This is a genomic window from Flavobacterium difficile (assembly GCF_011392115.1).
GTDB classification, from domain to species: domain Bacteria; phylum Bacteroidota; class Bacteroidia; order Flavobacteriales; family Flavobacteriaceae; genus Flavobacterium; species Flavobacterium difficile.
The window spans coordinates 115,344-230,686 of sequence record NZ_JAAJBT010000005.1; the positions used below are offsets into that span (position 1 = coordinate 115,344).

A 115,343-nucleotide genomic window follows, 5' to 3' on the forward strand; every position below is an offset into this window, starting at 1 on the left:
CCCACTTACTAATAGAGATGTAGCAAGAGATTTTTATAAGAACTTTGGAATTGAAACCAGAAGTGTTTTTAATTATTCTCTATTTAAACAAGAGCAAAACTTAGCTTTTGGTTTTAGAGCTTACAAAGCCGAAACGAACAGAAAACAAAACGGAAAAGGCACAACTGGATATGACTTCGATTTAAGTGTAGAAAATAATAAATTTAATAGAGATTTAGATTTTACAACTACAAACTTTGCTCTATTTGCAGAAAATTTATTTAAACTTTCAGACCAACTAAGCATTACTCCTGGAATCCGTTTAGAATCTATTAAAAATGAAATGGAAGGTCGATTCAATGTAGTGAGCGGAAACGATGTAATGGTTACTCCTGCTACTAATGAAAGAACGGTTTTATTAGCAGGTTTAGGGGCACAATATAATTTCGTATCCACTAATATTTATACTAATATTACTCAGGCGTACCGACCTGTTTTATTTGGCGATTTAACACCACCTGCCACAACTGATGTAATTGACAGTAATTTAAAAGACAACACTGGATATACTTTTGATTTAGGGTATCGAGGCGATTTATATAACTTTATTACTTTCGATGTAAGCTACTTTTACATGCAATACAATAATAGAATTGGAACTATTAGACGATTTATTAACGACGATCCCGCACAAGGAACTTTTCAATTCCGAACCAATTTAGGTGAAAGTGTTAACAAAGGATTTGAAGGTTATGTAGCAGTTGACATTTTTAAAGCAGCTAAACTTAAAAACGCAGGAAGTTTAGAAGTCTTCGGTACACTTTCATTTATTAATGCGAAATACACAAAAAATAAAGTGTATGCCGCTTCTGGTAGCACAATTACAGAAAGTGATTATGCGGGAAATCGTGTAGAGTACGCTCCAAAATACATTCACCAATTCGGAATTACTTATGGTTATAAAAACGTTTCGAGTACTTTCCAAAATAAAATTATGAGTGATGTATATACCAATGCGAAAAACGACATTACACCTTCGGCAAACGCTAATGATGGATTGATTCAAAAATATACGGTATATGATTGGTCGTTTAAACTGAACTTCTTAGAAAAATACAATATTAGAGGCGGAATAAACAATGTTTTCAATACAGCTTACGCAACAAGAAGAGCTGGTGGTTTTCCTGGACCAGGATTAATTCCAAATGAAGGAAGAACCGTTTACATAAGTTTAGGCGCTAAATTTTAAAAAATAAAAAGGGAAGTTTAATACTTCCCTTTTTTTATCCTAAAGCTACATCTAAACTCATCATTACAATAAAGCCTCCAATAAAACCTAACGTAGCAATATCTGTATTTTTATCTTGTTGCGTTTCTGGAATTACTTCTTCTACTACAACAAAAATCATCGCACCGGCTGCAAAAGCTAAAGCATAAGGTAAAATTGGTGTGAAAAATGTAACTGCAACAGCACCTAAAACTCCAGCTATTGGTTCTACAATTGCTGATGATTGTCCGTACATAAAACTTTTTCTTCGACTCATTCCCATTCTACGAAGTGGCATAGAAACGGCAATACCTTCAGGAAAATTCTGAATTCCAATACCGATTGCTAAAGTAACAGCACCAGCAATAGAAGCTTCTGGAATACCGGCCGCTACTCCACCAAATAAAACACCTACCGCTAAACCCTCAGGAATGTTGTGTAAGGTTATGGCCAAAACTAGTAAAGTAGTACGTTGCCAAGGCGACTTAATACCTTCCGTTTCTTTAAAATTAATATGTAAATGTGGTAAGGTTTTGTCTAAAGCAAATAAAAATAAAGCACCCATTAAAAAACCAACAGCTGCTGGAATAACTTTCGTGAAACCTTCACCTTTGCTCATTTCTATAGCTGGAGCTAATAAACTCCAATAACTAGCCGCCACCATAACACCACCAGTAAAACCTAACATGCCATCTAAAACTGCTCGATTCATAGTTTTAAAAAAGAAAACTAAGGAAGCACCAGCCGCAGTAACAATCCACGTAAACATGGTAGCATAAAAAGCAGCTAAAACTGGATCTATTCCTTCTAAATAATTTATTAAATCTTCATACATAGTACTATTTTTAATTGTTCAAATTTTAAAATTTATAAAATCTAATAGGTTATTATTTGACAAATAGGTTATTTGCAATTTTATCTGAAATGACTAAAACCGCATGATTAATTTCAATTTTAATGGTACCATCAAAAGCTTCTTTTTCCAAAACAGTAATATTTGTACCCAACGAAATTTGTTGTTTGTTTAAATATTGTAAAAAATCTACCGAAGTGTCTTTAACACCAACACAAGTAATGGTCGAACCAATTTCAATTTCAGAAAGTAATTGTTTAGCAATGGTTGGCATTTCTCCTTTAGCATTCGGAATAGGATCGCCATGAGGATCAAAACTCGGAAAATTTAAAAACTTATCTAATTGATTAATTAGTTTTTCTGAACGAATATGCTCTAATTCTTCTGCTACTTCATGCACCTCATCCCAAGCAAAACCTAATTTTTCAACTAAGAAAACTTCCCACAAACGATGATTTCTAACAATCATTTTCGCACTTAATTTGCCCTTTTCCGTTAAAAAAACACCTTGATATTTTTGATAGTTTACCAATTCTTTATCCGATAATTTTTTTAGCATATCCGTTACAGATGAAGCTTTTGTATCTAGCATTCCAGCAATAGCATTCGTATTCACTCCTTTTGGCGAAAGATTGGACAGATGATAAATTACCTTTAAATAGTTTTCTTCGGAAGTAGTCATAAAATATATTTCAACAAAAATAACAAATAATATTTCTAAAACACAAATAATATTTTTAGCTTTGTCTAAAAAATAAATTATTAAAATTGAAAAAAATATTTATAATACTCTTTTTTCCTTTAATTCTAACAGGACAAATAAAAGATACTATTGCCAAAAATTCGGATAAAGACATTGATGAAGTAGTTGTAACAGGCACTTTAAAACCCATTTCACGTCTTGAAACTCCTATTCCTGTTGAAATTTATTCGGCAACTTTCTTAAAGAAAAATCCAACTTCTAATATTTTTGAAGCGTTACAAAATGTAAATGGAGTACGTCCTCAATTAAATTGCAACATTTGTAATACGGGCGACATTCACATTAATGGTTTAGAAGGCCCCTATACAATGGTTACGATAGATGGAATGCCAATTGTAAGTGCACTTTCTACTGTTTATGGTTTATCTGGAATTCCGAATTCGTTAATTGATAGAATAGAAATTGTAAAAGGGCCAGCTTCTTCTTTATATGGCAGTGAAGCGGTTGGAGGATTGATTAATATTATCACCAAAAACGCCACTCAAGCTCCCATTTTTTCTGCAGATTTTTTTTCAACTTCATGGTTAGAAAATAATTTAGACTTGGGCTTCAAACAAAACATAAAGCACAAAGCAAATACATTAGTTGGTTTGAATTATTACAACTATAATTCACCTATTGACAACAATCATGATAATTTTACAGATGTAACCTTACAAGAACGAATTTCGATATTTAACAAATGGAATTTCATTAGAAAAAACAATAAAGTATTCACTTTAGCAGGCAGATTTTTCTATGAAGACCGTTGGGGCGGCGAGATGAATTGGAACAAATCGTATCGAGGAACAAATCAGGTTTATGGAGAAAGTATTTACACTTCTCGTCAGGAAGTAATAGGAAAATACGAATTGCCATTTACAGAAAAAATAGACCTATCCTTCTCAGTAACCAATCACAATCAAGATTCTTACTACGGAACCACTAAATATTTAGCCCAGCAACAAATTGGTTTCGGACAATTCACTTGGGATAAAAAAATGAGTAATCACGACTTTTTAATAGGAAGTGCGTATCGCTATCAGTTTTATAATGACAATACAACCGCAACCGTAAAACCAGAAAGAACTCATATTTTTAGTGTTTTTGGTCAAGATGAAATTAAGTTAGCAAAAATGCACAGTGTTTTATTAGGAAGTCGATTGGATTACAATAACAATCACGGCTACATTTATACGCCAAGAATAGCTTACAAGTGGAAATTTTCAGATTCGGATATTTTTAGAATAAATACTGGAACTGGCTTTAGAGTGGTGAATTTATTTACAGAAGAACATGCAGCACTTACGGGTTCTAGAGACGTAATTGTAACCGAAGATTTAAAACCTGAAAAATCGTATAATGTAAATGTGAATTATATGAAAAAGATACGATTTGAAAATGCATCTTCATTAGGTATTGATATTTCTGGTTGGTATACGTATTTTTCAAATCAAATTATTCCCGATTACGACAGCAATCCGAATCAAATTATTTACAAAAATTTGAATGGCTTTTCGGAATCAAAAGGAATGAGTATGAATGTGGATTATATGTCGAATTTTGGATTAAAAGCTAATATTGGAGCTAGTGTATTAGAAAGTAAAAACACAAGAAACGGCATCTCTACAACTCCAATTTTAACAGAAAAATTTAGCGCCAATTGGGCCATAACTTATGAACTTTTAGACTTAGGCTTATCCTTTGATTACACAGGAAATGTATATGGCCCCATGCGATTGCCTTTATTGAGTGACTTAGACCCAAGAAGAGCTATTTCGCCGATTTGGAGTATTCAAAACATACAAGCAACATACAAACGAGACAATAAATTTGAATTGTATGGAGGAATTAAAAACTTATTAAATTGGTCACCAAATAAAAAAAACGCCTTTTTAATTGCCAGACCAAATGATCCGTTTGATGAAAACGTACAATTTGACGGAAATGGAAATGCAATTGCCACGCCAGAAAATCCGTATGCATTAACCTTCGATCCTTCTTATACCTATGCACCCAATCAGGGAATTAGGTTTTTTTTAGGAGTTAGGTATTATTTAAAATAAAAAAGCCCATTTTAAAAACAGGCTTTCTACAGTATAACTCTAAATATTAATTTAAACTAATCTTACCATCTAAATCTTTAAAGGTTAAAAAGCCTTTGTTTTCTGAATCAAAATCGAGTAAACTTAACAGTTCAAACAATTCGTACCTGTCAATTAAAATGATAAAATTTTTCTGTAACGTAGGAATTGGAATCTTCTTCCTGTAAATAGAATTTTCATATTCGTTTTCCCAATAATTAATGTCTACTTTTCGTAAAAAATCTTTAAATGTTTCTAATTCGATTTTATCCAAACTAAAATGAAGATTATTAAAACTCAATTGGAACTTTTTGCAATGATTCATGTAAATTAAAATCCCATTTTTAGTTTCTTTAACTTTTGTAAAATTGCAACACATACTACACTTATTTAAATTAAACAGCAAAAACAGACTCTAGATTTGAAGTAAATTAATTCATAAGTTTTTTAATAAAAGAAAACTAAAAACTAAAATCTGATACAAATATATGTTATTTTTATTTATTCTAAATTAATATAAAAGAAAAATTTAAAATATATTAGTGTTTTTTTTACAATTACCTTTAAAAATTCTAGAACAAAAGTTAAAATTGACATTAAAACGATTAAGCATCTATTCTAAGCATTGATTTTCTGTTTTATTTGCTACTTTTACCAAGAAATACAAGCATAAGACAAAAATTTCATCGCTTATCAATAGTAATTTAATGAAAAACTTGTGCTTTTTTGTAACTGAATTTTTACTTGATATTGAAACAGTTGCATAGTATTAAATAATAAACGCATCACGAAAATGTATTAATTAATATTTTTCTTCATAAGCATTTATTTAAAAAATAGTAATTCATTTTCATAATATTTTAAACGAATCAAAATGTTTCATCGTTACGACTTAGCTTGGGAAAAATACCAGAAAAGCTTAAAACTTCTACCATTACCTATTGTATCTTGGGATTTTTACCAACAGCTACCTAATGAAATCAAAACGATAGAAAGCATACAAGAAAGTTGGACTGAAAAAATAAACTTCGCTAAAGACATAGCTAATAAATCTGTAATTATCACAGATAGCAGTTTAAAAATCATATATGTAACTCCAGAAATTGCAAAATTAACAGGTTACTCATCAAGAGAAATAGTTGGAAATACACCTAAAATGTTTCAAGGTAATTTAACAGATGTAGCTACCAGAAATAAAATTAGAGAAGCCGTTAAAAACCAACATCCTTTTAAAGAAATTGTAATTAATTATAAAAAAGACGGCACAAGCTATAAATGCGAAATTGAAGCGTATCCAAAATTTGATGCTAACAACAACTTAGTACATTACATAGCATTTGAAAAAATAGCTTCATAAGTTAATTATACCTTTTTTAAAATCACTCAAAAGCAGTACTTTTGAAGCTATGAATCACTATCATTATATTTTTACAGGAAACGGATTATCAGCTTTATTAACCCTTTTTGAAATGATTCAATCTGGGCAATTTTCTGATAAAAAAATATTGTTGATCGATGCTGACACTAAAAACAAAAACGACAGAACTTGGTGTTTTTGGGATTCCGAAAATTGGTTTGATGAAATTAGTACTAAAAAATGGAACTTAGCTTGGTTTAAAAACAACCACTTTACCAACCAATTAAATTTGAAGCCCTACGAGTACAAAATGCTTCGAAGTGCCGATTTTTATAAGTTGATTTTTGATGAAATTGCCAAACATCAAAACATAGAAATTATTCAAGATACTGTTACTGATTTTTCAGAGTTAGGAAACCATTGTGTCGTAAAAACGAAAAGTAAATCGTTTACATGTACTCAAATTTTCAATAGTATATATAATCCCGAACTAGTAAAATCGCAAACAAAATTCCCTTTAGTACAACAACATTTTGTAGGCTGGTTTATTAAAAGCAAACAAGCAGTTTTTACAGAAAACTGTCCGACTTTCATGGATTTTTCTGTCGAACAAAAAGGCAACACTCGCTTTATGTATGTGTTACCAACTTCTCCAAAAGAAGCTTTATTGGAATATACTTTATTTTCTAAAGATGTATTGCCGAAAAATGAATACGAAACCGAAATTGAAAATTACATTCAACAATTAGGAATCACCGAATTTGAAATCGTAGAAAAAGAACAAGGAAATATTCCTATGACTTGTTTTCCGTTTTGGAAAAATAACAGCAAAAACATCATAAACATTGGTTCTGCCGGTGGTTGGAGTAAAGCCAGCACAGGGTATACCTTTAAAAATTCAGTAAAAAAAGCTAAAAAACTTGTCGCTTTTTTAAAAACGGGAAACGACTTTACCAATTTTCATAAAATCAATAAATTTTGGCTGTACGATTTATTATTGATTGATATTTTATATCTAACCAATCAACACGGAAGTGCTATATTCTCAAGTATGTTTAAAACTGGAAAAGCGGCCTTAATTTTTAAATTCTTAGATGAAGAAACCTCTTTTTGGGAAGATTTACAAGTCATTTGGATGTGTCCGAAAGGATTGTTTATAAAGGCTTTGTTGAAGCGAATCTTATAGCTAGTATTTTTAAAACGAATTCTCAAATTAAAAAAAGTTTTTCTTTACGATTCTATTTTTTTTAAAATCCAAGCAATAATTCGGCAATTCTCAGCTAAATTATTATTCTTCCAAAAAATTCTTATTTACCAATTTTATATTTGTGTAAAAATTGTTCTTATCGGTAAAAGTCGCTCCTTTTTCATCGAATCGTTTGAATGTAAAATCTCGAAGTTTTTCTTCAATACTTAACGATTTTAAAACCATCTTGTTTTTTACAATTTCAAAATTCATGGCTACTTTTTCTCTTTGGTAAATCCAATTAGAAGTGAATTTATGATTTTTACCAATACTTTCTTCACTGGTATAAAAAAACGGATAAGGTTCTTGTGTTTCGTAATTCAATTGTAATAAATTGAAATTCTTATCCACAATAAAACTACCTTTATAAAATCCTTTAGATTCGAAAGTGACTAATAATTCATCATTCTCTAACCAATCTCTTGTATAAGTATACCCTCTAGGATGTGAGAAAAAATCGAGTTCAGCAGTAGTTAAATTTTTTCGAATAGGATAACCCGAAAGCCAGCCAATTGGCGATTCTTCTGCCGAATAATTCTGGAAAATCTCTTTGAAGTTAGAAAACCAATTTTCTTTATTTTCAATTACATTCTTTTTAGAAAACGTATTATTAAAATTAGTAATTTTTAAAATTTGTTCTTCCGTTCTATTGATAATCGTATCCGAATTTTTCAAATTTATTTGACGCAAATCGAACACAAAACTTGTAGTATCTGTTTTCTTAAGTAATTGCTTATTTAATTTTTTTAGAATTGTAGCAATTTTTGGTTTACTTTTTATACTAACCGTTTCAATTTCTGCATCTTTTAAATCTTGAGCAAAAGAAAATGAAGTAACACTTAAAAAAAGAAGAATAATATATTTCATAAAATCATTTAATGTTGCAAATATAAAATAGAAATTCAGGATTTCATTAAATTTATCTAACGATAACAAATCTTTATGATAAGTTTATATGTGTAAAGCTAAAAACTTTGTAAATTTGTACTTTATAACGTTATAAAATACAAAAATATGTATCCAGAAGAAATGGTAAAACCCATGCGTGCAGAATTATCTGATGCTGGTTTTCAAGATTTATATTCAGCTGAAACAGTTGAACAAGCAATTAGCAAAGAAGGAACCACTTTAGTAGTTGTAAATTCAGTTTGTGGTTGTGCCGCAAGAAATGCACGTCCAGGTGCCAAAATGAGTTTAGACAATGCAAAAAAACCTAGTAATTTAGTTACTGTATTTGCTGGTGTAGACAAAGAAGCTGTAGACAAAGCGAGAGAACACATGTTCCCTTTTCCTCCATCTTCGCCTTGTATGGCTTTATTTAAAAATGGAGAATTGGTTCACATGTTAGAGCGCCATCATATTGAAGGTCGCCCAGCAGAATTAATTGCAGAAAACTTAAAAGACGCTTACAACGAATTTTGCTAATAAACTATTTGCAACTTATAAAAACCGCTGAATCAGCGGTTTTTTTATTTAATTAAAAACTCAATTGACTTAAAAAGATTGTATTACTTTTTTCAAAAACACATTCTTGTCTAAAAACTCAAAATTAATTACCTTTTTTATTTTACTGGTGTCGTGAATTTCTTCATTAAATAGCGAATTAATGGTAGCTTTCGTTAACATTCGATTTCTAAATAACAAAGTCGCAAAAATAAATTCCAAAATACGTGCGATTTGAACTTGCCATTTTTTGACCAAATATTTCGGTTTTTTAACCCTTTTGTCATTCTGACCCGAAACTTCGGGATTGTTCAGAATGTCAGCAATACTATCAAATAATTCTTTATAGGTAACATCTTGACTAACTAAGATAAATCTTTCACCAGAAATAGTACTTTTCATTAAAGCAGTCATGGCTTTAACCACATCTTCAACCGAAACAATTCCAATTTTCCCCAAAGTGTAAAACAATTGTCCGGCTTTGATGTTTTGGATAAATAAGCTACTGCCTTCATTTGGAAAACCAGCACCGAAAATCACACCTGGATTCACAATCACCACGTCTAGGCCTTCTTGAAAGCCTCGCCAAACTTCCATTTCAGCACCAAATTTCGAAATCGAATAATCGCTTCTTACGGCTTCACTATTTCTCTCAGTTTCTTCGTTGACAATTAAATTATGCTCTGTTCCGTTTCCTAAAGCGGCAATCGAACTCACATAACACAATTTTTTAATATTTTTTGAAAGAGAAATATTAACCACATTAGCAGTTCCAACAATATTATTTTGATAGAGTTGGTCTTCGTCATTCGGATTAAAAGAAACCAACGCTGCACAATGATATACATATGAAACATCTGAAAAAGCCATTTCAAGCGCTGGAATATCTAAAATATCCGCTTGAACCCAATCGATTTTTTCAAATTCAGCAAGTTGATTTTCTTTTTGGAAAAAATTTTTAATGTGTTGTAGTTTTTTTTCTGATCTATATATGGCACGAATTGCCTCCTTTTCTTGAGAAAGATGCAACAATAAATGAAAACCCACTAAACCTGTTCCGCCTGTAACTAAAATCATTTCGTAAAATTAGAAAATTACGATTAATAATAGAATTTAAATTCATAAAACTTCTTAAAATAAAGTACAAAATCACATTTCTAAAACTCAATAATTCGCACTATATTTGCACTTTAAATGAATTTTAGCAAAAGATGAAGAAGCACATTAGAATAATAGATTTATTAGAAAACACGAAAACGTTACAAGAAGTCAACGCAAAAGGTTGGGTAAGAACATTTAGAAACAATCAATTTATTGCACTAAATGACGGTTCAACTCTTAACAATATTCAGTGTGTGGTGGATTTTGAAAACACACCTGAAGAAACTTTAAAACGAATTACTACTGGAGCGGCCATTTCTGTTATTGGAACTTTAGTGGAAAGTCAAGGTGCAGGTCAGAAAGTAGAAATTCAAGTTACTAAACTAGAAATTTTGGGTGATTCTGATGCGGAGAAATTCCCAATTCAACCTAAAAACAAACCAAGTTTAGATTTTCTAAGAGAACATGCTCATTTACGTACCAGAACCAATTTGTTTGGAGCGATTATGCGTGTGCGTTCTACGTTGTCTTTCGCGGTGCATAAATATTTTCAAGAAAAAGGATTTGTATATGTAAATACGCCAATTATCACAGGTTCAGATGCAGAAGGTGCTGGAGAAATGTTTCAAGTATCAGCTTTACCATTTGACAATACGCCAAGAACTGAAGACGGAAAGGTAAACTACAAAGAAGACTTTTTCGGAAAACAAACGAATCTTACCGTTTCTGGACAGTTAGAAGCAGAAACGTATGCGATGTCTTTAGGTCAGGTATATACATTCGGACCAACGTTCCGTGCAGAGAATTCAAATACGTCTCGTCATTTGGCTGAATTTTGGATGATTGAACCTGAAGTAGCATTCAATGATTTAGCAGCGAATATGGATTTAGCAGAAGATTTTATTCAGAATGTAATTAAATACACTTTGGAAAAATGTTCAGAAGATTTAAAATTCTTAGAAAACCGTTTAATCGAAGAAGAAAAAAGCAAACCTCAAGCAGAACGTAGTGAAATGACGTTGTTAGAGAAATTGAATTTCGTTTTAGAAAACAATTTCAAACGTGTTTCTTATACAGAAGCGATTGATATTTTAAAGAATTCAAAACCAAATAAAAATAAGAAATTCCAATATTTAATTGACGAATGGGGTGCCGACTTACAATCGGAGCACGAGCGTTTCTTAGTGGAAAAACATTTCAAATGTCCGGTAATTTTATTCGATTATCCTGCGAAAATTAAAGCGTTTTACATGCGTTTAAATGACGGAACAGAACCAGGAAAAGAAACCGTAAGAGCCATGGATATCTTATTCCCAGGAATTGGAGAAATTGTTGGAGGTTCACAAAGAGAGGAACGTTTAGACGTTTTAATCGAAAAAATGAAAGTTTTAGGAATTGAAGAAGAAGAATTATGGTGGTATTTAGATACACGTAGATTCGGAACAGCAGTTCATTCAGGTTTCGGATTAGGTTTCGAAAGATTGGTGTTATTCGTAACCGGTATGACCAATATCCGTGACGTTATTCCTTTCCCAAGAACGCCAGATAACGCAGAATTTTAAAAAAAACAGTTTAGAAGTTTAAAAAGTTTAGAAGTTTAGAAGGTTTATACACGATGCCTTTTAAACTTATAAACGATTAAACACTTAAACCATAAACACGATATGCTTAAACACAGTTTAAATTTCAAATTATCGCAGAAATTATCTCCACAACAAATTCAGTTGATGAAGTTAATTCAATTGCCTACGCAAGCTTTTGAGCAACGTTTGCAAGAAGAAATGGTTGAAAATCCCGCTTTAGAAGGAAGTTTAAATGACAATAACGAATCGTTAGATGATTATAATGACGCGTCTAATGACGACAATTACGATGATTATGACAACGATCAAATTGATACAGGTGATATCAATATTGATGAGTATTTAAGCAACGACGAAACGCCAGATTACAAATACCAAAGCAATAATTATAGCGATGACGACGAAGACAGAAGCATGCCGATGCAAGCACAAGTAAGTTTTCATCAAGATTTAATCAATCAGTTAAATACGTTTATCCTTACTGAAGATGATCGAGAAATTGCTGAATTTTTAGTAGGAAGTATCGAAGATTCTGGATACATCAGAAGAACCATTCAGGATATTGTAGACGATATGGCCTTCACACAAGGAGTTTATACCGATGAAAAAACGGTTGAAAGAATCTTACACGTAGTACAGCAATTAGAACCCTCTGGTGTAGGCGCTAGAGATTTACAAGAATGTTTGTTAATTCAGTTGAAACATAAAACGCCTACTGAATCGGTAAATTTAGCAATTACAATAATTGAAAAACAATTTGATGCTTTTACCAAGAAGCATTACGATAAATTATTACAAAAATTCGATTGTACGAAAGAACAATTGAAAAAAGCCATTGATGAAATTGAAAAACTAAATCCGAAACCAGGAGGAAGTTATGATAGTAACAGCAGAATGGTAGAACATGTTGTCCCCGATTTCACGATTCGTATTGTTGATGGCGAATTAGAACTACTTTTAAACGGCAGAAATGCTCCAGAATTGCACGTATCTAAAGACTATCAAGAAATGTTGCAAACGTATAAAGTGTCTAGCGATAAATCGAATTCTCAAAAAGATGCGGTGCAGTTTATCAAACAGAAATTAGATTCTGCCAAATGGTTTATCGATGCGATTAAACAACGCCAAGAGACATTATTTGTAACCATGAATGCGATCATGTATTTTCAACAAGAATATTTCTTAGATGGCGAAGAATCGAAGTTAAAACCGATGATTCTGAAAGATATTGCCGATATGATTGGTTTAGATATTTCAACCATTTCTCGTGTGGCCAATAGTAAATATGTAGACACGCCTTACGGAACAAAATTAATCAAAGAATTTTTCTCTGAAGCGATGAAAAACGACCAAGGAGAAGATGTTTCTACGATTGAAATTAAAAACATTCTAGAACGCGTTATTGCGGAAGAAGACAAAAGCAAACCTCTACCAGATGAGGACTTAGCTGCTATGTTAAAAGAAAAAGGTTTTCCAATTGCCAGAAGAACCATTGCAAAATACAGAGAACAATTAGACATACCTGTAGCGCGATTGAGAAAAAAAATGTAGTTTTAAAAATTTTCTAAACGTATTAAAATTGAAAACAAAATATCTATTAGTTCCGTTTTCATACATTTTTCATCCCATTTTTATTTCTATTTATGGTGCTTTTTTGTATTTTTTATTTACAAAAAATTTAAAGTTAACCACAGAAGTTTATTTATCGATCTTTCAAATTTTTATCTTAACTATATTACTACCCATTTGCTTTTACACGTTACTAAAAACTTTAAAAGTAGTAAAATCGTTTACTGAAGCCACAATTGAAGAAAGAAAATACCCTATTTTTATACAAATTTTACTTTTATATTGCTTGCTAAATTTCACCATTTTAGACATACATTTTCCCGAACTTTACAAGTTTTTTCAAGCGGGATTACTAAGTTCTTTTTTAGCTTTTATATTGGTGCTTATACGATTTAAAGCAAGTTTACACATGATCGGTTGCACATCCTTATTTACTTTTATAATGATGTTAACCAGTTATTTAGAAATCGAAGCTACTTACACGCTAGCCTATTTAATAATGTGTATGGGTTTTGTTGCTTCATCTCGTTTATATATGAAAGCCCACACACCCTTTGAGTTAATTATTGGAATACTAATTGGTGGGGTTCCACAAGTGTTATTATGGTTTTACAGTATATAAAACTGAAACCCAATATTAAAATTACTAATTTTTGAACCGTCTTTAAAAATTGGATTTAAGCCATAATATATATAGGGGTTCCAAGTGTTAAATCCGACAGAAATATAAGCACCATATTGCCAACGATTGATTTCGTCTGAAATGGATTCTTTTGTACTTCCGGTAGAAGATTCAATTTTCAACTTAGAATTAAAAACATAAGTTGCTTTAAAACCAGTGTGTATTCTCCAAAAAATATGACTTGTTGGCGTGGCATTTCTCCAGCGCACTTCAAGCGGAAATTCAATACCGTGTGTAGTAATTACTGTACGAATATTCTCTGCAGGAACAATAATATCGCTACCCGCAAGTTCATCTGAATTAATAAATTGCTTAATGTTATTATAGGAATAGCCTAATCCGGGTGCTATCGCCCAATGCCTGTTTTTTGAAATCGGAAAATCTCTTAAAAAACCAAAGGTGATACCTGGCGAAAATGAAAATTGCTTAAAACCAGCTGGACGGTTTTGAACTAAATTATAACTTAAAGACGCATAAAATTGGTCTTCTCTGAACAGTGAATCTATTTCAATTGTCTTAACTTCCTGTGGAAGTGTTTCTTGTGAAAAACAAAAAAAAGGCATCCATAAAAAAAACAAAACTTTTTTCATCACTATATTATTTGCAGAAAGGAAGGGATTCGAACCCTCGTCCCGAAAATCGGGAACACGCTTTCCAAGCGTGCGCCTTAAGCCACTCGGCCACCTTTCTAATTTTAATCGTTCATTTCTCCGCGTAAAGGCGTTTCAAAAATAGTTTTAAAAACTGAATTAGCCACGTTTTGTCCTAACAAATACATTAATTTTGTTATGGCTGCTTCGGTAGTAATATTTTTTCCTGAAATTAAACCTATTTCTTTTAACTGAGTACTAGTTTCATAGGTGCCCATCAACACACTTCCACCACTACATTGTGTCACATTAACAATATGCAAACCTCGTTGAATGGCATTATCAATTTCGCTAATAAACCAATTTTCCATTGGTGCATTACCAGAACCATAAGTTTCCAAAATTACACCTTTTAAATTAGGCGTGTGCAAAAGAGCATGCAAAATGGTTTTATTAATACCCGGAAATAATTTTAATATTAAAACATTGTCATCAAAACTGGTATTAACTTTTAGTTTTTTAGTGGTTTTTTGTTTCAATAAAATAGAGGTATTCACATTTAAATGCACACCAGATTCTACTAATTCTGGAAAATTTGGTGAAGTAAAGGCATTAAAATGTTCGGCACTTATTTTAGTCGTTCGGTTGCCTCTATATAATTTATACTCGAAATATAAAGAAACTTCTTGTATTACGGGTTTTCCTTTATCTTGCAAGGAAGCAATTTGAATGGCAGTAATTAAGTTTTCTTTCGCATCGGTACGCAAATCGCCTATTGGTAATTGAGAACCTGTGAAAACGATAGGCTTACTTAAATTTTCAAACATAAAACTTAAAGCAGAAGCACTATAAGACATCGTATCGGAACCATGAAGCACCACGAAACCGTCAAAATTAAGGTAATTTTCTTCAATGATTGCTGCCATTTTTTGCCAATCCTTAATTTGCATATTTGAAGAATCGATGGGTTTTTCAAAAGAAACCGTTTCGATCGTACAATCTAACAATTTAAGTTCAGGAATACCTTTTATTAATTTCTTAAAATTGAAAGCTTTTAACGCACCTGTATCGGCATCTTTAATCATACCGATTGTTCCACCTGTATAAATTAGTAGAATGTTTGGCTTAGTTAGCGCTTTCAATTTTTTGATATTTTAATTTGTTAATTACCGGATTGGCATACATAGCTAAGAAACTTTCTTTCATTTTAGCATCTTCGGCATTAATTCTTAATTCTAATCTGCGCTCAAAAAGTTGTTTTTCTTTTTCGGTATATTTATCAGAATTTGAATCGGTATTGAATAATAAATCGTATGCAATATAATTTGTTGGCCAAAGCTTGTAAGATTGTAAAATAGAATCATCTATTACTTGAGCTAATGCAAACATTTGCTTGTTAGAATTAGTTGTTTCGGCAGAAATTGCATCTAATTCCGAATCTAAAACATCACCAACATGAATGTGAATGCGCTTTTTCTGACCAATAATTCCACTTAAAAGCGTTATAAAATCTTCGTTTTTATCTTTGGTATAAATTTCATCGTTAGCTTCAGCCATTAATTGAGGCATTTTTAAAGCATCGGTTGGATCATATTCATAGGAAATTGAAACCGGTACGATTTTAACTTTCTTAAAGAAATCCATCGTGTTTTTTTCGTCGGAAGCCATAGCCATCATTTTTAAAACACCAGAATGAGTGGCATCATTTCCGTCTTTTGTTCTTCCTTCACGTTGTGCAATCCAAACCGAACGATTTTCTTTCGAAACCAAACGGTACATGTACTCTGAAAGTAATTTCGAACTTTCTAACAATTCTCGTGGCGACAAATTTCTTTGCACTAAAAAGTTTCTATTTAGTTTAGATAGCATCAATAAAAAATCTTTCTTAACTAAATTATCACCAATGGCAGAAGCGGTCATTACCAAGCCGTGTTCATGCAAACAAACATTTAGCAAGGAAGTGTCTAAAATAATATCTCTATGATTCGAAATGAAAAAATAAGACGTATTCGGTTCTAATTTTTCAAAACCGGAAGTAGTTAAGCCATCAGAACTTTTCTCCAAAATCTTTTTTATGGCGTGATACGCAAAATTAATTTGAAAATCTCTAATAGAATGGGTACGAAGTAATTGTTCTTTCCAAACGCTTTCTTCCACGTTCGGATAAGCAAAATCCATCAATGCTTTCATCATAGGATGATTGATTGAAGCACGAATAGCATCGTTTACTTCAGCATCATAATAAGGACGTATTTTATCAAATTTCGACATACTGTATTTTATATCTACAAAAAAACGAAAAAAATAGGAATTAAACGTTATCAAATATTAAAATCCGAAGACATCTTTACTATTTTGTGTAGTTATTGCGGCTATTTCTTCTAAAGGCAAGTTATAAATTTCAGATAATTTATCAGCAATTAGTTTTACATAGCTACTTTCGTTTCGTTTGCCACGAAACGGAACGGGTGCTAAATAGGGCGAATCGGTTTCTAAAACAATATTTTTTATCTCAATTTCGTTTAAAAACTGATCAATTTTACCGTTCTTGAATGTGGCTACACCACCAATTCCTAATTTCATGCCGCAAGAGATAGCTTGGTTGGCTTGGTTGAAATCGCCTGTGAAACAATGAAAAATTCCCCAAAGTTCAGGTGATTTTTCTTGTTCTAAAATTTCTAAAACTTCATCAAAGGCATCTCGACAATGAATATTGATTGGTAATTTATATTGTTTAGCTAGTTGAATTTGTCTGATAAAAACCTCTTGTTGTTGTTTCAAAAACGTTTTATCCCAAAATAAATCGATTCCAATTTCACCTATGGCTGCAAATTTTCTTTTTGCCAATTCGGTTTCTACATGTGCTAATTCAGCAGTATAATTTTCTTTTACATAACAAGGATGCAAACCCATCATTAGAAATACGTTTGCTGGATATTGAGCTTCTAAATCGTACATGTTTTGCGTGTAACTGCTATCGATTGACGGCACAAAAAGTCTAGTAACACCTGCTTCGAAAGCACGATGTATCATTATATCTCTGTCTTCTGTAAATTCTTCGGAATATAAATGGGTATGTGTATCTGTAAAAATCATGATTTTTTTAAATGTTTTTTGGTTTTCGAAATTAGTAAACCATTAAATTACAACCTCTGATGTCAGAATTATCAAACCGACCTAAAACTTCAAAGGTTTTGTTTTCGAATTTTTTTCCTAAATCTTGTGTAGCTATAAAAGAACAAGTATTTATGTTTGCCAAATCTATTACATTGATTCCACCAGTTTTTCCATTTTCAACATAACTTAAAGCATCTTCGGTATCTCGAATTAAAACATCCATCCAAATTGGACATTCGAAAATTCCATTTCCTAGAGAATAAGCTTGCGATAAAAGTTCAGTCATACCGTATTCGGAATGAATGGTAGGTACGCCAAAACCTTCACAAAGAATTTGATGTAGTTCTTCTCTTATCATTTCTTTTCTTCTACCTTTCATTCCACCAGTTTCCATGATGATAGTGTTTTTCAACTGAAATTTTTTGAATTCAATTAAATCTAATAAAGCATAAGTAACACCTATTAAAATGATATTCTGACCTTCATTTTCTAGTTCAATAATTTTATTAGAAAGTTGTTCCAAATCATTCAAATAAAAACCACTGTCTTTATGATTACTTCTTTTGATCAAATCTTCTACCATATAAATCAATGAAGAGCCTTCACGCTCTAAATAAGAGGGTAATAAGGCTAAAACACAATAGTCTTCAATATTTCCATAAAACTGAGCAAAAGCCTTATTATAACTGTCTTCGTAAAGTGACGCATCAGTTACAAAATGTTTACTTGTAATCATTCCTGTTGTACCACTACTTGTAAAAACTACTTGTGGTTGATTTGAAGTACTCACAATGGTATCAGATTTAAAAAACTGAATTGGTAGAAAAGGAATGTCAGCAATTTGCTTTACGTTACTTGGATTTTTTCCTAAATGAATGCAGAAAGATTGGTATACGCTATTATTCTCGTATTGAAAACGAAAAACTTTTAAAGTAATTTTTTCAAATTCTTTTTTAGATGCAATGGAGAAAATATCTTCTTTTGAAATCATTCTGCAAAAGTAGAAAAAGATTATTAGTTGCACGTTGCTTTTCCGTTTTTTGAACATAAAAAAAGCACCAACTAAAGTTGGTGCTTTTTAAGATATCGTTTAAATTAATTACTCAATAATTAATTTTTTAGTTGAAGTTTTTCCTTCTTCAGTAATTTTTACAATGTAAATTCCAGAAGTTAAGTTAGAAACGTTTACAGTATTGTTAACTACTTTAGCGCTTACAACTTCTTTACCTAACATGTTTACAATTGATACATTGATATCGCTATTTAAAGCTGTTTCAATAAATAAATTATTTTTAGTTGGGTTTGGATACATTTTTAAACCTTCAATTTGAGAAAAAGATGAAGATGATAAAGTAAAAGTTGGTGTAGTATTAATTGTTAACTCGTCAATGATCATTGTCGGAGTGTTAGCAGCACCATCTTGACGGAACATAAATCCTCCTAATGTAGTAAAAGCCGCTGTTGGAGTTACACTTACAGTTGAACTTGAAGAACCAGCAACAGTTGGGTTTTCGTATAATGATAAAAGATTAGTACCAAAATCATATCCTAAAACTAGATATTGTGTATCATTAGCATTATATAAATTTGCAGACCAGTTTGTTGGAGCTGTACCCGAACCTAAACCATATTGGTATTGTGTTCCATTTTTTCTAATCCAAATTCTTGCTGTTGTTGTAGCTCCTGTTGCATCAGTGAAAAATGCAAAATAAGTATTTGTTAAGTCTACAGTTACATTAGATAAATCCGAAGCGGTTGCTAAAAAAGAAGCATAAATTGTACCAGAGTTAGTTGATGTAAATGGAGTTCTAACTTCAGCACCTGCACCAGAGAAAGAGATTGAATTTCCTGTTGAAGTAATTCCAGTGTAATTTAAGTTTCCTGTTGCAACTAAAACGTTGTCTCCTGTGTTAACATTTGTCCATCTTTGCTCTGCTCCTAATGAGTTTCCAACTGTATAATTAAATGGCTCACTATATGGAAGAGCGTTAATTGGCTTACAATCAGATGCAGTAATTACTTTATTGAATGAACAAGCTCCAGTTACAGTTAAAGTAACATTAGTACCTTCATTTACTCCAGAAATAATAATATTTCCAGTAGCTGTTGTTGAAGGATTATCACCTGAAATAGTTCCACTAGTAGCAGATAAAGTATAAGAACCACTGTTTCCACCTGTAAAAGGGATTGTTACGGTATATGTGTCAATAGCTGTAGTGATAGCATCACAAACAGCAACTTCTGTACCTAAAGTTAAAGGACAAGCAGAAGTATTAAACCAAGTTGGGTAAACTCTTAAACCATCTATAGTGATGTTTTGAGATGCATTATATTGTCTTAAATAAACCCCAGCAACACTTGCATTTCCTGAACCTGATGAAGTAGCAGTAGGTGCACCAGCAGCAGCTTCAGTTGCAGGTATTCCAGAAGGAATTATCCACAAACTTACAGGACCGGTAGCAGAAACACTATATTTAATAACTGCTAAATACGTTGTATTTGGGTCGAAATCTGTTGTTGAATAAGTTGCAGCAGCATTACCGATTCCAAAGTTTATTTTTCCTGATGTAGCAGAAGGTCTAGCATAAAATCTTGAATAGAATGTTGAAGTTCCTGTACCTAAACTTAAAAAATACCCATCTACAGCAGTTGATACGTTAATTAAAAAAGAAACGTATAAATCTCCTGAAGTTACAGGTGCAGCAAATGCTTTATTGATATCTTCTCCATTGTTATCTAATCTTACAGCATTACCAATTGCAGCAGCAGTAAAACCAGTTACCCCAGAATAACCTGTGTACGTTAAACCGTTTGAAGTACCAACATCAATTGCTTGTGTTCCAGCTCCACTATGAGCAGTCCAGCCATTAGCAGTTAAAAGTGCGTTATCAGCATAGTTGAAATCTTCTGACAATACTTGTCCAAAACTTGCAACTGAAATTAAACCAATAAAGATTGAGTAAATTTTTTTCATTTTTGAATAAATTAAATTGAGTACAAAGATATAAACAAATTTAATTTCCTAACTAACTTTAATTAGGAAATTAATGTTTTCTTAATGTTAATCTTTTAACAACTAGTTAATAATCAATTTTTTAGTCGCTGTTTTTCCCTCTTCTGTAATTTTCACGATATAAATTCCTGAAGTTAAGTTTGAAACATTAACAAGATTATTAGCAACTTTAGTGTTAATTACTTCTTTTCCTAACAAATCTACAATTGAAACGTAAATAGTACTATTTATAGCTGTTTCAATGTATAAACTATTTTTGGTTGGATTAGGATATAATTTTAGCCCATCAATCTGAGAAAAAGTCGCAGAGGATAAGTTATATTCTGCAGCTAAAGCACCTATTTTTAGTTCATCCACTTTTATAGTTGGTGTCGAAGTACTGCCGTCTTGTCTTAAAACAAATCCACCTAAATCTGCAATCGCAGGTGTTGTGGCTGTTAAAGTTGGTGGTGTAGCACTTGAAAAAGTGGCTAAATTTGGATTGATCCAGACATTAACAACTGTATTTGTTGCAAAATCGTATCCCATAATAACGTAAACTACATCTCCAATATTTCTTAATGTAGTGTCGTAATTTGTTGTAGTAGCTGCACTATCAAAACCAATTTGATATTGCGATGCTACTCTTTTAGTAAAAAGTCTTAGCTTAAAATTTTTAGCAGCATCTGTTAAAACGGCAAAATAAGAATCTACTCCATCTGTTACGTTGCTTAAATCTGTAACTGAAAACATAAAACCTGCATAAATAGTACCAGAAGTTGTTGGTGTAAAAGGAGAAAAAGTTTCAATTCCAGCACCTGAAAAACTAACCGAATTACCTGTTCCGGCCAAAGTACCATAGGTAAGGTTCCCAGATTCAACTGTAATTAAATCTCCTGAATTTAAATTTGACCAAGTTTGTTGCGCACCAAGTGAACTTCCAACCGTATAATTAAATGGTTCTTGAAAAGTTAAAGCATTTAAGGGTTTACACTCTGGTGAATTTCCATTAGTCGTAAAGTTACATGTTCCACCTGTAATGCTCACTGAATATGGCGTATTCTCCGTAATTCCTGAAATTATAATATTTCCTGTTGCAACAGCAGTTGGGTTATCACCACCGACAGTCCCTGAAGTTGGAGTAATAACATAAGTAGCATTTCCAGCTCCTGAAAAAGGAATAGAAACACTATATGTATCTAACGCTAAGGTAGAAGCAGAACAAGTTGTTGTGGCTGCTCCCAAAACCAAAGTACAAGAAGAAGATACACTCGAAAGTTTTACATCATCAATACGCATAGATGCCGTTGCCGGTTGTGTAAATCGCAATGATAATGTTGTTGATGAAGGAATTTGACCGCCTAAAACAGTAACTAAATTCCATGTAGTTGTTGTGTTTTGTGTAAAAGTTATTGGCGTCCAAGTAGTACCATTTGTTGAAGTTTCCACCACTAATTGTGTTGCTACACTGCTAGTTAAATAGCCAAATGACAATTGGATATCAGCCTGGTTAAAAGCAGAAGAATTAATGTTTGAAATAATTAAATTTCTACCAGCAGTTGATGTTAAAAAAACATTTCCAGAGCCTGAAGCTCCAGCATATCCTGAAGACGCTCCTGTTGTTCTTACATCACCAGACCCTGAATAGGTTACCGGCGAACCAACTTGCCAACCTGAATAACCAGTTATTAGAGTAGTACCAGATGGAGTTCCGAAGTTTTCAGAATAAAAAGTTTGTGCAAATGATAATGCTCCAAAAAACATTAAAAAGAATGAGTAAATTTTTTTCATATAAGATTTGAGATAAGTAGACACAAAAATTCCTAGACAATAAACATTATATGCAATTTATCTAGGAATCCTATTTTAGTTGATGATAAGCTTTCTTGTCGCAGATGCTTCTCCTTCTTTTATTTTAATAATATAAACACCAGGATTTAAATTAGCGATGTTTAGTTCTTTGGTAAACAAAGTAACGTCGATTACTTTTTTACCTAATACGTCGAATACTTCAACCTTTTTTTCAAGATTTAACTTAGAAGTAATGTAAACTTTACCAGTATTATTCGGATTGGGATATAAACTTAACCCTTCAATAGTTGGCTCTTGAGACTTAGAAGCATTACTGTTCTTAACATCTTGCCCCATAGAGGTAAAACTAAATGCTAAAAAACAAAGTAAAATATAAATGTAATTTTTCTTCATAAGAAATGTTTAAGTTGTAAATTTAAAAAATAAAAATCAATAATTGTGCCATTACACAAAAAAACTCATCTATTTTTAACAAAGTAGATGAGTTTTTAAAATTTTAATGGGAATTACTATTTAATCTAAGTAATAAATGTATCCAAAATTTAACCAAACATTCCAATCATTTACTTTGTTTTCTGGAAATCTTGCTTGATCTGGATTTACTCCGTCTACCCAATTAGAAAAATAATATTGCCATCTTAATTCTACAAATAAATCTGATAACTCTGTTAACTTGTAACGAGAACCAACACTAGACACAATGCTCCATGTACTTCCACCTTCATTATTTACTCCACCGTCATAATATTTTGGAAACCATGGCATGGTTAACGATGATACCACTCCATTCCCTGTTGTAGTGTAAACATTTGGTTTATAAAAATTATAATGTGCTCCAAGTCCAACAAATGGAGCCCAAGCGCCATCAGTAGCTGTAAATTGTCGGATACTCCATGGAAAATATTCTAATTGCATTCCGATGTCTGTAACTTTAGCTTCACCATCCATGGCTCTAAGTTGTCTTCCACCATCAGTCTGTTTTTCAGCCCATTCCCCAAAATGATCTAATTTTGTTTTAGTATACGAAAGTTCTGTTCTTAATTTAAAGTGATCATTAAAATAGGTTTCTGGCGTGTAACAATTACATTCTGCTCTGTAAGAGAAATTCATATAATGAACAATCCCCACTCCAAAACCTGTATTTCCAGCATTTGTAGATAAATCGCGTCTTTCACCAAAGTCTGATTGAAAGGCAACTGGCCCTACAAAAGCACCAACTTCATGTGAAAAACCAAACTGTGCACTCGATAAATTTGAAATTCCAAGTGCTAATATTAGGCTGTAAATTATTTTTTTACTCATTGCTGGGAAATTTTATCTGACAAATATAAAAAAACAAACTTCATATTAAAATATTTTTTTTGTTTTATTCGAAAATTGATGTTTTTTTTAAGATTTCTTAGTATCGTTCGCGCTGTTTTTCATTTTCTTAAAAAAAGGTTATTTTTTTTACGAAAACGATGTATTTTTTTTTTATAACTGTATATTTGCAATCAGAAAAAAAAATTTAAAAATATAATTATGAGTCAAAGTGTTACAGCATTTTTAGGCGAAGTAGCTAAAAGAAATGCAAATGAACCAGAGTTTATGCAAGCCGTAAGAGAAGTTGCAGAAACAGTTATTCCGTTTATCGAGGAAAATCCTAAATACCAAGGCAAAATGTTATTGGAAAGAATGGTGGAGCCAGAAAGAGTAATTATGTTCAGAGTGGTTTGGATTGACGACAAAGGAACAACTCAAGTAAACAGAGGCTACAGAATTCAGATGAACTCTGCAATCGGACCATACAAAGGAGGAATTCGTTTTCATCCATCTGTAAACTTAAGTATATTAAAATTCTTAGCTTTTGAACAAACATTTAAAAATTCATTAACTACTTTACCAATGGGTGGAGGAAAAGGTGGAGCTGATTTTGATCCAAAAGGTAAATCTGATATAGAAATTATGAGATTTTGTCAGGCATTCATGACAGAATTATCTAAACACATTGGTGCAGATACTGACGTTCCTGCTGGAGATATTGGAGTAGGTGGACGTGAAGTGGGTTACATGTTTGGACAATATAAAAGATTAAGAAACGAATTTACTGGAGTTTTAACTGGTAAAGGAATTTCTTTCGGTGGTTCATTAATCCGTCCTGAAGCTACAGGTTATGGAGATGTGTATTTCGCTGATAGTATGTTAAAAACTAAAGGAAAAAGTTTCGAAGGACAAACTGTAGTGGTTTCAGGTTCTGGAAACGTAGCACAATATGCAACTGAAAAAGCAACTCAATTAGGTGGTAAAGTTGTAACTATGTCTGATTCTTCTGGATATATTTATGATGAAGCAGGTATTGATGCTGAGAAATTAGCGTATGTTATGGAAATTAAAAACGTAAACTACGGAAGAATTTCTGATTACGTTAAGAAATATCCATCTGCAAAATTCGTAGAAGGAAAACGTCCATGGGAAGTAAAATGTGATATCGCATTACCTTGTGCTACTCAAAACGAATTGAACGAAGAAGAAGCTAAAATGCTTGTTGCTAACGGATGTATCTGTGTGGCTGAAGGAGCGAATATGCCTTCAACTCCAGAAGCAGTTACTGTTTTCACAAATGCAAAAATCTTATTTGCACCAGGAAAAGCCTCTAATGCTGGTGGTGTAGCGACTTCAGGTTTAGAAATGTCTCAAAACTCTTTACGTTTAAGTTGGACTTCTGAAGAAGTAGATCAAAGATTAAAAACTATCATGAAAGATATTCATGAAGCTTGTGTAGCTTATGGTTCTGACGGAAATGGCTATGTAGATTACGTAAAAGGAGCAAATATTGCTGGTTTCGTAAAAGTTGCAGATGCTATGTTAGGTCAAGGTGTAGTGTAATAAGTCTTCAGTCTCAGTTTTCTGTTTTCAGTTTGGGAATTAGTAAGCAGACTATTTTAAATATAAAAGCAGTTTTCAATAATGAAAACTGCTTTTTTTTATTTTATATACTGAACACTGAGACTGAACACTGAAACTGTAAACTGAGACCGTAAACTGAGACTGTAAACTAAACAACCCCACTCCACTCCTTATAAAACTGCTCTAAAAACGTTTTCATAAATTCATGGCGTTGTTGTGCAATTTTTTTTCCCGTTTCGGTATTCATTTTATCTTTTAAAAGTAATAATTTTTCGTAAAAATGATTAATGGTTGGTGCGGTCGAATTTTTATATTCTTCTTTCGACATGTTTAAATTAGGTAAAATATCAGGATTATAAATTTCTCTGTTTTTAAATCCGCCATAGTTGAAAGTGCGAGCGATTCCAACTGCTCCAATAGCATCTAGCCTATCGGCATCTTGAACGATTTCTAATTCTTTAGAGGTGAATTTCTTTTCGAAATTGCCACCTTTAAAAGAAATATTTTCAATAATTTTTACCACATGCTGAATAGTCTCTTCCGAAACATGTTCAGAAACTAAAAAATCTCTAGCCACTTTCGGACCAACTGTTTCATCACCTTCGTGAAATTTACTATCGGCAATATCGTGTAACAAAGCTGCAAGTTGAACCACTTCTAAGTTGCAAATTTCCCCTTTTGCTATTAATAATGCGTTGTTGTAAACGCGTTCCATATGAAACCAATTGTGCCCGCTTTCTGCATGTTCTAATTGTTTTTTTACGAAGTTAATGGTGTTTTCTAATACTGACGACATATAAATGTTGAAATAAAAATTCCAAATTCAAAAGTTAAGTTTTAGAATTTGGAATTTATGTTATTAAATTTTTTTGATTATCTAATTAAAGCAGGTTCTACCCATTTAAAAATATGACCGTCTTCTGGAATGATTAAACGTTCAGAGATTTTTCTCATTCTTTCAGGTAATTTCATTAAGTAATCTCTTGCTTTTTCTGCTTCAGCTGTTAAGCCATTGATGTTTCCAATGTCCCACTTCTCATTTAATTTTTGCAAAATATCTACGTAATCAGATGCTGTATATACTCCAATTCGTTGAGCAGAATCTGAAAACGCTTCAAAAGCACTACCAATTTTATCACCAGATTCACGTAAGAAAAGTGCTGGCATTGTGATTTTTTGCTTCATCATATACTGAAAAGAAAGCATCATTTCACTTGGGTCGATTTTAAAAATTTGGTTTACAAATTCGCTATAAGCTAAGTGGTGACGCATTTCATCACCTGCAATTAAATTACACATTTTAAATAGCTTTTTCTCGCCATATTTTTTTGCAATTTGTGCTACTCTATTATGGGAAACAAAAGTGGCTAACTCCTGAAAACTGGTATAAACAAAGTTTTTATAAGGATCTCTACCTGTTCCAATATCGAAACCATCATTAATTAAATGTTGAGTAGTTTGTTCTATTTCCCTCATATTTACCCTTCCAGAAAGATATAAATATTTGTTTAAGGCATCACCATGACGGTTTTCTTCACCTGTCCAATGGCGCACCCATTTGCTCCAGCCATTTCTTTCAACATTATCAATACCTTCTACGTCCATTAACCACGATTCGTAGGTTGGCAAGGCTTCTTCAGTTATAGTATCACCAACTAATGTTACCCAAAAGTCGTAAGGTAAATCTTTAGAGATTTCTCTTAATTCTTTTACTTCTTCTAAAAAATTCTCATTTTTAGAGTCTGGTAATAAATCCGTTGGTTGCCATATTTTTTCTACTGGAATTAAAAATTCTTCCATAAAAGAATCGATTTTTCTTTCCAATAACTGCATGACTTCAAGTCTTATATTGTGTAATGACATAGGTTTTATTTTATATATGATTTAATTGTATGTTCTGTTTTTTCGAAAATTTCTTCGAAAGAATAATCGGAAACTTTTAAGGGTTCATGAATTTGAAAGGTAATTTGAGTGCCTAATCCAACTGGAAAAGATCCAAACTTATTCATCTTCCATGAATTATTTATACTGATAGGGACAAAATACGAATCTGGGGCAAATTTGTACAACATTTTTAATCCGTTGATAGCAAACTCTTTAGGTTTTCCTGTCTTACTTCTCGTCCCTTCAGGAAAAATAACAACAGAAAAGTTATTAGAATTGATATATTCTCCTACTTTTTTTATTGCTGCTAATGCTTGTTTTCCATCATTTCTATCGATTAGCGCAGAACCTCCAATTCTCAAATTTAAAGACACACTAGGAATCCCTTTTCCAAGTTCTTTTTTACTAATAAATTTTGGATGCACTTTTCTTAAAAACCAAATGATTGGAATAATATCGTGCATGCTTTGGTGGTTACACACCAAAACTAAAGGTTGATTTGTAGGCAATTTTTCTCTGCCTTCAATTTTATAAGAAGTTCCTAAGATATGTGAAGTTCGCAACAAAAACATATTTAGATACGCAACGGACAACCTGTGAGCATTATATCCTAACAAATGATAACAAACCAATTGAATAGGATGAAAAATAAGTAACCAGAATAAAAAAACTATAGCATAAAGTATCGATAAGGGATACGAAATAATTTTTTCCATATTTATTGTTGATTTTTTTGCCTGAGCAAAGATAGTGGTTAAAAACAAAAAAACCACCAAATTGGCGGTTTTTATAGTATGCAAGCATATTACTTACAAGTTCTTATACATAAGTTTTCGCGAAAGTTAAGTTACATTTTAACTTTAACTTATACCTTCATGATTTCTGCTTCTTTTACAACGAAAATTTCATCAATCTTTTTGATGTAAGCATCTGTTAATTTTTGTACAGATTCTTCTGCTACTTTACAAATGTCTTCCGAAGTTCCGTTTTTTTCTTCTTTTTTAATATCACTATTTGCGTCTTTTCTAGCATTTCTAACTCCAACTTTAGCATCTTCAGCTTCAGCTTTCGCTTGTTTTACTAATTCTCTACGACGGTCTTCGGTTAATGCCGGAATACTGATGATAATATTGTCGCCATTATTCATTGGATTTAACCCTAAATTAGCAATCATAATGGCTTTTTCGATAGGTTGTAACATGGATTTTTCCCATGGTGTAACCGTTAATGTTCTAGCATCTGCTGCTACTACATTAGCAACTTGAGACAAAGCCGTTTGCGCACCGTAATAATCTACAAAAACACTCCCTAACATTTGCGGAGAAGCTTTACCTGCTCTAATGTTTAAAAATTCTTTTTCTAAATGTGCTACAGAACCATTCATAGATTCTTTTGCACTATCAATAATAAAATTAATTTCTTCTGTCATTTTATTTATTTTAAAAAATATCTTTTTACTTATTACTTGGCTCTTTTTACTTGGCTCTTTTTACTTGGCTCTTTTTACTTGACTCTTTTTACTTGACTCTTTTTACTTGACTCTTTTTACTTGGCTCTTTTTACTTGGCTCTTTTTACTTGGCTCTTAAATAGTAACCGTTGTTCCAACTGTTTCTCCGTTACAAATTTTAAGTAAATTTCCTTTTTTGTTCATATCAAAAACAATAATTGGTAATTTATTTTCTTGACTTAAGGTAAAAGCAGTGGTATCCATAACATTTAATCCTTTCGCTAGCACATCATCAAAAGTTATCGTGTCGTATTTCACAGCGTTTGGATCTTTTTCAGGATCGGCTGTATACACTCCATCTACACGAGTTCCTTTTAAAATCACATCGCAATCTACTTCAATTCCTCTTAAAACGGCAGCTGTATCTGTAGTGAAATAAGGATTTCCTGTTCCTGCTCCAAAAATTACAATTCTACCTTTTTCTAAATGACGAGTAGCTCTTCTTTTAATGTAAGGTTCTGCAATCGCCTCAATTTTTAGAGCGGTTTGTAAACGAGTAGGCATTCCAGCATCTTCTAAAGCACCTTGTAACGCCATTCCGTTGATAACTGTAGCTAACATACCCATATAGTCACCTTGCACTCTATCCATTCCGTTGCTTGCACCGGCTACACCTCTAAAAATATTTCCTCCACCAATTACAATTGCAATTTCTACACCTTGATCGTGAATTTGTTTAATTTCTGCTGCATAATCAGATAAAGTTTTAGGATCAATTCCGTATTGTCTTTCACCCATTAAAGCTTCTCCGCTTAATTTAAGAAGTATTCTTTTGTAACTCATTGTGTTGGATTGTTTGATTTTATTTCAGAATTAATTTCAAAGCATTCTGAAATTCTGATGCAAATATAGTTAAATAGCTCTTTTCTAAAAAATATGTTTTTAACATTTATACGACTAAATTTTCAAAGGTCTTTTTAGCTTCGTTATAACCAATTTTGTATATCAAATCCATTTTTGCTTTTTTGGTTTCAAAAGTATTGAAATCAGCTAATTCTTTGGGTTCAATAATCACATCACAATAATTGAATTTTTGAAAGCTTGAATTAGCCGTTAACAACTCTAAAGCCCTGTAAGTTACAGATTTTATGGAATTTAAATTTTTAGCTTCCATATTTTGAAGCGGACTTACATATACACCTACAATAGACTCGCATTTACCAACCAATAGATCTGCTGGAAAATGATTTAAAATACCACCATCGCTAAATAATTCTCCATTAATTACATATGGAGAAATCATACCAGGAACCGCTGTTGAGGCTAAAATAGCATCTACCACTTTCGTATTTGAACTAAATATTTTCAGTTTTCCTTTCACCATATCGGTAGCAGTGATGTACATCGGAATGTCTAATTCTCCCAATTCGATATCGCCAAATATTTCATGAAAATAATGTTTAAACGAATCGGAATCTACAATTCCAGCTTTCTTGAACGTAAAATGCTTCCAATGAAAAAAATAAATCGATTTAAAAAAATCTAAAATTTCTTCTGGTTGTTTGCCAAATGCATACATGGCTCCAACAATTGCTCCAGCGCTAGAACCAGCAATACATGTTGGTTTTATGTTTTGTTCTTGCAAATATTGTAATACACCAGCATGTGCAATACCTTTGGAACCGCCACCCGATAAAACTAAACCTTGTTTTTTGGTATTACTTTTCATAAATAAGTTTTTTTTTCAAACAAAAGTAACGATTATTAACAGGTTTTATTTTGTTGAAGGCAATTAAAAATGTAATTTTTAGTTTTCATACAAAGACACAGCTTCTGTGAGAAAAAGTCTAAAAGTATAGGGTATTTGCTACTTTTTTTCGCCTCGAATTATCAAATTTACTTCTTTATTTGAGAAAATTCGAATTCATCTTTAAATGTACAAATTGCACCATTCTATTTTAATAAAAATTTGTGAATTCATGGCTCATAAAACTTGAATTGTAACTTGTATTACACAACTACCCATTTATTATTTTTAACTTTGTGGTATAAATTCATCAACTATGTTATCAATTATCCAAGCTGCCTTACAAAATAGTTTTTCTTATGCCGAATATAGAACTTTAGTTTCTAAATTAATTCAAGAAGGCCAATCGACAGGAAACGAACAAAGTGCCGATTTATTACATTATTCGGAATTGAATGAAACCAGAATGAATCGTTTAGAAAAAACACTGAAAATGGATTCGGAAGTTTTGAAAACGCTAGAAAATTTGAAATCGAAACAAACTTGGATAGTGATTTCAGAAGGTTGGTGTGGTGATGCCGCTCAGATTTTACCTATTATAAAATTAATGACTGAAACTTCTGAAAATATAAAATTGAAAATTGTTTTACGCGATGAAAATGAAGTATTAATGAACCAATTTTTAACGAATGGCTCTAAATCGATTCCGAAACTAATAATTTTAGATGAAAACTTAAACCTCATCAATCATTGGGGTCCACGACCAGAAGCGGCAAAAAATCTAATTATTGACTATAAAGCCAAACACGGAATTGTAGATGAAACAGCAAAAATTGCGTTACAAAAATGGTATTTAGACGATAAAGGAATTTCTACCATGAAGGAGATTACCAAATTACTGTAAAGCTGCTACAAAAGCATCTGGTTCTACTCCATTTTCTACAGAATACTCCCCAATTTTTGTTCTGCGAAGTGCGGTTAAATGTCCGCCCGAATTTAAAGCTAAACCAAAATCGTAAGCTATAGAACGAATGTAAGTTCCTTTGCTACAAACAATTCTGAAATCTATTTCTGGTAAGGCAATTCGGGTAATTTCAAATTCGGAAACGGTTACTTTTCTGGTTTTAATTTCTACTTCAATTCCTGCGCGAGCGGATTCGTACAATCGTTTTCCATCTTTTTTAATGGCTGAAAAAACAGGTGGTTTTTGATCGATTTCACCTATAAATTGTGGTAAGGTTTCGTAAATTAAAGCTTCCGTAATATGTTCCGTTGGAAAAGTTTCATTGATTTCTGTTTCTAAATCGTACGAAGGAGTCGTTGCGCCAACGGTTATTGTTCCAGTATATTCTTTAGCTTGACCTTGTAATTCTTCAATTCTTTTGGTGAATTTACCTGTACAAATGATTAACAATCCAGAAGCTAATGGATCTAAAGTTCCAGCGTGACCAATTTTAAATTTTTTTGGTAATTTTAATTCTTTGATTAAACCAAACTTCAACCGATTCACCGCTTGAAAAGACGACCATTTAAGTGGTTTATCAATCAATAAAATTTGTCCTTCTAAATAGTCTTCTGGTGTCATTATTTGTATAAATTAAAGTAAGCTAATAATAAAATTCCTGCAATAATTCTATACCAACCCCAAGGTTTAAATCCGTATTTTTTGATGATTTCTATGAAAAATTTAATCGCTAAAACAGCAACCACAAAGGCAACCACATTTCCTACGATAAACATTTTTGTATTTTCTTCTGATTGTAAAATTAATTCGAAACCTTTTAATCCACTTGTATCATACGTTTTTAAAAACACCGAATAACAAGTAACAGCTAACATGGTTGGCACAGCTAAAAAGAAAGAAAATTCTGCAGCAGCTTGACGACTTAAACCTTGTTGCATGCCTCCGATGATACTTGCTGCACTTCTACTTGTTCCTGGCATCATTGCTAAACATTGCCAAAAACCGATGGTCACAGCTTTTTTGATTGTAATGTCTTCTTCTTGGAGAATGGTTGGATTTTTGAAAAATCGATCGATAAATAACAAAACAATTCCACCAACAATTAATACCATTGCAATAGGCGTGGGATGTTCTAAAACAGCTTCAATTTTATCGTCAAATAGTTTTCCTAGAATTAAGGCTGGAACAACTGCACAAGCTAATTTTATAAAAAATTGCCATTTCGAAAAATCAAAAAACTTTTTCCAATACAATACTACAACCGCTAAAATGGCTCCAAATTGTATCGAAACTTGAAATAATTTTACAAATTCTTCTTTTTCAATTCCAAAAAAAGAACTGGTAAAAATCATGTGACCCGTTGAAGAAACAGGCAAATACTCGGTTAAACCTTCAATAATAGCAATAATTATGGCTTGTAATAAATCCATTTTTTAGTGATTTGTGATTAGTAAAAAAATAGTAAGATTGAATACTGATTACTTTTTACTCTTTACTAAAATGGAATAAACGGCAATTCCAAATCCTATTAAAACCACAGTTGGTGCCAATCTGATTCTTCTGAAATTAAAAACTTCTTCATTAAAAACATTTGGGTTTTCGTTTGAACCACCACTCATTAAAATGAAACCTAAAGCAATGACTGCTAATCCTAAAATTAGGATTTTATAATTTTTGGCACCGAATAAAAATTCTGGTTTGTTTTCGTTTTCTTTCATAATTTTTTACGTAAATCTTATTCCTTTTTACTTGGCTCTTATTACTTGGCTCTTTTTACTTGGCTCTTTTTACTTGGCTCTTCTTACTTGGCTCTTCTTACTTGGCTCTTTTTACTTGGCTCTTCTTACTTGGCTCTTCTTACTTGGCTCTTTTAATACAAATCGTCTGTTCTTAAATTTAAGAAACGTGTGGTAGCAAAATAGGTACTTAACCAAGTTATAATGATTCCAACTAACAACACACCTGCTGCGACAATTCCCAAAGAAACATAGTCTTTAGCAATTCCTAAAGTTGGAAATAATCCATCAATGTAAAAGGCTAAAATAATTAAACCAATAATTGCTAAAGCGGCGCCAATGCAACCTAATAAAATACTAGTTTTAATAAATGGTTTTCTAATAAATGACTTAGTAGCGCCAACCATTTGCATGGTTTTGATAGTAAATCGATGCGAGTAAATAGATAAACGAATAGAGCCATTGATTAATAACATCGCTACAAAAGTTAAAACAGCACTGATAATTAAAATCCAAAAACTAATTTTTGTTACGTTTTCGTTCACTAGTTCTACCAATTCTTTATCGTAAATAATATCAGAAATGTTTCCATTTCTTTTGAAATTATTTTCAATTTTTGAGATTTCTGCCTTTGTTACATATTCACTTTTTAAATGAATATCAAACGAATTTTGCAACGGATTAAATCCTAAAAACTCCATAAAATCTTTTCCAACTATATCCGGATTGTTTTTTGCGGCTTCTTCTTTGGTAACAAAATCATAAGATTTAATAAACTTTGCGTTTTTCAATTCGGTATCAAACGCATTCAAAATGGTATCGTTGGCTTCGTCTTTAAAATACACACTCATCGGAATATTTTCTTTAAAATCATTCGAAATTTTTTCAGAATTAATTACAAATAATCCTAAAGCGCCTAATAAAAAAAGCACTAAAAAAATACTAAAAACTACCGAAAAATAAGAAGAAATTAATCTCCTGCGTTGATATTGCTCAAACGATTGTGCCATAAATTTTATAATTATGCTGTAAAAATAGTAAAGAAATTTTGTTTACACATAATATAACTCTAAAGTTTTAAAATTAGTATTTTTAATCTCTACTTTTGTAATCTAATTTTTTTGGTATGTCATTCAAATTTAACTTGTTTACGGTTGTTATACTATTCAATATTTTTCTAGTTTCGGCACAAGATATTGCCATTCCTTATCGTGATGGAGAAAAATGGGGAATGTGTAATCCGGAAGGAAAAATACTAATCGAACCAAAATATGATAAACTAGAATTTAAGGAGTATTACGATTCTGATTTTCAAACCGTTTTTCCAAAATTAAAAAACAAAACGGGTTTAATTATAAATGGTAAAATTGTTTTTGAAGCGAACTATTCTGAAATTTATTTTGACGATGAAAATTATGTGTTAACTTCAGAAGAAAACAATGCTAAAACCACAGAAATTATAAATAAAGAAGGCCATGCTATTCTTAAGAAACCAATTATAAAAATTATTGCATCCGAACACATTACTTCAAATTTAAAACTCTATCAAGTATTAAATAAAGACTTTACTGAGAGTGTATTTCTACTTAATAAAAAAACTCAAGCAATTGAACAATGGCTGTACGAAGATTTTCACTCTCTTTATATCTTAAAAAAAGTTGGTGGTAGATATAATTTAGTTTTCAATTCAAAAAAATCAGAAAATGATGCCTTACAAACCGATGTGTGGAATTTTGAAAAAACACCTTTCACAAAAACCCAAAAGTTAATGTATGAAACAGAAGAGAAATATTTAGAACAATTTTATCAAAAAGCGAAATACAAAACCAATAATAATGAAAGAAAAGGCTATGGAACTGGAACTGGAGAAGCAGTAACGGATTCAGAATATGGGGAAATGTATACTGCAGTTGAACGTGGAGATAGTGAAGTTGTTGCTGAAATGGGCGAGTCTAATTCTGTAAGTAATACAAAACCAAAACTTTATTTCACCTATATCCTTAAAAAAGAGAATGAAAACTTAGTTTTAGAAACCAAACAAGAAAATATAAAAGAAGCAAAAAAAACAAGTACGCCTGTAAAATTAAAACAGCCTGTAAAAAATCTAGAAGTACTTAATTATTACAGCTATAAAGATACTAAAGATTCTATTTTGAGTTACAGAAATATTGCGTATTTCAAAACTAAAAATAAAACAGGCGTAATTTTTCCAACAAACATTTCAAAAGTCATTGAATTTGACACCATTGTAAAAGTTTTCAATCAAGTAAGATCGAAAGATGCTCAAGAGGAAATCACCTTTATCGCTGGAAATAAAAACAACCAAAACAATCAATTTAAATACAGCTTATACTCCAACAAAAAAGGCTTGTATTTCCCTTTACAATTTGACGAAATTTCTAATTTTAAATTGCAAATTAACAATGGAAATGTAGTTTATAAAACCAAAATTGGCGACAAGTTCGGGTTAATAGAATCTAACGGAAATGTTTTACTAAAAACAGAATACGAAGATTTTAAACATCCTGGCTATAATCAAAATAGCAAACATGTTACTAAACGTTTTTTACTTCAAAAGAATAACAAATTCGGATTAATTTATCATAACGATGTTACTTATAAAGATGAAATTATTGAAGCCATTTTCGATTACCAAATTGATGACGTTTTGGTTAATTTCCCTTACAAAGACAGATATACAACTAACAATTCTAAATTAACTTTGGTAACCTTGAAAAATGAAGATAATGAAATTATTGGCTATGCAAATGCTAATGGAACTTTGTATTTTAAAAACTAATCTCATGAGAAAATTTATTTGCATCCAATTGCTTTTTACCTCTCTTTTTTCTTTCTCGCAAAGTTGGGAAAGTAGCGGGTATATAAATTCAGATGTAACACTTCCTAGAATTAAACAAGCCGACACGTTTTTTTATACGGAATACGAATTTTTATTAAATGAAACCCACAAAACGCTATCGGAAATAAATGCTGAAATAAAAGCCAACACCTTCGAACCTATAAAATACATGGTTTCAAAAACAACCCAAAACAGCACTAAAATTGAAAAATACATCAAAGGAAATCTTTTTAGTGAAAAAACTTACAAAAACAATGTTTTAAATGGTGCAACAAAAATCTATTATCCTGATGGAACGCTTTTTCAAGAAGTTGATTTTTTAAATGGAAAAGTAAATGGTACCTATACAATTTATAGCAATGATCGAGAGCATAAAGTGATTTTAGAAACCAACTACAAAAATGGAATAAGAAACGGCATAAGAAAATATTATATTCCAAGAGATGAAGAAGTTTTAGAAGGAAATTATGTTGATGGCAAATTAGTTGGCGACTTAAAATTTACTACGGAATATGGCTATTATTTATTGCCTAATGATCTTAAAAAAGGAAAAGTACAAGGGTTCTCAAATAATAAATTGGTCAGTGAATTTTATATCATTAATGAGAAAGAAATTCATGGAGAAGCACTATTATATTTTTATGATTCTGATAAAATCGCCATGAAAATCCCTTATTTTTTAGGAGAAAAAAACGGAACAGCTAGAATGTATGATCGCGAAGGAAAAGAAATAAAAAAAATTGAATTTAAAAATGGTAAAAAAGTTGGCGATTATGTCAATTTCACAAAAGACAATCAAATAAGTAGCGAAGAACATTATGATGAGGAAGGAAACAAAACTGGCCTTTGGAAAGAATATAAAAACGGTGTAATTTACAGCGAACAAAATTACAAATCAGATAAACTAAACGGCACTTATAAATTGTATAAAAATGGGGTTTTACAAAACGTTGAAGAATATAAAAATGGTATTCGAAATGGAAAATCTGAAACTTATAATGTTGAAAACGAACAATTAGTCAGCGAATCGGTTTATGAAAATGATGTGGTCGTAAAAACCATTCAATACTACAACAATCAAGTAAAATTTAGTGTATTTGATAAAGAGAAGAAAACTAAATTATTTTCCACAAAATATTACGACAAATCTGGAAAATTATTGCATCAGAACAATTACAACGAAACCCGACAACCGATCGGAATTCAAAAGAATTTTTCGCTCAGAAATGATGAACCCGTTTCAAATAGTGAAACACATTACGATGCTAATGGCAAACAAACTAAACATATTTATAATTTCGGAGGCAATTCTTCAACAGAAACCAATTACAGAAATGGTGTTCCTCATGGTGAAAAAATAATAATCAATAAAGACAACATTAAAACCATCGAATACTATTACGAATCAAAAGGCAACTCGAAAAAAGTAACGAAAGAAGAATTTGAAAAACTCATGAAAGCTGAAAAAAATTAGATTCAACGCAAACTTTCAACTTTAACATATAAAATGTAAATTTGCAACCGAATTTAAGTAAATAGTCACAGAAGCAGTAACAGTCGCAGTATACAGTATACAGAAATTGCATAATGTTGAAAAACTGAAACTGAAAACTGAGACTGAAAACTGAGACTTAGACTGAAAACTGAAACCTAGAACATGAAATACCATCACGAAAAAATCGAAGCCAAATGGCAACAGTATTGGGCAGAAAATCAAACTTTTGCTGCAAGTAATAACTCGGACAAACCAAAATACTTTGTTTTAGACATGTTCCCTTATCCTTCGGGAGCAGGTTTACACGTTGGACATCCACTAGGTTATATTGCTTCTGATATTGTGGCACGATATAAAAGACATCAAGGCTTTAATGTATTGCATCCACAAGGGTACGATTCGTTTGGTTTACCTGCGGAACAATATGCGATTCAAACCGGACAACATCCAGCAGATACGACTCGCATGAATATTGAAGGTGGTGTGGATAAATCAGGAAATACGATTCAAGGATACAGAAATCAGTTAGACCGAATTGGTTTTTCTTTCGATTGGAGCCGTGAAGTTCGCACGTCTAATCCAGAGTATTACAAACATACACAGTGGATTTTCATTCAATTATTCAATTCTTGGTATAATAAAAATTCAGATAAAGCAGAAGATATTTCGACTTTAGTTGCCATTTTCGCTTCAGAAGGAAATGCCAATGTAAATGCGGTTTGTGATGATAATATCGCACCTTTTACAGCAGCAGAATGGAATGCTTTTTCATCAGAACAACAACAAAAAATACTTTTACAATACAGATTAACTTATTTAGCCGAAACCGAAGTCAACTGGTGTGCGGCTTTAGGAACCGTTTTAGCTAACGACGAAATTGTAAACGGCGTTTCAGAACGTGGTGGACATCCAGTAGTTCGTAAAAAAATGACCCAATGGAGCATGCGAATTTCGGCTTACGCAGAACGTTTATTACAAGGTTTAAATCAAATCGATTGGAGTGAATCGATCAAAGAATCTCAAAGAAATTGGATTGGAAAATCAGTTGGAGCCATGGTTTCTTTCAATGTGAACAATCACGAAGCGAAAATTGACGTGTTCACAACTCGACCTGATACGATTTTCGGCGTAACCTTTATGACTTTAGCGCCAGAACACGAATTGGTTGCTCAAATCACTACTCCAGATCAAAAAGCTGCGGTGGAAGCCTATGTAGAAGCCACAGCCAAACGTTCAGAACGTGAAAGAATGGCTGATGTTAAAACCATTTCAGGCGTTTTCACAGGTGCGTATGCCGAACATCCTTTTACCAAAGAACCGATTCCAGTTTGGATTGGCGATTACGTATTAGCCGGTTACGGAACAGGTGCAGTAATGGCCGTTCCTTGTGGTGATGAGCGTGATTATGCTTTCGCGAATTTCTTCAAAGGCACGAACGGAATGCCAGCGATTAAAAACATTTTCAACCAAGATATTTCAGAAGCCGCTTACGGCGAAAAAGGTGGTTTCGAATTAGTAGATTCTGATTTCTTAAACGGATTAGATTACAAATCTGGAACCAAAAAAGCCATTGCCGCTTTAGAAGAAATCGGCGCAGGAAAGGCTAAGGTAAATTACCGTTTACGTGATGCTGTTTTCTCTCGCCAACGTTATTGGGGTGAACCTTTTCCAGTGTATTATGTGAACGGTTTACCACAAATGATTGACAAAAAACACTTGCCAATCGTATTACCAGAAGTAGAAAAGTATTTACCAACCGAAGACGGACAACCACCTTTAGGTAATGCAACCGTTTGGGCTTGGGATTCTGAAACAAATCAAGTGGTAAGTAATGAAAAAATAAATGACACTAGTGTCTTTCCGTTAGAATTAAATACTATGCCAGGTTGGGCGGGTTCTTCTTGGTATTGGATGCGTTATATGGATGCGCACAATACAGAAGATTTCGCAAACGAAGAAGCCTTAAAGTATTGGGAAAGTGTCGATTTATACATTGGTGGAAGCGAACATGCCACCGGACATTTATTATACTCGCGTTTTTGGAATAAATTCTTAAAAGACAGAGGTTACGCACCAACCGAAGAACCCTTCAAAAAACTGATCAATCAGGGAATGATTTTGGGAATGAGTGCAATAGTTTATAGAGTTTCTGGAACAAATAAATATGTTTCTAAGAACTTAAAATCTGAATATGAAACTGAAGAAATTAGAATAGATGTAAATCTTGTAAATGCTTCAGATGAAATTGATTTAGAAAGATTAAGAAATTGGATTCCTGAATTTAAAGAGGCAGAATTTATTACTGAAAATGGTAAATATTTTGTAGGTCGCGAAATTGAAAAAATGTCTAAACGATGGTATAACGTAGTTAATCCAGATGATATTTGTGAAGAATATGGAGCCGATACTTTACGTTTGTACGAAATGTTTTTAGGTCCGTTAGAGCAATCTAAACCTTGGAACACGGCTGGTATTACAGGTGTTTCTGGTTTCTTGAAAAAATTATGGCGTTTGTATTTTGATGATAATGGTTCAGTTATAGTTAACGACGAACCAACGGCTGACATGTACAAAGCGTTACACAAAACCATCAAAAAAGTTACGGAAGACATTGAGAATTTCTCTTTCAACACGTCGGTTTCTCAATTCATGATTTGCGTGAACGAATTGCAACAATTAAAATGCAATCACCGTGCGATTTTAGAACCATTAGCTATTTTAGTTTCGCCATACGCGCCACACATTGCTGAGGAATTATGGTCGACTTTAGGTCACGAAGGTTCGATTGCAACAGTAGCTTTTCCAAAATTTGAAGAGAAATATTTAGTCGAATCAGAGAAAGAATACCCAGTTTCTTTCAATGGAAAAATGCGTTTCACGATAAAGTTGCCGTTAGATTTAACCGCAGCACAAATCGAAGAAATTGTAATGGCCGACGAAAGAACACAAAATCAATTACAAGGCAGAACGCCGAATAAAGTGATTATCGTACCAGGAAAAATTATTAATTTGGTGGGATAATAATTAAACAATAAGTCAATTGGTCAATGTGCCAATTCCTAAAATCTAATCTTTTAGAGAGGTAATTATAATTCGGGTTTCAAAAAAATTTGAAAATATAATAACCGCAGCTTCGCAGATTAAGTTCTGAAAAGCTGCGGTTTTTTCTTATGTTAATTTAATTTTCTATAAATTTTTGTTTCTAATTTCATAAATCAAAAACTACTACAGCCAAAAGAAAAAGTTAGAAAATGATTGGTAATTCATTTTTGTTTAGTATTTTTACATAAACATTAAACAAAAATATTATGAAAAAAATAATTCTATCCGTTCTTTTGTTAGTAGCCACGCTAACAAGTGCTCAAGAAACGAACAACGAAAAGAATCCAGACAAGTTAAAAGCTTTTTTCACCTACGGTTTAAACTTTCAGGTTCATGATGAGTATGCCATCAACTCAAAATTAAATCAGGCAGGTTTACCTGAATTAAAAACTACAACGCCTGAGCTCTTTTTAGGGATGACGTTTTTCGGAAAAAAATATTCTGGAGATTTAGATTTTGGCTTCTTAAATTCGAAAAATGAAAACGATGCAAATGAAAATAAATACATCGGATTTACAACTCGATTAAGAGTTCACTATAACGTAGTTAATAAAGAAAAAATTGCATTTACCACAGGTTTAAATATCTCAAACACTACAGGAGAATTAAATATTTATTCGAAAAACAATCCTATTGATTTAAATAATTTAGTTCCTGATTTTAATTCTGGTCACGTTTCGCTTAGAAATAACTTGTATTATGCAGGTCCATCAGCTTCTGTGTATTTCTTCAAAAATAAAGCTACGCAACTCCGACTCAATGTAGGATACGAATTTGCTTTTTCTAAAGGAAACTGGAAATCAGATTATGGAAATGTGTTGAATTCGGTAAATGAAAGAGGCAACAACCGCTTTTTATTTGGCTTAACAATTATGTAAAGTAACTGTTACAGCTATTTTCAAAGTAAAACCGCAGATTCGCAGATTATACGCTGTAAATCTGCGGTTTTTTCATGTAACAACAATTGATTCCTTTCTACTAATAAGGAAAAAAATATGAGATTCATATCCTTTTTAACGTTTGTATATTGCTTGAATGTAAATGCGCAAGTAAATGACTATACTTTGGTAAAAGACCATTTTAAATTATTTGTTGGAGTAGGCGCTTCATTCAATAATGGTTTTGAAATTAATTCTTACCTAGCTAAAAACAATATTCAAACCATAAATCCTGTTCAAATTAATGCCAATGCAGGTTTAATTTACTATGGTGATGATGTGGATGTTGACTTGGGATATGAATTATTTGCTTCTGGAGATAGTAACGAAAAAACAAAAAACAGATATATTTCGAATGGAATAAAATTGAGATCGCATTATGTTTTTCAAATTGTGAAAGATTTTGAAATTGGTACGGGTTTTAATATAAGTTATGCCAAACGAAAATTAGCCATTTACTATACCGATTATACCTTAGATTTTAATAATTTACCAGCAGACGTTAATGGAAATCAAATTTCATTATTCAATGAAAAAGCATTAATTGGGCCCTCTTTATGTTTGAAATTTAAAGAAGTTGGAAAAAGACACCAACAAACTAAAGTCACTTTTTCTTATGAGCTTCCTATTAATAATAAACCTTGGGAAAGTAGTTTTCTAAAGTTGGAGAATAAAATTTTTGAAAAAAACAGAAATCAATTTCTAATAAATGTATCATTTACTTTATAAGTAATTATTTTAATGTCAACTTGTCATTTTTAAAATTTGGCTCATAATTTGATGAATATTTTGTAACTTTAAATTTTTAAAATTAAAAACTATGTTTGATTTACCTTACATGATACTAATTGGAGCCATTGCTCTATTCAGTTGGATAGTGAGTTCACGCTTAAAAAGTAAGTTTGAACATTATTCTAAACTAACACTAAGAAACGGAATGTCTGGTGCTGAAATTGCAGAAAAAATGCTTGCAGATCATGGTATTCTTGATGTAAAAGTAATTTCTACACCTGGAAGATTAACAGACCATTATAACCCAGCAGACAAAACCGTTAATTTATCAGAAGCGGTATACAACCAAAGAAACGCAGCCGCAGCAGCAGTTGCAGCTCACGAAGTTGGACATGCTGTACAACATGCTCAAGCCTACGAATGGTTGACGATGCGTTCTAAAATGGTACCAATGGTTAACATCTCTTCAAGTTTGTCGCAATGGTTAATTATGGGTGGAATTATTTTAGGTTTTGCTTCAAAATCTGGAATTGGATTTTATGTAGCTGTCGCTGGTTTAGTTTTAATGGCAGTAGCTACAACATTCAGTTTTATAACTTTGCCAGTAGAATACGATGCCAGTAACCGAGCTTTAGCGTGGTTGAAAAACAAAAACATGTTAGGCCAAGAAGAATACGCTGGTGCTGAAGATTCTTTAAAATGGGCCGCTAGAACATACTTAGTTGCCGCTTTAGGTGCATTAGCCTCATTATTGTATTGGGCGTACCGAATTTTAGGCTCAAGAGAATAACTTCTAAAATAAAACAAAAAAGTCCGTCAATTCATTTTGACGGACTTTTTTTTATCTTAAAATATGAAATTACAAATTCCAAATCGTAAATCGTAAATCGTAAATTACAATTGTATTTGTCTTTCGATTTGTTGTTCCAAAGAAATATATGTTTCCGTTCGAGAAACACCGTTTATAGTTTGAATTTTTTTGTTTAGTAACTGCATCAAATGTTCGTTATCTCTACAAATAATTTTTGTTAGAATACTCCAATTTCCTGTGGTATAATGCGATTCTAATACTTCAGGAATTTTTTTTAATTCTTTCACAACCTCTGCATTATTAGAGGCTTTTTCTAAATAAATTCCAATAAAAGCCATCGTTTTATAGCCCAACACTTTGTTATCGACCACATATTTCGAACCAGAAATTACGCCAGCCTGTTCTAATTTTTTTAATCTTTGATGAATGGCTGCTCCTGAAATTCCGAGTTTATTTGCAATTTGAAGAATTGGTTTTCTGGCATCTTCCATTAAGTTACGAAGGATTTCTTTGTCAATTCCGTCTATTTCAATTTGTAAGTGATTTATCTTCATAGCTTATAATTTTAAATAAAAAATCCGAAATAAGTTACTATTTCGGATTAAAGTTAAGCAATATTTTTAAATTCTTTACATCGAATAATTATATCCAAAATAAGGCACTTCAAATTCTTTAAATACAACTCCGTATTCTTCAAGTTCTTTTAAAATAGGATCATATACTTCTTTGGTAATAGGCAATTGAACACCTGGAGTTGAGATTTCACCATTTAGTATTTTTACAGCCGCAATAGCAACAGGCAAGCCAACGGTTTTAGCCATAGCAGTATACGTTTGATCGTCGCCTAAACACACCATAGTAGAATCAATTTGTTTCTCTTCACCATTCATTTCGTAACCAAATTTATGATACATGACAATCATGTCTTTATCTTCGGGTTGTAAGGTCCATTTATCAGCTAATATTTTTTCTAACATTTGAGCTGGTGTGGCGTTTTTTAGTCCAGAAACTGTAGTTTTACTAAATAAATCTAGCTCTAATAATTTATCCCAAATTACATCATCTTGATCGATTCGTAATTGATGTCTGAATTTAATTTCAACAGAATCAGTAGGATGATACGGCAAAAATAAGTTCACAAATTCACGGTTACTCATGGTTTCAGAATCGTCAACAATAAAGGTATCGTCGGTCATTCCTAATTGTACAAAAACATCCCATGCTTTAGAAAAACCCACTCTTCTGATCGTACCACGGTAACAAGTTTGGGCATGCTCTAAGCCATAAATTTCCCTATATTTTAAAGAATCTCTGTTCGCATAAGCTTCAAATCTTCCAAACCCTTCTACTTCTAAAAATTCGGTTCTTCTGAATAATTTATGATAAGGAATGTATTTATAAGTACCTTCTTGTACAAATTTTGCAGCACCACCTTGTCCGGCTAACACTACATTTCTTGGATTCCAAGTAAATTTATAATTCCATAAATTGGTATCACTTTCTGGAGCTACTAACCCACCACAAAACGATTCAAACAAGATAATATTACCACCTTCGCTTTTTATATTATCCATAATTTTCATGGCACTCATGTGATCAATTCCTGGATCTAAGCCAATTTCGTTCATTAAAACAATATTGTTTTCTTTCGCCACAGCATCTAAAGCTTGCATTTCTGCACTTATATATGAAGCAGTAACCATATGTTTTTTATAGAAAATACAATCTTTGGCTACTTCAATGTGCATGTGAGCCGGTAACATAGAAATGACTATATCTGAGTTTTTAATTTCATGTTTACGTTGCTCGGCATTAAAAACATCAAAAGAAATGGCTCTAGAATTTTTATGATTTTGGGTTTTCTTTTTGGCTAAATCTTCTGACAAATCGGCAATTGTTACAAATAAACGTTCTGTTTCCGACTTGTCCAATAAATATTTTATAAGTGAAGAAGCGGATCTACCAGCTCCAATAATTAAAATCTTTCTCATTATTTCGTTAAAATATCACACGAAGGTAATAAAATGTTGTATTCCTTAAAAATAAAACCCGCTATTTATAAAAAAAGTTGGTTTGAAGTTTAGTACATTTGTAATAAAGTTAGAAAAAAAATGGAAAAGAAAATTGTATTAGCAGCATGTTTACTTGGGTTTTTAGCGATAATTTTTGGCGCATTTGGTGCGCACGCATTAAAAAAAACACTTACACCAGAACAATTAACTTCTTTTGAAACAGGAGTCAAATACCAAATGTATCATGCCTTGTTTTTACTGTTTATAGGAATGTCTCAAATGATACATGCTAAAGAAAAAGCCGTATTGTTTTTTTTGGTTTTAATAGGCGTATTCTTTTTTTCTGGATCCATTTATATATTAACTACAAGCGCCATAACTGGAATAAAATCTAAAGTATTCGGACCGATAACACCAATTGGCGGTTTGTTTCTCATCTTATCCTGGGGATACTTATTTTATGCAATTTTGACGAAAAAGTAACAGAAATCGTAATTTTGTCAAATTATTGTTTAATTTTGCACTTTAAATAAAAGCAACATAACTTATTATTTTATGGATACATACGCTCAATCTACGAAAACGATTTCGTTAGAAAAATATGGAATCAAAAATGTTAAAGAAATCGTTTACAATCCGTCATACGATTTACTATATAACGAAGAGTTAAGCAACAACCTACAAGGCTTTGAAAGAGGTCAATTAACTGAACTTGGTGCAGTTAATGTTATGACTGGTGAATTTACTGGTCGTTCTCCTAAAGATAAATATATTGTTAAAGATACTACAACAGAAAACACAATTTGGTGGAATTCTGAAAAAGCAGTTAACGACAACAAACCTATCTCAACAGATACTTGGAATGCTTTAAAAGAAACTACAGTCACACAATTATCTGAAAAAAGATTATTTGTAGTTGATGCTTTTTGTGGTGCTAACGAAAATACACGTTTAAAAGTGCGCTTCATCATGGAAGTTGCTTGGCAAGCTCATTTTGTAACGAACATGTTTATCCGTCCAACAGCTGAAGAACTAGCAAATTTTGGCGAACCAGATTTCGTTGTAATGAACGGTTCAAAAACTTCTTTTAAAGATTACGCTGCTCATAATTTAAATTCTGAAGTATATATAGCCTTCAATTTAACAGAAAAAATTCAGTTAATTGGTGGTACTTGGTATGGTGGAGAAATGAAAAAAGGGTTATTCGCCTTAATGAATTACTATTTACCTTTACAAGGAATATCATCTATGCACTGTTCGGCTAATAAAGGGAAAGATGGTGATGTAGCTGTTTTCTTCGGATTATCAGGAACAGGAAAAACCACTTTATCAACTGATCCGAAACGTGAATTAATCGGTGACGATGAGCACGGTTGGGATAATGATGGCGTTTTCAATTTCGAAGGCGGATGTTATGCTAAAACTATCGATTTAAGCGCAGCCAACGAACCAGATATTTTCAATGCGATTCGTAAAGATGCTTTATTAGAAAACGTTACGGTTGATGCTAATGGAAAAATCGATTTTAAAGACGGTTCAGTAACACAAAATACTCGTGTTTCTTACCCAATTTATCATATTGACAATATTGTTAAACCGGTTTCCAAAGCAGGTCACGCGAACAAAGTTATCTTCTTAACAGCTGACGCTTTCGGAGTAATGCCTCCAGTATCTAAATTAACTCCAGAGCAAACTAAATATTATTTCTTATCGGGTTTTACAGCTAAATTAGCGGGAACAGAAAGAGGTGTTACACAACCCGAACCAACGTTCTCAGCTTGTTTTGGAAAAGCATTTTTAACTTTACACCCAACAAAATATGGTGAAGAGTTAGTGAAGAAAATAGAAGAACATAAGGCCACTGCTTATATGGTTAACACAGGTTGGAATGGAACTGGAAAGCGTATTTCTATTAAAGATACACGTGCTATTATCGATGCGATTTTAGATGGTTCTATTGAAAATGCTGAAACTACTGTAGTACCAACATTCAATTTTGTAGTTCCTACTACTTTAAATAATGTTGACTCCAATATTTTAGATCCAAGAAATACCTATGCAGATCCTTCTGAGTGGACTGCTAAAGCAGAAGATTTAGCAGGAAGATTCATCAAGAACTTTGTTCAATATACAGACAATGAAGAAGGTGCTGCTTTAGTAAATGCAGGTCCGAAATTATAAGAATAAAACCACCAAAATACTACTTCAAAAACGCCTTGACTATTTCAAGGTGTTTTTTTTGTAATCAATTGATACATGTACAAAAAAAAGCGCTCATTTCTGAACGCTTGATCATTTTAAACTGAGCTAAAAGCAATTATTTGCCTTTATTAACCTCAGCTACATATTTTTCTAAGGCACCTGTCATTGATGGTGTCCCAGGCGCTGGCGCCATGATATCGACTCTTAAACCGTGCTCCAAGGCTTCTTTTTGAGTGGTTGAACCAAATACAGCTATTCGCGTATTATTTTGTTCAAAATTCGGGAAATTCTTAAATAACGACTTAATCCCAGTTGGACTAAAAAACGCCAATACATCATAGTAAACGTCTTTTAAATCGGTTAAATCACTCATAACCGTTTTGTAGAAAATTCCTTGTTTCCAATCTACTTTTAAACCATCAAGTGTTTGTGGCACATCATGATTCAATTGATCTGTATTTGGCAATAAAAACTTCTCGTCTTTATATTTTTTAATAAGCGGTGCTAAATCGGCGAAATCTTTCTGACCTACATAAATTTTACGTTTTCTGTACACCACATATTTTTGCAAATAAAATGCAACAGCTTCAGATTGACAAAAATATTTTAAATCCTCAGGAATTTTATATCTCATTTCTTCTGCTACTCTGAAAAAATGGTCTACTGAGTTTTTACTAGTAAATATAATTGCAGTAAAATTATTTAAATCGATTTTCTGAACCCTAACTTCTTTTGCCGAAACGCCTTCTACATGAATAAAAGGCCTAAAATCAATTTTTACCTTAAATTTATTTTGCAGATCATAATAGGGAGAATTCTCCACTTTCGGTTCTGGTTGAGAAACCAAAATCGTTTTTACTTTCAAATTTGACATATCTAACAAATTCCTAATTTTTCGTTACCCAATAATACATGAAATAATACGGTGCTATTTCAAGCGTGCAAAGATACAAAATAAAATAAAACAATTTACCTATGATTATCTTTTGATAAGTTTTTACTAAAAAATAATAGGTAAACACATTGTAAAGTAAGAAAATACACAGAATAACATAAAAAACTTCTTTAATTGGAGTCGAATTATAATACAAAACAATGTTAACTGGTAGTAAAATGAATCCTAAAAAAGCTCGGTAATTGGTTTTTATCAAATTAAATTGATCGACCATACTTTCAGAATCAATGGCAGTTCCTACAATTTTTTCAATTAAAAATTTCGAAAGTATAAACACAAAAAGAAAGGTAACAATTTGAATGTAGGTAATGTAATTATCTGTTTTTGTGTAATTAAAAAAGCTTAAAAGCAGTAAAATGAAAAATGAAAACGATATTAACTGTATGATAAACATGGAAATTGTAAACCAGTTTAATAAGTTATTGGTGTCTTTGTAAACTTTGTTGTATTTGTCTGAATAACCTAATTTTATAAACTCGTTAAATCGAACAGAAAAAATAGATTTATTAAGCGCAATGATTGCAATGGCTAACACAAATAAAACTGTGGCCCAATCTTTATTTACTAAAATTCGTTCTGATAATTGCATCATATTCATAACGCAAAAGTAACAAAAAAAACAACTATGAATTAATTATAATATTATTAAGACATTAAATCTAAAAAAATCTTAATTTTGCAACGAAAATAAAATCACATGTCAGCAGGAATAGTAATTATACCTACCTATAACGAAATTGAAAACATTGAACGAATTGTTCATGCTGTTTTTCAATTGGCCTCAAACTTTCACGTATTAATTGTCGATGATAATTCACCTGACGGAACTTCTCAGAAAGTAGTCGAATTACAACAACAATATGCGGGAAAATTATTTTTAGAAGTACGCACAAAAAAATCTGGGTTAGGTACTGCTTATGTGCATGGTTTTCAATGGGCTTTGTCTCATAAGTATGAATATATTTATGAAATGGATGCTGATTTTTCTCACAATCCTAACGATTTAGAAAAACTATATTTAGCGTGTCAAAACGGCGCAGATGTAGCAATTGGTTCGAGATATTCAAAAGGTGTAAATGTAGTAAACTGGCCGTTAAACAGAGTTTTAATGTCTTATTTTGCTTCAGTATATGTGAAATTTATCACGGGAATGCAAATTCATGATGCCACAGCTGGATTTATTTGTTACAAGAAAAATGTTTTAGAAACCATAAATATTGATAAAATAAAATTTGTGGGTTATGCCTTTCAAATTGAAATGAAATACCGAGCTTTTGTACACAAATTTAAAATTGAAGAAGTACCAATTATTTTTACCGACAGAACTTTAGGTGAATCTAAAATGAGTGGCGCCATTATCAGAGAAGCAGTTGTTGGTGTAATTATGTTACGAATTAGAAAAATATTTAACAAACTATAAATGAGCACATTTTTAATTAAAAATGCAAGAATTGTAAATGAAGGAAAAATCTTTGAAGGAGATGTATTAATTGAAAATGAAAGAATAAGTCAGATTGCGGAAAGCATAAGCCCTAAAACTTCAAACTGTGTTATTATTGATGCAGAAGGTAGTTTTTTATTGCCTGGAGTGATTGACGATCAAGTACATTTTAGAGAACCTGGCTTAACCCACAAAGGTACTATTTCTTCAGAAAGTAAAGCCGCAGTTGCGGGTGGAATTACTTCATTTATTGAACAACCTAACACCGTTCCAAATGCCATTACGCAAGAGTTATTAGAAGACAAATATGTAATTGCATCCCAAACATCGCATGCGAATTATTCGTTTATGATGGGCGGAACAAATGATAATTTAGAAGAAATTTTAAAAACCAATCCTAAAAATGTAGCTGGAATTAAATTGTTTTTAGGCTCTTCAACTGGAAACATGTTAGTTGATAATCCGGAATCGCTAGAAAAAATATTTTCTTCAACCAAAATGTTAATTGCGGTTCATTGTGAAGACGAAGCGACAATTAAAGCGAATTTAGAAAAATATACTGAAGAATTTGGCGAAGACATTCCGGTTAACAAACACCATTTAATTCGAAGTGAAGAAGCTTGTTATTTATCTTCATCAAAAGCAATTGAATTGGCGAAAAAAACAGGAGCCCGTTTGCACATTTTCCATGTTTCTACTGCTAAAGAAACTGAATTATTTACGAATAAAATACCTTTAGAAGAGAAAAAAATTACAGCAGAAGTTTGCATTCATCATTTATGGTTTACGGAAAAAGATTACGATACAAGAGGGAATTTAATCAAATGGAATCCAGCTGTTAAAACACAAAACGACCAAGATGGCTTATGGAAAGCTTTGCTTGACGACAGAATCGACGTAATTGCAACAGATCACGCTCCACATACTTTAGAAGAAAAACAAAAGAAATATACTAGTTGTCCAAGTGGTGGTCCGTTAGTACAACATGCCCTAGTAGCCATGATGGAAGCCTATGTTAAAGGCAAAATTTCTGTAGAAAAGATTGTAGAAAAAATGTGTCATAATCCAGCTAAACTATTCAAAATAGAGAATCGTGGTTTCATAAAAGAAGGTTATTATGCAGATTTAGTTCTAGTAAATCCGCACATGCCTTGGAATGTGAAAAAAGAAAACATTATTGCTAAATGTGGCTGGTCGCCATTTGAAGGCATCAACTTTAAATCGAGAATTACACATACTTTCGTGAATGGAAAACTAGCATACGCTAACGGAAAAGTAAAAGATGTAATTGCAGGACAACGATTAACGTTTAACAGAGAATAAAATGAAAAAAATCATTTATCTAAGTTTAGTGTTGGGAACTTTTGCTTGTAGCGATAATCCAGTAAAAAAACCAAAAATAGTATTGGATGAAGAAACTATGGAGAATATTTTATTTGATGTAGCTATATTACAAGCAGCAAAAGCTAATTCTCCAGAAGTTTTAACCAACAACAATATCGATTCAAAAGATTTCATCTATAAAAAATATAAAATCGACAGCGCTACTTATCATCAAAACAACAGATATTATGCTGGAAACGTACGAAAACACAAGCATATGCATAAAAGAATTTTAGAAAGAATAGAAACACTTTCTAAAAAATCTCAACCCAATAATAAGAAATAAAAAAAGCCCCAAAATTTATAATTTGGGGCTTTTTTTTACGATTAAACTAACTGAGTTGTAATGGCTTTATCTATTGCGTTCCATAACTCAATTCTCATTTGTAAAGAATCATGTGCTACTTGCTTTACTTCTGCCCATTTTTTTGGCGAATCTCCACATAATTCTTCTATCATTTTCATAGCCATTGGTCCGTGTTCATCAGCGTCTAATTCGATATGTCTTTCAAAATAATAAATTAGTTTTGATAAATTCACATCTGGGAAATTCACTTGAAAATTTCTTAGAATTTCTGTAAACATATTCGGAATTAAATCTTCTCTTCCAAAAGTAAATGCCGAAGCTATTTTATGCGGTTCTCCTTCTTCTACAATCGTGAAAGTGTAAGTTAAGAAAGCTTTTACTTCTTCTGGTAATTTTGAAGCTTTAATAGAAACGAAAATATTCTTAGTTTTTTCAACATTCGCTAAAAATTCAAAGATATGATCGGTACTCGCACCACATTCTTGCATCGCATCGATATACATTTCGAAATGACTTTGTCTTTTCCCATCGAAAGAAATATCGGTTTCTTCTGCTACAACAATTTCATTAATTAAATATCTAATTTCAGGATTACCAATAGGTTTCCATGGGATTGATACTGATGTTAAATGAATTTGTAAACCTTTTAACAAAGACATAAAATCCCAAACAGCAAAAACATGATATTCTAGAAAGGTGTGCAATTCTTCAACAGAAGTCACATTCTTGTATAGTGAATGGTTTAATAATTCTTGTTTATGATGTTCAATACTTTTTTTAACTTCTTGTGTGTTCATCGTACTAAAATTTATATATTTTTATTTACGTAATTTTGGACAATATAGTTTAACAAAAATAAAAATGCTTCCCTCAAAAGAGAAGCATTTTATATCAATTTTATCTATTGTTTAATTATTTAAATGCTGGGAATCCAGTAACGTCCATTCCTGTAATTAATAAGTGAATGTCGTGAGTTCCTTCGTAAGTTACTACAGATTCTAAATTCATCATATGACGCATGATTGAATATTCACCTGTAATTCCCATTCCGCCTAACATTTGACGTGCATCACGAGCAATTGTTAAAGCCATATCTACGTTATTTCTTTTGGCCATAGAAATTTGAGCTGTTGTAGCTCTACCTTCGTTTCTTAGCACGCCTAATCTCCAAGTTAACAATTGTGCTTTTGTGATTTCAGTAATCATTTCAGCCAATTTTTTTTGTTGTAATTGTGTCGCACCGATTGGTTTATCGAATTGAATTCTTTCTTTAGAATATCTTAAAGCCGTATCGTAACAATCCATAGCTGCACCAATAGCGCCCCAAGCAATTCCGTAACGTGCTGAATCTAAACATCCAAGTGGCGCCCCTAATCCAGATTTGTTTGGCAATAAATTTTCTTTAGGTACTTTTACATTATCAAAAATAAGTTCACCAGTTGCGGATGCACGTAACGACCATTTATTATGAGTTTCTGGAGTGGTAAAACCTTCCATACCTCTTTCAACGATTAAACCGTGAATTCTTCCTTCTTCATTTTTGGCCCAAACTACTGCGATATCTGCAAACGGCGCATTTGAAATCCACATTTTTGCACCATTTAAAAGATAATGATCGCCCATATCTTTAAAATTAGATGTCATTCCTCCTGGGTTCGATCCGTGGTCTGGCTCTGTTAAACCGAAACAACCAATCCATTCACCTGTTGCTAATTTTGGCAAATATTTCATGCGTTGTGCTTCGTTTCCGTATTTCCAAATTGGATACATTACTAAAGAAGATTGCACTGAAGATGTAGAACGCACACCAGAATCACCTCTTTCAATTTCTTGCATAATTAATCCATAAGAAATTTGATCTAAACCTGCACCACCATATTCAACTGGGATATATGGACCAAAACCACCAATTTCACCTAAACCTTTTACAATTTGCTTAGGAAATTCGGCACGTTGTGCGAAATCTTCAATAATTGGAGAAACTTCTTTTTTTACCCAAGCTCTTGCAGCATCACGTACTAATTTATGCTCATCTGATAATAAATCGTCTAACAGATAGTAGTCTGGCGATTGAAATAAATCTGGTTTCATATCTTGTAATTTATGGTTGTTGTTTTAAGAAATAAATTTAAAATGCAAAAGTAATTATTTTTTAACAAAAGTAAATTGAATTGTTAGTTTTATTAGAAAACAAACGTTAAAAAACAACTCATTAACTTTAATTTAATTCAAAACCTTACTCGCAAAACAATACCATGCTTCTAAAATTATAGGAATTTTTAAATTTTTAAATTCTAACTGATAATTTTAACCATAAAACAGCACTTAATTCAATCAAATTATTTAAAAAAATTACCAAAAGAACAAACATATTTTATTTATTTTTGATTTAAAAAACTAAAAAATTTGAAGAAATTTCCTAATTACATACAAGCCGATAGTAAAGATTGTGGTCCTACTTGTTTAAAAATTATTAGCAAATATTATGGTAAAACTATTAATATTCAACAATTAAGAGAGTTTAGCGAAACCACCCGTGAAGGAAGTAATTTACTATTTCTTTCAGATGCTGCCGAAAAAATTGGCTTTCGTTCTTTGGGTGTAAAACTTAATTTAGAGCGTTTAAACGAGGCACCCTTACCATGCATCCTACATTGGAATAAAGAACATTATGTAGTGCTTTATGATATCCGAAAAGGAAACTATTTAATTTCAGATCCTGGTTATGGATTAATAGCATACCACCAAACCGATTTTATCAAATTCTGGATCGGTAACAATGCAGACCATTTCACCCAAGAAGGTGTAGCTTTATTGTTAGAACCCACTCCCACTTTTTACGATTTAGAAAATGACACCACTGAAAAAAATGGTAAGAAAAGATCTTTAGGTTTTAGCTTATTATCACAATATGTTCTAAAATACAGATCGTTTTTAATTCAATTAGTTGTCAATCTGCTTGCTGGAAGTATTTTGCAATTAATTTTCCCTTTTTTAACACAAAGTATCGTGGATGTTGGTATTCAAAACCAAGACATGGGATTTGTGTATATAATTTTATTCGCACAATTATTCCTATTTGCAGGAAGAATGGGATTAGAATTAATTCGAGGCTGGATTATGCTTCACCTTTCTACAAGAATCAATATTTCTTTAATTTCCGATTTCTTTATCAAATTAATGAATTTACCGATATCTTTTTTTGATGTCCGAATGACGGGTGACATCATGCAACGCATCAACGATCACCATCGGATTGAAAGAATCCTTACAACTTCTTCTTTGAACGTGATCTTTTCTATTTTTAACATGATTGTTATGGGTGGTGTTTTAGCCTACTACAATTTGACAATCTTTTTTGTCTTCTTCACAGGAAGTATTTTATATTTCGGATGGATTACCCTGTTTTTAAAGAGAAGAGAAGAATTAGATTACAAACGCTTCTCAGAAATTTCACAAGAACAGAGCAAAGTCATTGAATTAATTAACGGTATGCAAGAAATTAAATTGCACAATGCCGAAAAACAAAAACGCTGGGGTTGGGAATACGTGCAAGCCAGATTATTCCGTGTTTCTACAAAAGGACTAATATTAGAACAAACCCAATCATCAGGTTCTCAAATTATTAATGAATTAAAAAATATTTTTATTCTTATTTTATCAGCCAAACTGGTTATTGATGGTACAATTACTTTAGGAATGATGCTTGCCATAAGTTCTATTGTGGGAAGTTTAAATGGCCCAATTTCACAATTAATTGGTTTTGTAAGAGAATTGCAAGATGCAAAAATTTCCTTAGCTCGACTATCTGAAATTCATGAAAAAGAAGATGAAATTCAGCAAGAAGCCTTTCAAACCAATGATATTCCTAATAACGAAGACATCACAATTAATGAGGTTTCATTTAGATATTTAGGATCCGATGTTTCTGTTTTAGACAATTTAAGTCTTACGATTCCTGCCAATAAAATCACAGCAATTGTAGGAACCAGTGGAAGTGGAAAAACCACTTTAATGAAGTTACTTTTAAAATTTTACGAACCTCAAACGGGTGAAATTTCAGTTGGAAATGCGCAATTGAAAAACATTAGTCAAAAAGCATGGCGTAACAATATTGGCGCTGTGATGCAAGAAGGTTTTATTTTTAACAATACAATTGCCAACAATATTGCTATTGGTGTAGATAGTATTAACAAAGAACGTCTAGTATATGCAGCAGACGTTGCGAATATTAGAGAATATGTCTCGGGTTTACCGTTAGGATATAATACCAAAATTGGTTCTGAAGGTGTGGGAATGAGTACAGGTCAAAAACAACGCTTATTAATTGCTAGAGCGGTATACAAAAACCCAGAAATGTTATTTTTCGATGAAGCCACTTCTGCTTTAGATGCAAATAACGAAAAAGAAATTATGGAAAAGCTAGATATCTTTTTCAAAGACAAAACCGTTGTGGTTATCGCACACCGATTAAGTACGGTTATGAATGCCGATCAAATTGTCGTACTAGAAAAAGGAAAAATAATTGAAATTGGAAACCACGAATCGTTAGTAGCAAAAAAAGGGAATTACTATAACCTAGTGAGAAATCAGTTGCAGCTAGGTAATTAAAAAAATAAATATGTCAGAAAATAAAAACACCGACTTCGAACTACGCAGCGAAGAAGTACAAGATATACTTACCAAAGTTCCCAATTGGATGATTCGTTGGGGCACTTTTCTAATTTTCGGAATTATCTTATTATTGTTATTTACTTCATGGTTTATTAGATATCCAGATGTGGTGACTAGCGAAATCGTTATCACAACCAACACGCCGCCAGAAAAGTTAGTTGCCAAAGTGAATGGAAAAATCCAAGCCATTTTAATTGAAGACCAAGCCAATATAAAAGCCAATACACCTTTAGCGGTGATTGAAAACTCAGCTAACTACAAAGATATTTTTTTGTTGAAATCTACATTAGAAAACATCAATTTAGATAAAAGCGAATTCCCTTTCGAAAAGTTTGCAACTGCTCAATTGGGAGAAGTGGAAGCCAGTTTTGCTTTTTTTCAAAAACAATATATCGCAGACAATTTAAACAAAAAACTACATCCTTTTGATGTTGATACGAATGCGCAAGGTTATGAAAAAACACAATTAGCCGAAAGATTACAGTTATTAATAGCTCAGAAATCAATTACTGAAAAGGAATTACAACTTCAAAAAAATGATGTCAACCGACAAGAAACTTTATTTAAAAAAGGGGTAATTTCAGCTCAAGAAATCGAAAAACAACGATTAATTTATTTGCAAGCGGAGAAAAATTATAAGAATTTATTGAGTTCAATTTCACAAACTAAATCCTCGATAAACGATTTAAAAAGAAACTATCAAACTACACAAATTAACGAAAACAAAGAAAACACCAATTTAGAAACGAACTTATTACAAGCTTTTTACCAACTTAAAAAAGCGATTACAGATTGGGAATTAAACTATGTTTTCCGCGCTTCTGAAGATGGAATGGTTTCGTTTTTACAAATTTGGTCAGTGAACCAAAACATTACAGCAGGAGAAAATATGTTTGCAATTATTCCAACCCATCAAAATGGTTTTGTTGGAAAAGTAAAAGCTGCTGCTTTAAATTCTGGAAAGATTAAAGAAAATCAGCGTGTTAATATTCGTTTAGCCAATTATCCTGATAGAGAATTCGGAATTGTAAAAGGACAAGTCAAAAGAATATCTTTAACTCCGGATAAAGATGGAAATTTACTTATAGATATTGCCTTACCCAATGGATTGGAAACTTCATATAACAAGAAAATTCAATTTCAACAAGAAATGCGCGGTACGGCAGCTATTATCACAGAAGATTTACGACTTATTGAACGTATTTTTTACCAGTTTAGAAGTATGTATCAGGTGGAGTAAAAAACCTACATCTTCAAATAAAACTCTTTCGTCAATTCTATATATTCTGGAGTATATTGATGACGAGCGGTTTCAATGACTAATTCATCAACAATTGGCGTTTGTTCGATGCGAGTAAATGCTAATAAACTTCTTTTAATTTCGGAAGTTGGCGTGCCTTTTACACGGGTAATTTTCAAAGGAAATAATAATGATTGTTTTGCTAAAGCGATAAAGTTTTCTTCAGCAGAATAAGGAATAATTACAGAAAAGATTCCATTTTCAGACAATAATAAATAAGCGGCTTCTACTAAATCTTCAAAAGGAAGGGCGTCAGCAAATCGAGCTAAATCACGTGCTTCATCTGGAGTTTTATAATCTTCTGAATAAAAGGGTGGATTGGAAACAATAACATCATATTGTTCTACCATTTCAAACTCGTTTGTGTCTTCGTCAATTTCTTGCAATTCTTCCACAAATTCATCTAAACCAGCATGATAACAAAACAAACGATCTCCCCAAGGTGAATTTTCAAAATTATCTACACATTCTTCGTACGCGTTTTCTTCAATTTCAATCGCGTCAATTTGTTCCGCGTAACTTCTTTGTGCTAACATAAGTGAAAGCAAGCCCGTTCCAGCGCCAATATCTAATATGTTGTAAGGATTGTTGATTAAAGGTGTCCAAGCACCTAACAAAACACCATCTGTTCCCACTTTCATGGCAGATTTTTCTTGAACTATAGAAAATTGTTTAAACTGAAACATAATTATGTTTATTGCTGCTCACTGAGACGGAGACTGTAAACTATTCCAAATACAAATCCACTAAACCAACGGGTGTATTTAAAACCAATTCTTTGTCTTTTCTATTGACCTCAATAATAAAAGAATCAATCATTGGCACTAAAACTTGTTTTTGACCTTTGAAAATTTCAAAAATAGGTTGTGCCGCATTATCTAAAATGGTATGAACCGTTCCAATATCGCCTAAACGCTGATCGATGACTTTGAATCCAATTATTTCGTGAAAATAAAACTTGTTCCCTTCAAGTTTCGGCAACATGGTAAGAGGTAAGTATACTTCTAAATTTTTCATGTTGTCGGCATCTAATTCCGTATCAACATCTTCAAATTTAACTCTTAGAAAAGTATCTTTATGGAGGGAAGATTTTTCAATAAAAAATGGAACCAGATTTTTATTGTATTCAATAAAAACTGATTCCAAATTTTGATAAAGTTCAGGTTCATCTGTATCTAAATAGATCAGAACTTCCCCTTTGAAACTAAATTTTTTAGCGATTTTGCCTAAATAAAAACATTCGTCTTTACGCATAATCGCAATATATTAAGCTTCTGTTTCTTCGTTAGCTTCTTCGGCAGCAGGTGCTTCAGTAGTTTCTTCAGCAGCAGCTTCTTCAACAACTTCTTCTGCTTTTGCAGCCTCAGCTTGTGCAGCCATACGTTTTTCGTTAGCTTCTTTTTCAGCTTTTAAAGCTTTAGCTTTAGCATCTGCATCCGCTTTGCTTAAACCTTCTTTTTTAGCATCAACTTTTCCAGCTTTTGCCTCTAACCAAGCTGCTAATTTAGCATCTGCTTGTTCTTGAGTTAACGCACCTTTTCTGATACCTCCATCTAAATGGTGTTTCAATAAAGCACCTTTATAAGACAAAATTGCTTTAGCCGTGTCAGTTGGTTGTGCACCATTGTGTAACCATTGAACAGCACTATCAAGATTTAAATCGATAGTTGCAGGGTTAGTGTTTGGATTGTAAGTTCCAATTTTTTCTAGGAATTTACCATCTCTTTTTGAGCGAGCATCTGCCGCTACGATCCAGAAAAAAGGTTTCCCTTTTTTACCATGTCTTTGTAATCTAATTCTTACTGGCATAATCTTATGATTAAATTTGAGGTTCTCGACCTCGGTTAATTAAGGGTGCAAAGATAATAATAATTCTCAATTTTCAATGTTCCATGTTCAATTATTTTTGAATCAGTATTTTAATAGTGTTTTTACTTATTTTCCAAGAACACAGTTAGGAGAAATTTTAGACATCCATGAAATTTCTCTAATCATGTTGTTAGATTTTGATTTCGTATACTGATTTTCTCAACAAAGATTTAAAAAATCATACTAATTTTTATAATTTCTTTAACCTGTGTTGTTCATATTCCAATTTTCATCTTTTGTCTTTTCACTTATGCCTTTTCCCATTAAAATTCATTTCGTATCTTTGAAAACTATAATCAAAAACAACTATGGACAATATAAAACAATACGTTCAGGAAAACAAAGAACGTTTCATTCAAGAATTAATCGAATTATTAAAAATGCCTTCTGTTAGTGCAGATAGTGCTTATGCTCAGGATGTGATTAATACTGCTGAAGCCATTAAATCTAGCTTAGAAAAAGCAGGTTGCGATGTAGTAGAAATGTGCGAAACACCGGGATATCCAATCGTTTATGGACATAAAATTATTGATGCAAATTTACCAACTGTTTTGGTATATGGGCATTATGATGTACAACCTGCAGACCCTATTGAATTATGGGATTCTCCACCTTTCGAACCTGTAATTAAAACTACTGAAATTCATCCAGAAGGTGCAATTTTTGCTCGTGGAGCTTGTGACGACAAAGGTCAGATGTACATGCACGTAAAAGCCTTCGAATACATGATTGCGAACAACAATTTACCTTGTAACGTAAAATTTATGATTGAAGGTGAAGAAGAAGTAGGCTCAAAAAGTTTGGGTTGGTTTGTAGAACGCAATCAGGCAAAATTAGCTTGTGATGTGATTTTAATTTCAGACACAGGGATGATTTCTAACACACAACCTTCAATAACTACTGGTTTACGCGGTTTAAGTTATGTAGAAGTGGAAGTTACTGGTCCGAATAGAGATTTACATTCCGGTTTATATGGTGGTGCTGTTGCGAACCCAATTAATGTGCTAACAAAAATGATTGCTTCTTTACATGATGAAAACAATCACATTACGATTCCAGGTTTTTACGATGGTGTGGAAGAATTATCATTAGAAGAAAGAGCAGAAATGGCAAAAAGACCATATTCTGAAGACGAGTATAAGAAAGCTTTAAATATTGCCGATACGTATGGCGAAACAGGATACACTACTAACGAAAGAAACTCTATTCGTCCTACTTTAGACGTAAACGGAATTTGGGGTGGTTATACGGGTGAAGGCGCAAAAACGGTAATTGCTAGTAAAGCGTATGCTAAAATTTCTATGCGTTTGGTTCCAAACCAAGATTGGGAAAACATTACAGAATTGTTTCAAAAACATTTTGAAAGTATTGCACCAAGTGCGGTTACTGTAAAAGTTTCACCTCATCATGGCGGCCAAGGTTATGTAACTCCAATTGACAGCATTGGCTATCAGGCAGCATCAAAAGCATATTCGGATGCGTTTGGAAAAACACCAATTCCAGTGCGTTCTGGAGGAAGTATTCCTATCGTAGCCCTATTTGAGAAAGAATTAAAGAGTAAAACAATTATGATGGGATTTGGTCTAGATAGTGATGCCATTCATTCGCCAAACGAACATTATGGCATTTTTAATTACATGAAAGGTATAGAAACGATTCCTTTATTTTATAAATACTTTACAGAATTACACCAAAATCAGTAAGCTGTATTAAATTTTTGGGTCTTTCTAACTTGTTTTGGAATCTAATAATCAGACTTCAAGATTCCGAAACAAGTTCAGGATGACTAATTCTAACTTTATTGATACGCACTCAATTGCTGTGGCGTTTCAATATACTCTTTAACAATTTGCAAAACACCATCATCATTGGTTTCAATCAGCCATTTGATAAGTGAGATTCTACCGTTTTCAATTTCTATTCCGGTAATATTTCTGGGATGAACACAACTTCCATCGTTAAAAAAATTCAATAAATTTTCACTAGGTTTTGGAAAATGTGGCCGATGTGTATGTCCAATAATGGTAATTATATTTCCGTTATCAGCAATCCATTTTTTTATTCTACGTTCTACTTTTTCAGATTCTATATAGTTTTTTGCCGGACTAGTTGGATCTTTAATTCCCCAAACTTGAAGTGGTTTCCAAAGCACTCTCACAAAAAAACGATTGAACTTCCAACCCACATAATTCATAAAATCTGCCTGATGGCCATGCGTTAAAAATAATTCTTGACCCGTTTCTGAGTTTTCTAAAACAATGGCTTCGTTAAAAGTTAAACTTGGCATTAACGGTAAATTTTTTCCAGCAGTAGTATCAAAATATTCTGAAAAGTTTCTCTTTACAATAGTAGGATTTCTGTATACCATATCATGATTGCCATAAATCATGTGCAATCTTTTTTTATCGTAGAATTTTTTTAAGAGTAAGAAAACATTTTTATTCGCTTCAATAATATCTTTAAAAAATAAATTTTCCCATAGTTCATCGCCATCACCTAATTCGACATACTGAAAATCATTTTTATAGTACTGATTTAAAGCATGCATATAAATGTTACGATTGTTTGCGAAATCATCGGCAAAACTTCCGTCTCCACGATGGCAATCACTAAATAAAATAAATTTATCTGAGTTGGTAAATTTAATTCGAAGTGCTTTTTGATACGCTCTTGTTAATCGGGTTTGAGAAGACATGATGAGTTATTTCTAACAAATATATAAAATAATATTTTCGTTTTCATGTCTAAAAAAACAAAAGCCACATTACTGCGGCTTTGTTTATTTTGTATTGATTAACAGCTATTTACCTGTAAAAACGGCTTTTCTTTTTTCTAAAAAGGCAGTTGTTCCTTCTTTGAAATCTTCCGTTCCAAAACAAATTCCGAAATTTTTAATTTCTGTAGCAAAACCATTTACGCCATCTTCAAAATTGGCGTTGATAGCTTCAATAGCTTTGGCAATAGCTACACTTGAATTATTACTAATTTTTGCACCAATAGATTTCGCTAAATCTAATAATTCCTCTTGAGGAACAACGTGATTTACTAAACCATACGATTTAGCTGTTTCGGCATCAATCATATTAGCTGTCATAATTAATTCCATAGCTCTACCCTTTCCGATTAATTGTGCCAAACGTTGCGTGCCGCCATAACCTGGAATCACACCTAAAGTCACTTCTGGCAAGCCCATTTTTGCATTTGTAGAAGCAATTCTGAAATGACAACTCATCGCCAATTCTAATCCGCCACCTAACGCAAAACCGTTTACAGCTGCAATAACTGGAGTGGATAAGTTTTGCACAAAATCAAACAATAATTCTTGTCCTTTTGCCGCCAATTGTTCTCCTTCTGAAACAGAAAAATGAGCAAATTCCGAAATGTCAGCACCTGCTACAAATGCCTTTTCACCACTTCCCGTTAAAACGATAACTTTGGTTGCCGTATCGTTGTTTAAATCGGTAAAAGCTTGGTGAAGTTCTTCTATCGTAGCTTTGTTTAAAGCGTTTAATTTTGTAGGTCTGTTAATCGTTACAATCGCTAAATTGTCTTGTTTTTCAATTAAAATATTTTCCATTTTTTAGTTTTTTATCGGTAATGTGACAATAAATGTTGTGCCTTTTCCTTCTTCGGTATCAAAAGTAATAGTTCCTTTATAATTTTCAATAATATTTTTAATAATTGCTAAACCCAATCCCATTCCAGAATTTTTTGTAGTAAATTTTGGTTCGAAAATAAAAGCAGCATTTTCAGCAGAAATTCCGATTCCATTATCAGAAATTTTTAACACAAACTGATCATCTACTTTTGAAAGTGCCACAAGAACAGATTTTGTTTCTTGACTTTCTGGAATAGCTTGAATGGCATTTTTAACTAAATTGGTTACAATTCGAGTCAGTTGCGCTCTATCAAATAAGGTTAAAATTTCTTGTTCTGTAGTAGTAAATTGAATGTATTCTTCATTAAAAATTTCTAAAGCCGTTTTACTAACCTGAACAATATTTAACATTTCATTTTGTTGGCCGGGCATGTTCGCAAAATTCGAAAAAGCACTAGCTACTGTTGTCATGGTGTCAATTTGCTGAATCAAAGTTTCCGAATAATCTTTCAATTTCTGATTCATATTTGGATCATTTACATCAAATTTTCTTTGAAAACTCTGAATGGTCAATCGCATAGGTGTTAACGGATTTTTAATTTCGTGTGCTACCTGTTTCGCCATTTCGCGCCAAGCATGCTCGCGTTCACTTTGTGCTAATTTTTGAGCACTTTCTTCTAGCGTATCGACCATGTTATTATAAGACAAAATCAGTGCGTTAATTTCCTGATTTCCTGGCTGCAGATTTAATTTTTGATTGCGTTTGTTAAGCTGAGTAATTTCTAGTTTTTCAGAAATTTGAGAAATTGACTTCGTAATATTTCTTGACAATAAATAAGACAATAAAATTGAAATTACGAACATGATCATAAAAACTTGAGCATATCGCGTTAAGAAATTTTCTGCTTCTTCGTTATAAAAATCGCTATTTTCTTCATAAGGAATGTTTAAAATCGCTAAATTTTTAAACTTATTATCCTTGATGTAACTGAAAGATGATTTTAAATAGGTGTCGTTTTCTTTTGTTTTCGTGATAACCACTCTTTTCTCTGATGAATTTCTTAAATCATTGAGCGTATTTATCCCAATATTCGGAATTTTTTTATCAATTTTAAATGCCGATTTTGAAGACAGTAGTAATTTTCCATTCAAATCAAAGAAATTGATTTCTAAACTATGAATGTCCGACAATTCATGGATTCTATCTTTAAAAATATATCGAATATTTTTAGTTAAAAGCGGATAGCTAGTGGTTTTCAGTATGTATTCAATATGTTCTTTTATCGCACTTTCTTTTCTTGATAAGCGTTCTTCATGATATTCTTTAGCTTCATAACGAAAATGAATTAAAGAAACCACGGTAATCAAGATGGTTGAGAATGTCGTTAAAAACAACATCGATAAGAAGATTCTTCGTCTTAAAGAAAGTGTATGTATTTTAAAGAATTTATTCACTTTTCTTTGTTCTAATTCTCTTATAGAATTTAAATCCAAGCATAATTAGTACAGAAAACAATACTATACCCACTACTCCATAAATCCAATTGATTGCATTTTTTAAAATCACTAAAAAAACAACCGCAAACAGAATGATAGTTGCGCCTTCATTCCACAAACGCATAAAATTTGAGCTGTATTTTATTTGATCGTTTTGCAATTCTTTGTAAATGCTTTGACATTTAAAGTGATAGAAAAATAAAGCAACAACAAACCCTAATTTTACCTGCATCCAAGGCATTTCTAAAAAGGCTGGGTTTAAATGCAATAAGGAAAGTGCGAAAATAGTCGCTAAAATCGCACTTGGCCAAGTAATGATATACCACAAACGATACGTCATTATTTTGTATTGCTTTTGTAAAATTTCTTTTTCAGGTGATGGCATGTCACTCGCTTCTATTTGATACACAAACAAGCGAACAATGTAAAACAAACCTGCAAACCAAGTAATTACAAAAATTAAATGTAAGGATTTCAGATAATTATAATATTCCATTTTCTACTTCAAGTTGACTTTTTTGTCATGATTCTTTTTACTTTTTACTTGGCTGTTCTTTAAACTCTTGAATCCATTTTGCCACCACACCACACCATTCGTCTTCGTCATTCATACATGGAATGGCCATAAATTCTTCACCACCATGATGTAAAAACTCTTCGTTTGCTTCCATAGCAATTTCTTCTAAAGTTTCTAAACAGTCCGCTACGAAAGCTGGCGTTACTACGGCTAATTTCTTAATTCCTTTTTCTGGCATTTTATTAATTTCCACATCAGTATATGGCGTTAACCATTTGTCTCCAGCTAAACGAGATTGAAAAGTTTGACTGTATTTTCCTTCTGGAATACCCAATAGTTTAACTACTTGTTTCGTAGTTTCATAACATTGGTGACTGTAACAAAACTCATGAGCCGGTGAAGGCGTATGGCAACAAATTCCATTCATTTTACAGTGCGATTTCGTTACATCTGTTTTTCTGATATGACGTTTCGGAATTCCATGATAAGAAAATAACAAATGATCGTATTCAAAACCTTCTAAATGTTTTTTTATAGAATTAGCTAACGACTGAATGTACTCTGGTTTGTTATAAAATGCAGGAACTGTTGTAAACTTCATGTGCGGAAAATGCTTAGCACGAAGTTCTTCAGCTAACACTAAAATAGTAGTAGTAGAGGCCATAGCATGTTGCGGATACAATGGGAAAAGCATCACTTCTGTAACACCTTTGTCGTGTAATTCTTGTAATCCTTTTAAAATTGTCATAGTTCCATAACGCATGGATAACGCTACTGGAATATCCACTAAATTACTAACTTTTTCGTGCATTTTTTTTGAAATAACAATTAAGGGCGAACCTTCACTTGTCCAAATTCTAGCATAAGCCTCTGCAGATTTTTTTGGTCTGGTTTGTAAAATGATCCCACGAACTAATAAGGCACGTAATATGTACGGAACGTCAATTACGTATTTGTCCATTAAAAATTCATCTAAATATGGTTTAACGTCCTTTGGGGTTGGACTTTCTGGTGAGCCTAAGTTGACTAATAATACGCCTTTCATTTTGTAGGTTTTATTTGTTTACGGTTAAATTTAATATATATTTCTTTGGTGTCGTACCAAATTTCTTTTTAAATGCAGATATAAAATGACTGGAAGTACTGTATCCAATTTTTAAACCCACTTCATTCACATTATAGGATCCCGAATCTAATAATTTTCTGGCAAATTCCATTTTATAATCGAATAAAAAATTAAAAACAGTATCGCCATAAATTTCCTTAAACCCTGCCTTTAATTTTTTTAAGGATATTCCCACTTCATCTGCTAACTCTTGCAAACCTGGTGGCTCTGCCATGTTTTTAATAATAATTTCTTTGGCTTTTTTTATTTTTAACACATTACTTTCATCAGATAAAAACGGACAATGTTCTGCATCTGGATCTTCGTTTGTATTAAAAAACAAACTTAATAGTTCATAACTTTTACCTTTCAAATATAAGTTTTTTATGGAAGAATTTTGATTATAATGAAAAATTTGATTTAAAACTATTGCTAATGATGGACTAATTCCTTCTTCGGCATAATATTTTTTCTCTAAATTATCTTTACTTAAAAAAGGAATCAGCTCCGATTCAGTAGAAAATAACGTGTGAAATTTTTTAATTGATATCAAAACCGAAATGATCCAACTTTTGGGTTCAATTTCTAAATATAATGGCAATTCTTTCTGTGGATTATAAAGTAACAAAGCTTTTTCTTCTACTAAATCCAAGGAATAAGAAGCGTCATTAAAAACAAACTTAGCCGTCCCTTTCAGATTAAAATGGAATTGAATATAACTTGAAGCTACTTGTTTTTTAAAAATTTCTGTTTTTTCAGTGTTGTTTTGAAACCGAAGTACAAAAAAATCCGTATCTATATTTATTTGTTCAAAAGAACTCATAGCGTTGTTTTTTATTATGTGAATTCATCAGTTTTTGGTTAGTTATTTATAATAATTCTAAACAAACTTTTTCAATAACATTGAATATAATACAAAGTTAAGGGTTTACAACAAAAAAATAAGGAAAAATAAAAAAAAAACTAATAACGATATAAAAAGTACTTTTAGCGATACTTTTATAACGTTTGAAATAATAATTTTGTACATCTTTTAGAGATAAAGTAATTTATGGAAAACTATACACCTGTAAAGCAAACTACCTTTTATGCAATTGGGCTAAGCTACAAAAAAGCGGATGCAGAGATTCGAGGTAAATTTAGTTTAGACGAAAAAGCAAAAAAAAGTGTTTTAGAACAAGCCAAAGCAAATGGTATAGAAAGCTTGTTGGTTACTTCAACTTGTAACCGTACAGAAGTGTATGGATTTGCCGAACATCCTTTTCAATTGATTCAATTGCTTTGCCAAAACAGTATGGGAACGGTTGAAGAATTTCAAAAATATGCTTACATATACAAACATAAAGAAGCTTTAAATCATATGTTTAGAGTGGGAACAGGTTTGGATAGTCAGATTTTAGGCGATTTTGAAATTATTGCACAAATTAAACATGCATACAATGAAAGTAGACAGCTAAACCTAGTCAATGCGTATTTAGATCGCCTAGTTAATGCTGTCATTCAAGCGAGTAAAAAAGTTAAAAACGAAACAGAAATTTCCAGTGGCGCTACTTCTGTTTCTTTTGCCGCAGTACAATATATATTTAAGAATGTAGCCGATATTTCCAATAAAAACATCTTACTTTTTGGTACAGGAAAAATTGGTAGAAATACTTGTGAGAATTTAGTAAAACATTCAAAGCACGATCAAATCACCTTAATTAATAGAACAAAAGATAAAGCTGAAAAATTAGCTAAAAAGTTAGATTTAATTGTAAAAGATTATTCAGATTTACAAATCGAGTTGCAAAAAGCAGATGTCGCTGTTGTAGCTACTGGCGCTTTAAATCCAACAGTAGATTTAGATATCTTGAATTTAAAAAAACCACTTTTAATTTTAGATCTATCTATACCAAAAAATGTAAATGAAAATGTTAAAGAGAACCCGTTGGTGACTTTAATTCACATGGATCAATTGGCACAAATTACAGATGAAACTATTGAAAAAAGAAAATTACATATTCCAGCTGCAGAAGCGATAATAAATGAAGTGTTAGGTGAGTTTCAAACTTGGTCAAAAGGACGAAAGTATGCACCAACTATTCATGCCTTAAAAGCTAAGCTTAATGCGATAAAAGAATCGGAAATCAATCATTTAAAAAAGAAAAATGCCGATTTTAACGATGAATATACTGAAATCATTACCGCAAAACTCATTCAAAAAATCACGAGTCACTTCGCCAATCATTTAAAAGATGACAATACAGTGGTGGAAGAAAGTGTAGAATGGATCAATAAAGTATTTCAAATAGAAACTTCAAACTCGTAATTAAGTAGTAGCCCATCCAAAAATGAAAAAAACAATTCGAATAGGAACTCGCGATAGCGAATTAGCACTTTGGCAAGCACATACTGTTGAAAAACAACTAAATGAATTAGGGTATACTACCGAAATTATTGCGGTAAAATCTGAAGGTGATATCGTTTTAGACAAACCTTTATACGAATTAGGCATCACAGGAATTTTTACAAAGACTTTAGATGTAGCCATGATTCAAGGCAAAATTGACATTGCCGTGCATTCGATGAAAGATGTACCTACTCAATTACCTAACGGTATTGTTCAAGGTGCCGTATTAGAAAGAGCTTCAACCTTAGATATTTTGGTTCATAAAGGAAATTTAGATTTCCTAACTCAAGAAAACAGTACCATTGCAAGTAGTAGTTTACGAAGAAAAGCTAGTTGGTTACACAAATACCCAACGCATCATGTTGAAGATATTCGAGGAAACGTAAACACCAGAATTCAAAAAGTTACTGATTCGGAAACTTGGAGCGGCGCTATTTTTGCAGAAGCCGGTTTAGAACGTATCAACTTAAAACCTGAAAATTTTATCGCTTTAGATTGGATGATTCCAGCACCAGCGCAAGGAGCAATGTTAGTCGTTTGTAACGCTGATGATTTCTTTTCTTTAGATGCTGTTTCACAATTAAATCATGTAGAAACAGAAATTTGTACTTATATTGAACGTCAATTTTTAAGAACGTTAGAAGGTGGCTGTACTGCACCAATTGGAGCAATAGCAACATATAATGAAAAAGAAGATGTGATTGATTTCACAGGTGTTTTATTATCCATTGATGGAAAACAAAAATTAGAAGTTTCTAAAAAAGTGGATGTTTCCGAATGGAAAAAATTAGGATTCAACTGCGCTCAAGAAATTTTAGCCAATGGTGGAACAGTAGTAATGACAGAAATTAAAGAAAAACTAAAGAAATAATGCCTGTAAAAGCTACAATACTATCCACAAAAACCCTTTCGCCAATTCAGAAACAAGTATTGTTAGACAATTCTATTCAAGTTGTGGAAGCCGATTTTATAAAAACAGAAAACGCTTCTTTCGAAATAAAAAACCTGAACAAAAACTTGATTTTTACAAGTCAAAATGCAGTTTTAAGTATTTTACAGCATCCGAAAATTGAAGAATTAAAACAAAAAACGGTTTTTTGTGTAGGTTTAAAAACCAAAGAATTGCTAAATGAAAACGGATTTACTGTGGAAGCCTACACAGGTTATGCAGAAGATTTAGCCGAAATTATTACTTTAGTATATTCTGATGAAAGCTTTACTTTCTTTAGCGGAAATCTTCGTAGAGATACCTTGCCAGAAATGTTAACGGAAAACGAAATCACTTTCAATGAAATTAAAGTGTACGATACGACCTTAACACCACATAAATTTGAAAACAAAGTAGATGGAATTCTTTTTTTCAGTCCATCCGCTGTGACGAGTTATTTGAAAAAGAATACGCTTGCCAACGAAAAATTGTTTTGTATTGGAAATACAACAGCAGATACATTAAGAACGATGTTGTCTGAAACTAAAATAAAAAATATCAAAACCGCGTACCAACCAAGTGTTGATAACGTAATTGAACAAGTTATAGAATATTTTAATTAATAGATGCTTCGGAGGGTTTCAAATCCTATGAAGGTTAAAAAATAAAAGTCAAAATGATAAAAAACGATTTATTCCTACGTGCCTTAAATAACGAATCAGTAGAACGTCCACCAGTTTGGATGATGCGTCAAGCTGGAAGATATTTACCAGAATTTAGAGCGTTACGCGACAAATATGATTTCTTCACAAGATGTGAAACTCCAGAATTAGCAGCAGAAATTACGGTTCAACCCATTAGAATTGTGAAACCTGATGCCGCCATTTTGTTTTCTGATATTTTAGTAGTGCCACGTGCTATGGGAATTCACGTAGAGTTAAAAGATAATTTAGGACCCATCATTCCAAATCCAATCAGAACTTCGCAAGATGTAGAAAAAGTGTTCGTTCCAGATGTGAATGAAACATTAGGTTACGTTTTTGATGCGATTAAATTGACCAAACAAATGTTGAACGATGAAGTGCCATTAATTGGTTTCGCCGGTTCACCTTGGACGATTTTCTGTTACGCTGTAGAAGGAAAAGGGTCAAAAAGTTTTGATACCGCAAAAGGGTTTTGTTTTTCGAATCCAGTAGCCGCTCACGCTTTATTACAAAAGATTACAGATACGACGATTTTATATTTAAAAGAAAAAGTAAAAGCAGGTTGTAATGCCATTCAAATTTTCGATTCTTGGGGTGGCATGCTTTCACCAGTGGATTATAATGAATTTTCTTGGCAATACATCAACCAAATCGTAGAAGCTTTAGCAGAAGAAACAAAAGTAATTGTTTTCGGAAAAGGCTGTTGGTTTGCGTTAAACGAAATGGGAAAATCAAAAGCTTCAGCTTTAGGAGTGGATTGGACGTGTTCACCTAGAAACGCCCGTTATTTATCAGGTGGAAAAATCACATTACAAGGAAATTTCGATCCGTCAAGATTATTATCGCCAATTCCAACCATCAAAAAAATGGTACACGAAATGATTGACGAATTCGGAAAAGATAATTACATCGTAAACTTAGGTCACGGAATTTTACCAAATATTCCTGTAGATCACGCAAAAGCGTTTGTGGAAGCGGTGAAAGAATACGGTAAGTAATACCTAAAGATGAGAATTCCTTTGATTTATAAAAGAGCTGGAAATTATTTAGTTGCATTTCTACTTTCTGCTTGTTGTTTTTTTGGATCTTATCTAGCGTTTTTAAAAGGTAGTACAGAATTACAACAAATTGATAGTTATTCCGGAAAAGTTGTTAATAAGGGAATTATAAGTCAAAAAAGTACGGTAGCAAGATTTGGATCTTATAAATCAAATGTCTTCTTTATTAAATTAAGTGGTTTAAATCAAATTTTAGCGACTTATAATTTAGAAAATAATTACGATTTTTTTGAAAAAAATATTAAAATTGGTGATAGTATAAAAGTTTATTATCAAAACTCATTTGATACTATCAAACCGAATTTAGATTTATTTCAAATTGAAAAAAATGGAACTATACTTTTGAAAAAAGAAGATTTTCAAAAGAAAAAAGGAATTGCAGCATACATAGCTTTTTTTGGAGGTTTTCTTTTAATTGGAGCAGCTATTTATCAGGACAAAAAGTATTGGAAATAAATGAAAAATAAATTCTACACATACATACAAAATCTTCAAGATCAAATCGTCGCAGGATTAGAAGCTGTTGATGGTTTGGCTAAATTTCGTGAAGACATTTGGGAACGACCAGAAGGCGGCGGCGGAAGAACACGCGTAATTGAAAACGGTAACGTATTTGAAAAAGGCGGCGTAAATATTTCAGCTGTTCATGGTAAATTACCAGATTCGATGCAGAAATTGTTCAATGTAGGTGAAGCCGATTTCTTTGCTTGCGGATTGAGCTTAGTTATTCATCCCAAAAACCCAATGGTACCAACAGTTCACGCTAATTGGCGTTATTTTGAAATGTATGATGATAACGGAAACGTAATTAACAGTTGGTTTGGTGGTGGACAAGATTTAACACCTTATTATTTGTTTGAAGAAGACGCAAAACACTTTCATCAAACTTGTAAAACCGCTTGTGATAAACATAATTCTGAGTTTTATCCCAAATATAAAAAACAATGTGACGCCTATTTTTGGAACGCGCACAGAAATGAAGCTCGAGGTTTAGGCGGTTTGTTTTTTGATTATTGCAAAGAAACGGAAGATATGAAAATGGAAGATTGGTTCAATTTTGTCACAGAAGTTGGAAACTCTTTCTTAGAAGCCTATGTTCCAATTGTAGAAAAAAGAAAAGATTTACCTTTCACTCCAGAACAACGCACATGGCAAGAAATTCGTCGTGGTCGTTATGTAGAATTCAATTTGGTTCATGATAAAGGCACACTTTTCGGACTAAAAACCAACGGAAGAATTGAAAGTATTTTAATGAGTTTACCACCACATGTACAATGGGTGTATGATCATCATCCGGAAGTGGGAAGCGAAGAAGAAAAATTAATACAAGTTTTAGAAAATCCAATAGATTGGATAGCCCCCTAACCCCCGAAGGGGAAAACTGGATGGTAAATGTTTCTAAATAAAATAAATTATAATAAAATATAAAACCCTATTGACCCCTAATAGGTATTCCCCTTTGGGGGCTAGGGGGCTTATTATGTTTCCATTACAAAGAGGGCGTCGTTTAAGAGTAAACGAATCCATAAGAAGTTTAGTTCGCGAAACCACATTAAGTCCGAGTGATTTTATGTTTCCGATGTTTATTGCAGAAGGCGAAAACGTAAAAGTAGAAATTCCATCTATGGTTGGCATTTACCGTCGTTCTATTGATTTAACGGTGGAAGAAGTAAAAGAATTGTTCGCTTTAGGCATTCGAGCAGTAAATATTTATGTAAAAGTAGATGAATCCTTAAAAGACAATACCGGAAAAGAAGCTTGGAATCCGGATGGTTTGATGCAACGCGCTATTAAAGCCATAAAATCGGCTTGTCCAGAAATGATTGTGATGCCAGATGTAGCTTTAGATCCGTATTCGATTTATGGTCATGATGGAATTATTGAAAACGGTGATGTTGCTAACGATGCAACAAATGCGGCTTTAGTAAAAATGGCGGTTTCTCATGCGCAAGCTGGTGCCGATTTTGTAGCGCCAAGCGACATGATGGACGGTAGAGTTTTACGTTTGCGTGAAGGTTTAGATGCAGCAGGCTTTCATAATGTAGGAATTATGAGTTATTCAGCCAAATATGCATCGGCGTTTTATGGTCCGTTCCGTGATGCTTTAGATAGTGCTCCAAAAGAAGCTGAAATTGAAGTTCCAAAAGACAAAAAAACCTATCAAATGGATTATGCTAATCGTATCGAAGCCGTTAAAGAAGCCTTATGGGATGTAGAAGAAGGTGCGGATATGGTTATGGTTAAACCTGGAATTGCCTATTTAGATATTGTTCGAGAAGTAAAAGATGCTGTAAATGTTCCCGTAACGGTTTTCCATGTTTCAGGCGAATATGCTATGATAAAAGCCGCTTCAGAAAGAGGTTGGTTAGATCATGATAAAATTATGATGGAACAATTAATGTGTATCAAAAGAGCTGGTGCTAGCTTAATTTCGACTTATTTTGCTAAAGAAGCTGCAATTCTTTTAAATCAAAAATAAGTTAAAATGAAAAAATTGCTATTTGTCTTTACTTTAGTTTTCGTTTTTTCATGCAAAAAAGAACCAGAAGTTGTTACCAATGTGTTAGTGGAAGAATCTACTTATAGTACAAAAGATTTAGGAAAGGAACTATTTGAAGGAAAAGGCATGTGTAACACTTGTCATAAAGAAGACACTAAAATTATTGGGCCAAGTATCAAAGAAATTTCAAAAATTTACAGAGATAAAAAAGCTAGTATTTCTGTTTTCTTACAAGGAGAAGCGGAACCAATAGTGGACCCAACACAGTATGAAATAATGAAAGCTAACCTTCAAATAACCAAAACGATGACAGAAGAAGAGCTTAAAGCTTTAGAAGAATACATGTTAAGTTTTAAATAAAAAAGCTCAAAACAATGTTTTGAGCTTTTTTTGTGCGGGTGAAAGGACTCGAACCTTCACACCTTGCGGCACCAGATCCTAAGTCTGGCGTGTCTACCAATTTCACCACACCCGCGGTAAATGTTTTGCAAATATAGGAACTAACTTCACTTATCCAAAAAAATTTACCCAATTTTTATTTTTTATTATTTTTTTTGAGTCCTCTATATCTCATATAAAACCAATGATTTTAATACATAACAAAAAAAATATCCTAATTAAGAAAGGTTTTTTGTTAAAATTAGTTAATTAATTAAATATTTTTTTATTTTAGCAAAAAATAACATAACCCCAAATTATGAAATCAAGACTACAAAGACTTGGTTTATTTTTTATTTTTACTACGGCATTTTCAATAGCCACAATTAGTTTTTTTTCTAATTCAAGGAAAATAAAAGAAATAAACCCTACCCGAAACTCATCAACAAGAGAAAAAAAAGTTGAAAGCAATCTTCTAACCATTCAAAAAGAACCATTCGACACTTCTAATTCAAATGAAGAAGAGCGCCACAATCTGCTCACAAAAGTCAAAACATTTTCAAATCAAAACAAACAAAAAATTGTTGATCTGAATCAAAACAGCGATGTAGAATCACTACGTTTGAAACATCAGAAACATTTGAATGACAACCTATTTAAAAAAGAGTTTCTTTTATCTAAAACAGATAGAAAAGCTGTAGGATTACCACCTAACAAATATTTTGAGCAAGATTTTGCTTTAACTCTTAATCCTGAATTAGGAAGGCCTACAGGAGAAAATTTATCAGAAATTAGAAATCAATTAGATAAAGAAAGATCCGCTTTGATTGCGAACCGAACTCCTGGTGACGGACTAGACAATTTATGGGTTGAAAGAGGACCAAATAATGTTGGTGGACGAACAAAAGCTTTAATATTTGATCCAACCGATGCAACAAACAAAACTGTTATTGCAGCTGGTGTAAGTGGTGGCTTATGGAAAAATACTGATATTACAGTTTCTACTACATGGACTCGAATGAATTTACCTGAAAACTTAAATGTTGTAAACATAACTGTTGACCCTTTAAACTCGAGTACTTGGTATGTAGGTACAGGTGAATCATATACTGGTGATGTAAGTGGAAATGGTATTTGGAAAACCACTAATGCTGGTAATTCATGGTTTCAAGTATTTGGAGGCGGAACCGTTAGTACAGTAACACGAGCTACTTTCAATTTAGAAATAACAAATGCAACTAATACTACATTAATAAGAGATTACCAAGCTAATTTGGCTGGCTTTGGAAGCCCCTTTTCAACTCCTGTATCAGGACAAATTGTATTAGCAAATGACGGTACCGCCCCAAATGATGATGCGTGTACACCATTAGTAGGCAACTATGCAGGAAAAATCGTTTTAATTAGAAGAGGAACATGCGGATTTGAATCTAAAGTTTCTCAAGCTCAAGCTGCTGGCGCTGTAGGAGCAATTGTTATGAATAATGCTAGCGGACCATTATTAACAATGGCCAACGGTGGTTTAGGCGTAACAATACCGTCTGTTTTCATTTCAAAAGAAGACGGCGATTTATTAGTGGCTAATTTAAGTAATTTAACAGGAAATATTAAACCGCCTCAACCAGGAGAATTTAATGGAAATGAAGCTATAAATGTTCAAATGATAAATGATATTGCTATCAAAAATAATGGTGGTGTTTCTGAGATCTACGCGGCAGTTGGCGATGGATCTAATGGAGGAACTTTTATCAATGCTTCAAACTATGGTTTATACAAGTCTGTTGACGGAGGAACTACATGGACAAGATTAAATCTTCCTACAACAGCAAGTGGCAACAGAACTTGTCCAATGGATGTTGAAATTGCAGTTGGAGGAAAAATATGGGTTTCTTCAACAAACAGCTCTACATTTAACGATGGTGGAGGTAGAATTTTTGTATCAACAGATAATGGAGCTAACTTTGCATTAAAACATACCATAGTTGGAAATGGTGGAGGTATACGAGTAGAAATAGAAGCATCTAATACTACCGCAGATAAAATTTATGTATTGTCTCAACTAGCGCAAGCTAATCCAGCCACTCCTGATAAAGAGGTTCAAATATTACTTACAACTAATGGATTTACAACTACCCCAACAATTTTGCCATTACCACCAACGACACCTACAACAGAAACAAGATTAACTACTTATGGCTTCACTGGAGCTCAATCGTTTTATAATTTGTTTATTGAGTCGGACCCTACTAATGATGCGAATGTATATGTTGGAGGAATTAATATTCATAAATCAACTAATAGTGGCTCCAACTGGACGCAAATTACAGCTTGGAGTGCAGGTAACAGAGTTCATTCAGATCAACACGCAATGGTTTTCCGACCTGGCGCTCCTAATACAGCTATTTTTGGTAATGATGGAGGCGTTTATTATTGTGCTAGTTTATCAGCTGCTACAACTACTAATGCTACAATAGTGGAGAGAAATGCTGGCTACAACGTTACACAATTTGTTGGGGTGGCAGTACTTCCGTCTGGAATTACCGGTAACTCAGGTGATTTCTTTGTGGCGGGTGCACAAGATAATGGAACATGTTCGTTTCCTGCAACCCCAAGTGCAACAACAGGTGCTGGAGCAGGAACTACATCAAGTAATGAAATACAAGGTGGTGATGGTGGAATACCTTTATACTCTCAAGACACTGATGAATACATGATTACTAATTATGTATACAATGATCAAGTTAGATACAGACCAACCAACAATATCGGCGTTAGAAACTTAGACGATGGAACATTAAACAGAGGTTTGTTTTATCCTGCTTTCGGTCTAGATTCTGCTAATGATATTTTGTATTCGGATTTTACTGATACAGCTACACGTGTGTTTTATGTAAGAAGATATACAAATATTAAAAGTGGAACAACAGCAAGAGTAGATTTAACTAATGCATTATTAACTTCATTTCCTACAGCAATTGCACCAGGTAAAACAACACCTTCAACATTATATGTGGGAACTGCTAACGGTAAATTACTAAAAATATTAAACGCAAATACTCTTACAGCAGCAAACTCTACTTCTACTGTTCCAGCAACTTCTGGTTGGTCTGATATAACAGGAAGTGGTTTTGTAGGGTCAATTTCAGATGTGATTTTTGGTGCTACAGACAATCAAATTTTAGTTACTTTGAGTAATTATGGCGTGAGAAGCATTTGGTATTCGCCAAACGCTGGAGTAAATTGGTACAGCCTTGAAGGTGATTTACCAGATATGCCTGTTCGTGCTATCGTACAAAATCCATTAGCAACGAATGAATTGATGATTGGTACAGAATTAGGAGTTTGGTATACTAATGGATTTAATCCATCATTAACAGCAGATCAAAATTTAAAATGGTTCCATTCATTTAATGGAATGAGTAATGTTAAAGTTACCGATTTAGATCTTCAACCTAATTTATCAAACCCTGCATTGTTTAGTGTGTATGCCTCTACTTACGGAAGAGGCGTGTTCTCAAGTCAACTTTGGTCTTGTGGTGCAACTACAACTACATGGAATGGAACTACTTGGAGTGCTGGAATACCGAATACAAGAACAGCAGCAGTTTTTGCAGGTAACTTTACCTCAACTTCAAGTTTAGATGCTTGTTCTGTAATTGTGAATACCGGTGTGAATGTAACTTTTGTAGAAGGTCATACATTAAGAGTGGGCGACAATATCACAGTTAATGGCACAGGAACTTTAACATTTAATAATGATGCCGCTTTAATTCAACATGCAAAACATGCCGTTAACACAGGTAATATTACCGTTAAAAGAAATTCTACTCCAATGATTCTTAACGATTATACTGCTTGGTCATCACCAGTAGCAAATCAGAATTTATTATCATTTTCACCTAATACGGCTACTTCACGTTTTTACCAATATTTATTTACCGGTACAACAACTCCAACAGCGTATCAATCTGTTAATCCATCTACAAATTCATTTATTGCTGGAAAAGGATATATGATTCGTGTAGGTACAAACTGGTCGCCAACAACACCAACTATTTATAACGGACAGTTTACGGGAATTCCAAATAATGGAAGTTTTGTTTCGCCAGTTGGTAAAGGATTCAACCTATTAGGAAATCCTTATGCATCTCCGATAGACGCACCTAGCTTTATAAGAAGTAATGGAAAAATCAACACGTTATATTATTGGTCTCATAAAGTAGCAGCTAGCGGAGGAACTTTTCCATCTAACAATTATGCCTCTTTTACTTTATTAGGTGGCGTGGCCTCTGCTAACGGAAGCGCAATACCAAATGATAAAATTCAAGTAGGACAAGGCTTCTTTGTTAATGCCATTGGTGCTTTTGATGTTAAATTTGAAAATGAATTACGTGTAGCTGCAGCAACTTCCACACAGTTTTTTAAATCATCAGAAACGAATACTTCCAAAACGGAAAACCACAGAATTTGGCTTAATCTAGACGGCAAAGACGTCAATTACAACCAAATATTATTAGGTTATTCTTCCATTGCTACAAATGGTATTGATGAGCAAATTGATGGTTTAATGTTAGACACTTCTAAAACATTCTTATATAATGTTCTAGGTGATAAAGAATATGTAATTCAAGGAAAAGGATTGCCATTTAATCAAGATGATAGAGTGAAGCTTGGTTTAAAAGTTGTCACAGCGGGTATTTTTTCAATAAATATTGAACAACTTGATGGATTATTCGAATCTCAAAATGTATATCTGAAAGACAACTATTTAAATAGTACTCATGATTTGAAACAAACTGCCTATTCTTTTGTTTCAGAAACAGGAACCTTTACTGACAGGTTTGAACTTATATACAAAAAAGAAATAAATTCTGAAATTGCAGAAGAGAGCAAAGTGGATTTAATCGTTAAAAATAATGAACTTACCATTTTATCGAATTCCTTTAAAATTAGTGCTATTGACGTTTTTGATGTAATGGGAAAATCCGTTTTTTCAAAATCAAACATTAACGAAAAAACTTTAATTACCAATCAGATCCCTGGAAAAAATCAAGCTTATATATTAAAAATTCAACTTGAAAATGGCGAAGTTATTTTCAAGAAAATGATTATGTAATATTTTTTGTAATAATTTAAAGCCTGCAATTAAGCGGGCTTTATATTTTTATAAAAATTTTGTAATTATTAAATATATTTATTAAATTGCCCAATAAAATTGAATATTATGAAAAAAACTTGCCCCTTTTTTAATAATAAGATTTTTTTACCTTTATTTTCTTTAATATCTTTTATCAGTTTTTCACAGACAGAAAAACAAGTCAAAGAGATTGTTAAGAATTATGATATGGTAAAAGCAAATCAATTATTTAACACAGTTAAACAACGAGAAGACCTACAAAAAAAAGAAGTATTAAATTTTGCAAAAGCAAACAATTTACCACTTTTTAAAAAAAACGAATCAGGAAGCTTTGACCAACTAATGTACATTACAAAAGAAGGTATTCCTATTTATTATTCCATAGACAATGCTGCTGCTGCAACTTCAACTAGAGTTAATTTTTTAAGATCTGGAGGTGGACTCGGTCTGAATCTTACAGGAACTGGAATGGTTCCAAGAGTTTGGGATGGTGGCCCTATTCATGTGCATCAAGAGTTCACAGGAAGAGTTACATTAGTTGATGCTACAACCAGAAATACAAATAGTTTTCATGCTATTCACGTTACTGGAACTGTTGTAGGAAGTGGTGTCAATGCATCTGCTCGTGGTATGGCACCTGGTGCAACATCACGAACATTTGATTGGGATTCCGATGAGTCTGAAGCTATTTCAGAAGCTATGAATGGTATGCTATTGTCTAATCACTCATATGGTATTCCTGTAGCAAGTGTTACAGCCACACCTTGGTTCATAGGTGCTTACTCAGCTGATGCTTATAACTGGGATGTAATTGCACATACTTTTCCATATTATTTACCGATAATGTCTGCAGGTAATGACGGAAATAACACTAATCCAAATCCAACTACAGCAAACTACGATAAATTAAATGGAAATAAAAACGCCAAAAACATATTAACTATAGCCAATTCTAACGATGCAACAGTAAACGCAACTACCGGAGCGATAACTGGTGGCGGTACAATTAATACGAGCTCTAGTCAAGGTCCTTCTGATGACAGACGTATTAAACCTGACGTCGCAGGAAATGGAACAGGCTTGTTTTCGGCGGGAAGTGGAACTGGAACCGGTGGAACTACCACACAATATTCGAATTTAACCGGAACATCCATGGCAGCTCCAAATGTAACTGGAACGCTTACATTACTACAACAACATGCTAATAATGTTAATGGAAAATTTTTACTTGCAGCAACGCTAAAAGGACTAACCTGTCATACAGCAACTGATGTTGATGCGGTCGGACCTGATGCTAAATCTGGTTGGGGATACGTTAATGCAAAATTTGCAGCGGAAACCATCAGTAATAACGGACTAACTTCTTGGATATCTGAAGAAGAATTAAATCAAGGACAAACAATTGTAAGACAATTTGTGGCTGCAGGCGGTACACCACTATTAGGTTCGATTACCTGGACAGATTTTCCTGACGAATCTAAAATTAACACTGGCGTATTAAATGAAGCTGATCCAGATTTAACAAATGACTTGGACATTCGTATTACTCAAGGTACCAATACATTTTTCCCTTGGAGATTAACAAATAATGCGGCCGCTTTAGCCACAAGAACTGGAGACAACCCGGTTGATAATGTAGAAAGAATTAATGTAGATAGTCCAACACCAGGTGCGGTATACACTGTAACAATTTCACACAAGGGAACACTTCAGGGTGGCTCTCAAAAATTTGGATTTGTTATGACAGGCGTTTCTTCAAGTTTTACCTTTAAAACTTTAACAGATTCACAAACAAAATGTTCAAACACAGGTAATGCCGTTTATCCATTTTCATTAACTAAAACGGGCGGTGCTAACGTAAATATGAGCGCTTCAAACGTTCCTGCTGGAGCAGTACTTACTTTTAGTACTAACAATTTTGCAGCAAGCACAACATTTAATGTTACAATAAGTAATTTAACAGCAGTTGCAGCGGGTAACTACACAATTGATATTATTGGAAATAATGGTACTGAAACGGAAATTAGAAAAATCTTTCTAACTGTTTATCATCCTGTTTTTAACACTCCTACGCTCTTAACTCCTACCAATGGAATTACTGGTTTAACAACTACAACAACTTTAACTTGGCAAAACGATATTAATGCTACGAGCTGGGATGTTGAAGTAGCTACAACACCAACCTTTAGCACTTTAGCCTTTTCTGGAAATGTTACTACTCCTAGATTTGAAATAATCGGATTAACATCTCAAACAATATATTATTGGAGAGTACGTCCAAAAAATAGTTGTGCTACAGCAGCTTATGAAGTTATGAGAAGTTTTCAAACTGCTACCATAGATTGTTCACCTGCTTCTTTTATAGCTTCTGATTTTTCTAATGCTACAATTGCTACAACCCCTTCGGTTGCCACGGTTCCTGTAACAGTAAGTGGAAATTATACAGTTGGAAAAATTACAGCTACAGTTAATATTTCACATAGTTATGTTCAAGATATGACTATCACATTAACTGGACCTGCCGCTATAGGTAGCCCAGTAGTTATTTTACAACAAGAGGCGTGTGGAGCACAACCAGATATTAACTGCACTTATGATGATGCTGGAAGTACAACAACATGTAACAACACTTCACCAGCGATTTCCGGAACGATTAAAACTTTTGAGTCCTTAACTGCTTTTGATGGATTAGCTGCAAATGGAGTTTGGACATTAACTGTAAGTGATCCTTATAATGGAGATGGTGGAAGTATCAATGCATTTAGCTTAAAAATTTGTAATAAATCTGATATTAGTCCGATTCCTACATTAAGTACTTCTGTAATAAATGTTGTGGCCTCTTCAACTGCTAGTATAACAAATACAGAATTAAATGCTACTTCAACTGCACAAACTGATTTACAACAAACTTATACGGTATTAGAAGTACCTGCTTTAGGCAATTTGAAAAAGAATGCTACAAATTTAATAGTAGGTGCTACATTTACTCAAAAAGATATAAATGATGGTATAATTACTTACACTAATAGCGAAACTATTGCTAATACAACCTCATTTAAAGTTGATGTAAAAAACACGAATAATGGTTGGGTTCCAAGCAGAACAGTAACCATTAATATCATACCTTGTGGTAATGTTACTTCTGTATGGAATGGAACAAGTTGGTCTAATGGCGTGCCAAACAAAACAACAGCAGTAACCTTTACAGGTAATTATGCTTCAATTTCTAATTTAGAAGCATGTTCTATTACTATAAATACAGGTGCAAACGTAATTGTAAATAGCGGGCATACTTTCACTAGTAATGGTCCTGTAAGCGTAAATGGAACAGGAACGTTTACTATAAATAATAATGCCGCATTGAAACAAATTGATCCAGCAGCCATAAACTCAGGTAATATAATTGTCAAGAGAAATTCTGCATCAATGGTACGATTAGACTATACTGCATGGTCATCTCCTGTTAGTGGTCAGCAACTACAAGCGTTTTCACCAAATACATTATCTAACAGATTTTATCAATATTTGTTTACGGGAACCACGACGCCTACAGCTTACCAATCTGTTTCTGCTACTAGTAATTTTATTCCTGGTAAAGGCTATATGATTCGTGCAGCAAATGATTGGGCTTTAACTCCTACTTCATTTAATGGACAATTCTTAGGGAATGCCAACAATGGAAATATTCCTCAAAGTATTGGTACTGGATTTAATTTAATAGGAAATCCTTATGCTTCTCCAATTGATGCAAGGACTTTTTTAAGTAGCAATCCTAGCATCGGTACATTATACTTTTGGACACATACTGTAGCTGCAGTAAACGGTTCATACCCTCAAAACAACTATGCAAGTTTTACCAATTTAGGAGGTGTTGCATCTGCAGCAGGTGGAGCTGTTCCTAATGGAATTATACAAACTGGACAAGGATTTTTTGTAAATGCAAGTTCTTCGGGAACAGCTCTTTTCACAAATAATCAAAGGGTGAACGCAAATACTAGCAGCCAATTTTTTAGAGCTGTAGACCCTAATATTCTTTCAAATACTCTAGAACAACATCGAATTTGGTTAAATTTAAATGATGATTCGAATGCCTATAATCAGATTTTAATTGGATATACCGCAGAAGCTTCTTCAGATTTAGATGCTGGAATAGATGGTGAAATGTTAGACAAATCTAAAACCATATTGTATAATTTAATTCAAAACAAAGAATATGTCATACAAGGAAAAGGTTTGCCTTTTGAAACAAATGACGAAGTAGCTTTGGGACTAAAAACTACAACTTCTGGTAACTTTTCTATTTCATTAGAAAATGTAGATGGATTGTTTACAAATCAAGATATATTTATAAAAGATAATCTTGTCAATACAATCCATAATATTAAAAACGGTCCTTATTATTTTTCTTCTACAGAAGGTGTTTTTAATGATCGTTTCAAAGTTGTATATCAACCAATTTTACTATCCAATCCAAGCCAAACACCAAAAAACAATCTGATGGTCTATACCAAAAACTCTAGTATTTACTTAAATGCTTCAGTTGATATGACTGCTGTTCAACTGGTAGATGTTTTGGGAAGAATTTTATACGACAATACAAATATTGATACTAAACAATTAGATATCAATAACATTAATGCATCTAATCAAGCATTAATTTTAAAAGTTACATTTATTGATGGCACAATAACTGTAAAAAAAATAAGTAAATAAATAAGTTTGGAATGCATTATAGTGAACTTAAAAATTCGCTATAATGTATTCTTTTATATCAATCCCTAACCAAATCCTATTAGACGTTTCACAATGAAAAAAAAATTACTCAAAATTAGCAGTTTATTAGTGCTTTTAGTTTTATTTAGCTATGTAGCTAGTACAACTAATATCTTCCAAACTAAACCACCTTTAAATTCTATTGAATCTTCTGTTGCAAATGGAAAGCAACAAACAAATCCCGAAACAACGATAACAAATGTAGCTATTAAACCTAAAAATACTTCATTTGATCATTCGCATAAAACAATAGAAAAAACAGGGCTAGCAAGTAAGACAAACAAAAGTCAAAAACAAGTAGCTAAAATTAACTTAGATTCTGTAAGAAAATTAAGGGAAAAATATGAAAATTTCCTTGTGAATCACCCAAATCGTAAATCTATGGCTTTGGCTAAAACAGACAGAAAAGCTATCGGTTTACCTCCAAATAAATACAACGAGCAAAATTGGCTATACACTGCTGATCCGAATTTGGGAAGACCAACTCCAGAAGTAACATTAGCAATTCAAAAAGATCTTAATGAAAAATTAGAATCTGGTCGAGTTCCTGGTGATGGAATGGATAACCAATGGATAGAACGAGGACCTAACAATGTTGGTGGTAGAACTAGAGCTTTAATGTTTGCGCCAGGTAGTACAACAAAAGTATTTGCTGGAGCAACAAGCGGAGGTTTGTGGGTTAATAACGACATCACTAGTGCTGCTAGTGTTTGGTCGCAAGTAACAGGTGTACCAAGCAACATGTCTGTTACATGTATAACGGTTGACCCTCAAAATTCTAATATCATGTATATTGGTACAGGGGAAGTATACACTTGGGGAGCTGTTAATGGAAATGGCGTGTACAAATCAATCGATGGAGGTGTAACTTGGAGAAGTATTTTTAGTACTTCAGATGCGGTTAATATTAACGATAGAATTACTTTTATTCAGGCTATTGTGGCTTGGAGAAACCCTACTACTAATTTAACAGAGGTTTATTTTGGGGCTGATGCTATGAACGTAAATTATGCTGGAGGATTAAATCCTGGTGGAACTTCAGAAACTTTTGGAAGAAATACTATTGGTTTATGGAAAAGCACCGATGGAGTATCTTTTACAAGACAAACAAATGCGTCTTTAGAATTTACCGCTGGTCGATATGTAGCTCCTGACAGTTTTACAATTGATTTTGCAGGAAATTTATTTATGGGAACTAAATATAGTTATGTGAATGCTGGAGGTGGCGGAAGAATCTATAGATGCACGAACGGAACCAATTGGACCTTAGTAAGAACATTAGCTTCTGCAAATGGCCGAGTTCAACTAGTAGCCTCAAAAACAACTGCTGGTAGAATGGTAGCACTTTGTGAAAATCTAGCAACCGGATTACCAGTAATAAGAAGATCAACTGATGGTTTTGCCACGATTGATACTAGTGTGCCTTTACCTGTAAGTTCAGGAACGCAACCTCCTGCAGCAAATGATTTCTGCAGAGGTCAAGCTTTTTATGATTTAATGATAGGAATGAATCCTACAAATGATGAAGAAGTATATGTTGGTGGAATTGAAATTTTTAGAAATACTCAAATGTTTAAAGCTACACCTGTTGCGGCAGACTGGGTACAATATACAGACTGGACACTTAATCCAACAGACACCGGAAGTACTACTACACAATTAGACGGTGTACATTCTGACCATCATGTTATTGCTTTTGCACCAGGTTTATCATCTCGAGTGGTTATTGGAAACGATGGTGGAATTTATTATTCAAACGATTCAGGAAATTCGATTGGAGTTAGAAATAATGGTTACAATGTAACTCAGTTTTACAAAGGTGCAATCAACCAAACTGGAACTCAAAAACTTTTGGCTGGAGCACAAGATAACGGCTCACAATTAATTAGTCCAGCACCAGCAGGACCAGGTTCTTCATTTGATTTATTTGGCGGAGATGGATGTTGGGAATTTATTGATAAACAAAATCAATTTATGGTAATTTCCTATGTTTATAACACGTATGCCTTTGTTAATTACGCTGCAGATGTCGCTACTCAGTATATAGCAAACGATTTTGGTGGTTCCGATGGTGATTTTGTAAACCAATGTGGATTGGATAGTAATTCTAACATTCTTTTTGCTAATGGAACAGCCGGAACAACCTATAGAATATACAGATATGCCATTAATCCTGCCACCGAAACTACAACAACCTCAACTTTAACAAACGCACTGATTAATAACATTCCAACTTATTTTGAAGCTTCACCCTATACGGCTAATAATTTATTAGTAGGATTAGCAAATGGAAGATTAATTAAAGTAATTCGTTCTAATGGCCCAACAACCGGACCTGTTGGTAGTCAACCTGCCTATTCATCTATTGGTGATGCCAGTTGGGTTGGTACAATTTCAGATATACGTTTTGGTGCATCAGATAATGAAATTTTTGTAACTTTCCATAATCACGGAGTAACAAGTGTTTGGTATACCACTAATGGAAATGCAACTACACCTACATGGGTTAGCAAAGAAGGAGATTTACCAAATTTATCAGTAAAATGTATTTTACAAAACCCTAATGCTACTAACGAAGTAATTGTAGGAACAGATTTAGGAGTTTGGTATACTGTTAATTTTAATGCAGCCTCTCCAAATTGGAGACGTTCTAATAATGGGATGAAAGATGTACCTGTTTTATCTTTTGATTATAGAAGTGCAGACAGAGTAATTTTAGCAGCAACCTATGGAAGAGGTATGTGGTCTGGAGAGTTTTGGCAATGTGGTGCTACTACAAAAACGTGGAACGGTTCAGCTTGGTTACCTGCTGGAACACCAACCAAAAGAGACGCTGTAATTTTCGCAGGCAATTACACTTCTACAGCTAGTTTAGATGCATGTTCTGTAACCGTAAATACCGGAGCAGCCGTAACATTTGTATCTGGTCATACTTTACGAGTTGGAGAAAACATAACAGTAAACGGAACAGGTTCTTTAACTATAAATAGTGGTGCAGCTTTAGTACAGTATACAAAACACGCTGTTAATACAGGGAATATTATCGTAAGAAGAGCTTCAACAAACATGATAAGAAATGATTATACAGCTTGGTCTTCTCCAGTTGCCAATCAGAATTTATTAGCCTTCTCACCAAATACAGTAACATCACGTTTTTATCAGTATTTATTTACTGGAACAACTACTCCAACGGCTTATCAATCGGTTGTACCTTCAACAAACTCATTTGCTACCGCTAAAGGGTATATGATACGTGTAGACAATAGTTGGACTTCAACACCAGCAGTTTTCAATGGTCAATTTACTGGAGTCCCAAATAACGGTTCAATTACATATCCAGTAGGTCAAGGCTTTAACTTATTAGGTAATCCGTACGCTTCCCCAATTAGTGCCTATCGCTTTTTGATTCAAAACCCAAAAGTAAATGCAATTTATTACTGGACTCATACAGCAGCTGCAGTTGGTGGTGTTTACCCACAAAACAACTATGCTTCTTATACTACTCTTGGCGGAACAGCCTCTGCTGCAGGTGGTGCTATTCCTAACGACAAAATCAATGTAGGTCAAGGTTTTTTCATTCAGGCAGCGACTGCATACACCGTTTCATTTGAAAATGAATTAAGAGAAGATGCCATAACAACTAATCAGTTTTTCAAATCTTCTGATGCTATTACTGAGAATTTAGAAACAGAAAAACATAGAATTTGGTTAAATTTAAGTGATGGAACAAAAAGTTTTAATCAGATATTAATAGGTTACACTGAAGGTGCTACTGATGGTTTTGATGCTAAAATTGACGGAAAAATACCAGATACTTCAAAAACTATGATTTACAATTTAATTGATAATAACGAATATGTAATTCAAGGAAAAGGCTTACCTTTTACTGATGAAGATGTAGTAAAATTAGGTTTAAAAGTAACAGAAGCTAGTAATTTCGAAATTACTATTCAACAAGTAGATGGTTTGTTTAACAATCAAGACGTATTTGTGAAAGACAATTATACAGGTGCAATTCACAACTTAAAAGAAAGTTCCTATTACTTTATTTCTGGGGTTGGAGTATTTAACAACCGATTCGAATTAATATATAGAAAACCTAATAAAGAGGTGGAAGTAATCGCTTCAAATACGATTGATGTATTTGTAAAAAATAACGAATTAACGGTTCAAACATATCAATCTGAAATTACAAATATTGAAATATATGATATTTTAGGTAAGGTAATTTTCTCTAAAAATGCTATTGATAGTAAACAATTTAACACCAACATAATGGCTGCTAAAAACCAAACATTACTGGTGAAAATACAATTAAAAAATGGAGAAATACTAAATAAAAAAATACTATTATAATAAGTAATTTTAAAAATAAAATAAGCCTGTAACTTGACGTTACAGGCTTATTTTTTATAATAAAGTTAAGTTTCAGTTATTGTTCAGGAGCGATTTCTAATTCCAAACCTTCTAAATCTTCAGATATATGAATTTGACAACCTAAACGACTGTTATCTTTTACGTGATAGGCATCCGCTAACATGGCTTCTTCATCATCGTTTCTTTCGGTTTGTAAAACATCGTTTAATAGATAACATTGACAAGAAGCACACATGGCCATTCCGCCACAAACTCCAATAGTTCCTTCTTCAGCTAATTCATACGAACGGATTAATTCCATCACATTCATATTCATATCTGTTGGCGCCTGAACTTCGTGTTTTACTCCGTTTCTGTCGGTAATAAAAATGGTTACGTCTTGTGGCATTTTTAGTTTCAAGTTAGAGGTTTCAAGTTAGAGGTTCGCTTAATGAAACCTCAAACTTGAAACAAAATTATATTTAATCTATAGCTTTTACAACTGCTTTTTCAGCTTCTTTTCTGGTTCCATCAAAACCATCTACTCCTGAAACCGTGGTATATTTCAACACATAACGTTTTCCAGGATTGATTCTGTTATATACACTTTGGCACATTAAAGTAGCTTCGTGAAAACCACATAAAATTAATTTTAATTTTCCTGGATAGGTATTCACATCGCCAATCGCGTATATTCCATCAATATTCGTTTGATAATCTAAAGCGTTGTTGACTTTGATTGCGTTTTTTTCAATTTCTAATCCCCAATTAGCAATAGCGCCTAATTTTGGAGTTAGTCCGAAAAGTGGAATGAAATAATCTGTTGGGATATTCATGCGCGCACCATTCATTTCAATATCTAACGATTCGATTCTTTCGTTTCCTTTGAAACCAACAACTTCTGCAGGAGTTATTAATTTTATTTTTCCTGCAGACTTTAATTCTTGTACTTTTTCTACAGAATCTAAAGCGCCACGAAATTCGTTTCTTCTGTGGATTAGAGTTACTGATGCGGCTACATTTGAAAGGAAAATACTCCAATCTAAAGCAGAATCACCACCACCAGCAATTACGATATTTTTATTGCGATATTTTTCTGGATCTTTAACAAAATAATCGACACCTCTGTCTTCGTTTTCGTAAAACTCTATATCTTTTAAAATAGGTTTTCTTGGTTCGAAAGTTCCTAAACCTCCGGCAATTGCAATAGCTTTTGCTTTGTGTTTTGTGCCTTTATTTGTAGTCACAATAAAAGAACCATCTTCTAGTTTTTCAATAGTTTCCGCAGTTTCCGCCAAAGTAAAACCAGGTTGAAACTGTTTAATTTGTTCCATTAAATTGGTCACTAAATCACCAGCCAAAACCTCAGGATAACCTGGAATATCAAAAATAGGTTTTTTTGGATACAATTCTGCCAACTGTCCTCCAGGTTGAGGCAGTGCATCAATAATATGACATTTCAATTGTAATAATCCCGCTTCAAAAACAGCAAAAAGCCCAGTTGGACCTGCTCCAATTATTAGTATATCTGTTTCAATCATTCGTTAAGTTTTTGCCACTAACACGCCAAGGCGCGAAGTTTTTTTTAAATTTTATCCTACAAAGAAATTAATTTGTATGATATTTTATTATGACATTTATAAAGTAGAAAAATTAAGCAATGTTTTCTACAGTTTCGATTTGAGGAACGTACTTTTTGATTGTAGTTTCTACGCCAGCTTTCATCGTACTAATACTTAAACTACAACTTGTACAAGCTCCTTGTAAACGGACTTTTACGTGTTTTCCATCTAACACTTCCACCAATTCAATATCACCACCATCTGAGTTTAAAAAAGGACGAATTTCGCTTAATGCTTTCTCGATGTTTTCGTTTATTTCAATTTCTGTCATTTTTTCAATTTTCAATTGGACAATTATCAATATGCCAATTATTAATATTTTAATTTTCAATGTGTCAATTGGCACATTGAAAATTGGCTAATTGACTTATTTTTTAACCGCAGAACAACCTGCCATTGTTGTAATTTTTATGGCTTCAGTTGCTGGTAACGTTTCATTTCTTTTTACGGTTTCAGCCACCACATTTCTTGCTAATTCTTCGAAAACCGTTTCTAAGATTGTACCAGTTTGCATAGCTGCTGGTCTTCCATAATCTCCAGCTTCTCTGATACTTTGAACTAAAGGAACTTCACCTAAAAATGGCACTTCTAAATCTTCTGCTAAGTTTTTAGCACCTTCTTTTCCGAAAATATAGTATTTATTATCAGGAAGTTCTTCTGGAGTAAAATACGCCATATTCTCAATAATTCCCAATACTGGAACTTGAATCGCATCCGACATAAACATAGAAACTCCTTTTTTGGCATCTGCCAAAGCCACTGCTTGAGGTGTACTTACCACCACCGCACCAGTGATAGGTAATGATTGCATAATTGATAAATGAATATCACCTGTTCCTGGAGGTAAGTCTAATAGCATAAAATCTAATTCACCCCAATTGGCGTCAAAGATCATTTGATTTAAGGCTTTTGCTGCCATTGGTCCACGCCAAATAACAGCTTGATCTGGTTTCGTAAAAAATCCAATAGATAAAATCTCAACTCCATAACTTTGAACCGGTTGCATTTTCGATTTTCCATCAATTTCAACAGAGATAGGTTTTGCAGATTCTACATCAAACATAATTGGCATAGATGGTCCGTAAATATCGGCATCTAAAACACCCACTTTGAAACCCATTTTTGATAAAGCAACAGCTAAATTTGCGGTAATAGTAGATTTCCCTACTCCACCTTTTCCAGAAGAAACGGCAATAATGTTACTTATTCCAGGAATTTGCTTTCCTTTGATGGTATTAGCTTCTTCTTTAGTTGGCGCTTCTACTTTGATATTGACTTTAACCTTCGCCTCAGCATTTATTTTTTCTGCAATTACCTTTTTAATATCTGCTTCAGCACGATTTTTTATATGTAAAGCTGGTGTAGTTAAAACCACATCTACAACTACTTCATCACCAAAAGTAACCACGTTTTGTACCGCGCCACTTTCTACCATATTTTTGCCTTCACCTGCAATTGAAATGCTTTCTAAAGCGGTAAGAATTTCTTTTCTATCTAATTTCATTTCATTAAGAGTTATTAATTTTGGTATTCGATGCAACACTAATGAACATTTTCTATTTAATTTAAATGTCTTGTTAGCGTTTCATTTTTTAGTTTAAAAGGTATTAGATTAAAAGTTGTTTTGCTTTTATTTAAACTGAATATGAATTGCAAAGATAGTTTGAAAAACACAAATGACAAATGACAAATGATAAAAGTTTGTTAATGCTGGTATAAGGTTTGTTTATTGATAAATTAGTATTAAAAATCCGGTTCCCAAAAGTGTTTTTTGAAATCTACAATTTGATTGTCAACAACTTGTATGCCTTCACTTTCAAGTAATTGTTGCATTAAGTTGGTACCATCGAAATGGTGTTTACCGGTTAGTAGTCCTAAACGGTTTACTACTCTGTGTGCAGGAATATCATCATGTCCGTGAGAAGCATTCATCGCCCAGCCAACCATCCTTGCCGAACGACCAGCACCTAAAGCTTTAGCGATTGCGCCATAAGAGGTAACTTTGCCGAATGGAATTTGTCGGGCAACTTCGTACACACGTTCAAAAAAATTGTCTTCTTTTATTTTCATATGCAGATAAGTATTGTTTTTTATTTGTCATATGGTATCGCTTTAATTTTTTAGACTTATTACTCTAAACTAGATTTTTAACGATTTTAATAGATTTTTTTAATGACCGCAGATTCGCAGATTTTTAAATTGATTTTTTTTCAATCTGTGAATCTGTGGTTTTTAAATTTATTTATTCAAGTTATAAATCGTAAAAACAGCAATTAATCCTGTAATTATAGCAATAATAAAATTAATGTTTTTAATGAAAAAAGTTACTTTATGCTTAATTTTCCTAAACAAATAAGCATAACCCATAAACACAATAAAAGTACCTAAAGTAGTACCTAGTACAAAGGCAAATCCTACTAAATTGGTGAAAAAATCTTCAATAAAAGCTGATAAATATAAACTTACAAACGCATAATACGGAATTGGAAACACATTCAATCCTGAGATAAATATCCCGTGTAAAAAAGGTTTTAGTTTGCTTTTGGAAGATTTCTTTTTAATCTCTTCTTTCGAATCAATAAAATTCTGAATGCCTTTGCCTAAAAAAAAGATGGTTAATAGAATGAAAACGACACTTCCTACTAATTTTAAGTTTTGCATCACTTGTGGATGATTTTCTAAAAAAGTAGCAAAATAAAACCCTAAAATACTTTGTAAAAAAACCACTAAAATGGCTCCATTTATAAATCTTCTGGCTCTTTTTAGAGATTTTTTTACACTATAATTCGCAACAGTCATGTTCACGATTCCTGGTGGTAATACACCAACAAAAGAAAACAAAACTGCAAAAGCAAAAGCAAAAAGTACAGACACTATTTAATTTTAAACTGGATGTAAGTTATGGATTTATTTATTGCTAAATACTGACTTTCATAAAAAGTTTGAATACTAGTTACTTCTTCTGGAGCACCAGCGTTATTGTAAACATTATGATTAGAATATAAAACTTCATGACCTTCACCATGTAAAAGCCCTAAAGTATAACCGTGCATAAATTCGCTATCCGTTTTTAAATGCATCAAACCGTTAGGCTTCAATATTTTTTTATAATTCTGAAGAAATTCAGAGTTGGTCATACGGTGTTTGGTACGCTTGTATTTAATTTGCGGATCTGGAAAAGTAATCCAAATTTCATCCACTTCATTTTCTGCGAAGCAATGTTTAATTAGTTCAATTTGTGTACGAAGAAACCCCACATTTGTTAAACCGTTTTCTATAGCAGTTTTCGCACCACGCCAAAAACGAGCACCTTTAATATCTACTCCGATAAAGTTTTTATTTGGATATTTTTCGGCCAAACCCACTGAATATTCTCCTTTGCCACAACCTAATTCTAATACAATCGGATTGTTATTTTTAAAGAAATCGGTATTCCATTTTCCTTTTAAAGCTACACTATCACTAACCACTTCTTCTCTAGTTGGCTGAAACACATTTGAAAACGTTAGGTTTTCATTAAATCTTTTTAATTTATTTTTACTTCCCACAACAATTAATTTTATTATGCAAAAGTATAAAATTAAAGTTTCTATCTTTGTAAAAAAACTAATTCAAATATTTTCTTTTTCCCAAATTGAAAATATATCAACTCTCTTATGAATACCACTACAAATATACTTGTAGCTCCATTAAATTGGGGCTTAGGTCATGCATCACGTTGTATACCAATAATTTACGCGCTAAAAGAAAATAATTTTACCCCAATAATTGCTAGTGATGGAGCTTCATTACACTTATTAAAAAAAGAATTTCCTAACGATATTTTTGAAACTTTACCCAATTATAATATCGCATATTCTGAAAAAGGTAAGGATTTTAAATTTAAAATATTCAAACAACTGCCCAAATTATTTTTTGCAATTCGAAAAGAGAAGAAATTATTAGAGTTACTTATTAAAAAACATCAAATTTCAGGGATAATTTCAGATAACAGACCAGGTATTTTTTCAAGCAGTATTCCTTCTGTTTATCTTACACACCAAGTGAATGTTTTGTCTGGAAACACCAGTTGGATTTCGAGTAAATTTCATCAATATTTCATTAAAAAATACAAAGAATGTTGGGTTCCAGATGTTCCTGAAAATTTAAATTTAAGTGGTGTTTTGAGTCATGGCAAATCAAACTTAAAAAACATCAAATTCATTGGTCCGATTACACGATTTAAAAAAAGAAATCTATCAAAAAAATATGATTTATTGGTGGTATTATCTGGACCAGAACCTCAACGTACTTTATTAGAAGAAAAACTTCGAATAGAATTATCTGAATATAAAGGTTCTATACTTTTTGTAAAAGGATTAGTGGAAACGACACAAAAAAAAGCGATACAAAATAATTTTACATTTTACAATTATATGGAAGCGGATGAATTGGAAACTGTAATTCAAGAAAGTGAATATGTAATTTGTCGCTCTGGATATTCTTCTATTATGGATTTGGCTTTTTTAGGAACAAAAACCTTTTTAATTCCAACTCCAGGTCAATTTGAACAAGAATATTTAGCCAAAAAACTTAAGAAAGAAGGCAGCATACCAAGTTGTTCTCAGCATAAATTTACACTAGATAAAATACAAAAAATTGATATTTACACTGGATTTAGAAGGTACAATTACGAGAAAAATTGGGCAGAATTATTTACTTGTTTTAAGCGTAAATGAAAATTCTGAACCTAATTGAGGTGTACTTTGTACGAATATTTTTTCGTTGTGTGCTTCGATAATATGTTTTACAATTGCTAAACCTAAACCTGAACCGCCTTCTTCACGAGAGCCACTTTTATTTATTCTGAAAAAGCGTTCGAAAATTCGAGACAAATGTTGTGGTTCAATGCCATAGCCATTATCTTGGATGCGAATTAAAACTTTGTTTTTATTTATTTTTTCAATCGAAATTTCTGTAGTTCCGTTTTCTTTTCCGTATTTGATAGAATTCATAACTAAATTCGTTAAAACTTGTTGAATTTTGTCTTTATCGGCATAAACGGGAATTGGTCCAATGTACTTTTCATCGAACATTAAGATAATATTTTTAGCATCTGCTTTCATTTCAAGTAAATCGAACACATTCTGAATTTCAGTCAGTATGTCAAATTTTGTGACATCTAAATTCAAATCGCCGACTTCAAATTTAGAAATCATATCTAAATCTTGCACAATACTAATTAATCGTTCTACACCTTTAGAAGCGCGCTCGATATATTTAACCCGTAAGGTTTTGTCTTTTATTGCTCCACCATCGATAAGTGTATCTAGATAGCCTTGAACAGTAAAAAGAGGTGTTTTAAGCTCATGAGAAATATTACCTAAAAACTCTCTTCTATATTCTTCTCGAATGTTTAATGATTCGATTTCAATCTTTTTCTCTTTGGCAAAATTTCTTATGTCGTTAGTTAAAGAGGAAATATCTGTAGTTACGGTTTTGTTTTTTAAGGAAGTCGCGTCTAAAATAGAAACCTCATCATACAATTTTTTTATGCGCTTGTATATGAAAACCTCTACTCGATATTGAATTAAAAAAAAACTAAAAATAAAAAGTGTTACAGGAAAAGCAAAAAGAATAAATAAGGCAATGGTTTGAACAAAATAGCTATATAGCAACAAGCTGATTACAACAAATAGTGAGATATAAACAGATGATTTAAACGCAAATTTATATGACTTATTAAAGTTAATCGCCATTTAATTCAATTTTATAGCCCACACCTTTAATGGTTTTAAAAATATCTTCATCTATTTTTTCGCGAAGTTTTCGGATATGTACATCTATTGTACGACCGCCAACAATTACTTCATTTCCCCAAACTTTATCTAAAATTTCGGTTCTTGTAAATACTTTTCCTGGTTTAGAAGCTAATAAATACAACAATTCAAATTCTTTTCTTGGTAAAACGATTGTTACTCCGTCTTTAATAATTTTATATTCTTCTCTATTAATTTGTAAATTACCGACAGACAAGGTTTCAGAATTTTCAATTTCTTCCTCTTTTAATCTGCGTAACAAACCTTTTACTTTACTCACTAATAATTTTGGTTTGATAGGTTTCGCAATGTAATCGTCTGCTCCAACGTCAAAACCAGCCACTTGAGAATAATCCTCACTTCTAGCGGTTAAAAAAGTAATTATAGTATCTTTTAATTCGGGTATTTCTCTAATTCTTTCGCACGCTTCCATACCGTCCATTTCTGGCATCATAACGTCCATAATAATTAAATGCGGTTTAGTTTTCTGAGCTTGTTTTACGGCATCTTTTCCGTTTTCGGCTTTAAAAACCTGATATCCTGCTTGCTCAAGATTGTAACCAACAATTTCTAAAATGTCCGGTTCATCATCAACCAATAATATCTTTATGTCTCTTTTTTTCATACTGAATATAAAAGTAATTAATTTTTGTAAAATTATAGATAAAAACTAATAATAAAACTAGTTTACAATTATTTAATGCCTTAACACTAAATTAACAATATAGATACTAACAAATAACTTCTAAGTAACATTTACGTAATTAAGGTGGCGCTACTTTTGCATCAAAATAAACACAACCACAATGAAATTAAAATTTCTTTTTATTGGATTATTATTTTCAATAATCTCAGTTGCTCAAAATTCTGCCAAAATTAGTGGAATTATTACAGATAAAGATAGCAAACAACCTGTTAGTTTTGTTTCAGTATCTTTAAAAGGGTTAATGACTAACGCAGAGTCCGATTTAAATGGCGCTTATGAATTGACTACAAAACCTGGAACGTATACAGTTGTTTATGCTTTTATTGGATACAAAACGTTAGAAAAGCAAGTTACAGTTGCAGAAAATGAAACACTGAATTTAAATATAGAACTACAAGAAAATTCTAACAGTATAGAAGGAATTGTTATTACGGGTTCTACTAAAAAAACTACAGAAACGGCATTAATTAAAGAACAACAAAAAGCCGTTGAAATGAAACAAAGTATCGGTTCTCAAGAAATGGAGAGAAAAGGTATTAGTAATGTTGAAGAAGGTTTAACGAAAGTAACTGGAATTACAAAAGCGGAATCGAGAGGTTTATTCGTAAGAGGTTTAGAGAACAGATATAATAATTTATTAATTAACGACTTGCAGGCACCTTCTAACAGTCCGTTTAAAAAAATTATTCCATTAGACTTATTCCCAACAGATATTGTAGGCGTTTTAGGAGTATACAAAACATTCAATGTAAACATGCCTGGTGATTTTGCAGGAGCTACAATTAATGTAGAAACCGCTGAACCGCAAAGTTCACAAACGAAGTTAAGTATTGGTTTTAGTTATGTAACCAATAATAACGGTTCAGACTTTTTACTTTCTGAGTCGGCTAATAATAATGAAGGATTTTTCGGAATTCAAAAGAAATTCAGAACGATTCCAAGTGAGTATGGAAATGTAGGTAACGTTTCTCTTACCTCAACAGAGTATTTAAATGGTTATAAAAATAGTACTTGGAATGTTGATAAAGTTAGTGCACCAATTAACAATAGCATTAGCTTCACGCATTCAGATAAATTTAAATTTAAAAATAGCCGTTCTTTCTCTTATTTATTATCCTTAAATTGGGACAACAGATACCAATTTAGAGAAGGAGTTGATAGAAACTTTATTGAAGGTGGAACAGAATACAGAAATAACTTTATAAAAAGTTCTTACAGCTATTCAACTAGTACCTCGGCTTTAGTTGGATTAAAATACAAATCAGATAGATTTCAAATCGCAACAAATTCAATGTTTTTGAGAACTACAGAAAATTTAATTGAAGATCAATTTGGTGTTTCTGAAAATCAAAAAAGCATAACAAATAGATTAATCCGATTGAATCAGTTTGAACAATCCGATTATTTCAACAATCAATTAGCAACAAGCTATAAATTAACTTCAGACAACAAACACAGTATTAAAGGTGGAATTTCTTATGTAAAAACTATTTACGAATTACCTGATAGAAAATTTTTAGTTGGTTTATTAAATGACAATGTGTTTTCGAATTCATATGGTGGAAACACTTTAAATCGTCAGCACTTTAGAATTAAAGGAAATTATTTCATGAGTGGTTTTGCAGAATACAACTTTAACTTTGGTAAAGAAGTAGATGGAAAAACAAATAAATTGTCGTTAGGATTTAATTCTTTTAGAAACAACTTAAGTGCTACTTACAGATTATTTGCAACTGGTTCTGTTAATGGTGGGTTACAAACAAACACGAATATTAACGATATCAACGCTCAAATTTTAGCTGATGTTGAAAATGGTTTGATTAGAGAAAGAGAAGAATCAAACGTATCGTACAAACAAAAATTAGATCAATTTGTAAACGCTGGTTATGCCAACCTTTTATTTAATATCAATGAAAAATTTGAAATTAATGGAGGACTTAGATTAGAAGCATCAAACAGAATCTTAAAATATAGAGAATTAAACAATCCTTTAACTACAGAGTTTAGCGATCCTTATATTAAAGATGAAGTGACAAAAAATTATTTTTTACCAGCTATTAACACAAAATACAAATTAAATAGTAAATCGAACTTAAGATTTGCGGCTTCTCAAACTATTACAAGACCTGTTTTAATGGAATTATTACCTGTTCAGCTAGTAAATCCTGACGGAACAGTAACTTTAGGAAATAAAGATTTATTAGACACTCAAAACTTCAATGCTGATTTAAAATATGAGTTTTTCTCAGACAAAAAAGACATGTTTGCAGTTGGTGTTTATGCAAAAAACATTAAAGATCCCATCGAAAGAATCTTTGTAGCCAGTTCTTCTCTATTAACAACTTATGATAATTCTAAAGTAGCTAATTTATTTGGAGCAGAGTTTGAGTTTATTTTTAATATGGAAAATGTATCTCAAAATTTAGAAAACTTATCGGTAGGTTTCAACACTTCGATCATGAAAACAGAAGTTGAAATTTCTGAAAAAAATGAATTAGAAAACAATCCTACAAGAGAGTTACAAGGTGCGTCTAACTGGGTAATTAACGCCGATGCAAAATACGAATTTAAATTAGGGAAAGATATTAAAAACACTCTTTCATTAGTTTATGGCGTTAAAGGTAAAAACATCTATTCTGTTGGAACAGCTGGGTTAGATCATATTTATGAATTACCATTCCACAAATTAGATTTTGTATACTCAAGTAAATTAACGAAAAAATTAAGTGCAAAATTTTCTGCAGACAATATATTAAATCCTTATCAAAGATTTGAGTTGGGTCCGAATAACAAAAACGGTATTGAAGAAGCTTCATTGGTAACCCAAGAATATAAAAAAGGCGTGGGTCTGAGTTTAAGTTTAAGCTATGCGTTTTAATCAAATAATCCTGCTTCGGCAGGATTATTTATTTACAAAGAATTTACATTCATAAAAAACCTTAAAATTTTATTAATATTTGGTTAACTCAATAGTTATTCCACCTCTATAGATTTGCATAACAAAAATTTAAAAAACACACACAATGAAAAAATTAATTTTAAGCTTATCCGTATTAAGTTTGTTATTCGTAAGTTGTTCTGAAGATAATGATGAAACAGTAGCAACTCCAAAAGCACCAGTTGTAGGAGAAATTACAGGTGATATTACAACAAATAGAAATCTTGCATTTGGAAACTATACTTTAAAAGGTATCGTAAAAATTAAATCTGGAGCTACGGTTACAATAGAGGCAGGTTCTAAATTCACTGCAACATTATCAGATGGAACAATTGATGCTTTAGTTGTTGAAAATGGTGGAAAATTAATCATTAACGGAACTGCTGCAGAACCAGTAGTATTTACCGAAAGTTCTGAAACTCCAGGATCATGGGGTGGAATCATCATGTATGGAGATGCTCCAATTGTTGCAGTAGGTGGTGTAACAACAGCTACTTCTGAAGACGGTTTAGCAAATCCTTATGGAGGAACTAACGAAACACACAATGGTGGATCATTAAAATATGTTCGTGTAGAATATGCCGGAAAGAAAATTACTGATGGTACTTCTGAAATGAATGGTTTCTCATTCTATTCAGTTGGTTCAGGAACAGTTTTAGAAAACTTAGTAGCTTACAAAGGTGCTGATGATGGTTTCGAATTTTACGGTGGAACAGTAAACTTAATTAACGCTATTTCTTACGGAAACTTTGACGATTCTTTCGACTGGCAAGATGGTTGGAAAGGACAATTAAGTACTAATTGGTATGCGTATCAAACAGGAACAGGTAATTTCGGAATGGAAATTGAATCTAAAAACAACAACAATAATTTCTGGCCAAAAGTAACAAATATTACTTTAAAAAGAGCTGCAGGTACTTTAACTGAAAACAATTCAGCTGAATATGATGCAATACAATTTAAAAACCAAGGTAACGGTGATTATTCAAACATTTTAATTGAAGGTTACACAACTAACGCAAATGCAGTAGCTGTAAGAATTCAAGATGTGAATACGAACAACAACCAAGTTAACGCTAGTAAAATTAAACTTACTAATGTTAAAATTAACGGAACAACTCCTCAATTTGGTGGAACTTCTACGGTAACTACCGTTGCTTTTCCAGCAGGTCAGTATACTACTTCAACAACTTCTACTGGAGCAAATTTAACTAACGGAGCTTGGTCAACTGTAGGTGGTAGTTCATTATTACAATAAGAAAAAACTTAAATTTATAGAAAAAGCGGTCTTGTACAGATCGCTTTTTTTATGTTAAATTTTTCAATGTTACGAAATTGTTAAGTTTATGTTTGGTAATTGTAAAAATAATTTGTAGTTTTACTTTATTATTAATCGTAACACCCGTCACAATGAAAAATTTAGCTCTAATCTTCGGTTTATTTATATTTACAGCTTTTGGTTTTGCACAAGAAACACAACCAGTTGGCGAACAAATTTCAGAAAACACAATAAAAGTAACCTATTTCCATTCAAACGGAAAAATAATGCACCAAGGAAACTATGTAGATGGAAAAACTGATGGTTTATGGAAATCATACGATGAAGCAGGGAACTTAATTGCAGAAGGTTCATTCGAACAAGGCAAAAAAGTAGGACTTTGGAATTTTTACAGTACAAAAGCACTTAACGCAGTAGTTTATAATGAAAATGCAGTAGCTGATGTTAAAAGATTTAGTACAAATGCTTTAGCAGAAAAATAAATAAAACAATTGTTTTCATTAAAAAACCACGTTTTCACGTGGTTTTTTTGTTGTTATACTTTTAAAATTTCATCATCGGTTAAGAGTTTCTGTAGCTTTAATTTTAAAATAATCTGTGCTACTGCAATAACATCTTTTTCACAATAAATGGCAATTCTGTCGATGTCTTTGTCTTTATAAAAAACTTTAGCTACCTCACTCCCATCAATATCGTCTTTTGGAGAAGGTACGCCTAGTACTTTTGTAAGTAACTTTAAAGAAGTAAAATGTTTATAATCGCCAAATTTCCATAATTCTAAAGTATCTAAATGTGGGACTTCCCAAGGTTTTTTCCCCATTAAATTTAGTTTTGAAGGAATTTTAATTCCATGAATTAACATTCTTCTGGCAATAAATGGAAAATCGAATTCTTTTACATTATGGCCACACATTAAATGATGCGGCAAACTAAAATGATTTGTCACTAAGTTAGAGAAATCAATCAACAAACGTTCTTCATCACCTTGAAATGTGGTCACTCTAAATTGTCTTTCTCCTTGTTTCTGAGTAAAATATCCCACAGATATGCAAATAATTTTTCCAAATTCGGCCCAAATCCCAGCTCTTTCATAAAAAGCTTCTGGTGGAACTTCATCCTTTCTTTGGTATTGTGTTTTGTGAGCAAATAACTCTTGAAAATCTTGATCTAAATCACTAAAATTTTCAACTTCTGGAACGGTTTCAATATCTAAAAACAAGATATTTTCTAAATTAATGGCGTGTAACATAAAATGGTATTTTTAATTATTATTTATTCTTATTCATCATTTTGTAGGCTTCTTCAATATAAACATATAAATCATTACTATGAGGGTCTGTGTTGGTTTGTAGGCCTTTAATGTGACCTAAACGTACAATGATAACATCATCTTCTGGAATAACAATTACAAACTGACCTAAATGACCGCGCATGTAAAAGATTTTTTTGCCTTTTATAGTATGCAACCACCAACCATAACCATATTCCGGACTATCAGCAAATCTTGGCTGTAACGATTTAGCTACAAAAGCACTATCTAAAATTTGTTTGCCATTCCATTTTCCGTTTTGTTTGTATAACTTTCCAAAACGCGCAAAATCTCTAGCGTTACTAGCGATGCAACAATAAGCTTTTTCAATTCCTGTATCGGCTTCATCTAACTGCCAAAGCGCTTCGTTTTCTGCACCCATAGGTTTCCAAAAACTATCTGAAACATAATTTGATAAATATTTTCCTGTTGCTTTTTCAATACACATGGCTAACAATTGAGTAGTACCACTTAAATATTCGAACTGCTGACCCGGTTTCTTTTTGATTTCTAAATTTAGAATTATATCTTTCAAATTGTCATCAAAATAAGCTCTTGTAACTATAGATAATGGACTGTAATATTTTTCGTCCCAACTTAAACCAGATGACATCGTAGACAAATCGCCTACAGTAACTTCATTGGCGTATTTTCCTTTTAGTTCAGGAAAAAAATCTATCACTTTCTGATCTAAACTTTTAATTTTTCCATCCATAATCGCTTTTCCTAAAGCTGCTGAAACGACACTTTTAGCTACAGAAAACGAGTTTGATTTGGAGTTTTTATTAAAACCATCAAAATAACTTTCATGCCAAATACTATCGTTTTTGATAATTAAATAAGCAATAGTTTGTAAGTCTTTATGCGTTTTATTTAAAATTTCCGTAGCTGGAACAGTGTTATACGCTTTTGAAATGGGCCAAGGCTGAGCGATCCCTTTTTTTATGGCACGATTTGGGAATTCTCTATAATCTTCTAAAAAAGCCGTTGTATAGCCTTTTAAATAGATGGTTCTGACAGCGCGAAGTAAATAATCAACATCAAAAATATACATCAAAATAATGATGCTACTAAAGCTAATTAAAAACCATTTGAAGAATTTTTTAAGAAATTTCATGAATAAAAGAATTTAATAGCAAGATAAGAAATTTTAAAACAAACTTTGTTGTTTCACAGGATTTTCATGATCAAGCAACCATTTTTTTCGCCACAAACCACCTGCATAACCCGTTAAAGAACCATCAGAACCTATTACTCGGTGACAAGGAACAACTATCCAAAGTGGGTTTTTACCATTGGCATTTGCCACAGCACGAATAGCTTTTGGATCGCCTAATGTTTTGGTTATTTCCTGATAAGAAATCGTTTTCCCGAAAGGAATTTTTAGCAACTCCTGCCAAACTTTCTGCTGAAATTCCGTACCTGATGGATTCATTTTAAACTGAAAATCGGTACGATGGCCATCGAAATACTCTTTTAATTGCTGTACAACTTCCGTAAACATACTAGGAATTGTATCAGACTTTACAACTTCCTCAGAAGTAATCGAAATTTTAGAAATTCCTTTTTCATCTCCTTCAATCAACACGAATCCTAGCGGACTATTTATTACAACTTTTTCCATAAAAAAATCCCGATAAGATAAACTTATCGGGATTAAATATAGAAAAAAAATTGTTATTATTTCGATGGTGCTACAACAGCAGGAGCATCATTTGTTTTAACTGTTCCTTTAATTGTAATGATTTTTGGAGCAGCATTTTCTTCACTTGTCATAACTGTTACTGTTTTATGGAAAGCCCCACCAGAAGCAGCATTATAAGTAGCTGTAACTGTTCCTTTTTCTCCTGGTTTTACAGCCGTTTTTGTATAGTTAGTAGCTGTACAACCACAAGATGCCTTAACATTTGTTAAAGTAATATCTTTGTTAGTTGTGTTAGTAAAAGTAAATTCATATGAAACTGGTTTCCCTTGTTCGATAGTACCAAATTCATGAGTTTCTTTATCCCATTTTAATAAAGAAGGAGTTTGTGGTGCAGCTGGAGTAGCTGGTGCGGCTGGAGCTGCTACTGGAGCTGGCGCCTGCATAGGAGTTACAGTCACAGCTTTGTTAACACCAGAACGTTTCGCTTTTGTTTGTGCAAATGACACTGAAGAAACTAATAAAGCAAATGCAAATAATTTTACTGTTTTCATAAGTATTGATTTTTTAAAATTTTAAATTTTTTGATATAGCAAATGTATTTATTTTTTTGTTTACTACTGTTAATCAGTTATATTTATTGTGTTAATGACTTGTTAATGATTCCTTTTGCATAAAAAATTGTAGTAATATCGTTGAAAATTATACAAAAAATGAAACTTTCTAAATTTAATATAGTCATCATAATTGGCTTCCTCGCTATTGTTGGGGTGATTATTATGCAATTATTTATAATAAACAACGCACACAAATTAGCCAAAAAAGATACGGAAGACAAAATATTTTTTGCTTTACAAGACGTTTTAGAAAAATTGTATAAAGACAATCAAACTGGATTATTAGTGGCTAATCAGGTAGAAAAAGTATCTGGAAATTACTTTACAGTAAATGTTAACTATGAATTTGAAAACACCATTTTAGAACACTATTTAATTTCTGAATTTCAAAAAAATAATTTAGATGTAGATTTCGAATATGCCATTTACAATTGTACCTCAGATCAGATGGCGTTTAGCAATCACATTAACAGTAATGGTAAAAAAGAACCCATAAAATGTCCAACATGTTTTACCAAAAACCCAGAATACACCTATTATTTTGCCATTAGATTTCCAGATATTGAACAAAATTATTTTAAAAATCTAAATCAATATTGGATTTTTACCACGGTTTTATTTTTGGTTTTAATCATTTATGTATACTCGGTAGTTTTAATGCTAAAACAAAAAAAATATACCGAACTACAGAAAGATTTTATTAATAATATGTCGCATGAATTTAAAACGCCCTTAGCTTCTATTTTAATTGCTTCGAATTATGTGAAACAGCAAAGCGAAATTAAAGAAAACACAAAACTGATGAAATACAATCAAATTATTGTAAATCAGACTAATAAACTCAACGAACATATTGAAAAAATCTTGTATGTAGCCAAAACGGAAAGCAAACAAATGTTAATTGACAAAACGAAATTCGAAATCAAACCTGTTTTAGATTTAGTAAAAGATAATATTCTTTTAAAATATGATAAAAAAATAGACATCGAAATTAACGTTGCAAAACCATTTCAAATTACTGCAGACGAATTTCACATGTATAACATTCTGTTTAATTTAGTTGACAATGCAGTAAAATATTCTGAATCTTCACCGAAAATTGAAATTAATGTAACTCAAAGTCACCAACAACTTTCCATACAAATTAAAGATAATGGTTGCGGAATTCCGGCAAAAGATTTACCTTTCGTTTTCGATAAATTTTACAGAGTTTCAAGAAAAGACATCACCAATATTGAAGGTTTTGGAATAGGTTTGTCGTATGTGAAAAAGATTTGCGATTTGCACCATTGGAAAATTGCTATTGCCAATAACATAGAAAAAGGAGTAACAGTTACCATCTTAATTAATTCAAAAGAATATGTCTAAGAAGAAAGTTTTATATATTGAAGACGAAGAAACCTTAGCGTTTTTAACTTCTGATAATTTAGAGCAACATTTTGATGTAGTACATTGCACAAATGGTAAAATAGGTTTAGAAACATTCTGCAAAAATCCATTTGATATTGTAGTAACGGATATTATGATGCCAGAAATGGACGGATTCGAATTAGCCACCGAAATTAGAAAACGCAACCAAGAAATTCCAATTATTTTTTTGTCGGCAAAAACGATGAAAGAAGACCGCATTAAAGGTTTGAAATTAGGTGCTGATGATTATTTAGTGAAACCCTACTCTATTGAAGAATTGATTTTAAAAATTGAAGTCTTTTTACACCGTAGTCAGAAAAACACTGAAAAAACTGTCAAACAGTATGAATTTGCTGGATTTGTTTTCGAGCCCGAAAATTATTTAATTAAAAATGAAAGCACAAAAACCACACTTACTGAACGAGAAGCACAATTATTAAAACTCTTTTTAGACAATCCGAATACGGTTTTAAAACGCGAAAAAATACTTATGGAACTTTGGGGTTCAGACGATTATTTTTTAGGGAGAAGTTTAGATGTTTTTATTTCTCGATTGCGTAAAATTTTCAAAGAAACACCGAATTTAACTATTGAAAATATTCCGCGAGTTGGGTTTAAATGGGTAAGTGAATAGGAAAATTTAATGAAGTAACAATTTCTTCGAAGAAACACCCGAAATGTTATAAGCATTCACCACATAAACGCCTTTTGAAAACGCATTCATATCAAATGAAACTTCATTCTGTGAACAAGTCAATTCTGCCATTTTTTTACCATTGATGTTGTATACTTCTACTTTTTGAAGAGCTTGCGGACTAACAATTGTCACCCAATTAGATTCAGAAACAACTGTTGAAAAAGTAGTTGTGGACTCAAACGTTGAAACATCTAGTAAAATTGAAGTGTTAGAAAAGGCTAATGTAAAGCGATTTTCATGCAATCCTGAATTTAAAAAAATCTCAAAAATTCCGTTTTTTATATCGTGATATGAATTGGTAACATTATCATGAACGTAAAAATTCTGACTACTTGAAAACCCTTCAAAAGAATTTACTTTAATTTTTATTATGCCCGTTTGATTGGTTAAAATTCCCAACGGAAAAGTTAAAGCGGAATCATAATAACCCACACCTTGAATGATTAATTTATGAGTATTGGTTTTAAAATAAAACTGATTTGGAGTATTATTCGGACATTCCGCATCGTAACCAGGATCAAATCCGTTAGTGGCCATATCGTTCATAAACCCAAGTAAAATCTGACTTTCGTACAAATTTGGAGTTTGATAATCTAAACGAACTGTTTTAATAGATTCATCTAAAATAGCAGCGTTAATAGTTTCCGAATAAGAAAAATTAAAACAAAAAAAGGAAAACAATAAAAAACTAAAAAAATTAATCTTATTCATAAATAATATTTTAACAACACCATCAATACAACAACACTAGCTTGTAACTGCCTGATTGCCTGTTAACAAATATATATTTAAAATAAACGTTTTGTAATGTAGAAGTAATTTTTACGAAAAATAAAGAAATTGATAGCTTTTGCTAAAAATTCAATATAAAACCGAGATAAAAATCATAGTTTTATAACATAACAACATATAAAATGTTAAAAAAATAAAAAATCAAAATTAATTTTACCGACAAAACACATGTTTTAAACGACAAAAAGCGCTAATATCTCATAATTGAACATTTTAGCTAATAATTTACATCATAAATTTTAGAGATAACTTTAAGTTTATCAAACCTAAGTTGAAAAATGAAAAGTTTTATAATCTTAAAATCATTTTACGTTTGTAGAATCCGAAACCTTTAATTCATACGGTTTTTCTTTCGCTTTCGATTTCAATTCTTCATACCATTTTTCTAAACTTGGATACATGAATTTAGAAACTTCTTGTATGGGATTATAAAAAACGGAAGTGTTCAACGTTTCTTTTTTCACCAACATATGATTGATGTTGATTTTCTGAAACAAACTAATTACCACACTTAACATTAAAACGGTTTTCAACACACTAAAAACCGCGCCACCCAACTTGTTCAACCAACCTAAAGAAGCAAAACTCGTCAAACTCGTAAAAAACTTCGCTAATAAATGAATACCAATTACTACTAATAAAAACGTAATTGCAAAAGCAATAATTTCAATATATTTTGGATTTACTTTTACGATATCTTCTAACGTTAATCGGACAATATTAGAAAATTTAATCGCTACAAAAATTCCAATAATCAAAGAACCAAAAGAAGCAATTTCTACAAAAAGACCATTTTTTAAGCCATTATATAAAGCATAACCTAACAAAGCGGTGAAAACAATATCGATAAAACTCATAATTCTAATTTTCTAAAAACAAAACTACAAAATGCAAACCTCAAATACTATCTTTGCCAAAAACAAAACAGAAATGTCTAGAGATATACAATTAAAAGAACGCTGGGAAAATGTAGTCACTTTTCTATCTGATAAATTTGCCGATGGTGAAGTTTTAGATTTGGACGCTATTATTTATTTAATTGGTGTACAAGAATTAGGTAAAATAAATACCGAATTTAAAAAAGATGAAAAAGTAAACTTAATGCACATTGCCATTTGTAAACTTTTAGAACCTTACGGATATTACGAATTTGAATTTTTCGACAAAGACGGTTGGCCACATTATAAAGTAGTAAAAGAATTACCAGCACTAAAAGCAGGCGAACAATCGGTTTTAATGAAAGAAGCCATTGTGAATTATTTTTTAGAAAAAGAGATAATAAATTAGTGGTCAGTGGCAGTTTTTAGTGTTCAGTCTAAAGTAAATACCAAAATTTTTCGCCACGAATTATCGAATTTTTAATAATTTGATACATTCGAATTCATCTTCAGATGAACAAATTACACAAATCAACAAGAAAAAAATTTGTGCATTCGTGACAAATGAAAATTAAGTTTCATGTGACTTTTAGAATTGCGTTAACTTATTTAAAAAGTTTTTCTCAATACTATTCACTAATTACTTTTCACTAATCACTAAAAAATACATAAATTTGCAGACTATTACCCAATTACGATGATAAACAAGATTAAAGAACATATTGAAGAAGCCAAAGCTTTTACTACTGAAGACAAAACGACTTTAGAAGAATTTCGTATAAAATATTTAGGAAGTAAAGGTTTGTTGAAAGATTTCTTTGCCGAATTCAAAAACGTACCAAACGAACAAAAGAAAGAATTTGGTCAGGTGGTAAACGAATTGAAAAATACAGCGGAAGAAAAAGTAAAAAGCATTCAGGAACTTTTAGAATCAAAAACAGAGTCTATAAACTTGTTTGGTGATTTGTCTCGTCCTGGTAATCCAATAAATATTGGTTCTCGTCATCCGATTTCTTTAGTGAAAAATCAAATTCTAGATGTGTTTTCTACGATTGGTTTCAATGTGTCTGAAGGTCCAGAAATTGAAGACGATTGGCATAACTTTACGGCTCTAAACTTACCAGAATATCACCCAGCGCGTGACATGCAGGATACGTTTTTCATTCAAACGAATCCAGATGTTTTATTACGTACGCATACTTCTTCTGTACAAGTAAGATATATGGAAAACAACAAACCGCCTATTAGAACAATTTCTCCAGGTAGAGTTTTCCGTAATGAAGCAATTTCGTCTCGTTCACACTGTATTTTTCACCAAGTAGAAGGTTTATATATTGATAAAAACGTATCGTTTGCCGATTTAAAACAAACGTTATTATATTTCACAAAAGAAATGTTCGGAAAATCTAAAATCAGATTGCGTCCGTCATATTTCCCATTTACAGAACCAAGTGCAGAAGTAGACATTTATTGGGGATTAAAAACCGAAACCGATTACCGAATTACAAAAGGAACTGGTTGGTTAGAAATTATGGGTTGTGGAATGGTAGATCCGAATGTGTTGAAAAACTGCGGAATTGATCCAAATGAATATACAGGTTACGCTTTTGGTATGGGAATCGAAAGAATTGCGATGTTATTGTACCAAATTGGCGACATTAGAATGTTTTATGAAAACGATGTTAGATTTTTAGAACAATTTAAATCTAGTTTATAATAAAAAAGCTCAGCAAATGCTGAGCTTTTTTGTTTTGTACACCGAGTGGGAATACCAAGCACCCAAAATGGGGTTTTAACAATTTAAAAGAGCATATTCTAATCCTCATAATTTCCAATACTTCTTTCAAAATTTCGTATTATTTATCACACTTCATTTTTGTATTGATTTGAATCATTTTTGAATTCACAATACACTTACAATACAATTTTATTAGATTTGTAAACCTTAAAATATTAACCATAATGGCAAGTATTAATTTTTTATACCGCTCAACTAAAGATAAAGCCAGCTTGGTAATAAGATTACTATACAGGCATCTTGGAAAGGACTATACTATAGGTACTAGTTCAAAAATAAAAGTAACCAAAACTTATTGGGATAAATATCACAACTCAACAAAATTAAAAGATACAGAATTAATTGCTGAACAAAACAGGGTAAAAGATTTAATAAATAAACTGAATTTGTTTATACTTGAAAAATTTGATACTACAAACATTAAATTTATTGACAAAGCTTGGTTAGAATTACAAATTAATCAGTTTTATAATCCAGATGAATATCAAGATAATGGAGATAAAAACCCAGTAGATTTAACTGAATACTTTGATTATTACATTGAACTTTTTATTAATAATAGAAACTCCAAGAAAAAATTAAACACAACAAAAAACAAGATTATTAAATATGAAGAACTAATTAAAAACAAAATATCTGTTAAAGATATTGATTTAATGTTTTTTAATAGATTTTATAGTTATCTCCAAAAATTAAACTATAATCAAAATACAATTATTGTTGATTTTACAAGCATTAAAACCATTTGTAAATTTGCAAAAAAGACTATAAAAGTTAATGATGAAATTTTTGATTGGTCATTAAAAAAAGATAAAACATCAATTAATTACTTAACATTTGAAGAATTAGATATCATATCAAATTTAAATGACTTACCAGATTATCTTGACAATGCCAGAGATTGGCTTATAATAAGCTGTTTCACAGGTCAAAGAGTTTCAGATTTTATGCGGTTTAATAAATCAATGATAAGAGAACAAGTTGATACTAATGGCAAGAAAAAGAAACTTATAGAGTTCACTCAAAAGAAGACTAATCTAAACTTGCCACTAGCTTTGCATCCTAAAGTGTTGGAAATTTTAGAAAAAAGGGGTGGTGATTTTCCTAGACAAATCTCAGATGTTAAATACAATAAATACATTAAGCTAGTTGGGCAAAAAGCAGAATTAAATGAGTTAGTTGAAGGTTCAAAACTTGATTCAGATTTACATCGAAAAGTAAAAAAGAAGTACAAAAAATACGAGTTGTTAACTTCTCATATTGGCAGAAGGTCTTTTGCTACAAATTTCTATGGTGAAATCCCAACATCACTTATAATGAGTGCTACAGGACATAGTACAGAGAAATCATTTTTAAATTATATAGGAAAAAATCACACAGATAGAGCAATGTCTTTAGCAAATTATTTTTAATATGGAAAATTTTATAGAGCTTAAAAAACAATTAACTAGTTTAGAAGATGACTTAATTAAACTTGAATTAAGTACTGTTATTACTGGTGATAAAAAAGAAATTGAATCTATAATTAAAGAAAACATTTTTCTTAAATCTGCACAAGTTTTTAGAGCAAGTAAAGAAGAATCAGCATTTTGGGATTATTGTAGCTTTAGTGTGTTCAATGATAAGTATCAAGAAATGGTTAATGTGTTTTTGATGGATGACAATAAGAATCAAAGTAATGAAGAATTATTTATTGAACTTGAATTATCAAAATATAAAAGATTACTTGAAAACTTCGAGAAAAAGAATTATTCAAATGAAATAAAACCAGCATTAGAAAAGAAAATAGCATTTTTGAATGATAAACTTAATCCAAATACTTTTATTCCTCCTGTTGATTATAGTGATACTAAAGCTAATGAAAAAATTGTTTTTTTATATGAATTAGGTGTTCTCGAATTTCTTAAAAATAACCCACCATTTAACACCACAACAAATAGTCTTGCTTCTGTACTCTCAGCAATAACTGGAGAAAATATTACTACAATACAACCCTATATTAATCCTATTTTTAACAAAGAAATTGAACAAGACAAAAACCCATTAAAAAGCATCAAATTAACTAGTAAAGTCAAAAAGAAACTTTCAGACATTGGCTATATTAATAAAAAAAACAACTTCTAGGTAAAAACCTAATTTTTACCTAACCCAGCTTGCATCAATTATTAATTTAATCATTTTAATTATGATGCAAAACAGTTTATTAGTACACAACATAGATGTACTACAATTTCAAGAACTCTTAAAAGAGACTTTAAAAACACAGTTAGAAGAGTTAAAGACTTCGTTAAAAGAAGAAAATCAAGATGAACTTCTTACAAGAGAAGAGACTTATCAATTCCTAAAAATAGATTCAAGTACCCTATGGGAATGGACTAGAAAAGGTAAGCTTATAGTTTATGGTATTGGAAACAGAAAATACTATAAAAAAAGAGAGGTGTTAGATTGTTTAACAAAACTAAATAGTTAGACAATGAATGATTTTATTGAAGACTTTGAAGACGAAGATGATGACAAGGGTTTAAGTTTTGCTGAAAGCACCTATAATCTTTATCAAGGAGACAGCTGGGACTATGATGACAAATATATCATGAACCAAGAACCAAGAGAAGAGATTGATTTATATAATCAATCTCTAACATATGAAGAAAACTTTGAAGATGGCAAGAAAGTAAAATTCATTCTGGTGCCTTTATTTAAAGACGAAAAGGATAATGATACTAACTTTACTCCTCTTCTTAATGCTGGTTCAAAAATCATTATGAACAGAAAAGAATTAGCTGGTACTTATAGTGAACAATTTCACTATATCATTGTTGATTATAATTCTATTTTTGGGTTAAGATTATTGTCTTTTCAAAGGTATAACAACTTCTTTTCTTGTGATGAAAGAGTTTTGTTTGAAACATTTATTATAAAGTTTCATAGTTTTAAATTTAAAGAATTTTATATGTCAATTCCAACCATCTACAAAGAACTTGGGATAAAAGAGACCAGAGCAAATACAATAATTAAAAGATTTATTGAATTAGGAATAATAACTAAAAAGGTCAAACCTCAAGTTGTTAATGACATTCCATCTCAAGTAAGTTATTATTGTGTTATTGCTGAAAAAGTAATTGAATTATTACCAATTATTTTTGATAACTTTTGTTCCTATGATGTTGAAAAAGATATTGAAAAATATCTTGAGCCTGCATTAAAAAAACAAACCAATAAAGAGCCTGAATAAAGGCTCTTTTTTAACATCCCCACACCTTGAAATCCCGCAATAAAAGATAACTTATAATATATTAAGTATTTAAAAGTAATATTTAAAGCAAATAATTTATAAATAAAAAAAACATTAGTATTAAAGCAGTTATCTTTTATAGGGTGTTTTCGGGGTATGGTATAAAAACAGAATTGAAAACTTAACACATACACTATATAGTTGATTATTTAGCTATTTTTATCAAAAAAACAAACTATATAGTTGATTATTAAAAATAATATTTACCTTTGCAAAGAATTTAATTGTCAAACTTATTAAAATACAGAATGGAATCTGAAGTAAAAAAGTTTCTTACTGAATTTAAAATTAATATGAATATGTTTGGCATTCTTTATGCTAATAGAGATAAGAACACGCAAACTTTGGCTGATTTAGAGATTACACCAAAGTTTAGAGATAATATTCTTTTAAACCTTAATATAGAAGATTATTGTGAAGGACCTATAGACAATGACCAATATGGAAACAATCCAATGTGGGTTTTTGGAACTAATGTAAAGAAAAATGAAATATATGTAAAGATTACATTGTTACCTAGTAAAGCATTTTGCATTTCATTTCATATCGCAGAGCACCCTTTAACATATCCTTTAAAAAAGTAAACAAAATGAAAAGTCCAATTACAAATAAGGAAATGAACCTTATAAAAGAAAAAAAAATATTGGTTTTTAGAAAGGAAGAGTTTGAATACACACATCATAGTTATTTATGTGAAGATACAGGTGAGACTTTCACAGATACTAACCTTGACACATTAAATATAACACAAGTTTACAACCAATATTTAGACAAGTATAACCTTCCATTTCCTGAAGAAATTAATATTATTAGAAAAAAATATGATTTACCAGCAAATAAAATGGGACTTGTTTTAGGATTTGGTGTTAATACATATAGAAATTATGAAAACGGAGAAGTCCCAAGTTTAGCTAATGCGAAATTAATTCAATTAGCAAAATCTCCTGCATCATTTAAAACTCTTGTTCAAGAGAGTGAAGGTGTCTTTCTAGAAAAAGAAAAAGATGATTTATTAAGATATATTGATAGTTTAATTATAATTGAACAAAAGAATCATTTTATTATTGATTTTAACACTTTTGTTTTAGGAGAAAGTAATCCAGATATTTATACAGGATATAAGACTCCTAGTTTTCAAAAACTGACTGAAATGATTGTCTTTTTTACTGAAAGGCTATCTCCAATGAAAACAGTTATGAATAAACTTTTATTTTATTCTGACTTTCTTTTCTTTAAAAACAATTCATTTTCAATAAGTGGAACAAGATATGTTGCAATTGATTATGGTCCAGTACCTAATAATTTCAACACAATATTTGAAACAGTTCAAAGAAACAATGACATTGAATTAAAAGGTATAGATTTTGGAGATGGATATTATGGAGAACAATTTAGTAATATCACAAACAGAGTTTTCAACCCAGAGTTATTTAATCAAGAAGAGATTAATACATTAGAAACAGTTTTAGCTAGATTTAAGGATTCAAGCAGAAAAGAAATAGTTGATTTAAGTCACGAAGAAGATGCGTGGATTGTAAATTTTAATGCTGGAAAAAAAATGATTGAATACAGTTATAGTTTTGGATTAAAACACATTTAAGAAAATTAAAAAACATAAAATTAAAAGGGAGCAATTGCTCCCTTTTTTTATTGATAAAAATTAAAAAAATGCAACTAAAAAAATCAGAAAGAAGTAAAACCAAGATAAAAATGGCTTTACAAGGACCTAGTGGTAGTGGAAAAACTACAAGTGCAATTTTAATAGCACAAGGATTAACAAATGGAAACCTAAGTAAGGTTGCCATTATTGATACAGAGAATGGTAGTTCAAACTTATATTCTCATTTAGGCAAATACAATGTTCTTTCATTGGACAATCCACATTCACCTGAAAGATATATTGAAGCTATTGAGGTCTGTGAAAAAGCTGGAATGGAAGTAATAATTTTAGATAGCATATCACATTGCTGGTATTACTTGCTTGATTATCATTCTTCCCTTGCTGGTAATACATTTACTAACTGGAATAAGGTAACTCCAAGACAAAAAGGATTTATTGATAAAATTCTTCAAAGTAATGTGCATATTATTTGCACAATGCGTGTAAAGCAAGATTATGTTTTAAATGAAAAGAATGGTAAAATAGTTCCTGAAAAGGTTGGTTTAAAAGCAATTCAAAGGGATGAAATTAGTTATGATTTTACTATTCTATTTGAATTAGATAATAAACATTATGCTTCTGCATCAAAAGACAGAACTAGTCTATTTGAAGGGAAACCTCAATTTGTAATAACTGCTCAGACTGGCAAGAAAATACTTAATTGGAGTAATAGCACTATGACAAAAGGAGAGCTTCAAATAAAGGTCTCTGAATGCAATAACATGAAAGAACTTACTACACTTTACAATGAGAACATTGATTTATCTAAGACAATTGAACAAGATTTTGTAAACAAACAAA

Annotated in this window: 104 protein-coding genes and 2 tRNA genes (2 of these 106 cut by a window edge); 50 read left to right on the top strand and 56 right to left on the bottom strand. The window is 32.1% G+C overall.

All coding sequences use genetic code 11. The annotated features are described in order from the left end of the window. A protein-coding gene (locus G4D72_RS09340; RefSeq protein ID WP_166077414.1) for a TonB-dependent receptor family protein crosses the window boundary here: on the top strand, nt 1–1,228 show its 3' portion. It extends 959 nt beyond the left edge of the window; the window shows 1,228 of its 2,187 coding nt (coding positions 960–2,187); its start codon lies beyond the left edge, outside the window; the stop codon is at nt 1,226–1,228. Nucleotides 1,229–1,262: 34 nt separating this feature from the next. Here the strand turns inward: G4D72_RS09340 and G4D72_RS09345 are convergent, their stop codons facing one another. Next, nucleotides 1,263–2,081 carry a ZIP family metal transporter gene (locus tag G4D72_RS09345; RefSeq protein WP_166077415.1) on the bottom strand — a complete coding sequence of 273 codons (819 nt, stop codon included), beginning with the start codon at nt 2,079–2,081 and terminating at the stop codon, nt 1,263–1,265. A 52-nt stretch (nt 2,082–2,133) separates the two neighbouring features. Continuing rightward, nucleotides 2,134–2,781: a metal-dependent transcriptional regulator gene (locus G4D72_RS09350; RefSeq protein ID WP_166077416.1), complete on the bottom strand. Its 648-nt coding sequence runs from the start codon at nt 2,779–2,781 to the stop codon at nt 2,134–2,136. Between the two features lie 86 nt (nt 2,782–2,867). Between G4D72_RS09350 and G4D72_RS09355 the strand changes: the two genes are divergently transcribed. Further along, on the top strand, nt 2,868–4,907 hold the full coding sequence (locus tag G4D72_RS09355) for a TonB-dependent receptor plug domain-containing protein (protein ID WP_166077417.1): 2,040 nt from the start codon (nt 2,868–2,870) through the stop codon (nt 4,905–4,907). Between the two features lie 46 nt (nt 4,908–4,953). On the opposite strand, the gene G4D72_RS09360 is transcribed toward G4D72_RS09355, so the two are convergent. Further along, the gene (locus G4D72_RS09360) at nt 4,954–5,304 is read right to left on the bottom strand and encodes a DUF6686 family protein (protein WP_317165240.1); all 351 of its coding nucleotides are present in this window, start codon (nt 5,302–5,304) and stop codon (nt 4,954–4,956) included. Between the two features lie 495 nt (nt 5,305–5,799). On the opposite strand from G4D72_RS09360, the gene G4D72_RS09365 reads away from it, so the two are divergent. Together G4D72_RS09365 and G4D72_RS09370 are read left to right on the top strand one after the other, a co-directional pair. Beyond that, a complete protein-coding gene (locus G4D72_RS09365; protein ID WP_166077420.1) occupies nt 5,800–6,282 on the top strand; it encodes a PAS domain-containing protein in 483 nt (160 codons plus the stop codon). Nucleotides 6,283–6,331: 49 nt separating this feature from the next. After that, a complete protein-coding gene (locus G4D72_RS09370; RefSeq protein ID WP_166077421.1) occupies nt 6,332–7,468 on the top strand; it encodes a lycopene cyclase family protein in 1,137 nt (378 codons plus the stop codon). A gap of 102 nt (nt 7,469–7,570) precedes the next feature. On the opposite strand, the gene G4D72_RS09375 is transcribed toward G4D72_RS09370, so the two are convergent. Continuing rightward, a complete protein-coding gene (locus G4D72_RS09375; RefSeq protein ID WP_166077422.1) occupies nt 7,571–8,395 on the bottom strand; it encodes a hypothetical protein in 825 nt (274 codons plus the stop codon). A gap of 147 nt (nt 8,396–8,542) precedes the next feature. Between G4D72_RS09375 and G4D72_RS09380 the strand changes: the two genes are divergently transcribed. Next, complete coding sequence (locus G4D72_RS09380) at nt 8,543–8,953, top strand: BrxA/BrxB family bacilliredoxin (RefSeq protein ID WP_166077423.1); 411 nt, start codon at nt 8,543–8,545, stop codon at nt 8,951–8,953. 69 nt (nt 8,954–9,022) lie between these two features. Here G4D72_RS09380 and G4D72_RS09385 read toward each other — a convergent pair whose 3' ends face one another. Continuing rightward, complete coding sequence (locus G4D72_RS09385) at nt 9,023–10,048, bottom strand: NAD-dependent epimerase/dehydratase family protein (RefSeq protein WP_166077424.1); 1,026 nt, start codon at nt 10,046–10,048, stop codon at nt 9,023–9,025. A gap of 134 nt (nt 10,049–10,182) precedes the next feature. On the opposite strand from G4D72_RS09385, the gene asnS reads away from it, so the two are divergent. The 3 genes from asnS (at nt 10,183) to G4D72_RS09400 (ending at nt 13,846) form a co-directional block, all read left to right on the top strand. Continuing rightward, nucleotides 10,183–11,634 (top strand): asparagine--tRNA ligase, encoded by a 1,452-nt coding sequence (gene asnS / locus G4D72_RS09390; protein ID WP_166077425.1) that lies wholly within the window; start codon nt 10,183–10,185, stop codon nt 11,632–11,634. A 102-nt stretch (nt 11,635–11,736) separates the two neighbouring features. Then, nucleotides 11,737–13,206 carry an RNA polymerase factor sigma-54 gene (gene rpoN, locus G4D72_RS09395; RefSeq protein WP_166077426.1) on the top strand — a complete coding sequence of 490 codons (1,470 nt, stop codon included), beginning with the start codon at nt 11,737–11,739 and terminating at the stop codon, nt 13,204–13,206. Between the two features lie 28 nt (nt 13,207–13,234). Next, on the top strand, nt 13,235–13,846 hold the full coding sequence (locus tag G4D72_RS09400; RefSeq protein ID WP_166077427.1) for a hypothetical protein: 612 nt from the start codon (nt 13,235–13,237) through the stop codon (nt 13,844–13,846). Here the strand turns inward: G4D72_RS09400 and G4D72_RS09405 are convergent. The 10 genes from G4D72_RS09405 to G4D72_RS09450 all read right to left on the bottom strand — a co-directional run bounded on the left by G4D72_RS09405 (nt 13,834) and on the right by G4D72_RS09450 (nt 23,719). Beyond that, the gene (locus G4D72_RS09405) at nt 13,834–14,496 is read right to left on the bottom strand and encodes a porin family protein (protein ID WP_166077428.1); all 663 of its coding nucleotides are present in this window, start codon (nt 14,494–14,496) and stop codon (nt 13,834–13,836) included. The genes G4D72_RS09400 and G4D72_RS09405 overlap by 13 nt on opposite strands. A 14-nt stretch (nt 14,497–14,510) precedes the next feature. After that, nucleotides 14,511–14,596 (bottom strand) — tRNA-Ser (locus G4D72_RS09410). 4 nt (nt 14,597–14,600) lie between these two features. Continuing rightward, nucleotides 14,601–15,581, bottom strand: a complete 981-nt coding sequence (locus G4D72_RS09415) for an asparaginase (protein ID WP_235922488.1) — start codon at nt 15,579–15,581, stop codon at nt 14,601–14,603. Nucleotides 15,582–15,621: 40 nt separating this feature from the next. Next, entirely contained in the window at nt 15,622–16,767 is a 1,146-nt protein-coding gene (locus tag G4D72_RS09420) for a 1-acyl-sn-glycerol-3-phosphate acyltransferase (protein WP_166077430.1), read from the bottom strand. 57 nt (nt 16,768–16,824) lie between these two features. Continuing rightward, nucleotides 16,825–17,592, bottom strand: coding sequence for a TatD family hydrolase (locus tag G4D72_RS09425; RefSeq protein WP_166077431.1), 768 nt, complete (start codon nt 17,590–17,592; stop codon nt 16,825–16,827). A gap of 31 nt (nt 17,593–17,623) precedes the next feature. Beyond that, a complete protein-coding gene (locus G4D72_RS09430) occupies nt 17,624–18,604 on the bottom strand; it encodes a LuxE/PaaK family acyltransferase (protein ID WP_166077432.1) in 981 nt (326 codons plus the stop codon). A gap of 108 nt (nt 18,605–18,712) precedes the next feature. Then, nucleotides 18,713–20,587 (bottom strand): T9SS type A sorting domain-containing protein, encoded by a 1,875-nt coding sequence (locus tag G4D72_RS09435; RefSeq protein WP_166077433.1) that lies wholly within the window; start codon nt 20,585–20,587, stop codon nt 18,713–18,715. Nucleotides 20,588–20,689: 102 nt separating this feature from the next. Beyond that, nucleotides 20,690–22,396 (bottom strand): T9SS type A sorting domain-containing protein, encoded by a 1,707-nt coding sequence (locus G4D72_RS09440; RefSeq protein WP_166077434.1) that lies wholly within the window; start codon nt 22,394–22,396, stop codon nt 20,690–20,692. Between the two features lie 75 nt (nt 22,397–22,471). Beyond that, entirely contained in the window at nt 22,472–22,810 is a 339-nt protein-coding gene (locus G4D72_RS09445; protein ID WP_166077435.1) for a T9SS type A sorting domain-containing protein, read from the bottom strand. Nucleotides 22,811–22,930: 120 nt separating this feature from the next. Further along, a complete protein-coding gene (locus G4D72_RS09450; RefSeq protein ID WP_166077436.1) occupies nt 22,931–23,719 on the bottom strand; it encodes a THC0290_0291 family protein in 789 nt (262 codons plus the stop codon). A 219-nt stretch (nt 23,720–23,938) separates the two neighbouring features. Here G4D72_RS09450 and gdhA point away from each other — a divergent pair, with 219 nt between their 5' ends. Further along, on the top strand, nt 23,939–25,282 hold the full coding sequence (gdhA, locus tag G4D72_RS09455) for an NADP-specific glutamate dehydrogenase (protein WP_166077437.1): 1,344 nt from the start codon (nt 23,939–23,941) through the stop codon (nt 25,280–25,282). Nucleotides 25,283–25,451: 169 nt separating this feature from the next. On the opposite strand, the gene G4D72_RS09460 is transcribed toward gdhA, so the two are convergent. From G4D72_RS09460 to G4D72_RS09485, 6 genes are all read right to left on the bottom strand, one after another. Then, nucleotides 25,452–26,099 (bottom strand): HD domain-containing protein, encoded by a 648-nt coding sequence (locus tag G4D72_RS09460; RefSeq protein ID WP_166077438.1) that lies wholly within the window; start codon nt 26,097–26,099, stop codon nt 25,452–25,454. A gap of 77 nt (nt 26,100–26,176) precedes the next feature. Continuing rightward, a complete protein-coding gene (locus G4D72_RS09465) occupies nt 26,177–27,166 on the bottom strand; it encodes an acyl-ACP desaturase (protein ID WP_166077440.1) in 990 nt (329 codons plus the stop codon). 5 nt (nt 27,167–27,171) lie between these two features. After that, a complete protein-coding gene (locus G4D72_RS09470) occupies nt 27,172–27,903 on the bottom strand; it encodes a lysophospholipid acyltransferase family protein (protein WP_166077441.1) in 732 nt (243 codons plus the stop codon). Nucleotides 27,904–28,052: 149 nt separating this feature from the next. After that, nucleotides 28,053–28,616 (bottom strand): ribosome recycling factor, encoded by a 564-nt coding sequence (gene frr / locus G4D72_RS09475; protein WP_166077442.1) that lies wholly within the window; start codon nt 28,614–28,616, stop codon nt 28,053–28,055. A gap of 155 nt (nt 28,617–28,771) precedes the next feature. After that, nucleotides 28,772–29,479: a UMP kinase gene (gene pyrH / locus G4D72_RS09480; RefSeq protein ID WP_166077443.1), complete on the bottom strand. Its 708-nt coding sequence runs from the start codon at nt 29,477–29,479 to the stop codon at nt 28,772–28,774. Between the two features lie 106 nt (nt 29,480–29,585). Continuing rightward, on the bottom strand, nt 29,586–30,365 hold the full coding sequence (locus G4D72_RS09485; protein WP_166077444.1) for a patatin-like phospholipase family protein: 780 nt from the start codon (nt 30,363–30,365) through the stop codon (nt 29,586–29,588). A 334-nt stretch (nt 30,366–30,699) separates the two neighbouring features. On the opposite strand from G4D72_RS09485, the gene G4D72_RS09490 reads away from it, so the two are divergent. Continuing rightward, nucleotides 30,700–31,287, top strand: coding sequence for a thioredoxin family protein (locus tag G4D72_RS09490; protein ID WP_166077445.1), 588 nt, complete (start codon nt 30,700–30,702; stop codon nt 31,285–31,287). Here G4D72_RS09490 and truB read toward each other — a convergent pair. From truB to G4D72_RS09510, 4 genes are all read right to left on the bottom strand, one after another. After that, nucleotides 31,279–31,968, bottom strand: coding sequence for a tRNA pseudouridine(55) synthase TruB (gene truB / locus G4D72_RS09495; protein ID WP_166077446.1), 690 nt, complete (start codon nt 31,966–31,968; stop codon nt 31,279–31,281). The genes G4D72_RS09490 and truB overlap by 9 nt on opposite strands. Beyond that, nucleotides 31,968–32,777, bottom strand: coding sequence for an undecaprenyl-diphosphate phosphatase (locus G4D72_RS09500; protein ID WP_166077447.1), 810 nt, complete (start codon nt 32,775–32,777; stop codon nt 31,968–31,970). Before G4D72_RS09500 ends, truB begins: the two co-directional genes overlap by 1 nt. A gap of 48 nt (nt 32,778–32,825) precedes the next feature. Beyond that, a complete protein-coding gene (locus G4D72_RS09505; protein ID WP_166077448.1) occupies nt 32,826–33,065 on the bottom strand; it encodes a DUF3098 domain-containing protein in 240 nt (79 codons plus the stop codon). Between the two features lie 152 nt (nt 33,066–33,217). Beyond that, nucleotides 33,218–34,093, bottom strand: a complete 876-nt coding sequence (locus G4D72_RS09510; protein WP_166077449.1) for a cell division protein FtsX — start codon at nt 34,091–34,093, stop codon at nt 33,218–33,220. Nucleotides 34,094–34,209: 116 nt separating this feature from the next. Between G4D72_RS09510 and G4D72_RS09515 the strand changes: the two genes are divergently transcribed. The 6 genes from G4D72_RS09515 (at nt 34,210) to G4D72_RS09540 (ending at nt 43,000) form a co-directional block, all read left to right on the top strand. Beyond that, nucleotides 34,210–35,883 (top strand): WG repeat-containing protein, encoded by a 1,674-nt coding sequence (locus G4D72_RS09515; RefSeq protein ID WP_166077450.1) that lies wholly within the window; start codon nt 34,210–34,212, stop codon nt 35,881–35,883. Nucleotides 35,884–35,887: 4 nt separating this feature from the next. Next, entirely contained in the window at nt 35,888–37,417 is a 1,530-nt protein-coding gene (locus G4D72_RS09520; protein WP_166077451.1) for a toxin-antitoxin system YwqK family antitoxin, read from the top strand. 183 nt (nt 37,418–37,600) lie between these two features. Further along, nucleotides 37,601–40,459 (top strand): leucine--tRNA ligase, encoded by a 2,859-nt coding sequence (gene leuS / locus G4D72_RS09525; protein WP_166077452.1) that lies wholly within the window; start codon nt 37,601–37,603, stop codon nt 40,457–40,459. A gap of 287 nt (nt 40,460–40,746) precedes the next feature. Continuing rightward, nucleotides 40,747–41,418 (top strand): hypothetical protein, encoded by a 672-nt coding sequence (locus tag G4D72_RS09530; RefSeq protein WP_166077453.1) that lies wholly within the window; start codon nt 40,747–40,749, stop codon nt 41,416–41,418. A 117-nt stretch (nt 41,419–41,535) separates the two neighbouring features. Beyond that, on the top strand, nt 41,536–42,207 hold the full coding sequence (locus G4D72_RS09535; RefSeq protein WP_166077454.1) for a hypothetical protein: 672 nt from the start codon (nt 41,536–41,538) through the stop codon (nt 42,205–42,207). A gap of 91 nt (nt 42,208–42,298) precedes the next feature. Then, on the top strand, nt 42,299–43,000 hold the full coding sequence (locus G4D72_RS09540) for a zinc metallopeptidase (RefSeq protein WP_166077455.1): 702 nt from the start codon (nt 42,299–42,301) through the stop codon (nt 42,998–43,000). 104 nt (nt 43,001–43,104) lie between these two features. Here the strand turns inward: G4D72_RS09540 and G4D72_RS09545 are convergent, their stop codons facing one another. Together G4D72_RS09545 and G4D72_RS09550 are read right to left on the bottom strand one after the other, a co-directional pair. Next, nucleotides 43,105–43,575, bottom strand: coding sequence for an Lrp/AsnC family transcriptional regulator (locus G4D72_RS09545; protein WP_166077456.1), 471 nt, complete (start codon nt 43,573–43,575; stop codon nt 43,105–43,107). Nucleotides 43,576–43,650: 75 nt separating this feature from the next. Then, entirely contained in the window at nt 43,651–45,012 is a 1,362-nt protein-coding gene (locus G4D72_RS09550; RefSeq protein ID WP_166077457.1) for a saccharopine dehydrogenase family protein, read from the bottom strand. 120 nt (nt 45,013–45,132) lie between these two features. Here G4D72_RS09550 and G4D72_RS09555 point away from each other — a divergent pair, with 120 nt between their 5' ends. Next, the gene (locus G4D72_RS09555; protein WP_166077458.1) at nt 45,133–45,516 is read left to right on the top strand and encodes a DUF423 domain-containing protein; all 384 of its coding nucleotides are present in this window, start codon (nt 45,133–45,135) and stop codon (nt 45,514–45,516) included. Between the two features lie 72 nt (nt 45,517–45,588). Next, nucleotides 45,589–47,214 carry a phosphoenolpyruvate carboxykinase (ATP) gene (gene pckA / locus G4D72_RS09560; protein WP_166077460.1) on the top strand — a complete coding sequence of 542 codons (1,626 nt, stop codon included), beginning with the start codon at nt 45,589–45,591 and terminating at the stop codon, nt 47,212–47,214. A gap of 136 nt (nt 47,215–47,350) precedes the next feature. On the opposite strand, the gene G4D72_RS09565 is transcribed toward pckA, so the two are convergent. Both G4D72_RS09565 and G4D72_RS09570 read right to left on the bottom strand, forming a co-directional pair. Further along, nucleotides 47,351–48,100, bottom strand: a complete 750-nt coding sequence (locus tag G4D72_RS09565) for a uroporphyrinogen-III synthase (protein ID WP_166077549.1) — start codon at nt 48,098–48,100, stop codon at nt 47,351–47,353. Between the two features lie 22 nt (nt 48,101–48,122). After that, nucleotides 48,123–48,782, bottom strand: coding sequence for a DUF4271 domain-containing protein (locus G4D72_RS09570; RefSeq protein ID WP_317165241.1), 660 nt, complete (start codon nt 48,780–48,782; stop codon nt 48,123–48,125). Between the two features lie 105 nt (nt 48,783–48,887). Between G4D72_RS09570 and G4D72_RS09575 the strand changes: the two genes are divergently transcribed. The 3 genes from G4D72_RS09575 to G4D72_RS09585 are packed head-to-tail and all read left to right on the top strand — an operon-like array spanning nt 48,888 to nt 51,300. Further along, nucleotides 48,888–49,610: a polyprenol monophosphomannose synthase gene (locus tag G4D72_RS09575; RefSeq protein WP_166077462.1), complete on the top strand. Its 723-nt coding sequence runs from the start codon at nt 48,888–48,890 to the stop codon at nt 49,608–49,610. Further along, a complete protein-coding gene (locus G4D72_RS09580; RefSeq protein WP_166077463.1) occupies nt 49,611–50,954 on the top strand; it encodes a dihydroorotase in 1,344 nt (447 codons plus the stop codon). 1 nt (nt 50,955) lies between these two features. Continuing rightward, complete coding sequence (locus G4D72_RS09585; RefSeq protein WP_166077464.1) at nt 50,956–51,300, top strand: DUF4296 domain-containing protein; 345 nt, start codon at nt 50,956–50,958, stop codon at nt 51,298–51,300. A 41-nt stretch (nt 51,301–51,341) separates the two neighbouring features. Here G4D72_RS09585 and G4D72_RS09590 read toward each other — a convergent pair whose 3' ends face one another. Next, nucleotides 51,342–52,118, bottom strand: coding sequence for a DUF3050 domain-containing protein (locus tag G4D72_RS09590; protein WP_166077465.1), 777 nt, complete (start codon nt 52,116–52,118; stop codon nt 51,342–51,344). A gap of 115 nt (nt 52,119–52,233) precedes the next feature. Further along, nucleotides 52,234–53,412: an acyl-CoA dehydrogenase family protein gene (locus G4D72_RS09595; RefSeq protein WP_166077466.1), complete on the bottom strand. Its 1,179-nt coding sequence runs from the start codon at nt 53,410–53,412 to the stop codon at nt 52,234–52,236. A gap of 315 nt (nt 53,413–53,727) precedes the next feature. On the opposite strand from G4D72_RS09595, the gene G4D72_RS09600 reads away from it, so the two are divergent. After that, nucleotides 53,728–55,932 (top strand): peptidase domain-containing ABC transporter, encoded by a 2,205-nt coding sequence (locus tag G4D72_RS09600; RefSeq protein WP_166077467.1) that lies wholly within the window; start codon nt 53,728–53,730, stop codon nt 55,930–55,932. A 10-nt stretch (nt 55,933–55,942) separates the two neighbouring features. Further along, entirely contained in the window at nt 55,943–57,235 is a 1,293-nt protein-coding gene (locus tag G4D72_RS09605; protein ID WP_166077469.1) for an HlyD family secretion protein, read from the top strand. 5 nt (nt 57,236–57,240) lie between these two features. Here G4D72_RS09605 and G4D72_RS09610 read toward each other — a convergent pair whose 3' ends face one another. The 3 genes from G4D72_RS09610 to G4D72_RS09620 are packed head-to-tail and all read right to left on the bottom strand — an operon-like array spanning nt 57,241 to nt 59,104. Then, on the bottom strand, nt 57,241–57,981 hold the full coding sequence (locus tag G4D72_RS09610) for a tRNA1(Val) (adenine(37)-N6)-methyltransferase (protein ID WP_166077470.1): 741 nt from the start codon (nt 57,979–57,981) through the stop codon (nt 57,241–57,243). 40 nt (nt 57,982–58,021) lie between these two features. After that, nucleotides 58,022–58,549, bottom strand: a complete 528-nt coding sequence (rimM, locus tag G4D72_RS09615; RefSeq protein ID WP_166077471.1) for a ribosome maturation factor RimM — start codon at nt 58,547–58,549, stop codon at nt 58,022–58,024. A 12-nt stretch (nt 58,550–58,561) separates the two neighbouring features. Further along, nucleotides 58,562–59,104 carry a 30S ribosomal protein S16 gene (locus G4D72_RS09620; RefSeq protein ID WP_166077472.1) on the bottom strand — a complete coding sequence of 181 codons (543 nt, stop codon included), beginning with the start codon at nt 59,102–59,104 and terminating at the stop codon, nt 58,562–58,564. Between the two features lie 368 nt (nt 59,105–59,472). Here G4D72_RS09620 and G4D72_RS09625 point away from each other — a divergent pair, with 368 nt between their 5' ends. Next, complete coding sequence (locus G4D72_RS09625; RefSeq protein WP_166077473.1) at nt 59,473–60,867, top strand: dipeptidase; 1,395 nt, start codon at nt 59,473–59,475, stop codon at nt 60,865–60,867. 95 nt (nt 60,868–60,962) lie between these two features. On the opposite strand, the gene G4D72_RS09630 is transcribed toward G4D72_RS09625, so the two are convergent. The 6 genes from G4D72_RS09630 to G4D72_RS09655 all read right to left on the bottom strand — a co-directional run bounded on the left by G4D72_RS09630 (nt 60,963) and on the right by G4D72_RS09655 (nt 66,704). Further along, on the bottom strand, nt 60,963–61,859 hold the full coding sequence (locus G4D72_RS09630; protein WP_166077474.1) for a metallophosphoesterase: 897 nt from the start codon (nt 61,857–61,859) through the stop codon (nt 60,963–60,965). 105 nt (nt 61,860–61,964) lie between these two features. Beyond that, nucleotides 61,965–62,741, bottom strand: coding sequence for an enoyl-CoA hydratase/isomerase family protein (locus G4D72_RS09635; RefSeq protein ID WP_166077475.1), 777 nt, complete (start codon nt 62,739–62,741; stop codon nt 61,965–61,967). Nucleotides 62,742–62,744: 3 nt separating this feature from the next. Continuing rightward, nucleotides 62,745–64,160, bottom strand: coding sequence for a sensor histidine kinase (locus tag G4D72_RS09640; protein ID WP_166077550.1), 1,416 nt, complete (start codon nt 64,158–64,160; stop codon nt 62,745–62,747). 49 nt (nt 64,161–64,209) lie between these two features. Then, nucleotides 64,210–64,755 carry a CopD family protein gene (locus G4D72_RS09645; protein WP_166077476.1) on the bottom strand — a complete coding sequence of 182 codons (546 nt, stop codon included), beginning with the start codon at nt 64,753–64,755 and terminating at the stop codon, nt 64,210–64,212. A gap of 37 nt (nt 64,756–64,792) precedes the next feature. Then, nucleotides 64,793–65,821, bottom strand: coding sequence for a ferrochelatase (gene hemH, locus G4D72_RS09650; RefSeq protein ID WP_166077478.1), 1,029 nt, complete (start codon nt 65,819–65,821; stop codon nt 64,793–64,795). Between the two features lie 10 nt (nt 65,822–65,831). Continuing rightward, a complete protein-coding gene (locus G4D72_RS09655) occupies nt 65,832–66,704 on the bottom strand; it encodes a helix-turn-helix transcriptional regulator (RefSeq protein ID WP_166077479.1) in 873 nt (290 codons plus the stop codon). Between the two features lie 228 nt (nt 66,705–66,932). Between G4D72_RS09655 and hemA the strand changes: the two genes are divergently transcribed. From hemA to G4D72_RS09695, 8 genes are all read left to right on the top strand, one after another. Continuing rightward, nucleotides 66,933–68,189, top strand: a complete 1,257-nt coding sequence (gene hemA, locus G4D72_RS09660) for a glutamyl-tRNA reductase (RefSeq protein WP_166077480.1) — start codon at nt 66,933–66,935, stop codon at nt 68,187–68,189. Nucleotides 68,190–68,211: 22 nt separating this feature from the next. Further along, complete coding sequence (gene hemC / locus G4D72_RS09665; protein WP_166077481.1) at nt 68,212–69,141, top strand: hydroxymethylbilane synthase; 930 nt, start codon at nt 68,212–68,214, stop codon at nt 69,139–69,141. After that, nucleotides 69,141–69,821, top strand: a complete 681-nt coding sequence (locus G4D72_RS09670; RefSeq protein ID WP_166077482.1) for a uroporphyrinogen-III synthase — start codon at nt 69,141–69,143, stop codon at nt 69,819–69,821. Before hemC ends, G4D72_RS09670 begins: the two co-directional genes overlap by 1 nt. Before the next feature lie 53 nt (nt 69,822–69,874). Beyond that, nucleotides 69,875–70,900, top strand: coding sequence for a uroporphyrinogen decarboxylase (hemE, locus tag G4D72_RS09675; RefSeq protein ID WP_166077483.1), 1,026 nt, complete (start codon nt 69,875–69,877; stop codon nt 70,898–70,900). 9 nt (nt 70,901–70,909) lie between these two features. Next, a complete protein-coding gene (locus G4D72_RS09680) occupies nt 70,910–71,416 on the top strand; it encodes a hypothetical protein (RefSeq protein ID WP_166077484.1) in 507 nt (168 codons plus the stop codon). Beyond that, on the top strand, nt 71,417–72,325 hold the full coding sequence (gene hemF, locus G4D72_RS09685) for an oxygen-dependent coproporphyrinogen oxidase (RefSeq protein ID WP_166077485.1): 909 nt from the start codon (nt 71,417–71,419) through the stop codon (nt 72,323–72,325). A 115-nt stretch (nt 72,326–72,440) separates the two neighbouring features. Then, nucleotides 72,441–73,439, top strand: a complete 999-nt coding sequence (gene hemB / locus G4D72_RS09690) for a porphobilinogen synthase (protein WP_166077486.1) — start codon at nt 72,441–72,443, stop codon at nt 73,437–73,439. A 6-nt stretch (nt 73,440–73,445) separates the two neighbouring features. Beyond that, the gene (locus G4D72_RS09695; protein ID WP_166077487.1) at nt 73,446–73,820 is read left to right on the top strand and encodes a c-type cytochrome; all 375 of its coding nucleotides are present in this window, start codon (nt 73,446–73,448) and stop codon (nt 73,818–73,820) included. A gap of 33 nt (nt 73,821–73,853) precedes the next feature. On the opposite strand, the gene G4D72_RS09700 is transcribed toward G4D72_RS09695, so the two are convergent. After that, a tRNA-Leu gene (locus tag G4D72_RS09700) sits at nt 73,854–73,935 on the bottom strand. 222 nt (nt 73,936–74,157) lie between these two features. Between G4D72_RS09700 and G4D72_RS09705 the strand changes: the two genes are divergently transcribed. The 3 genes from G4D72_RS09705 (at nt 74,158) to G4D72_RS09715 (ending at nt 88,104) form a co-directional block, all read left to right on the top strand. After that, on the top strand, nt 74,158–78,954 hold the full coding sequence (locus tag G4D72_RS09705) for a PA domain-containing protein (RefSeq protein WP_166077488.1): 4,797 nt from the start codon (nt 74,158–74,160) through the stop codon (nt 78,952–78,954). 228 nt (nt 78,955–79,182) lie between these two features. After that, entirely contained in the window at nt 79,183–83,688 is a 4,506-nt protein-coding gene (locus G4D72_RS09710) for a S8 family serine peptidase (protein ID WP_166077489.1), read from the top strand. Between the two features lie 93 nt (nt 83,689–83,781). After that, nucleotides 83,782–88,104 (top strand): hypothetical protein, encoded by a 4,323-nt coding sequence (locus G4D72_RS09715; RefSeq protein ID WP_166077490.1) that lies wholly within the window; start codon nt 83,782–83,784, stop codon nt 88,102–88,104. Nucleotides 88,105–88,180: 76 nt separating this feature from the next. Here G4D72_RS09715 and G4D72_RS09720 read toward each other — a convergent pair whose 3' ends face one another. The 7 genes from G4D72_RS09720 to trmB form a co-directional block, all read right to left on the bottom strand. Further along, a complete protein-coding gene (locus tag G4D72_RS09720) occupies nt 88,181–88,513 on the bottom strand; it encodes a 2Fe-2S iron-sulfur cluster-binding family protein (RefSeq protein WP_166077491.1) in 333 nt (110 codons plus the stop codon). Between the two features lie 73 nt (nt 88,514–88,586). After that, nucleotides 88,587–89,645 (bottom strand): NAD(P)/FAD-dependent oxidoreductase, encoded by a 1,059-nt coding sequence (locus G4D72_RS09725; protein ID WP_166077492.1) that lies wholly within the window; start codon nt 89,643–89,645, stop codon nt 88,587–88,589. Between the two features lie 112 nt (nt 89,646–89,757). Further along, entirely contained in the window at nt 89,758–89,997 is a 240-nt protein-coding gene (locus tag G4D72_RS09730; protein ID WP_166077493.1) for a NifU family protein, read from the bottom strand. 96 nt (nt 89,998–90,093) lie between these two features. Then, a complete protein-coding gene (locus G4D72_RS09735; RefSeq protein ID WP_166077494.1) occupies nt 90,094–91,230 on the bottom strand; it encodes an Mrp/NBP35 family ATP-binding protein in 1,137 nt (378 codons plus the stop codon). Between the two features lie 239 nt (nt 91,231–91,469). Beyond that, nucleotides 91,470–91,790 (bottom strand): MGMT family protein, encoded by a 321-nt coding sequence (locus G4D72_RS09740; protein ID WP_166077551.1) that lies wholly within the window; start codon nt 91,788–91,790, stop codon nt 91,470–91,472. A gap of 174 nt (nt 91,791–91,964) precedes the next feature. Next, complete coding sequence (locus G4D72_RS09745) at nt 91,965–92,600, bottom strand: LysE family transporter (protein WP_166077495.1); 636 nt, start codon at nt 92,598–92,600, stop codon at nt 91,965–91,967. Then, on the bottom strand, nt 92,600–93,274 hold the full coding sequence (gene trmB / locus G4D72_RS09750; RefSeq protein ID WP_166077496.1) for a tRNA (guanosine(46)-N7)-methyltransferase TrmB: 675 nt from the start codon (nt 93,272–93,274) through the stop codon (nt 92,600–92,602). Before trmB ends, G4D72_RS09745 begins: the two co-directional genes overlap by 1 nt. Before the next feature lie 108 nt (nt 93,275–93,382). Here trmB and G4D72_RS09755 point away from each other — a divergent pair, with 108 nt between their 5' ends. Next, nucleotides 93,383–94,444, top strand: a complete 1,062-nt coding sequence (locus G4D72_RS09755) for a glycosyltransferase (protein ID WP_166077497.1) — start codon at nt 93,383–93,385, stop codon at nt 94,442–94,444. Here the strand turns inward: G4D72_RS09755 and G4D72_RS09760 are convergent. Then, nucleotides 94,418–95,464 carry a sensor histidine kinase gene (locus tag G4D72_RS09760; protein ID WP_166077498.1) on the bottom strand — a complete coding sequence of 349 codons (1,047 nt, stop codon included), beginning with the start codon at nt 95,462–95,464 and terminating at the stop codon, nt 94,418–94,420. The two genes, G4D72_RS09755 and G4D72_RS09760, sit on opposite strands and share 27 nt — an antisense overlap. Continuing rightward, the gene (locus G4D72_RS09765) at nt 95,454–96,149 is read right to left on the bottom strand and encodes a response regulator transcription factor (RefSeq protein WP_166077499.1); all 696 of its coding nucleotides are present in this window, start codon (nt 96,147–96,149) and stop codon (nt 95,454–95,456) included. The genes G4D72_RS09760 and G4D72_RS09765 overlap by 11 nt, the downstream gene beginning before the upstream one ends. 181 nt (nt 96,150–96,330) lie before the next feature. Here G4D72_RS09765 and G4D72_RS09770 point away from each other — a divergent pair, with 181 nt between their 5' ends. The 3 genes from G4D72_RS09770 (at nt 96,331) to G4D72_RS09780 (ending at nt 100,929) form a co-directional block, all read left to right on the top strand. After that, nucleotides 96,331–99,108, top strand: coding sequence for a TonB-dependent receptor (locus G4D72_RS09770; RefSeq protein ID WP_166077500.1), 2,778 nt, complete (start codon nt 96,331–96,333; stop codon nt 99,106–99,108). Between the two features lie 145 nt (nt 99,109–99,253). Beyond that, nucleotides 99,254–100,426, top strand: a complete 1,173-nt coding sequence (locus tag G4D72_RS09775) for a hypothetical protein (protein WP_166077501.1) — start codon at nt 99,254–99,256, stop codon at nt 100,424–100,426. 152 nt (nt 100,427–100,578) lie between these two features. Beyond that, complete coding sequence (locus G4D72_RS09780; RefSeq protein ID WP_166077502.1) at nt 100,579–100,929, top strand: toxin-antitoxin system YwqK family antitoxin; 351 nt, start codon at nt 100,579–100,581, stop codon at nt 100,927–100,929. A gap of 53 nt (nt 100,930–100,982) precedes the next feature. On the opposite strand, the gene G4D72_RS09785 is transcribed toward G4D72_RS09780, so the two are convergent. The 4 genes from G4D72_RS09785 to G4D72_RS09800 are packed head-to-tail and all read right to left on the bottom strand — an operon-like array spanning nt 100,983 to nt 103,952. Further along, on the bottom strand, nt 100,983–101,696 hold the full coding sequence (locus G4D72_RS09785) for a 3'-5' exonuclease (protein WP_166077503.1): 714 nt from the start codon (nt 101,694–101,696) through the stop codon (nt 100,983–100,985). Nucleotides 101,697–101,715: 19 nt separating this feature from the next. Next, nucleotides 101,716–102,873, bottom strand: coding sequence for a serine hydrolase domain-containing protein (locus tag G4D72_RS09790; RefSeq protein ID WP_166077504.1), 1,158 nt, complete (start codon nt 102,871–102,873; stop codon nt 101,716–101,718). Nucleotides 102,874–102,906: 33 nt separating this feature from the next. Further along, nucleotides 102,907–103,380 (bottom strand): methylated-DNA--[protein]-cysteine S-methyltransferase, encoded by a 474-nt coding sequence (locus tag G4D72_RS09795; protein ID WP_166077505.1) that lies wholly within the window; start codon nt 103,378–103,380, stop codon nt 102,907–102,909. Nucleotides 103,381–103,436: 56 nt separating this feature from the next. After that, nucleotides 103,437–103,952 (bottom strand): DUF1573 domain-containing protein, encoded by a 516-nt coding sequence (locus G4D72_RS09800; protein WP_166077506.1) that lies wholly within the window; start codon nt 103,950–103,952, stop codon nt 103,437–103,439. Nucleotides 103,953–104,111: 159 nt separating this feature from the next. Between G4D72_RS09800 and G4D72_RS09805 the strand changes: the two genes are divergently transcribed. Continuing rightward, nucleotides 104,112–105,383, top strand: coding sequence for a sensor histidine kinase (locus G4D72_RS09805; protein ID WP_166077508.1), 1,272 nt, complete (start codon nt 104,112–104,114; stop codon nt 105,381–105,383). Then, nucleotides 105,376–106,059: a response regulator transcription factor gene (locus G4D72_RS09810; protein WP_166077509.1), complete on the top strand. Its 684-nt coding sequence runs from the start codon at nt 105,376–105,378 to the stop codon at nt 106,057–106,059. Before G4D72_RS09805 ends, G4D72_RS09810 begins: the two co-directional genes overlap by 8 nt. A gap of 6 nt (nt 106,060–106,065) precedes the next feature. Here G4D72_RS09810 and G4D72_RS09815 read toward each other — a convergent pair whose 3' ends face one another. Beyond that, entirely contained in the window at nt 106,066–106,833 is a 768-nt protein-coding gene (locus G4D72_RS09815; RefSeq protein ID WP_166077510.1) for a T9SS type A sorting domain-containing protein, read from the bottom strand. Nucleotides 106,834–107,216: 383 nt separating this feature from the next. Continuing rightward, nucleotides 107,217–107,771, bottom strand: a complete 555-nt coding sequence (locus G4D72_RS09820) for a CvpA family protein (RefSeq protein ID WP_166077511.1) — start codon at nt 107,769–107,771, stop codon at nt 107,217–107,219. Between the two features lie 73 nt (nt 107,772–107,844). On the opposite strand from G4D72_RS09820, the gene G4D72_RS09825 reads away from it, so the two are divergent. From G4D72_RS09825 to G4D72_RS09865, 9 genes are all read left to right on the top strand, one after another. After that, nucleotides 107,845–108,201 (top strand): hypothetical protein, encoded by a 357-nt coding sequence (locus G4D72_RS09825; RefSeq protein WP_166077512.1) that lies wholly within the window; start codon nt 107,845–107,847, stop codon nt 108,199–108,201. A gap of 288 nt (nt 108,202–108,489) precedes the next feature. Further along, nucleotides 108,490–109,509 carry a phenylalanine--tRNA ligase subunit alpha gene (pheS, locus tag G4D72_RS09830; RefSeq protein WP_166077513.1) on the top strand — a complete coding sequence of 340 codons (1,020 nt, stop codon included), beginning with the start codon at nt 108,490–108,492 and terminating at the stop codon, nt 109,507–109,509. A 245-nt stretch (nt 109,510–109,754) separates the two neighbouring features. Continuing rightward, a complete protein-coding gene (locus G4D72_RS09835) occupies nt 109,755–111,002 on the top strand; it encodes a phage integrase SAM-like domain-containing protein (protein WP_166077514.1) in 1,248 nt (415 codons plus the stop codon). A gap of 1 nt (nt 111,003) precedes the next feature. Then, a complete protein-coding gene (locus G4D72_RS09840; RefSeq protein WP_166077515.1) occupies nt 111,004–111,714 on the top strand; it encodes a hypothetical protein in 711 nt (236 codons plus the stop codon). Between the two features lie 61 nt (nt 111,715–111,775). Then, on the top strand, nt 111,776–112,060 hold the full coding sequence (locus tag G4D72_RS09845) for a helix-turn-helix domain-containing protein (RefSeq protein WP_235922485.1): 285 nt from the start codon (nt 111,776–111,778) through the stop codon (nt 112,058–112,060). Between the two features lie 3 nt (nt 112,061–112,063). Then, entirely contained in the window at nt 112,064–112,822 is a 759-nt protein-coding gene (locus tag G4D72_RS09850) for a hypothetical protein (protein ID WP_166077516.1), read from the top strand. A 308-nt stretch (nt 112,823–113,130) separates the two neighbouring features. Further along, nucleotides 113,131–113,466 (top strand): type II toxin-antitoxin system MqsR family toxin, encoded by a 336-nt coding sequence (locus tag G4D72_RS09855; RefSeq protein WP_166077517.1) that lies wholly within the window; start codon nt 113,131–113,133, stop codon nt 113,464–113,466. A 5-nt stretch (nt 113,467–113,471) separates the two neighbouring features. After that, nucleotides 113,472–114,482 carry a type II toxin-antitoxin system antitoxin SocA domain-containing protein gene (locus tag G4D72_RS09860; protein ID WP_166077518.1) on the top strand — a complete coding sequence of 337 codons (1,011 nt, stop codon included), beginning with the start codon at nt 113,472–113,474 and terminating at the stop codon, nt 114,480–114,482. Nucleotides 114,483–114,550: 68 nt separating this feature from the next. After that, a protein-coding gene (locus tag G4D72_RS09865; RefSeq protein WP_166077519.1) for an AAA family ATPase crosses the window boundary here: on the top strand, nt 114,551–115,343 show its 5' portion. 53 nt of this gene lie beyond the right edge of the window; the window shows 793 of its 846 coding nt (coding positions 1–793); the start codon lies at nt 114,551–114,553; its stop codon lies off the right edge, out of view.

Excerpts from the sequence above, each read along its gene's own strand:
- G4D72_RS09345 (WP_166077415.1), bottom strand. The coding sequence starts at position 2,081 with ATGTATGAAGATTTAATAAATTATTTAGAAGGAATAGATCCAGTTTTA.
- G4D72_RS09350 (WP_166077416.1), bottom strand. The coding sequence starts at position 2,781 with ATGACTACTTCCGAAGAAAACTATTTAAAGGTAATTTATCATCTGTCC.
- G4D72_RS09360 (WP_317165240.1), bottom strand. The coding sequence starts at position 5,304 with ATGTGTTGCAATTTTACAAAAGTTAAAGAAACTAAAAATGGGATTTTA.
- G4D72_RS09365 (WP_166077420.1), top strand. The coding sequence starts at position 5,800 with ATGTTTCATCGTTACGACTTAGCTTGGGAAAAATACCAGAAAAGCTTA.
- G4D72_RS09370 (WP_166077421.1), top strand. The coding sequence starts at position 6,332 with ATGAATCACTATCATTATATTTTTACAGGAAACGGATTATCAGCTTTA.
- G4D72_RS09375 (WP_166077422.1), bottom strand. The coding sequence starts at position 8,395 with ATGAAATATATTATTCTTCTTTTTTTAAGTGTTACTTCATTTTCTTTT.
- G4D72_RS09380 (WP_166077423.1), top strand. The coding sequence starts at position 8,543 with ATGTATCCAGAAGAAATGGTAAAACCCATGCGTGCAGAATTATCTGAT.
- G4D72_RS09385 (WP_166077424.1), bottom strand. The coding sequence starts at position 10,048 with ATGATTTTAGTTACAGGCGGAACAGGTTTAGTGGGTTTTCATTTATTG.
- asnS (WP_166077425.1), top strand. The coding sequence starts at position 10,183 with ATGAAGAAGCACATTAGAATAATAGATTTATTAGAAAACACGAAAACG.
- rpoN (WP_166077426.1), top strand. The coding sequence starts at position 11,737 with ATGCTTAAACACAGTTTAAATTTCAAATTATCGCAGAAATTATCTCCA.
- G4D72_RS09405 (WP_166077428.1), bottom strand. The coding sequence starts at position 14,496 with ATGAAAAAAGTTTTGTTTTTTTTATGGATGCCTTTTTTTTGTTTTTCA.
- G4D72_RS09415 (WP_235922488.1), bottom strand. The coding sequence starts at position 15,581 with ATGATTAAAGATGCCGATACAGGTGCGTTAAAAGCTTTCAATTTTAAG.
- G4D72_RS09420 (WP_166077430.1), bottom strand. The coding sequence starts at position 16,767 with ATGTCGAAATTTGATAAAATACGTCCTTATTATGATGCTGAAGTAAAC.
- G4D72_RS09425 (WP_166077431.1), bottom strand. The coding sequence starts at position 17,592 with ATGATTTTTACAGATACACATACCCATTTATATTCCGAAGAATTTACA.
- G4D72_RS09430 (WP_166077432.1), bottom strand. The coding sequence starts at position 18,604 with ATGATTTCAAAAGAAGATATTTTCTCCATTGCATCTAAAAAAGAATTT.
- G4D72_RS09435 (WP_166077433.1), bottom strand. The coding sequence starts at position 20,587 with ATGAAAAAAATTTACTCAATCTTTATTGGTTTAATTTCAGTTGCAAGT.
- G4D72_RS09440 (WP_166077434.1), bottom strand. The coding sequence starts at position 22,396 with ATGAAAAAAATTTACTCATTCTTTTTAATGTTTTTTGGAGCATTATCA.
- G4D72_RS09445 (WP_166077435.1), bottom strand. The coding sequence starts at position 22,810 with ATGAAGAAAAATTACATTTATATTTTACTTTGTTTTTTAGCATTTAGT.
- G4D72_RS09450 (WP_166077436.1), bottom strand. The coding sequence starts at position 23,719 with ATGAGTAAAAAAATAATTTACAGCCTAATATTAGCACTTGGAATTTCA.
- gdhA (WP_166077437.1), top strand. The coding sequence starts at position 23,939 with ATGAGTCAAAGTGTTACAGCATTTTTAGGCGAAGTAGCTAAAAGAAAT.
- G4D72_RS09460 (WP_166077438.1), bottom strand. The coding sequence starts at position 26,099 with ATGTCGTCAGTATTAGAAAACACCATTAACTTCGTAAAAAAACAATTA.
- G4D72_RS09465 (WP_166077440.1), bottom strand. The coding sequence starts at position 27,166 with ATGTCATTACACAATATAAGACTTGAAGTCATGCAGTTATTGGAAAGA.
- G4D72_RS09470 (WP_166077441.1), bottom strand. The coding sequence starts at position 27,903 with ATGGAAAAAATTATTTCGTATCCCTTATCGATACTTTATGCTATAGTT.
- frr (WP_166077442.1), bottom strand. The coding sequence starts at position 28,616 with ATGACAGAAGAAATTAATTTTATTATTGATAGTGCAAAAGAATCTATG.
- pyrH (WP_166077443.1), bottom strand. The coding sequence starts at position 29,479 with ATGAGTTACAAAAGAATACTTCTTAAATTAAGCGGAGAAGCTTTAATG.
- G4D72_RS09485 (WP_166077444.1), bottom strand. The coding sequence starts at position 30,365 with ATGAAAAGTAATACCAAAAAACAAGGTTTAGTTTTATCGGGTGGCGGT.
- G4D72_RS09490 (WP_166077445.1), top strand. The coding sequence starts at position 30,700 with ATGTTATCAATTATCCAAGCTGCCTTACAAAATAGTTTTTCTTATGCC.
- truB (WP_166077446.1), bottom strand. The coding sequence starts at position 31,968 with ATGACACCAGAAGACTATTTAGAAGGACAAATTTTATTGATTGATAAA.
- G4D72_RS09500 (WP_166077447.1), bottom strand. The coding sequence starts at position 32,777 with ATGGATTTATTACAAGCCATAATTATTGCTATTATTGAAGGTTTAACC.
- G4D72_RS09505 (WP_166077448.1), bottom strand. The coding sequence starts at position 33,065 with ATGAAAGAAAACGAAAACAAACCAGAATTTTTATTCGGTGCCAAAAAT.
- G4D72_RS09510 (WP_166077449.1), bottom strand. The coding sequence starts at position 34,093 with ATGGCACAATCGTTTGAGCAATATCAACGCAGGAGATTAATTTCTTCT.
- G4D72_RS09515 (WP_166077450.1), top strand. The coding sequence starts at position 34,210 with ATGTCATTCAAATTTAACTTGTTTACGGTTGTTATACTATTCAATATT.
- G4D72_RS09520 (WP_166077451.1), top strand. The coding sequence starts at position 35,888 with ATGAGAAAATTTATTTGCATCCAATTGCTTTTTACCTCTCTTTTTTCT.
- leuS (WP_166077452.1), top strand. The coding sequence starts at position 37,601 with ATGAAATACCATCACGAAAAAATCGAAGCCAAATGGCAACAGTATTGG.
- G4D72_RS09530 (WP_166077453.1), top strand. The coding sequence starts at position 40,747 with ATGAAAAAAATAATTCTATCCGTTCTTTTGTTAGTAGCCACGCTAACA.
- G4D72_RS09535 (WP_166077454.1), top strand. The coding sequence starts at position 41,536 with ATGAGATTCATATCCTTTTTAACGTTTGTATATTGCTTGAATGTAAAT.
- G4D72_RS09540 (WP_166077455.1), top strand. The coding sequence starts at position 42,299 with ATGTTTGATTTACCTTACATGATACTAATTGGAGCCATTGCTCTATTC.
- G4D72_RS09545 (WP_166077456.1), bottom strand. The coding sequence starts at position 43,575 with ATGAAGATAAATCACTTACAAATTGAAATAGACGGAATTGACAAAGAA.
- G4D72_RS09550 (WP_166077457.1), bottom strand. The coding sequence starts at position 45,012 with ATGAGAAAGATTTTAATTATTGGAGCTGGTAGATCCGCTTCTTCACTT.
- G4D72_RS09555 (WP_166077458.1), top strand. The coding sequence starts at position 45,133 with ATGGAAAAGAAAATTGTATTAGCAGCATGTTTACTTGGGTTTTTAGCG.
- pckA (WP_166077460.1), top strand. The coding sequence starts at position 45,589 with ATGGATACATACGCTCAATCTACGAAAACGATTTCGTTAGAAAAATAT.
- G4D72_RS09570 (WP_317165241.1), bottom strand. The coding sequence starts at position 48,782 with ATGATGCAATTATCAGAACGAATTTTAGTAAATAAAGATTGGGCCACA.
- G4D72_RS09575 (WP_166077462.1), top strand. The coding sequence starts at position 48,888 with ATGTCAGCAGGAATAGTAATTATACCTACCTATAACGAAATTGAAAAC.
- G4D72_RS09580 (WP_166077463.1), top strand. The coding sequence starts at position 49,611 with ATGAGCACATTTTTAATTAAAAATGCAAGAATTGTAAATGAAGGAAAA.
- G4D72_RS09585 (WP_166077464.1), top strand. The coding sequence starts at position 50,956 with ATGAAAAAAATCATTTATCTAAGTTTAGTGTTGGGAACTTTTGCTTGT.
- G4D72_RS09590 (WP_166077465.1), bottom strand. The coding sequence starts at position 52,118 with ATGAACACACAAGAAGTTAAAAAAAGTATTGAACATCATAAACAAGAA.
- G4D72_RS09595 (WP_166077466.1), bottom strand. The coding sequence starts at position 53,412 with ATGAAACCAGATTTATTTCAATCGCCAGACTACTATCTGTTAGACGAT.
- G4D72_RS09605 (WP_166077469.1), top strand. The coding sequence starts at position 55,943 with ATGTCAGAAAATAAAAACACCGACTTCGAACTACGCAGCGAAGAAGTA.
- G4D72_RS09610 (WP_166077470.1), bottom strand. The coding sequence starts at position 57,981 with ATGTTTCAGTTTAAACAATTTTCTATAGTTCAAGAAAAATCTGCCATG.
- rimM (WP_166077471.1), bottom strand. The coding sequence starts at position 58,549 with ATGCGTAAAGACGAATGTTTTTATTTAGGCAAAATCGCTAAAAAATTT.
- G4D72_RS09620 (WP_166077472.1), bottom strand. The coding sequence starts at position 59,104 with ATGCCAGTAAGAATTAGATTACAAAGACATGGTAAAAAAGGGAAACCT.
- G4D72_RS09625 (WP_166077473.1), top strand. The coding sequence starts at position 59,473 with ATGGACAATATAAAACAATACGTTCAGGAAAACAAAGAACGTTTCATT.
- G4D72_RS09630 (WP_166077474.1), bottom strand. The coding sequence starts at position 61,859 with ATGTCTTCTCAAACCCGATTAACAAGAGCGTATCAAAAAGCACTTCGA.
- G4D72_RS09635 (WP_166077475.1), bottom strand. The coding sequence starts at position 62,741 with ATGGAAAATATTTTAATTGAAAAACAAGACAATTTAGCGATTGTAACG.
- G4D72_RS09640 (WP_166077550.1), bottom strand. The coding sequence starts at position 64,160 with ATGTTGTTTTTAACGACATTCTCAACCATCTTGATTACCGTGGTTTCT.
- G4D72_RS09645 (WP_166077476.1), bottom strand. The coding sequence starts at position 64,755 with ATGGAATATTATAATTATCTGAAATCCTTACATTTAATTTTTGTAATT.
- hemH (WP_166077478.1), bottom strand. The coding sequence starts at position 65,821 with ATGAAAGGCGTATTATTAGTCAACTTAGGCTCACCAGAAAGTCCAACC.
- G4D72_RS09655 (WP_166077479.1), bottom strand. The coding sequence starts at position 66,704 with ATGAGTTCTTTTGAACAAATAAATATAGATACGGATTTTTTTGTACTT.
- hemA (WP_166077480.1), top strand. The coding sequence starts at position 66,933 with ATGGAAAACTATACACCTGTAAAGCAAACTACCTTTTATGCAATTGGG.
- hemC (WP_166077481.1), top strand. The coding sequence starts at position 68,212 with ATGAAAAAAACAATTCGAATAGGAACTCGCGATAGCGAATTAGCACTT.
- G4D72_RS09670 (WP_166077482.1), top strand. The coding sequence starts at position 69,141 with ATGCCTGTAAAAGCTACAATACTATCCACAAAAACCCTTTCGCCAATT.
- hemE (WP_166077483.1), top strand. The coding sequence starts at position 69,875 with ATGATAAAAAACGATTTATTCCTACGTGCCTTAAATAACGAATCAGTA.
- G4D72_RS09680 (WP_166077484.1), top strand. The coding sequence starts at position 70,910 with ATGAGAATTCCTTTGATTTATAAAAGAGCTGGAAATTATTTAGTTGCA.
- hemF (WP_166077485.1), top strand. The coding sequence starts at position 71,417 with ATGAAAAATAAATTCTACACATACATACAAAATCTTCAAGATCAAATC.
- hemB (WP_166077486.1), top strand. The coding sequence starts at position 72,441 with ATGTTTCCATTACAAAGAGGGCGTCGTTTAAGAGTAAACGAATCCATA.
- G4D72_RS09695 (WP_166077487.1), top strand. The coding sequence starts at position 73,446 with ATGAAAAAATTGCTATTTGTCTTTACTTTAGTTTTCGTTTTTTCATGC.
- G4D72_RS09705 (WP_166077488.1), top strand. The coding sequence starts at position 74,158 with ATGAAATCAAGACTACAAAGACTTGGTTTATTTTTTATTTTTACTACG.
- G4D72_RS09710 (WP_166077489.1), top strand. The coding sequence starts at position 79,183 with ATGGTAAAAGCAAATCAATTATTTAACACAGTTAAACAACGAGAAGAC.
- G4D72_RS09715 (WP_166077490.1), top strand. The coding sequence starts at position 83,782 with ATGAAAAAAAAATTACTCAAAATTAGCAGTTTATTAGTGCTTTTAGTT.
- G4D72_RS09720 (WP_166077491.1), bottom strand. The coding sequence starts at position 88,513 with ATGCCACAAGACGTAACCATTTTTATTACCGACAGAAACGGAGTAAAA.
- G4D72_RS09725 (WP_166077492.1), bottom strand. The coding sequence starts at position 89,645 with ATGATTGAAACAGATATACTAATAATTGGAGCAGGTCCAACTGGGCTT.
- G4D72_RS09730 (WP_166077493.1), bottom strand. The coding sequence starts at position 89,997 with ATGACAGAAATTGAAATAAACGAAAACATCGAGAAAGCATTAAGCGAA.
- G4D72_RS09735 (WP_166077494.1), bottom strand. The coding sequence starts at position 91,230 with ATGAAATTAGATAGAAAAGAAATTCTTACCGCTTTAGAAAGCATTTCA.
- G4D72_RS09755 (WP_166077497.1), top strand. The coding sequence starts at position 93,383 with ATGAATACCACTACAAATATACTTGTAGCTCCATTAAATTGGGGCTTA.
- G4D72_RS09760 (WP_166077498.1), bottom strand. The coding sequence starts at position 95,464 with ATGGCGATTAACTTTAATAAGTCATATAAATTTGCGTTTAAATCATCT.
- G4D72_RS09765 (WP_166077499.1), bottom strand. The coding sequence starts at position 96,149 with ATGAAAAAAAGAGACATAAAGATATTATTGGTTGATGATGAACCGGAC.
- G4D72_RS09770 (WP_166077500.1), top strand. The coding sequence starts at position 96,331 with ATGAAATTAAAATTTCTTTTTATTGGATTATTATTTTCAATAATCTCA.
- G4D72_RS09775 (WP_166077501.1), top strand. The coding sequence starts at position 99,254 with ATGAAAAAATTAATTTTAAGCTTATCCGTATTAAGTTTGTTATTCGTA.
- G4D72_RS09780 (WP_166077502.1), top strand. The coding sequence starts at position 100,579 with ATGAAAAATTTAGCTCTAATCTTCGGTTTATTTATATTTACAGCTTTT.
- G4D72_RS09785 (WP_166077503.1), bottom strand. The coding sequence starts at position 101,696 with ATGTTACACGCCATTAATTTAGAAAATATCTTGTTTTTAGATATTGAA.
- G4D72_RS09790 (WP_166077504.1), bottom strand. The coding sequence starts at position 102,873 with ATGAAATTTCTTAAAAAATTCTTCAAATGGTTTTTAATTAGCTTTAGT.
- G4D72_RS09795 (WP_166077505.1), bottom strand. The coding sequence starts at position 103,380 with ATGGAAAAAGTTGTAATAAATAGTCCGCTAGGATTCGTGTTGATTGAA.
- G4D72_RS09800 (WP_166077506.1), bottom strand. The coding sequence starts at position 103,952 with ATGAAAACAGTAAAATTATTTGCATTTGCTTTATTAGTTTCTTCAGTG.
- G4D72_RS09805 (WP_166077508.1), top strand. The coding sequence starts at position 104,112 with ATGAAACTTTCTAAATTTAATATAGTCATCATAATTGGCTTCCTCGCT.
- G4D72_RS09810 (WP_166077509.1), top strand. The coding sequence starts at position 105,376 with ATGTCTAAGAAGAAAGTTTTATATATTGAAGACGAAGAAACCTTAGCG.
- G4D72_RS09815 (WP_166077510.1), bottom strand. The coding sequence starts at position 106,833 with ATGAATAAGATTAATTTTTTTAGTTTTTTATTGTTTTCCTTTTTTTGT.
- G4D72_RS09820 (WP_166077511.1), bottom strand. The coding sequence starts at position 107,771 with ATGAGTTTTATCGATATTGTTTTCACCGCTTTGTTAGGTTATGCTTTA.
- G4D72_RS09825 (WP_166077512.1), top strand. The coding sequence starts at position 107,845 with ATGTCTAGAGATATACAATTAAAAGAACGCTGGGAAAATGTAGTCACT.
- pheS (WP_166077513.1), top strand. The coding sequence starts at position 108,490 with ATGATAAACAAGATTAAAGAACATATTGAAGAAGCCAAAGCTTTTACT.
- G4D72_RS09835 (WP_166077514.1), top strand. The coding sequence starts at position 109,755 with ATGGCAAGTATTAATTTTTTATACCGCTCAACTAAAGATAAAGCCAGC.
- G4D72_RS09840 (WP_166077515.1), top strand. The coding sequence starts at position 111,004 with ATGGAAAATTTTATAGAGCTTAAAAAACAATTAACTAGTTTAGAAGAT.
- G4D72_RS09845 (WP_235922485.1), top strand. The coding sequence starts at position 111,776 with ATGATGCAAAACAGTTTATTAGTACACAACATAGATGTACTACAATTT.
- G4D72_RS09850 (WP_166077516.1), top strand. The coding sequence starts at position 112,064 with ATGAATGATTTTATTGAAGACTTTGAAGACGAAGATGATGACAAGGGT.
- G4D72_RS09855 (WP_166077517.1), top strand. The coding sequence starts at position 113,131 with ATGGAATCTGAAGTAAAAAAGTTTCTTACTGAATTTAAAATTAATATG.
- G4D72_RS09860 (WP_166077518.1), top strand. The coding sequence starts at position 113,472 with ATGAAAAGTCCAATTACAAATAAGGAAATGAACCTTATAAAAGAAAAA.